Below are 112,701 nucleotides of genomic sequence, written 5' to 3' on the forward strand. Positions count from 1 at the left end.
GCACACGCGGCTGGCGCGCCAGAGCGCGGCCGCTCTGCCCTGGATGGGGCAGAGGCGATGAACATGATGGCGAATATGATGCATGAGCATATGCCGCAAGACGCGCGTATGCATTATGTCATCACCAGCGGCGGCAATGCTCCCAATGTGGTGCCTGACTTTGCCGAGGTGTTTTACTACGTCCGGCACCCTGATCCCGATGGCGTGGATGCCATTTGGGCACGGTTGGAGAACGCGGCCAAGGGTGCTGCGCTCGGCACAGGAACTACCTTGGAATGGGAAGTCATTCATGGGAACAATCCGCTGTTGGTCAATGAGACCCTGGCCAAGATGATGGACGCGAAATTGCGGATGGTTGGCGGTGTTGAATACACCGCAGAAGAGCGTGCATGGGCGGAAGAGATCCAGAAATCACTTGGCGATGCAGCAAAGCCGCTCAGCAGCGCGGGCGAAATCGGCGAATACAACAAGAGCCTTGGCTACGGGTCGACCGATGTTGGCGATGTCTCTTGGGCGACACCGACCGTTGGCGTGCGCACGGCGACTTGGGTGCCCGGCACCAGTGCACACACTTGGCAAGCGGTTGCGGCCAGCGGCCATTCGATCGGTCACAAGGGCGCTCAGGTCGCGGCCAAAGCTATGGCTTTGATGGCGGCGGAGCTTTACACCAATCCGGGATTGCGCAGCGCGGCGAAGGCCGAATTCGATGCCGCACGCGGGCCGGACTACACGTACAAATCGCTGCTGGGCGACCGCGAACCGCCGCTCGATTACCGTAAGTAAATCAGCGAGCGGACTTACTCGCCTGATTGGCCAGAGAGCATATCGAGCATGGGGCGCACCGGGCTGACATCATAGCCAGCCTTGGCCGCCGTATGCACAATGCCAGCAGGGCTATGACCTGACTTTGCCTGGGCGAGCGCCCACAGGAAGGTTGAGCGCGTGCCAGAGCGGCAATAGGCGAGCACCTTGCCTTCAGCTTTGGCCATCGCGCCAACCATCTCGTCAATCTGCGGCTGGCTAAAACCGGAATGCCCGATGGGTATGGCGCAATAATCCAGCCCTGCGGCCTTGGCCGCCGCTTCGATTGCATCGCCTTGCGGTGCATCAGGCTCCTCACCATCTGGCCGATTGTTGATGATCAAGGTGACGCCCACATCTTTGGCCGCATTGATATCATCCAATGCGATTTGCGGGCTTGCAAAAATGGCGGGTGAGAGTTCACGAAAATCGCTCATGGTTCTAATCGCCTTTGTGGTGCGAAGGCCTGCGGGAATGCTCAGAGTATCTGCGCGTGCGCGCATTTCATGGCCAACAGTTTGACGCGAAGCAAGTATTCGGATTGTTCGAAAGTGTCACAATTCTCAGGGATAACAGCCGGGATCGGTTAAATCATTCGCAAAGCATAAGTTTGTGCGCTATGCACCGATTCTACGAGGTGGGACTCCGGATGATGCCGGTGTTCTGCCTGTATCAGTGGCGGCTTGCTGTCCCCGCTCTGATGCATAGGAGGATGGGCAGTCTTGTAAGGTACGTTTTGAGTTATGGGTTACGATAGAGGACGTCGGCGCGGCCGGGACAAGCGCGACGGATTCGGCGAGGACAGCTACGATCCTTTTGGCGGCGGCGGCGACGGATTCCCGCCTCCGGGCAATTACGGAAATGACCGAAGCGGCGGTGGCGGTGATCGCTATGGCGGCGGCGGTGGACGTGGCGGCCCAGGTGGCGGCGGCGATCGTTACGGCGGCGGAGGCGGCGGTGACCGTTTCGGTGGCGGTGATCGCAGCGGCGGCGGTGGCGGTCGTGGTGGCCCTGGCGGCGGCGGTGGAGGCGGCGGTTTCAACCGCATGCCCGCTCAAGTCGTAGGTACCGGCAAGGGTACTGTGAAATTCTTCAACAGCCAGAAGGGCTTCGGCTTTGTCGCGCAAGAAGGCGGCGGCGAAGACGTGTTCATTCACATCAGCGCAGTTGAGCGTGCTGGACTAGAAGGTCTGGCTGAGGGTCAAGAGCTTGAGTTCAACCTGGTTGATCGCGGCGGCAAGATTTCCGCTCAGGATCTCCAAGTGGTTGGCGATGTGATCGCGGTTGAGAAGCAAGAGGCGGCGCCTCAGCGCGAGCTGACCGGCGAAAAAGCAACCGGAACTGTGAAGTTCTTCAACTCGATGAAGGGCTTTGGCTTCCTGGTGCGCGACGATGGCCAACCAGATGCATTCGTGCACATCAGCGCGGTTGAGCGTTCTGGGCTGCAAGGCATCAATGAAGGCGAACGCTACGAGTTCGACATTGAAGTCGACCGACGAGGCAAGCATTCTGCTGTCAACTTGGTGCCTGCGCAGGGATAAATCTCCCCAGCACATATCAGGGCCGTTTGACCGGAAACATGAGCGGCCTTATCAATTCGGGAAATGGCGGCTCTGTTTAGGGTCGCCTTTTCCATTTCTGAATTCAATTTTCGACTTCACTCAGCTTTTAAGGATCAAACCATGTCGATCACACCGCTTATGCCTGTCTACCCTCGCTGTGGTGTCCGTCCGGTCCGAGGCGAGCACTGCCACCTGATCGACGAGGATGGCACGCGCTACCTTGATTTTGCCAGTGGCATTGCGGTGAACTTACTGGGCCATTCACACGACGGGCTTATCAAGGCTATTCAGGATCAAGCTGCGACCTTGATGCACGTCTCCAACCTTTATGGCAGCCCGCAGGGTGAGAAACTGGCGCAAATGCTGGTCGACAACACTTTTGCAGACACCGTCTTCTTCACCAATTCAGGAGCCGAAGCGGTTGAGACCGCAATAAAAACCGCGCGTGCTTATCATCAGAACGCGGGCGATGCGGGCGATTCCAGCAAGCATGAGCTGATCACATTTTCTAACGCATTTCACGGCCGCACGATGGCCACTATCAGCGCATCGAACCAGACCAAGATGCACCACGGCTTCTCGCCGATGCTCGATGGTTTTAAGTATGCCGAGTTTGATGATCTGGAATCCGCCAAGGCTCTGATGGGACCGAACACAGCAGGCTTCCTGGTCGAGCCGATTCAAGGAGAAGGCGGCATTCGCCCCGCTTCACAGGAATTCATGCAAGGCTTGAGGGCTTTGGCTGATGAGCATGACCTGATGCTGGTTCTGGACGAGGTGCAATGCGGGGTTGCGCGCACCGGCACGCTTTACGCCTATGAGCAATATGGCATCACGCCTGATATTGTCGCAACCGCAAAAGGCATTGGCGGCGGCTTTCCTTTCGGCGCCTGCCTAGCAACCGAAAAAGCTGCACGAGGCATGACCTTCGGCACACATGGTTCGACCTATGGCGGCAACCCGCTGGCAATGGCGGCAGGCTGTGCGGTCATGGAGGCTGTAGCTAATGAGGAGTTTTTGAGCTCAGTTCGCGAGAAGGGCGAGCGGATTCGGACGCGGCTTGAGCAGTTCATCGGCAATTACCCAGAACTGTTTGAGCTGGTGCGCGGGATGGGTCTGATGTTGGGCATCAAGATGAAGGTCGAAAGCCGTCCGTTCTTCGTGCACCTGCGCGAAAATCATGATCTGCTGACCGTTGCCGCGGGTGATAACACTTTGCGTGTGCTCCCGCCGTTGGTGATTGGCGATGCTGAGATTGACGAGTTTTTCGACAAGCTTTCCGCTGGTGCGGCGAGCTATAAAATTCCAGAGCCAGCCTGATGACGCACCAACATTTTCTCGATCTCAGCGATGCTGGGTCCAATGCAATTGCCGCGATGATTGGTGATGCGATTGATCGCAAAGCGGAGCGCAAAGGCTGGGGCAAGGGGCAGCCTGATGCCGATGCTCCGTTAGCAGGCAAGGTTCTGGCTTTGGTGTTTGAGAAAAACTCCACACGGACTCGCGTGAGCTTTGACATTGCGATGCGGCAGCTGGGTGGTTCTGTACTGATCCTGGACAACGCCTCTAGCCAATTGGGGCGCGGCGAGACCATTGCGGATACCGCCCGCGTTCTCAGCCGAATGGTCGATGCAATCATGCTGCGGACCAATGATCATGCGAAGATCGAAGAAATGGCGCGCCACGCGACGGTGCCTGTGATCAACGGTCTAACCGATCGCTCGCATCCGTGTCAGATCATGGCCGACCTGCTCACAGTGATTGAACATGGCAAACCTCTGCCGGGCTTGGAGATCGCCTGGTTTGGGGATGGCAACAATGTGCTGCACTCTATCCTGGAGGCAGCCGGCCTGATGAAGTTCAACGTTCGGGTGGCGACGCCAGCTGGTTATGAGCCGGACAGTGAATTTGTCGAAATGGCTCGTGCAGGCGGCGCTGAGGTTACTTTGACACAGGACGCCGCCGTCGCCGCGCGCGAAGCGGACGTACTGGTTACGGACACTTGGATTTCGATGGGGCAAGCGGATGCCGATGAGAAACGCCGCGCGATGGAGCCTTTTCAGGTCAACGCTTCGCTCATGGCGGAAGCCAAACCTGATGCATTGTTCCTTCATTGCCTGCCTGCGCACGTGGGTGAAGAGGTAAGCGAAGACGTGTTTGAAGGATCGCAGTCGGTCGTCTTTGACGAGGCGGAAAACCGCATCCATGCGCAGAAATCTGTACTGCTGTGGAGCTTCGGCCTGCTTGCGTGAGATTTGCCCCACGATTGGGGCTTACCTCCCGCGTTGGAGCCACCATATAGCTCGCTATGACACAGGCTCAATCTCCCACGGCGCAAGAGCCAGAGACATTCGCTGATAAACTGCTTGGCTTCACTCTGCCTTCGCGCAGTGCCCGTGGCCGCGCGGTTCGCTTGGATGTCGTGCTGAACGATGTGCTGGCAGTGCATGATTATCCTGCCCCAATTCAACACCTGCTTGGCGAAGCGCTAGTGCTGGGCGCTCTGATGGGCGGATTGCTAAAGGGCGAAGACGGCCAGCTGACTATGCAGGCACAGACGAAGGCTGGCCCGGTGCAATTGCTCGTATGTGACTATCGCGGCGGCACAATGCGGGGATATGCTGAGTTTGATGGCGTTCGGGTTGAAGGCTTGGGTGCAAATCCGGCGCTCGCTGCACTGTTTGGGGAGGGATATCTCGCGATCACCTTCGAGACGGGCGGGGGTAAGCGCTATCAAGGCATCGTCCCGCTGGAAGGGGACAATCTGTCTGAGGCATGTGAGAACTATTTTGTTCAGTCGGAGCAAGTGCCCACACTGATCAGAGTGGCCAGCCGATCGGGCGTCAACGGCCATCACGCTGCCGGTATGCTGATCCAGCATCTTGCCGATGGCGAAGAGGGGCGCGAACGCTTGCACGTTCGCCTCGACCATCCGGATTGGGAACACATTGTCGCATTGGCCGGCACGTTAAGTCATGAAGAATTGCTCGATCCTGGCCTCTCGATGGAAAGCATTGTGTGGCGCTTGTTCCACGAAGAGGATCAGATTCGGGTCCAGCCGGGCAAGAGGCTGGAACGCGGTTGCCGCTGCAGTGCTGACTATTATCATAGCGTCATCGCCCGTTTTCCAGCCGATGAGCAGGATGCAATGCGCGATAATGAAGGGCGGATTGTGGTCGACTGCCAGTTTTGCGCTCAGCAATACACCTTGGCAATTTAACAGTTCGTCGCTATTCAGGAACGGGTCATCGCGTGTTGTCCAATACGTACAACTCAGTGCAGCAAATATATGGCGAGGTATGCTGATGAAAAAACGTAGCGCACCGATTGGTAAACGAAAGCTGATGGCCTTGGGGCTGTTTGCTGTCGTTGGAGCCGTGCCTCTTGCTGCACAGTCCGATGGACTTGCCATGCTATCGGGGTTGGCAAAAGGCGAATGGACTGTGAAGCCGCGAGATGGCTCACCGTCGCGCAGGATTTGCGTGCGCAGTGGACGTGAACTCATCCAGCTGCGCCATACTCAAAACGATTGTAGCCGGTTTGTGGTAGAGGATGGGGCATCTGAAGTGTCGGTTCAGTACACCTGCCCTGGCGATGGCTATGGGCGGACAAACATTCGCCGCGAGACGGCATCTTTGGTGCAGGTTGAAACCCAGGGGATCGTTGACGGCCTGCCATTCCAAGTGACTGCGGAGGCCCGGCGCACTGGCACGTGCTGATTGTTTGGGAATTGGTACGGGTGGATTGCTTAATATCGTAAGCGCGCTAAGCCGGTAGGGATGAGTTTCGAACCAGAGCAAAGGCGGCCTACCGCCGTGGTCCTGTTGTCAGGCGGTCTCGACTCAATGGTATCGGCTGGAATTGCGAAGGAACGCGGCTTTTCGGTTCAGGCGCTTACCATTGACTATGGCCAACGCCATCGCCGTGAATTGCAATCGGCCGAGAGTATCTCCCGGAAATTGGATCTAGAGCGTCAGGTGCAGATATCACTCGATCTGCGCTCATTCGGTGGCTCTGCGCTTACCGCCGACATTGACGTGCCCAAAACGGGGGTCGCAGATGATATTCCGGTTACCTATGTGCCAGCCCGCAATTTGGTGTTTCTCGCACTCACGATCGCATTTGCCGAAGCGGCAGGTGCCAGGGATGTCTTCATTGGGGTGAATGCGCTGGATTATTCTGGCTATCCGGATTGCCGCCCGGAATTCATTGCCAGCTTTGCTGAAACCGCTCGTCTGGGGACAAAGGCCGGGGTGGAGGGGTTTCCGTTCGAGATCCATGCACCTCTCCAGCATATGACGAAAGCCGATATTGCCAGCGAATGCGCTCGCTTGGGTCTAGACCCTGCCTGGAGCTGGTCTTGCTATGACCCCTCGCCCGATGGAACTGCATGCGGTCAGTGTGATTCATGCAGGCTCAGGCGCAAGGGCTTTGCTGAGGCCGATCTAACCGACAACACGCGATACGCAGCATAGCAATTGCTGCTCTAACTGGGGAACTGATTTGAGCGATACCGAAAGCCAACCAGTGGTCGATACCGACCAGCCGGTACCCGCCTATTCCTGGTACGCATTGAGCGTTTTGGTGGTGGTTTATGTGCTCAATTTTATTGACCGGCAAATTCTGTCGATATTGGCCAATGACATCAAAGCTGATCTGGGCGTTGATGATGCCTATCTTGGCTTCTTGTATGGCACAGCATTCGCTATTTTTTACGCGCTCTTCGGTATCCCGCTTGGGAAATTAGCCGACAGTTGGAAACGCGTTCGGCTTATGACACTCGGCCTAACCCTCTGGTCAGCGATGACCGCTGTTTCAGGGTTCGCACGGGATGCCGCGACATTAACGGTCGCAAGAATCGGCGTTGGTGTCGGTGAGGCGACGGCTAGTCCTTCAGCCTACTCGCTAATTTCGGATTGGTTTCCGGCAAGGCTGAGGGCAACCGCACTCGCGATCTACAGCTCGGGAATTTATATTGGTGGTGGAATTTCGCTGGCAATTGGCGGGCTGGTCGTAGACCGCTGGAACGCTGCGTTCCCGCAAGGGGATCCCTTATTGGGCTTAGCGGGTTGGCAGGCCGCCTTCATTGCGGTCGGGGTGCCCGGATTGCTATTGGCAATTTGGGTGATGACGCTTCGCGAGCCTATACGCGGCGCAATTGATGGTCTGGCGACCCGAGAGGATCCGCATCCCTTTAAGGGCTTCGTGCGAGAGCTCTACACGGTCATCCCGGGTTTCACCTTTTTCGGTGCCGCCACTCGGGGTGGAAGAGCGCTAGCAATCAACATCGCGGTATTTATCGGTGCTCTTGCGATCGCTTATGGTTTGACGAATATCCTAGACTCCGGCCCTGGGTTCATCTTTTCGCCAATCACCGATCAATGGTTGCTTTTATCGATCGGCTATTATTCGGTCTTCTGTTGGGCGAGTGCGCTTCGGCAACGTGATTATCCCACATTCGCGTTGACTTGGGGATCGCCTGCCTTCCTTTGCACGATCCTCGGATACGGGACCGTGGCATTTATGGCCTATGCTGCCTCCTATTGGGGGGCGCCGTACGCCGAAAGGATATTTGACGTTTCTAAGGCTGAGCTTGGCTTTTGGCTTGGTGGCGGTGGTGCGGCCGGCGGATTCTTGGGGGTAATTCTCGGTGGAAGAATGGCTGATGCGCTGTTTACGCGTTTCTCATCTGGCCGGATTTGGGTGATTTTGTTTGGGCTTGTCAGTCCAATTCCCTTTGCCCTCGTTCAGTATACGACGGATAGCTTCACGCTGTTTCTCATTCTGAATGTGATGACTAGCGCATTGGCTGCATCAGCACTCGGCGCTGCAGCGGCCAGCAGTCAAGCGCTGGTCTTGCCTCGGATGCGGGGAACCGCGACAGCGACTTTCTTCTTGGCGACAACTCTTGTTGGTTTGGCACTTGGTCCATACACCGCTGGCTATATTTCAGCACAAGACGATGCGGGCTTAAGCGTTGGAGTGCTTTCAACGCTATGGATTACTCCAATAGGTCTGTTTTTGTTGATCGCCGCTATTCGTCTTGTTCCGCAGGCGAATGCGACGGTACTTGAGCGAGCGCAGGCTGCAGGGGAACCAAAGCCGGGCAGCTAAACAGCCCTATTTCTTGACTAGGACGCCGCACGCGATGCGCGGTCCAGCGGCGCCTGCAGGATCGCTCATATAGTCGTCCGGTCCAGCATGCAGCATAACTGCGGTGCCATCCGCGTCAAAAATGAGCGGGAGTAGTTCCTCGGCAGAACCTGGCAGCTGAAACGATGTTTCGAGCGACGATTGCTCTTCGATAAGTAGATTAGGTAGGTCGCCAAGATGCGCCCCATCGATGCTTTGCGAGCCATGGGTTCTCTTGAACGGATTAAGGTGCCCGCCAGCCGTCTTAAAGTCGGGGCCTTCGCATACGCCAATAGTGTGGAGGTGAAAGGCGCGTTCGCCAGGTTCAAGCCCCTCGATTGATACTGTAATAGAGAGGGCATCGGATTCTTCAGTGAGCCGAATTGTGCCGATCTCACCTTCGCTCGCGTCGAGAAGCTTTGCCTCAGCAACCGGAACAGCCCGGTCGTCTTGATTGGCAGCAACGGTCGCAGCATTCTCAGAGCCAGAGTTGCAAGCGTTCAGTGTAAGACATGAGCAAAGCAGGGCTGTTGAGAGTGGGCGTGGCATAACGGTTTCCAACCAAAAATTGGCAAAAAAAGGGGCCGGACTTTGCCGACCCCTCTTCCTAATGTTCGACGCGAAGCGCGCTTAGATACCCGAACCCGGGCCATACGTCACTTCAACGCGGCGGTTTTGAAGTTCGCGAACTCCATCTGCGGTAGGTACGCGAGGTTGCGATTCACCGAAAGCTTCACCAGTGATGCGACCTTCAGGAACACCGCGACCGGCAAGGTAACCGCGAACCGAAGCGTTACGACGCTCAGCCAAAGCCATGTTGTAAGTCACACTGCCTGAACGGTCAGTATGGCCTGCAAGCATAACATTTGCCGAACCACAATCTGCATAGGCGGTAACTGCACTATCCAAGATGGTTGCCGCTTCTGGTGTGATCACTGATTCATCCCAATCGAAGAACACGATATATGGACCAGTATTACATGGTGCCGCAGCTGGTGCTGGTGGTGCAGGCGGCGGTGGTGGTGGTGGTGCCGGCGGAGCTGGCGGTGGAGGTGGCGGTGGAGGTGGTGCAACGTCGCCGCCAAAGTTGTAAGTGATCGAACCTAGGATCGAATGTGTGCTTACATCGGTTTCGTACTGCGATCCAAGTGTGTCGACGATGTTGACGTCTACAGCGTTAAAGTAGCGATACTTTAGACCAACGTCCCAGCTATCATTCAATGGTGCGCGAATGCCAGCTAGGATCTGCCAGGCAAGGCCAGTGTCCGAATCATTGAATGCGCCTGGTCCATTTGATGCAATCGTTCCGTCCAGATCTACGCGGGCAACGCCAACGCCGCCGCCAGCGAAGCCTTGTATGCCGTCATCAGGTCCGAAATCAAAAAGGCCGTTCAGCATGAAGCTAAGCGCGTTTACTTCGCCTACCGCAGGGAACGTTCCACCACTAACCAAATCAGTTACGCTTCCGTCAGCAACACCGTTGGTGCCAACGGTCAAGTTTCCAAGGTCCGCAGCGCGGTAACTTGCCTCAGCTTCCAACCGGAAGGCGCCGAAATCATAACCAACGGCTGCACCGAAGTCGTAACCGGAATCATAATCACCTTGGACATCATTCGAAGTCCCATTCACGTCGAAGTCGATATCTTCGACAAGCATGGCTCCACCATCGCCTTGGATGTACCACTGCCCATCGCGAGCTGTAGCAGGCGCTGCGAGCGCCGTTGAAGCCATCGCCAATCCTATGACGAGTTTGCGCATTCCAATAATCCCCTTTTTAGCGTTATTTGGAGCAGCGCACTCTCTAACTTTTCCCTTTGCGCGTGGCAAGCAATCAATCGATCAAACTGTTGCATTAAAGTCGCTATCGAGGGGGCTGGTCCCAAAAAAGGCATACTTCGTCATGAGTTGTGGCGGTTGCGTGCTGTGCAAGAGTGGAATTTGTGCCTCACGCAAAAATGCCAACGGCTCTCAGTGCATCCACGATCTCAGCGAGCATGATTCGAGCCTCTGCGTCAATGACACTCCCGCTTTGAGGAAGGGTTGGTTCAGTTGCGCTCGACCAAGCTGATGAGAAGAATATGAGTTGATTGGTGTCTTGGTTGAAAGCCATCATACCGGGTGTTGCGGGCGTGAATTGCCAAGAATTGTTAACGAAGACTGAGAGGCTATCATCTTGGCCGCTCCATTCACCAGAACCAACTCCAACAATATATGTGTCGCCATCGTTCGGTGCCAACGGAGGTGTATCTTGGATGCTAAGGATTGTTCTCGCCATTAGGCTATCGATCAATGAAAATGCTTCATTGACAAAAAATTCCTTCTGCGATTGACCCGCAAAAAGCAAAGGCAATGAGTAATTCGTTGTCGTTGTCGGGAAAGAAGCGGCTGCCGGCATTGTAGGACTCCGTAAGTTTTAGAAAAGTGCTGCCAGCCTAATTGCCGACGAGCTCGAAAACGTTCCGATCTGCTTGACCCAGAATTCTTGCGGACCGAAGTTGGCGAGCAGATCACTGCGTTCGACTTCGGAAAAACTCACTTCAGGTTCAATGGTGTTCCAAGATCGGAATGGGCTATCAGCCGGACCATACCCGATGAGGTAGGCTTCGCTTTCCTCGACAAGGGGGGTGTCGACTAGGTCTTCCCAAAGCCACTGGCCTCGGGCACGCCTTGTCCAGCAAAAGTGCCAAGACCCATCATGCAATGTGGAAAGGCGAGGGTGGACAGGCGTCAAAGGGCGCCTTGAAAGCCCTGAATTGGCGAGGTTTGCAAAAGTGGGCTCATCGTCTCCCAGACCGATCGCAGCGATCCTAGTGTTAGTGTTCGATGAGACTTCAGACGGATTGAGGGCAGTTAGGTTATCGTCAAGCAAAGTCGCTTGAGTGCCCGGCTCATGTCCATTTTGCGCGCTGGCTTCTGTACCGCCTCTGCCTCGCAGTAGTCCCGACAGCTTCCATCTTCCGGCGCTCACTACCTCGGCAGACAAAAATTGTACGACTTCGTCACCAATCAGAACTCGGTTTTCGCCAAGTGCTAAGCCCGCAATTGTGGTTTCAGAGAAAGAGAGTTTATCATCAGGAAGATCAATGAGAACCGATGAACCAGGTTCAAAATGGGTTGCATTGGACGGCCCAAGGCCACCGGCAATGATCCCTGATACTGCACGCGGTGCGCTTGTTGAGCCGATTGGGATAAGACCTCCTGCGCGCTCTACATACAAGGCTGCACCCCTCCAGCTTGACGTTGCTGATGAAGCTGCTGCGAATATTATCGGTTCAGCAGCGGAGCTCGTACCATCGGCAGGCACTTCAAACACGCTCAGCAGGGTTGGGCCAATCAGTTCATCATTGGGATGGTGAGCTGCTCCTGAGTCCGACGAAACGTCGCCAGCCAGTCCAGGGGCGAGCCTTTTCAAATTGAGTTCAACGCCGCGGTCAAACCATTCCCAACCTTTAACTAGCCATCTTCCAGGCATATCGGGAATTTTAACAATTGATCCAGGTTCCACAGTAGGATTGAGATCTGCAGTGTTCCAAGTGATTTGCTCGTGTTGCCACCTTGCCCGGTTAGCGCTGGAGTTAGCGAGTTTGCGCGCGCCGTCCGCTTGCATGGTGGCTGGAATATCAATCATGGCCTCGCGGCCATTTGGCCTTGAGCCGATCGCACGTTGGACACCGGGCTGATAATCGCGGTTTTCGTCGTAATAACGCAGCGCAACAGGCTCCTGCGCGAACCGCTCGGCCCTTCGTCTATTTCGCTGCCCTTCCTCAGCATTGCTCACTTCTGGAGGGAGAGTGGTTAGCGCAGTGCCGGAATTATCGATTGGGCTGAGTGTAAATCCACTGTCTTTTGTAACGCAGGAAAGGGGAAAGGCGCGATTGAGCGCAGCTAAAGATGATGTAAGCGGCCCTCCCTCATCGGCAAACCCGCGTAGATGAGGCAGGGTTTGAGATGAGTCGCCTGAGATTGCCAGAGGGACGATGTCGTTAAGTGCAACGGACGAAGGACTCTCTGCCATGATCTCAAATGTGAGTGTCGGAATACGATTGCCAAAATCAGCTAATTGCAGATCTTCAAAGACTACATAGGCGCAGTCTCGAAAAGCGGGTGTGGCACTTCCCTTGTCGGCGGCAATCAATGGATCGACAGGATCATCGCCGTGACCGTCATAGAACCGGAGCACTCCTTCGGTCTTTAAGTCTCCGGCTGCACCTCTTAGCAATTCTCCATCCGCCCAAACCCGACCGAGGGAGGACACAGGCAAGCTGCTCAAGGCCACCGCGAATGAGGTGGAATAGCTGTATGTTTTCGTTGAAGGTCGGCCTTTGCCTCCACCACTCATTGCTGAGCTTTCGATTAAGTCGGTGGACCAAATCACCGTTCCAGGCACCCGCATACGCCCAAAGACCCGAGCAATGGGCTGACCATAGCTTGAGGTGGTCACGGAGAGTTCTTTGAGTCGAGGCCCCTCGATTGTCCCAGAACCAAATATCGCTTGATCGGCTTGCTGACCGATTAGAGCGCCAATAGCGCCTCCAACCGGGCCACCAATAGCCGTTCCCACTGCTGTAAGTAGAAGCGTTGCCATCAGGTTTTTCCTCGAGTTTCTGGTTCAAACCGCCAATGCTTGACGAGCGAAATACTGGTTGGCGCTGGCTCTCGGATTACGCGTCGGAGACCGATATGAGCGTGAATGAAGGTCACCGAGTTCTCAGCGATCATGATGTGAAATTGGCCGGGGGAAGGTGCTACTAGAAGGACGTCGCCAGCACTAATGGCACCGGCGGTTTCGCTAAGTCCGGACAATGATGCACAGTAGAGCCAAGGTTCGATGCTCTGATTGCGTATTTTGTACCCGACGGGGAGCTCGTACTTTATGCCAACTTTGCGTAAACTGCAGCCCAGTAGACCAACACAGTCGATGCCGCTTTTTGGGTCGCGACCGTGGAGCCGAAATGGCGCGCCAACGAAAGATGCAGCAGCTTCTGCGAGCCGGGATGCATTGGTCATCCAGTTGATCTGCCATAACGCGACAAAAGGTCATTGCCCGGCAGAAAGGGCTCACCGCGAAAATTTGCCGCGTTGTTAAAACGATCAGCGCATGTCGCCAGAGTGTGATCACACCCTTCGAGTAATTCTGCGCGCGTCCCCGACTCAGTGCTCTCGGACAGGGCTCGATCAAGAACGAGGCCTTGAGGGTCTGCGCTCACAATTCCGAAGGTTAGCCCGGTTTGAGGACCGGCCAGGAACCGCAGCTTACCATCGATGTACAGATCGTACGAAACGTCATCGAAGGATACGCGATTGGCGTCAAAGTCGATTTGTGTGACGATATGAACGCCGGTTAGTCCGAATGCGGACAAGGTACATCCCGGCCCGCAGAATTCTGCTCGGCACGTTGGGCTAGTTCGCGGTACCAGATCTTCTTGCAGCGAGGTTTTTGCAGAGCGAAGCTCAGCCACAAACTCGCGTTGGTTGTCATCGATACGCCCAAGCCGGCCCGAATAGAGCGTGCTGTGTTCCAGGCTTTCCCAATCAATGACACCAATTTCAATTGCAGCGGCGTCGAATAGGCCGGCCGCCAAATCCTCTGCTGTGATACTGTCGTGACTGAGTGCGCCTTCAACCTCAGCGCTATCGTCGTTCAATTCTGTTGTTCGCCGTATAGCAGCCGGAACCATCCCCGGAGCGGACTTGTGACAGATCCCTTCGAGGTAAAGGTCGCGATCGTGACTGGTGAAACCGAGCGTTACACCGTCGCGCCGAAACACACGCCAATATGTTGCGACAGTGTCGAGCTCTCTGTCGAAAAACACACGCATCAGTCAGCCTCGCGAATTTCGATCAGCGCAATGCTGGGGGCTTCACCCGCATCAAAACTGACGCCAGAGACATCGATGCGATCTTCTGCAAAACGGACCGGCACGTCGAACAAGAAGCCCGCGCGCACTTCCGCTCCACTCTCTGGTGCCTTTGAAAATTGGATCACGCCTTTGCTCGAGACCGTCCAATCGCTGCGTTCGATGCCATCGACGCTGATTAATATGCTCTCGACCCTCGGGCGGGTGATCGGCCGTTCTTGCGGATCTGCGACCGATCCGTAAGATTTTATAAGCGGGAAGTCGGCCTCTAATCCGTCACCGACGCCGATCAACTGATCGAAATGCGTTGGCACGCCCGTCATGCCGTTGGAGCTATGGTCAAAAGGATCGCTGATCCGAAATCCTCGTGCCGCCCCTCGCCGCGCGCGGAAAAAAGCGATGAGCTCAGCGAGCTCACTCTCGGATCGAACCCCCGGGCCAACATCGAAATGCATACGAGCATCAGACCACAATGCATTGCGCCGTTCATAACCTGATGCGGTCACAGCAACAGAAGTGGAGAACTCAGGTGCAACGGCGGTGTCACGGCCAAGCGCGAATGGATAAAGCACATCATCGAAAGCTTGCATTGCATCCTCGTCATGATTGGGAAGGCGGGTGTATCCATCACGCGCAACCTGAGGGAGCGCCCAGACAAAGCGGCGCTGAACGCCTCTTGCTCGCGCTTCATCCAGGCCCGCATCGATTGGCGGCCATAATTGCTCGGCATCGGCCGCGTTCAGCACGAAGCCTGACAGGTAGTCTTGTTCTGCCAAAGGATAACCAAGTCTTGCATCGACAAAGGCGTAGGCCTGCCGGCGTGCCGCATCGGTTCCTTCGGTAAGCCAGTCATAGTCTTCTAGCTGTAGGCGATCGAAGGCTGGCCTAGCCCAACCTGAAGGGAGATTGGCCCGATAAAGCTCTGGTGTTTCTGGGTTCAGGATTGTCGGTGTGAATGCGAGCAGCAATATCTCTGCTGGGCCGCTGGCTGCCTCCCGAACTGCTTGTCCAAGATCGGCCGTTGACTGCGCCAATACGGCCCCCGCTTGATCAAGCAAAGCAAGCTGGTCTGTATCAAGCTCAACGGTCACGTTGTTTATGGCAGGCGGATTGCCGCCAAACTCTGTCTTTGCTGCATCATCATACAGGCAGATTTCGTTTGCCGGTGTGACCCACCACCATGGCTCACCTATTTGAAAGCGCACCGGTAGCTGTGCGTCTTCTAAGAATTCTACGAACTTCGTCGCGTAGGCCTGCAGCCAAGCCATTGCGTCATCATTGGCGGGTGACAGAAGCGTTGAAGGCGGAACCCAACCGGTTAGAGCCTGAGAGCCACTGGCAGTCCGTTGTTTCCACGGATCAGGGCAATATGCGTCGAACAACTCGTAGGAAAGCGAGGCGATGGCCTCAAATTCATTCTCTTTACAGGCGGAAAGAAATGCCCGGTGCCAGACATCTGCAGGCGTACAAAGCACCCCGCTTTCGATCACATGCAATTCGCCGGGTCCAACCAGCTGGAGCCGCATAAAATGGCTCATGCCAACATAGTGAAGGATCTCATCGCGGTAGCCCAAGCCAACAATATTGCGGAGCAAGCGTGCGGGCGTCTGATTATAGGCATCATCATAGGCCGTCGCCATGCGTTCTTGGTGCGGAGGCATGCGAACATCGCCCAATTCCAACATCGCGTTCTTGCCATCGCATTTGATGCCCGAAACAATCACATGCCCATTGAGGCTCGATGGCAAGGGTTCGGTGCCGCCAGCAGCAAAGTCAGGCGCAACGATCGAAATGAACATCCGGTCGATGTCTGTTGGATGGACGGGTTCTCCGGGTAGAACCCAACCACTTCCTAACTTAGAAAATGGTAGAGTGATGATCGCATCGGTTGGCGATCCCACGGCATAGTTCCAGAGCCGAATGTACCATGCGCGCGGATTGCCATCCGTATCACGACCTTCAATTGTGAGGGTCGGACCGTTCACCTGATCAAGCGTGGCAACGCCGGTGGATTGCCACCGAAATTTGAGTTCAGTGTGCGAATAATCTCTGCTCGTTTCATAGGCGAGCAAGGGATGATCGAGACTGTCCGTGCTGTCCCAAATCAGACCGACAAGTTCGCCCCTATGGTGCAGTTCCACATCGACCCGAAGGCTATTGGCTGCTGTTGTTACGACAGACGCCATGGCCGGTCTCGGGAAATCGATTGTCCAAAACCGCGGGTCAAACCTTTGCAGATAACGTGCTTCTTGGGCGCGGCGTTCGCGCGCTAGCCAAAATGCCATGATAGTCCCCTTTGGCTAAGCGTGTTGGAGGGCGCGCCGAACAGCGCTTGCGACTTGGCGAGAGGAGCGCTTCATCGCGGTTGGTGCAGAGGTCCCACGCGGCGAGGCAACTTGAATAGCCACGCGAACGTCCCGTGACTGTCCGCCCAAACTGCTGTTGGACTCAATCCGCCCTGCGCTGGTGGGCACAAAGACCTCTGGACCTCTTTCGCCGACCAGATAGCTGCTACCTGGGCCAACTGGGCCGCCTGTCGCTCTACCGGGCAACCCCAACAGCCCGCCTAGGGACTGTGTAATCAAACTGCCAAAGCCAGAGGATGAGTCGCCAGACCCTCCGAACAATGAACCAATTCCTGCATTGATGGCGTGCGCTGCGATCTGGTCGAGCGCCTGAAAGGCGGTCTTCTTCAGATCATCAAAGCCTAGGCTGCCATTCCTCAAGGCAGACGAAAGCCCCCGCTCCAGAACGCTTCCCGCTTTTTCAAAGCCGTCGAGTAATGATGTGTCGAGCGCGCTGCGCATATTTTGCAGGTCATTGGAAAAGCCATCGGTCGTGGCTCGCACATCGATGACCAGCTCTTCTATGTTATTTTCCATCGCTGTCGTGTTCCATCATTTGCGCGATCGCTTCGCGAGAGAGAGGTGAGGCTGTCTCAGATCCAGGCGTGTGTAGGGCCATGGACAATTCAGCCGGGGTTGAGCGCCAGAATTGAGATGGGCCCCAATGCAGCATGCGAGAGGCAAGTCCGCAGAAATCAGGGACATTGTCGCTGAACGAAGGTGTCACTTCTGACCCTTAAGAACCTGCGCCAAGATCACGCGAATAGGCTTTGCTGCTTCCAACAGCCCCAAGGCCAAGACCGTGCTGCCAACCTCTGGTCGGTCAGGGCGATTTTCTGTCGGTAAACAATGCCACAGCAGGCCAGTAATTTCGGCAATGGTCAGCGAACCGGCCGATGCTCTCTCCACCAGAGCAAAGAGTGATCCCAGCTCTTCTTCCGCAGCAACGAGCGCTTCGAAGCTGGGCCTCACAACATAGCCTCGGCCATCAATCGATAGCTCAGATTCGCCCCGCATTGTGTTGGCGGAATTGGTCATGCAGGTACGACCGGCCCCGAGCTCTCCAGCTGCAAGGTGTAGTTGCGTTCGCCGTTGAAATCGCCGGAATAATCCAGCCGCTGCACTAGAAAGCGGCCATGCAATTTTTCGCCGTCTTCGAACGACAATTCATAATCATCAATAGTGCCGGCCAAGGCATGGGCGCGGACCGAGGCCTCGGCGGAACTGCCAAGAAAAATGCCGGCGGCGCTAACGGAGACGGAACGATTGCCGGCGCCCGATAAGAGGTCCCGCCAACCGCCGGATTCTTTATGGGTTACAACGACCGTATCGCCGTTGATCGACATTTGCGTGGTGCGCAGTCCAGCGACGGTTTCATAGGCGAGCGGGGCGCCGCCATCGCCAATTTTGAGCAGAAAGGCAGAGCCAGTTTGTGCGGGCATAGGGCTTACTCCGTGATAGGTTCGAAAAGTCGGAAACGATATTCAAGCAAAGCGCCGCGCAAATTGTTCGGGCGGCGCTCGCTGCGCGCGCGCAAGAATTGCGACGACACCAATTGGAAGTCGGCTTGCTCGTGCGGGAATGCGGCAATGCGGTTTTCAATGGTCTCCACGAAGTCCGCATCGGCGGCGGGTTCATCAGTTCGGCTCTCCAGCTCAAACGCGATGCGGATCTCAAGCCCGTGCCGGTCTTTAACGCTCCAGTCGACCGAGCCGCTAGCGGCAATACCCAGCCAAGGAGGGCTTGCGGAAAGCGGGCTTTCCTCTTCGATTGCATTGATACCGTGCAGTTGAGGATCGGCTCTGAGCCAATCGATCAGCGCTGCGCGCAGCAGATTTTCCATAGGTCTAAATCACCGTAAATTGAGGCCAGAGCGTACGAGCGCTGCGCCAGATGTGATGGCGAGCTCTGCTTTGCTCATGGTCAAACTTTGCGCGGTCTTCGGCGATACGCTTCGCTTTGACAGTGAGACGCTGCCCCAGCTCAGCGCTGGCGCTGCTCGTACGTTGGGCGATCATGTCAGGCCCGCTGTGCGCCAAGGGCGCCAGAGTGCACCGACGCTGGCTGGAGGCGCAATCGCTTCCTCACGATCTCGGTCGCGGTAATAATATGCGGCCAATCGAATGATTCCGTGGCGCAGCGGCTTAGGCAGCTCGTCCCAATCGGCGGCGATGCCAGCGACTGTTTGCACTATGACAGAACGCGCATCGACAAGTGATGAGGTAAGCGCGAAACAGGCGTTTCCGGCGCTATCAATTTCGATCTCGAAATCATCGTCAGCAAGTGTGCTGCGTATGCCGTTTTGGGCGAGAAGTTCTGCCGATGCCAAACTTTGAACGGGCCGGGATGCCAATTGGTAACGCCCTGCAACTGGCGGTAAGCTTTCTTCCAGTGTGGCTTCCAGCGGCAATTGGCCAATAAACGCTTCGCACATGGAAAGGCTGGTCGCAAGCAGCTCGATCAACACATCATCTTCATTGGATCGAGTGATCCCGAGCCAGGCTTTCAACTCATCAAGCGGTGCGCCATTGAGGTCGGCCGCAATCACAATAGTCCGCTGCATTGCGGTCTCCCAGAAACAGGTTTCAATAAGGGGGCACCCGCGCTGCTTCGGGAGGCGGGAGGGTGGCCTGGAGCTGCGCGGGTGCGGGGTGCCGGATAGGGAGAAAGGGGCTAACCCAACCTAGCCGGGAGCCGATCAGGCCTCGACTTTGAGGAGTTTGATTGCATTGCTGTCGAGCACCTTGCCGCCGACACGCTTGGTGGCGTAAAAATGTACGAACGGCTTATTGGTGAACGGATCACGCAGCACTTGTGTGGCGCTCCGCTCAGCAATCAAATAGCCATGGCGGAAATTGCCGAATGCGATAGGGTAAGTGCCTGAGGCGATGTCGGGCATGTCTTCTGCTTCAACCACCGGGTACCCAAGCAGACGATCCGGTTGACCTTCAACCATGCCAGGTTGCCAGAGGAACGCGCCATCTGCGGTCTTCAGCTTGCGGACTTCAGCAAGCGTGGCTGAGTTCATCACAAAACTTGCGCCTTGCCGGTGACCTGATTTCATCGTGTGGATGAGGTCGATTAGCTTGGCATCGGGCGCACCATCAAAGCCGTTCGCATCGCCTGACCCAACATATTGCAAAGTGCCAAAAGCGCGAACACCATCTTCGCCAGTGCCCATTGGGGCGCTAAGGAAGCCTTCGGGCTGATCGGAACCGGTGCCAGAGACGAAGGCAGCACCTTCTGCGCGGGCAAATTCGCTCGCGATTTCGCTTGCAAGCCATGCCTCAAGATTGAACCCTGCATCGTCCAGCATCGCTTGGCTGGCGGCTGGATTGGCATAAAGGTCGCCAGTTGGTGGGGCGATTTCGGCAAATTCTGGCGCGTCCGTTTCTGGGCGTGTCGATGTTTCACTAACCCAGCCAGATGCGGTTCCGCCTGTTGAGACCAGCTTGCGATAGCCAGCGCTGCCGGTTTGCACGACCTGCGCGATCGATCGGATTGGGTTGATCTCCGCAAGCTCGGTAGCGATAAGAGCATCGATCTCTCGTGGTACGGCATACCCACCATCTGCTGGCACCGCACCGCTGATTGATTTGATCTCGCTTTCTTTGCCGCGACGAAGGTAGCCATCGACAAAGCCCTTAACTTCGCTGGAAGTGGTGCCTCCGCCGATTGATGGCCGACTAGCTGCGCGGGAAACCTTATCAAGGCGGGCCTTCACTTCGTCGACATCGCTGCGCAGACCAACAATATCGGCCTCAGCTTGATCTTGCCGAGCGACAATGTCGAAGCTCTCTTCCAGTTGATCACTGGGGGTAACATTAGGGGTGGGAGTGCTTTCCATTGGGCATGCAACCTTTCTGTTGGGCATAAAAAAGGCCGCCCCGTTGGCGGCCAGTTGGGAAATTTGAAAATGCAGGTTCGTGTCAGGTGACGAGGTGAACTCGCGCACCGTGTTGCAGTGGATGAGTCACCAGACTGATTTCAAATAGATCGATGGCGAGCAATTCGCGGCCCCTATCGGTTTTACGATATTGGCGAGCGCGGTAGCCAAAGCTGAGGCCATCGACCTCGCCCTGCTTGAGCATCGCGGCGCCGCGCGCATCGTGCGTGTCGATCCGGGCGATAACCCGCAGCCCTTTGGCATCTTCGGAGATATCCTCAATGATACCCAGAGGCTGATCGGGTCTATGCTGCCATAGCAGTGGCAAGGGCTCGTCCTGCACCGTCAGCGTGTCGATAAAGGCACCGGGCCTAACTGTGTCTCGTGCCGCATCGGCGATATCGAACAGGCTCGCATAGCCGGCGAAACGGATGGATTCATTGCTCATTTCGATAGTTCCCAACCGCCCAACCGGACGGCAATTCCGATCAGGACTAGGGCAAGCAGTGCTCGTATCGCCCAGCCGACAAATGCCTTCCAGGCGCTTGTTTTGGCATCGCGCCAGGCCTGCAGCAACTCACGCAGTTCATCCAAATCACCTTGGGCACCCGCATCACCTAGTCCCAATCGCGCCAGGACTTTCTCTGCTGCCAGCTCGCTTGATTCTTCGACTATTGCCCGCAGCGTTGCGATGTCAGCGCCATTTTCGGAGGCCTGAACCATCAGGTTGGCCAGCATTTCTTCGCGGCTCATGGTGCGTCCCCCTCAACCTCTTCCGGCTGCAATCCGAGCATCTCTCGTTTCTCGGCGCGGGATAGGAACTCCGCGTCCGATACCTGCTTCCACAGCCGTTCACGGTCTTCTGAAAGCGCTGGAACGCGGTCCATATCCACGCGTAGCTCACCCTCTGGAAACCAAGGTGCCAAGCCTTCGTGCAGTGCCCCAAAAAGTTTATCGGCGAGCGGCAGCAAGGTTAGCCGCCACAGCGCTCTGTTGGCCTCGCGATAGTTGGAATAAGTATTGTCGCCCGGCAGGCCGAGCAGCATCGGCGGAACACCGAATGCCAGCGCAATATCGCGCGCAGCCGCGCTTTTGAGGGTCGCAAAGTCCATGTCCGCCGGTGAAAGCGCCATGCTTTGCCATTTCAGTCCGCCGTCAAGCAGCATGGGCCGGCCGGCATTGCTATGGCCGGAAAAAGCGCTGGCCAGCTCCGATTTCAACCGATCAAATTGATCAGTCGTCAGGCCAATTCCATCGCCCGCGTCATAAACAAGTGCGCCAGATGGCCTGGCGGCGTTTTCCAATAATGTTCGGTTCCAGTTTGCCGCTGCATTATGAATGGCAATTGCCTCATGAGCCGCGGCCAGTGCTCCCGCGCCGTAGTGATCCTCAACGGGGTGCATGGCCTTGATATGGATCATGTTGGGCCAGCCGTTTTCATCCTCAAGCGGGATGGTGATCGGTTGGTCAGAAGGATGATATTCAAAGGCACACGGCCAGCCATCAGACCCAGCGACAATTTTGACCCGGTCTGGTCGAAGCGCAAACAGTTCGATGACCTGGCCTGATGCATCCTTGATGATTTGGACAAAGCCATTGCCATGCAGCACAACATGCGCCGCGATCGTCTCGATCAGGGATTGGCCTGCGCTGGTCGACTGGACCAGCGCCTTTAGAACATCGTCATTGCAGGCCAGTGGTGATTGGCCGACACCCTCTGCCACTATGCGGACGGCGCGTTGAGCAATCGGATTGCTCAAAAAACCATCGCGGATGGCCTTGTGGTATTCATAGTTTCGGGTGCCATCCGCCGCATTGAATGCTGGCGCCCAAGTTGGGATGAAGCTTGGAGCAAGCGGCACACGGGCTTCCTCGCCGCCTTTAAAGGCAGCGGCGATCGTTTCGAGCAATGCCATGAAATTTCCTTCTGCAGTCAGATTGGCAGCACGCGTGGCCGATGAGATGGGCCGAGCATTAGTTCAGTGAGCGCCCAGACCAGCGCATCGGCGCGGTCGGGGCTGCGGCCTGGTCCGGCGTATTCGCCGCCGGTCTTAAGACCGCATATTTGGTCTTCGAGTTGCGGGAATAGTCCGCAGTGTCTCACCCGCCCGGTTTCGTAGAGAGCGGCAACTGGCTCAGCGCGGGCAACCTTGCTGCGGCTGGCATGGACCAGTTTGATGGGCAATGTGTTGTTGGCAGCGCGCAGCACGCTGGAAACCATCGCGCCGCCTTGATTGGCCTCTGCGACGACACGGTCGGCATTCCATTCCTCTGCTGTTGCGGCGACCCGCCGAGCCCATTGTTCGGGGCTGGCCCGCTCGATTGTGCAATCAGCCAGCACGCGCCCAATTTGATCTTGTCCCAAAGCAGCAACGATAATTCCGCAGGCATCGCCGTTGGCCGAGGCGGGAGGATCGACCGCGACCACCACTCTTGCATCATCTGGTCTTTCGCCCGTTTCCCGGGAGTGTTCGACCATCGATCGCGTCCACAGCGCACCCTCGATATCGGTCAGGAGTTCGCCATCGATTTCTTGCCGTGCCTGCTGGCTGCCCGCAAATTCTCCCTCAATCGCGGCGAGGAAACGTTGCGGTAAGTTTGTCGAATTTTCATAGGTCGAACCGCGAGTGACCACTGCCTCCCCGCTCTCCTCCTGCTCCAATATTCGCGTGATCAGTGGCACGCTGCGCGGCGTCGTGGTTACCGCAATTCGCGGGTCACTGCCGAGCCTCAGGCCCATCAATAGATTGTCCCAACACCGCGTTGCGCGCTCGTGAGCAAGCGGCCATTTGCAGACCTCGTCACACCATGCATGGGTATGCTGAGGTCCTCTGAGCAATTCAGGTTCAGCGGCAGAGAACAGCTGTGCTTGCGCTCCATTGGGGAAGCGCAGTCGCCTAAGCGAAGGTTCAAAAACAGGCCTGCGTTCCGGTGGACAGCAGGCGATAATCCCGCTTTCCCCTTCAACCATAACAGCGCGTGCTTCGGCCAACGAAGACGAGACCAATGCGATCCGCGCTTGAGAATTCCCTTCGGCGATTGATCGTACCCATTCCGATCCAGCACGAGTTTTGCCAAAACCGCGTCCAGCCAGGATTAGCCAGATGCGCCACTCACCTTCGGGTGGCAATTGTGCAAGCCGCGCAAAGAAGCCCCAGTGATACGCAAATTCCGCGCGTTCCCGAGAGTTGAGCGCGCGGCTCAGTTCTTCGCGAGCAATGGCTGGAGCGTCCGCCAGCCAATCATGTTGTTCAATCACGTCTTTTTCGCTTCTCGGGCCCGTTCCTGCTGTATTCTGAGCCGGATCTCCTCGACCTTGCGGTCAATCGATCCGCGAATTTCAGCCGCACTGACATTGCGCTGTTCCGCTTGCGCTCTGACAGCGTTGTCGCGGTGTGCATTTAGCAGCCTGATGGCATTGGCGAAGTCATACTTTGATGCATCACCTGCTTGCTGGTCTCCTTCGCGCAATCGGCGCAAGACTTCCATTTCCAAGTGTTCATATCCTTCCCACAGGGCGGCGAGCCAGCGGCGGGCAAATTCAGGCTCGTTGGTCCGGGTACGGTAAACATGGCTGTTTGATACTCCGGCAAACTCAGCCGAGCGGCTGACGTTCGAGGATTGTGCGAGATGCTCAATAAATCGATCTCGCCAGTGCGGATTTATTCGCGGGCGTTTTTTCTGGCCACGCCGATCTGGCCGTAAATTATCAGGCATCTTTGGTCTCCACTCGGCCTGGCTGAAGCTGAAATGCTAGAGGAGACCGACATAGAAAAGTCGCAGGAGTTGATCTGAAGTTTGTTTCAGCCTCTCGTCTCGACTCACACTATCGCGATGTTGATTTCTTCTAACCAAAGATCGTGACAATGTCAATATAAAAGTACCAAATAGGTTATTTAATCTCAGTTGCGTCCTCTCTACAGCGCGGCTAAGCGCCAATAATCACTCGGGCGCGAACTGGCGAAAGATACTCAAGCTCATGATGAAACTGCTGCGCGGTCTCTACAATTGGACCATGGACAAGGCCGCTCACCCTAAGGCTGTGTGGTGGCTGGCGTTTTTCTGCTTCATCGAGTCGAGCTTCTTTCCGATTCCGCCGCATCCACTGCTCGGGCTGATGTGCCTTGCTGAACCAAAAAAGGCGATCCGGTTTGCCGTTGTCGCTACGGTCTCATCGGTGCTTGGCGGACTGTTTGGCTATGCGATCGGATACTTCTTATACGACGCCGTGGGCTCTTGGGTGATTGGCTTGCTTGGCCTCACAGAGAGCTTCCCGGTTGCGGCATGCTACATTCGCGAGCAGGGCGGCTTGGCCGTCTTCTTTGCCGCCGGCACACCGGTCCCGTTCAAATTGATGACAATCACAGCGGGCTTTATCGAGATGAATCTGGTGACGTTCACGCTCGCCGCCGTTGCTGGGCGGGCGCTCATTTTCATGATCGTTGGTGTGCTTTTCCAGCTATTTGGAGCGCCCATCAAGGCTGTCATCGACAAGTACCTTGGCTGGGTCACAACGGCCTTCGTCATTCTGGTGGTCGGCGGCTTCGTTGTGTTCACGCAGCTTGCAGGCAGCGAAAACGAAGGCGAAGTGAACGCCTGCGACAACGCAACCGAAGTGCGCGCTTAGCGCTTAGATAATGCCCATTGCCTTGCCGGCGCGTTCGAACATGCCGAGGATGGTTTCGACTTCCTCCGCCGAATGTTCAGCGCATAGCGAACAGCGCAGCAAGGTCATATTCGCCGGTGTTGCTGGCGGGCGCGCCAGATTGACGTAGAGTCCCTCTTTCAACAGCGCTTCCCACATGGCCGCGCCGCGCTCAAGATCGGGCATGATGACGGCCACAATCGCGCTTTGCGGCTCACTGGTGCCAAGCTGAAAGCCAAGGTCAGTAAGACCGCCGTGGAGCCGTTTGGAATTTTCCCAAAGATGCGCGCGTTTATTCGCGCCATGCATCAGCTTGCGAATGGAGGTCGCTGCGGTTGCCACTACGCTGGGCGGCAGGCTGGCGGTGAAGACATAGGGACGGCAAACAAGCCGCATGATGTCAAACTTTGGGTGATTGGACACACAAAAGCCGCCAACCGTCCCGACGCTTTTCGAAAATGTGCCGATGATGAAATCAACATCGTCGATCACGCCTTGCTCTTCGCAAACGCCGCGGCCGTTTTCGCCAATAAAGCCCATTGAGTGCGCTTCGTCGACCAGCACCATCGCGCCATATTTCTTCGCGATCGCAACCATTTCCTTTAAGGGCGCAACGTCGCCCAGCATCGAATAAACGCCTTCGAGGATGACGAGCTTGCCAGCGCCTTCAGGAATCCGGCGTAGGCGCTTTTCCATCGCTTCGACGTCATTGTGCTTGAACGGAACAACTTCGGCATTGCCCATCGCGCAGCCATCCCAAATCGAGGCATGACTGTCGATATCAAGGACAATGTAATCGCCCTTTCCGGCTAGAGTGGCGATGATCCCGAGATTGGCCTGGTAACCGGTCGAGAAAACCATGGCGTGATCCATCGCGTAAAATTCACGCAATGCATCTTCGCATTCTCGGTGACCTTGATAAGTGCCGTTGAGAACGCGGCTACCCGTTGTGCCTGAACCGTAATCAGCCAAGGCCTGCTTGCCCGCATCGATCACATCAGGATCGAACGTCATGCCCATATAATTGTAGGTGCCGAGCAAGATTGTCTCGCGCCCGTTGCAGATCGCGGTGGTCGGCGAGAGGACCTTTTCCATGACGAGATTGAAAGGGTCTTCAATGCCGCTCGCGAGCAGCGTTTCACGCGTCTGGATAAGGTCGTCGAACTTGGACAGCAGATCGCCTGATGGCGCGACATCGGTAAGGGTCTCAGTCATGGGCAAAGCCTATATCAGCTATCCTGCATTTTGTGCACAGCAGCGACCAGCTGGCCGTAATTTTCGATTTCGGCCTGTTGGTTCATGCTTATGATGATGTCGAATTCGTCCTCAATCTCCGCGACGAAGTCCATCACGGTTAGGCTATCGAACTCAAGATCACCGGCAAACGTGGTTGCGTCTTCGATAGTGACGCCCTTCTTGTTGAAGGGTTCGATCAAGGCGCGGATACGCTCATCAACTGCGGCAGAATCCATGGTGTTGGCGCTCACTTTCTGGGTGCAATTTCAGCTTCAGAGAAAGGTCTAGAGGTATTTGGAATCGCAGACCAGCCCATATGAAGCCATTTCTCGGGGGCAAACGGCTCAAATCGTTGCCGCTTCACCGCCATTTGGCCTTCAATTTCGAGAATTCAAGCTGAGCGGTTAGGCGGTGCAAGTGCTTCGTCCTGGCGTCAAACCAAGGCTTTGACTGCATTCATAAACGGCATGATCGAAACGGGCTTTGCCAGATAACCGGCGGCACCTGCCGAGCGGATCCGCTCTTCGTCACCCTTTCCGGCAAAGGCCGTAACGGCCAGGACCGGGATCTCGCACAGCGAGGTGTCACGCTTGGCCGCCTCGATCAAGTCCACACCGGAAATTCCGGGCAGCTGAATATCCATAATGATCAGATCGGGAGCGGTTCCGCGTGCCATTTCAAGCACCTGATCGCCATCTGCGACAGGCTCGACTTCAAAGCCGTTTGCCTTCAACACGTCGCAGAACAGTTTTCGATTGAGGTCATTATCCTCGACAACCAAGATTCGCTTTGCCACTGACCGATGCTCCCCCGAAGTGGGCTGATTAACCCGACAAAGAGGCTACGACAATTCAAAATCCATCTATTCATGACGGCGCAGTACAAGAACTCAGCCCGCAGACCCTTGCCTTGGCGGTGTTGGGCTGGGTGCTGGAGGACAACGAACGCGCGGAACGCTACCTCGATTTGACCGGGCTTGATGCCGACACTTTGCGCGGCGGATTGAATGATCCCACAGTTCTAGCCTCAGTTTTTGATTTTCTCGCAAACCACGAACCTGACCTGATCCGGGCGGCAGAGGCGCTCGCCGTAAAGCCTGAGGAATTGATTGCTGCCCGCCAGGAGCTTGCATCATGAGCCGGCCTCTTATCATAAGCGATTGCGACGAAGTGATCCTGCACATGGTCGCGCCGTTCAAAGAATGGCTGGAAAGCAGCCAGGGTGTGGATTTCGAGCTGGAAGGCAACAGCTTCGCAACCGCTTTGCGCTGGCAGGACAGCGGTGATGTGCTTGATCAAAAGGAGATCTGGCGGTTTCTGGGCGGCTTCTTCGACACCGAAATGGACAGCCAAATGCCGATTGCGGGAGCGGTCGAGGGCCTCAATCATCTGTCAGAACAGGCTGATGTGGTGATCCTGACCAATCTGGTCGATGAGCGACGCGATCACCGCGCTCAACAATTGGCGACGCACGGTCTCAATGCCCGCGTGTTCACCAATCAGGGTCCGAAAGGCCCCGCACTGCAATCTATTTTGGCGGAATATTCGCCTGGCCGCGCGATTTTCATTGATGATTTGGCGCAGCATCATGCATCCGCATCCGAAGTGGTGCCGGACACAGTGCGACTGCATTTGTGCGGAGAGCCTATGATCGCGCCGCATATTGATTGCGCACACAAGGCTGGTCACGCCAATGCGAGGATCGATGAGTGGTCGCGGGCATTACCGTGGTTGTTAGAGCGTTTGAAAGAGGAAGCATAATGAGCATCGAAGCCCGTCTGAAGGAGCTTGGCATCACATTGCCTGAGGCCGCTGCACCCGTTGCGAGCTATGTTCCGGTCGTATTGCAGGACGGGTTTGCACATGTCTCCGGCCAATTGCCTTTTGTTGCAGGAGAGCTTGTGACCGGCCGGTTGGGCGATGATGTTTCGCTTGAAGATGGTCAGGCGGCGGCACGAGCGTGCGGCCTGATGATTTTGGCGCAGCTCAAAGCGGCCGGGATCGATCTGGACCGCGTGTCGCGGGTCGTAAAGCTCGGCGCATTCGTCAGTTGCACACCGGATTACACAGACCAGCCGAAGGTCGCCAATGGCGCTTCTGATCTGATGCAAGAGGTGTTTGGTGACATTGGCCGCCATGCCCGTGCAGCCGTCGGTGTTCCGGCCCTGCCGCTGGGCACGGTGGTTGAGGTGGATGCGATTATTGCCATTGCCAGTGAGTGAGCGCAGCGCTCCGCGTTGGCTAACTGAGTGGGCCTACGCCCACCGCGGACTGCATGGGCCAGGAGTGCCCGAAAATTCAGTTGCTGCGGCGAAGGCGGCCATCGCGGCAGGCATGGGCATCGAATGCGATATCCAGCGCAGCCGCGATAACGCACCCATGGTTTTCCATGATTGGGAGCTCGCTCGGTTGACGAGCCAACAGGGCGATACAGGCGCGCTCAATATGGACGAGTTCACCCAGCTGCGCCTGTTGGGGACGCATGAGCACCCCGTCCCGCTAGCTCAGTTTCTGGCAATCATTGGCGGCCAGGTTCCACTGCTGATCGAGATCAAATCCAAACCTGGCTATGACGTTGATCTAACATGTGAATGCGTAAGTGCTGCATTGGCAGATTATGCGGGTGATCATGCCGTCATGAGCTTCGATCCGCGCGTTGGGCAATGGTTTGCCGAACATGATTCTGAAAGAATCCGGGGCCTGGTCTGCACAGACACGCTGGACCTTGGGTTTCTGGGTGTGTGGCGGCAACCTGGCGCGCTCGAGCAGGCTCAGCCAGACTTTCTCGCGATGGATATTCGCGACCTGCCAAATGCGCTGTGTGAGACTTGGCGAGCGGCACGGCGTCCACTGCTTAGCTGGACCATTCGCAGCAAGGAATTGCGCGAACAATCGCAGGGTCTGATCGATGCACCGATCGCTGAGGGTGAGGGGATCGCGTGAGCGATATCGAGTTGACCGTGCGGTTGGCGCCAAGCGTTGGCTCTTTCGATGTGGCTGAATGGAACGCGCTTGACCCCAGCGGAAATCCTTTTGTCAGCCATGAATTCCTTACCGCCATGGAGGACTCTGGTAGCGTGGGCGAAGGCACCGGCTGGGATCCGGTGCCAATTGCGATGACTGACGAGAATGGCAAACTGCTCGCCGCCATGCCGAGCTATGCCAAAGGCCACAGCCAGGGCGAATATGTGTTCGATCATTCCTGGGCGGACGCCTATCAGCGCGCTGGCGGGCGTTATTATCCAAAACTTCAGATTGCCTCGCCATTTACCCCTGCGACGGGGCCACGCTTGCTGTTGTCCGATCCCTCATTGGCTCTGCATCTGCTCAAAGGCGCTGAATTGGTGTGCGAGCAAAATGGATTGTCCTCAGCGCATGCGACCTTCATCGATCAAGCGCAATTGCCGCTGTTCGAGGATGCTGGCTGGTTGAAGCGAAGCGATTTGCAGTTCCATTGGATCAATCGCGGCTACAGCACCTTTGATGATTTTCTGGATGCCCTCTCGTCCCGCAAGCGCAAAAACCTGCGCAAGGAACGGGCAGCGGCGCAGAAAGACCTGCAAATCTCTAGGCTTTCCGGAGACGACATAAAGCCAGAGCATTGGGATGCCTTCTGGCTGTTCTATCAAGACACTGGTGCGCGCAAATGGGGCGCGCCCTATCTAACGCGCGAGGCATTTACGCTGCTGCAGGAGCGGATGGGCGACCAGCTGGTCATGATCCTCGCACTGGACGAGGGGATGCCAATAGCAGGCGCGCTTAATTTCATCGGCCAGGATGCGCTTTATGGCCGCTATTGGGGATGCGCGCGTGATGTGCGCTTCCTGCACTTTGAGCTGTGTTATTACCAAGCAATCGAAATTGCGATCGAACGCGGTCTCGATCGGGTCGAAGCCGGTGCACAAGGCGGCCACAAACTCGCTCGTGGTTATGAACCAGTGCAAACTTGGTCGGCGCATTGGATTGCCGACCCTGGTTTTCGTGACGCGGTCGCGGACTTCCTAGAGCGCGAGCGCGATGGCGTGGCGACCGATCAAGTCCTGTTGGGCAGGCGCACGCCCTTCAAGCAAAACTAGGCAGCTTGGCGGCGTGTTTCCGACAGCCATTGCCGCGCACGACGCTGAGCCTCTGCGATTTCGCGAGCGGTCATTTCGTCAGAAATGTCTGCGCGGCACCATGCGGCTTCTTCATGACCCTGCGCAGCAGCAAGATTAAACCATTTGTGGGCTTCAATAAGGTCGCATTCAGCACCATTGCTGCCGGTTGAAAAGGAAACACCCAAATCAAAATGCGCTGAAATGTCGCCTTGAGATGCCGCCGCCAGATAATCGGCAAGGATCTCATTGTTCAGATCCGTGTCCAGTTCGGTGGCTACGCCGCCGGTGATAGGTTTAAGTTCCATAATTTGGTTACCCCGTTAATCACGAAACCAACACCCCCGGCTGGCTCGCTTAACCATGTCCTCGCTACTCGTGGTCAACAATTGGTTAACGATGAGGTTAATTTTTGTGATCAAGCGGCACGAAATGCGTGAGATCCAGTATTTTACGTCTCGCGATGACACTGGGGTGGGGAAAGCCGCTTGTGCGTCTCAGACTGCAAGCCTATAGGCGCGCTCAATGCGTTGACTTAGGGGGCCGGCCAAGCGTTTGGAAATTCCGCGCTTAGCGAATTGGACAGTCTCGCCGAAAGTGATTGGGGTAAGAGGACCACATGGCCACTGCGTCGACTGACGATATTGATATTCTCGCAAAAGCGAAGAGTATGCTCGAGCCGGGCTACGTGCCCAGCGATAACGAAGAGTATATGAACGAGCAGCAGCAGAACTATTTTCGTATGCTGCTGCTTGAGTGGAAACGATCGATCCGCGATGCGGCTGATCAAACACTCCAGTCTTTACAAGATGGCCCAATCCGAGAAGCTGATCTCAATGATCGTGCATCTAGCGAGACGGATTGGGGCATTGAGCTGCGCACTCGCGACCGTCAGCGCAAGCTAGTGGCCAAGATTGAATCCGCTCTGCATCGCATCGACGAGGGCGAATATGGCTATTGTGAAGTAACGGGCGATCCGATCGGATTGAAGCGACTAATTGCCCGACCTGTCGCGACCATGACCGTTGAGGCGCAAGAAGCGCACGAGCGCAAAGAGAAAATTTCCCGCGACGACTGATCAGCCAGGCTAACGAACGGCTTGGAACAAGTGCCAGATTGGGACGCGTGCGTTTTCAAGGCTGCTCCTGCGCGCCTGTTAAACAATCATTAGGCACTGCGGCATAGCCCGCGAGACAGTAGACAATGCTCTGCGCGCTATTGTGGCGACGTAAGAGCCGATGGAATGGCAGTTTTGTTTGTGGTGGGCGCAGGAGACTTCTTAGAATGACTGGTGTTGAAACTAGGAGCGTGTCGCGAGACAGTCTCTTTCTGCTCGCCGGTATTCGTGTGGAGCAGGCAGGGGACACGCACCGTATACGCGTGCGCAACTTGTCCGATGGCGGCATGATGGGCGAAGGCAATTTGCGCGTTCAACCCGGCAATCGGTTGGACATTGAGCTGAAAAATATTGGCTCTGTGACGGGAACTGTCGCTTGGGTTCAAGATGATCGCTTCGGTATCGCCTTCGATGAGGAAATTGATTCCCAATCTGCACGCAAGCCGGCCAACGGTGACGATCAATCAGACACTGCGGGCTTGAGCACTGCTCATACGCGTAAAGCGCCGTCGGCTCCCGATCCACGGGATTTTCGCAAGGTCTGAGGATTTCCGTCGGCTTCAACGCTGACCAACGGGAAACAACCTGATAGGCTCGCGGGGATGATGCGAGTCTTGCTGCTTTTCCCCTTCTTTTTGGCGCTTTTGGCCTGTGGTCCCTCGGCGGATGACGGGCCGGTTAAAGTGGTGATCATTGGCGAGCCGAAGAGCCTGCTGCAGCAAGGTGTTCGCCTATCACCTGCCGCTCAGCATTTGCGCGCATCGACTCATGAAGGCTTGGTTGCACTCGACCCATCCGGTCAAATTCTCCCGGCAATTGCAGAACGCTGGATCGTCACTGACGATGGGTTGAGCTATATTTTTCGTTTGCGAGAAGCGACTTGGCCGGATGGTGAGGCGATTACAGCCCAGGGCATAAGACTCCAACTGCGCGATCTCCTGCGCCGCTTAGAGGGTACGTCACTCGGCCTCGACTTAGCAAAAATCACTGAAGTCCGGGCCATGACTGGTCGGGTGATCGAAATACGATTGAGCAGTCCGATGCCTGAGTTCCTCAGGCTCATGGCCCAGCCAGAGCTTGGCTTTGTGCGCGAGGGCAGCGGGATGGGACCGATGATTGTCTCCAGCGATGAAGAGACCCCGCTTCTTGCACGTTTGAATGCCTTGCCGCCTCAGGAGCGAGGCCTGCCCGCCCGTCAGGATTGGGAAGAAAACGCTCGGCCGATCCTCGTGCGCGCCATGTCAGAACAGCGTGCGGTGGCCGCGTTCTCCAATGGTGATGTTGATATTCTGCTAAATGGCCAGTTGGTCAGCTTCCCATTGGCGCAGCTGGGCCCGCTGTCGCGCGGAAATATTCGGGTCGATCCGGCGGCCGGCCTGTTTGGGTTTGCGATCCGCAATGACGATGGCGTCTTGGCAACGCCCGCTTTGCGAGAAGCACTGTCGATGTCGATTGATCGGGATGCTTTGATCGAGCCGTTCAGTCTGGGTGGATGGCAATCGACCAGCTGGGTGGTGCCGTTGGATTTGCTTGAGCCTGTCACCACCGGCGATGAGCGGTGGCAAGACCTAACGCTAGCTCAGCGCCGCAGTGTTGCGTCTCGCCGGATTACCAGTTGGGAAACCGAGAACGGCGCAGAGGCCGTTTTGCGCGTCGGGCTGCCCTCTGGGCCAGGCGGTGATTTGTTGTTCAATCAATTGGCGGCAGATTGGGAGACCGTGGGCCTTCGGCTGATCAAGATGGAACCCGGCACGGGCGCTGACCTGGAGTTGAGAGACCGGCTGGCGCGCTATTCCTCGCCCCGTTGGTATCTCAATCAGTTCAATTGCGAGCTTGAAATCGGGCTATGCTCCGAATCGGCCGACCAATTGGTGGCGCAATCGCTGACCGCGCGCGACCCGCGTGAAAAGGCATTGTTGCTGGCGCAAGCGCACGCGATAATGGTTGCGGAGGAGGTGTTTATTCCGCTTGGCGTGCCCGTGCGTTGGTCCCTGGTTCGGGGCACTGTTAACGCCTACCAACCCAACCAATGGGGCGTGCACCCCTTGTTCCCGCTCTCTCAACCCACCATTTAGGGGGTAAGGAGAGACACTATGGATGGGCCTGAACGACCACAGGCGATAAATTTCGCCCTACCAACTGGCACGGATGCCGGTTCTGTGCGGCAACGCGTGGTCGCGATGGAAAACCTTCTGGAGCGCACTTTTCGCGTGCCAGGCGTCAATATGCCCATTGGTCTGGATGCGATTGTTGGTTTGATCCCGGTTATCGGTGATCTGGTTACGACCGCTCTTGGTGCCTATATTATTTGGGAAGCGCGCAACCTTAAAATTCCAAAGTGGAAGCTTTGGCGTATGGGCGTGAACGTCGCATTCGACACCGCTATTGGTTTGTTGCCGGTAGTTGGGGACGCAGCTGACTTTCTCTACCGCTCGAACTCGAAGAATCTGCGCATTATTATCAAGCATCTCGACGCACATCACCCGGAGACTCGGGTGATTGAAGGTTAGAACAAAGCCAAGAAAACGGGCGTTAAGCTTCCAGTTCGATGTCCCAATAGAGCCAATCTCGCCACGTCTCATGCAGATAGTTGGGCGGGAACATCTTGCCATATTGCTGCAATTGCCAGCTTGTCGGCCGAATTGGCTTCATCATCAGGCTCATATGCGCCTGCTTTGGTGTGCGGCCGCCCTTCTTCATATTGCACGGCGCACAAGCAGTGGTGATGTTCTCCCACGTCGTCTTACCGCCCAGACGGCGCGGGATGACATGATCGAAGGTCAGGTTCTGTCCAGGCCCCTGACCTTGCCCGCAATATTGGCATTGAAATCGGTCACGCAGGAACAGATTAAACCGTGTGAAGGCGGGAAACTCGCTTTGCTTAACATATTGCCTAAGTGCGATGACACTCGGAATCTTCATGTCCAGCGAAGGGGAATGAACCTCGCGGTCATAGCTCGCGACAATATCTACCCGGTCTAGAAACACCGCCTTGATCGCAGTTTGCCAAGGCCACAGACTCAGAGGGTAATAAGACAGCGGGGTGTAATCCGCGTTGAGCACGAGCGCGGGGCATGCCGACGGATTGCATGTCGGGTCTTCGTCGGCGCTGCGAAACCGCGCCACTCGCTCCATCAATTCGGCTTTGAACACACTCGTGATCCTTTCCGATTGCCATGAGAATGCCGTGGCACGTGAAATAGTCAAACCCATGACGTGCTGGGTTTCCACAAGGATTTTGGGTGGTCTCGCGCTTCCTCCTCCACTGTGGCAGTGGAATGCTGCGATGATTGTCACACGATCTCGCCCCTAGCCCGAACGGTCACTTGCACCTTGGCCATGCCTTTTCGGCTATTATTGCGCATGATCTGGCTAAGGCAGCCGGAGGCACATTTTTGCTGAGGATTGAGGACATTGACGGTGCCCGGTCGCGGACAGAGCTGGTGGATGAATTCCGGCGTGATCTCGAATGGCTTGGGCTCGATTGGCAGGAAGTGACCCCACAGTCACAGCGGATTGAAAGCTATCAGGCCGCTGCTCGGAAATTGAAGGACGAAGGGTTCCTCTATCCATGTATATGCACTCGATCAGAGATTCAGCGCGCGCAGCAGGCGGCTGGCATCCAAGGCGGTCTTTATCCCGGCACTTGCAAGGAGCAGGGTGGCGTTGATCTGGAACAACCGCATTGCCTGCGGCTCGATCTGGACAAAGCAATGGCAGGCGTCGGCGAATTGATCTGGACGGATGAACATGTCGGATCGGTGATGGTCGATCCGCGCGATTTCGGCGATGTCGTGATCATGCGCAAGGATGAACCTGCCAGCTATCACTTGGCTGCGACTTTGGATGACGCAGCAGACGGAGTGACTTTGGTCACTCGCGGCTCTGACCTCTTTTCATCGACTCATATTCACCGTCTTTTGCAAGAGCTTCTCGAACTGCCAGTGCCGCGTTGGCATCATCATAAACTCTTGCTCGACGAGCAAGGCAAGAAGCTTGCAAAACGGCGCGGTTCGTCTTCGCTGGCTGACATGCGAGAGCAGGGCGCGGATGGTCTCTTGCTGGCAGAGCAATTGCGGTTGCAACGTTTGCCGGGTGGTATCTCACTGGAAAGCGCCTAAATACTGCGCATGACATATTTTCTCATAGCTGTTCTGGCCGTCTTGAGCGTTCTGGTGCTTGTGTCGCTCGTTCGCGGTATTATCGCCTTTCTTAAAACGACGAAGATCGACTTGGAGACGGGCGAGGGCGAGACTGCCACCGATATGCAATTGCTTCAAAACAAAGCGATGTTTGCACGGATCAAATATCAGGCGATGGCTATTCTGGTCGTGGCGATCATTTTGGTTGTGGCACGCTAGGCCGGTCTAGGGGCGCAAAGAGACGTGGTAAAACTCAACAAGATTTACACCCGCACCGGGGATGACGGCACCACCGGTCTAGTCGATGGATCGCGTTCGGCAAAGCACTCGGCACGAATTTCAGCCATTGGCCGCGTTGATGAAACGAACAGCGCGATTGGTCTTGCCGCATGCCATTTGGCTGAGGGGCTGTATAAGCAACTCCTTACACGGGCTCAGAACGATCTTTTTGATCTCGGCGCTGACCTCGCGACTCCAAGCGAAGCCGGTGACTTCACGCCGTCGGAAATGGTGCTTCGGATCGTTCCTGCTCAAGTGACCTGGCTTGAGGATCAGATTGACGGCCTCAATGAAGAGCTAGAACCATTGACCAGCTTCGTGCTGCCCGGTGGCAGCGAAGCCGCCGCGCGCACTCACGTCGCCCGAGCTTCGGCTCGTGCAGCCGAGCGGGCGATGACCCGACTATCAGAACATGATGCTGTGAACCCATCAGCGCTTGCCTATATCAACCGACTGTCCGACTGTTTGTTCGTGCTGGCCCGAGTGCTCAACGACAATGGCCGCGCCGATGTTAAATGGGTGCCGGGAGCTAATCGCTAGCCAAGCGGGATTTGCATCGCTAACACGCGCTCTTTGCTGCACTTGCGAAGGGATTTTTCATGCGGACAATAGCGGTTATAGGGGCCGGGCAGATGGGCACTGGCATTGCTCAAACTATTGCTCAGCATGGCATGCCGGTTATGCTATCCGACGTGGATTTGGCTCGCGCTGAAGCTGGTAAAGCCGCTATTGAAAAGGCCCTTGTAAAACTGGTTGGGCGCGGAAAGATCGAAGCAGATGCTGCTGAAACCGTGCTCACCAAGGTCACGCCAATTGGCGATTACGCACCTATGGCCGAAGCAGGGCTGATTATTGAGGCCGCGACTGAGCAAGAGGCGATCAAGCAAGCGATCTTTGAGCGCGCTGGCAAAGTTCTGGCTGGCGATGCGATCATGGCCAGCAATACAAGCTCTATTCCGATAACGCGTATGGCGAATTATTCGCCCGATCCAGAGCGCTTTATCGGGTTGCATTTCTTCAACCCTGTGCCGGTGATGGGTCTGATTGAGGTTATCCCTGGGCTTGCGACCTCACAGGATACAACCGATCAAATTACGGCATTTGCTGAAGGTTTAGGCAAAGAAGTGGTGTTGAGCCAGGACGAGCCAGGCTTCGTTGTAAACCGCATACTGCTGCCCATGATTAATGAGGCTGTGTTTGTTCTAGGCCAGTCAACCGCTGGTATTGAAGACATCGATAAGGGGTGCCGACTGGGTCTCAACCATCCCATGGGGCCCTTGCAACTCGCAGATTTCGTTGGGCTCGATACATGCCTTGATATCATCAAGGTGCTTTACAAAACGACGCGCGATACAAAGTATCGCCCAGCGCCTCTGCTCGTAAAATATGTCGAGGCGGGTTGGCTAGGCCGCAAAACTGGACGCGGTTTTTATGACTATACAGGCGAGGCGCCGGTTCCGACGCGGTAGCGCGCCGTATCTAGGTTTACTCAGCCAAAATTATCGGTTCTCCGCCTTCGCTTGAGGAAGGTGAATTGGGCACTATTCTCGGTCCGCCGGCAGTACTTGAGTAGTCGCGTCTCGTTGATTGAGGAGGAATGCGATTCGCTTGCCTGACGATCACCGTATCCGGCTTTTCGCTATCGGGTGTAGTACTGCGATAAGGCTCGGGGCCAAACCCGCTGGCCTCGTCGATTAACTCATCATCGGATGCCCAATCGCCAATTGGTGGTTCTGCGTTTTGAGCGATTGGTGCAGCAGCGACTGTGGACGGTTGCTGCGAGCTCTCAGCGATCAGCTCTCCATTTTGAGGCTCATCGCTGTCTCGCACTGTAGGAGTAGACAACGACTCCCCAAAAATCGCCACACCGCCAACCACCATAGCGGCGAAAGCTAGGACGGGTTTGTAGTTATCAAGTAAAGCCATAATTCAATAAGCGATACCCGAGCTTGGTTAAGGTTTGGTAGACGTCAACTCGTTTTTGAGATGGTACAGAAAATCAAGCGCTTCTCGAGGCGATAAGGCATCAAGATCAGCGCCTTCCAACTTCTCTTTCAGGATATCGCCAGCTTCGAGTTCTCCGGGTTCACCCGTCTGGGCTGCATTCGCGAACAGCGGCAATTCACCCAACCCAGCGGCGATGCCTCCAGTTTCTGCCCGGGCCGCCTCCAGTTTTTGCAGCACTTGCTTGGCTCGCTTTACGACCGGAGCCGGGACGCCGGCCAATTTGGCCACAGCAAGACCATAAGAACGATCCGCAGGGCCTTCCGAAACCTCGTGTAGCAGCACCAAATCACCCTTCCATTCGCGCGCTTTCACATGGTGCAAAGACAGTGCTTCACAGCTATCGGCTAGCCGAGCAAGCTCATGGTAATGGGTGGCGAACAAGCAGCGGCAAGTAATCTTGGAATGCACTGCCTCAACGACCGACCATGCGAGCGCCAAGCCGTCGTAGGTGGACGTTCCGCGGCCCACTTCATCAAGGATGACAAAGCTGCGCTCAGTAGCTTGCGAGAGGATTGCAGCGGTTTCGACCATCTCCACCATAAAGGTTGAGCGTCCCCTTGCGAGATTGTCTGAAGCGCCGACGCGGCTGAACAGCCGGTCAACCAGCCCAATTCTGGCTGCTTTTGCTGGTACATAACCGCCCGCCTGTACCATCAAAATGATCAGCGCGTTTTGCCTCAGGAAGGTCGATTTGCCGCCCATATTGGGGCCGCCAATCAACCACAGACGGTCTTGCCGCGCTAGATTGCAATCATTAGCGACAAAGCGATCATTGGTCTTGGCCAAAGCAGCTTCTACGACAGGATGGCGGCCAGCGGTGATCGCAAGTTCGGTCGTATCGACGATCTCAGGCTTGCACCAATCGCCCTCTGCTGCGCGCTCCGCCTGGCCCGCTGCTACATCAATTCGGGCCAGCGCTGCTGCAGTTTGCGCAATGGTTTGCTGTGAGGCGATCACCGCGCCAGTCAGCTCTTCAAAATGCGCTTCTTCCGCTGTCAATGCGCGTCCGCCAGCCTCAGCAATTCGGGTAGCTTCTTCGTGCAGCGACACCGAATTAAACCGCACGGCCCCTTTCATCGTTTGCCGGTGGGTAAAGCCGCTGTTTTGCTCCATCAAAGCATCGCCATGCCGGCTGGGCACCTCAATGAAATAGCCGAGCACGCCGTTGTGTTTGATCTTGAGCGAGGCAATTCCTGTCTCTTCGCGGTATCTCGCCTCCATTGCGGCAATCGCCTTGCGCGCATTGCCAGAGACTTGTCGCAGCTCGTCCAGCCCTGCATCGTAACCATCCGCGATATATCCGCCCCCAGATCGCTCCGTCGGAGGGGTTGCAACAAGCGCATTTGTTAGCAAATCTACCAAGGCGCTGTGTCCAGTGAGATGGGGCATGAGCTGCTTCAGCAGTGATGGGTGATCGCTTTGCTGCATCAGCGTCTCATGAAGCAGTCGGGCATCTCTGAGGCCATCTCGCACCTGACCCAAATCTCGCGGGCTTCCTCTGCCAGCTACTACTCGGCCCAAGGCGCGGCCAATATCCGGCAGTGCGCGCAAGGCCTCGCGCAGATCTGCGCGGTCAATCGGCTGGCCATGCCAGAATTGAACTAAGGATAGCCGCTCTTCAATTGCGGATTGGTCAAGCAGAGGTGAGCCTAAGTCTTCTGCCAATTGCCGAGCGCCGGCTCCGGTAACGCAGCGGTCGATTGCCGCGATCAAGCTGCCGCTGCGCGAGCCATCTTGAGATTGCAAGATTTCTAGGCTCGCGCGGGTCGCCTCGTCCATCACCATGCCTTCGGCACCGCACCGTGAGACTGGCGGGAGGAGCATAGGCAGATTGCCGCGACTTACATGCTCGAGATAGGCAATCAGGCCAGCCGCCGCCGCCAGCATAGCGCGCGAGAAATCGCCAAACCCATCCAATGTCGCAACGCCATGAAGCTTACGCAGCCGCTCCGAACCATCGTCGCTTGAAAAATCACCTTTCGACCGAGGCGTGATTTCATCTGGCCCATGCGTCCAGCTTTCCGGTGCAACAATTTCGTTCGCGTCAAGCCGTGCCAAATATGCACCCAGCATATCTGGTGTACATTCTTCTAAGATCATTATGCCCGTTGAGATGTCGCAGCTGGCCAAACCGATCGCCCCGCGGACATCAGCCAGTGCGACGAGCAAATTGGCATTGCGCGGTTCAAGCAAGGCTTCTTCGGTTAGCGTTCCAGCCGTCACAAAGCGCACGATGTCGCGTTTTACGAGCGCTTTGGAGGAAGGCTTGCCTTCCTTCTTAGCCCTTATTTTGGCTTCTTCTGGTGTTTCCACCTGCTCGGCAATCGCGACCTGACAACCGCCCTTGATCAAACGGGCCAGATAGCTGTCGGCGGAATGCACCGGAACGCCGCACATCGGCACTGGCTCGCCGCTGTGTTCACCGCGGGTGGTGAGGGCGATATCGAGAATGGCCGATGCAGTCTTGGCGTCATCAAAGAACAGCTCGAAAAAATCGCCCATCCGATAGAACAGCAAGCAATCATTCGCCTCTTGTTTGAGGGCGAGGAATTGCTCCATCATCGGTGTCGTTTTTCCGGCCATGGATTAGGCCTAGACACCCGTAGAGCGATTCGGAACGGCCGCTAGGCTCCTTTCCCCTATCGTTTGCATCGTTAGGTCGCTAAGCGCACGGTAGAAATCGATTTGGGAGACCTCCAGATGGCCGATGACCGGCAAGTCACATTCACGACCCGAGAAGCCCTTTTTTATCACGAGACAATTCGTCCGGGCAAAATTGAAATTGTGGCGTCAAAGCCAATGGCATCTCAGCGTGATCTCAGTCTCGCTTATTCACCAGGGGTTGCCGCCCCGGTTGAAGCTATCGCCGCTGATCCCAGTCTTGCGGCCCGCTACACTGCCCGGTCAAACTTGGTTGCGGTTATCTCAAATGGCACGGCTATTCTCGGCCTCGGTAATTTAGGGGCATTGGCCTCAAAGCCGGTCATGGAAGGCAAGGCAGTGTTGTTCAAGCGCTTCGCAGATGTCGATTCTATCGATCTGGAGCTGGCGACTGAGGATCCAGAGGCCTTCATTGAAGCGGTGGCGTTAATGGAGCCGAGCTTTGGCGGCATCAATCTGGAAGATATCAAAGCCCCAGAATGCTTTATTATCGAGCAAGCACTGCGTGAGCGGATGAACATTCCTGTCATGCACGATGACCAGCACGGGACTGCGATCATCACCGCTGCCGGGCTGCTCAATGCCTGTCATTTGACTGACCGAGACGTGCAAGACGTAAAGATCGTCGTCAATGGCGCCGGGGCTGCAGCGATTGCTTGCACTGCGCTTATCAAGGCAATGGGTGTTGCTCATGAGAACGTAATTATGTGTGATCGCACCGGTCCTATCACTCCGGGACGTGACAATGTGGATCAGTGGAAAAGTGCGCATGCCGTCGATACTGATGCGTCGAGCCTGGAAGAGGCGTTAGTCGGTGCTGACATTTTCCTCGGCCTGTCGGCAGCCGGAGCCTTGAAGCCGGAATGGGTGAAGAAGATGGCGGATAAACCCATCATCTTTGCAATGGCCAATCCCGTTCCAGAAATCATGCCAAATGAGGCGCAGGCAGTGCGTCCGGATGCGATCATTGCCACTGGCCGGTCGGACTTTCCGAACCAGGTAAACAACGTACTGGGTTTCCCATTCATATTTCGCGGCGCACTCGATGTGCAGGCGACCACGATAAATGAAGAAATGAAGATTGCCGCCGCCAATGCGATTGCGGAGCTGGCTCGCAAACAAGTGCCAGAAGAGGTTTCCAGCGCCTACGGCAAGAACCAAAAGTTCGGCAAAGACTACATTATTCCGGCGCCGTTTGATCCGCGTCTGATTGAGGTGGTTTCCTCTGCAGTGGCCAAGGCCGCGATGGATTCTGGCGTGGCACAGGCCAAGATCGAAGATTTTGACGCCTATCGTCATGCGCTGAAATCGCGCCTCAATCCAACAACCGCCGTCCTCACGGGCACCTACAACGAAGCGAAAGCCAATCCCAAGCGGATGGTGTTTGCCGAGGCGGAAGAGGAAGTGGTGCTGCGCGCGGCCATTCAGTTCCGCGATTTCGGATACGGGACACCAGTTTTGGTCGGCCGCACGAAGGCTGTTGTCGATAAATTGCATCAATTATCAGTGTCTGACCCGGGCAGTTTTGAGATTCAAAATTCCGCGACCTCAGAACATGTCCCTGAGATGGTAGAATACCTCTACAAACGCCTGCAGCGCAAAGGCTACACAGAGCGTGATGTGCGCCGAATGGTAAACCAAGAGCGCAACGTCTTTGCGGCCCTACTGGTTGCACTTGGCCACGGCGACGGGATGATTTCTGGCCTAACGCGGACATTCGCGCAGACGGCTCGAGAGGTAAATCTGGTGCTCGACAAGAAGCCGGATGCATTGCCGTTTGGTGTGCATATGATGATCGGCAAAAACCACACGACATTTCTGGCCGACACGACGATTAACGAGCGCCCGAGCGCGGAAGAATTGGCTCATATTGCCAAGGAAACGGCCGCTGTCGCACGGCGTATGGGACATGAACCACGGGTCGCCTTCCTGTCATACTCGACATTCGGGAATCCTTCAGGCCAATGGCTAGGCAATATTCGCGAAGCCGTTGCAATTCTGGACCGTGAAGATCCTGGGTTTGAGTATGAAGGTGAGATGGCGCCAGACGCCGCACTTAATCCCAAGGTAATGGAGCTCTATCCGTTCAGTCGCCTGTCTGCGCCTGCCAACGTGCTGATTATGCCGGGGCTGCAATCAGCCAATCTTTCCGCAAAATTGCTCAGAGAGCTGGCCGGGAATGACACCATTGGGCCAATGTTGATTGGCATGGAAAAGCCAGTTCAGATTGTGCCGATGACTGCGATTGCGCCGGATGTTTTGACCCTAGCGGTTCTCGCGAGCGCAGGCGTAGTGGGCTAGACCTCTGCATGCCTGGTATTATTGCCTGCCAACGAGATCGTTTCTCGATCCCACGCGACGTACACTACCTCAATTGCGCGTATATGGCGCCGCTATCGCACGACGTAGTCCGAGCGATGGCGGATGCCTCGCGACAAAAGGCGACGCCTTGGAATATTAGTCCGGCTGACTTCTTTGTTCATAGCGAGCATTTTCGGCGCCGCGCGGCGCAGTTGGTGGATGTTGGTGCAGACAATTTGGCGATTGTGCCATCGGTCAGTTACGCTTTGGCGGTTGCGGCCAACAATCTATCGCTATCAACCGGGCAAGAGATCGTAACCTTGGCGGATCAATTCCCATCCAACGTCTATGTCTGGCGCGAATTGGCCAAGCAATGCGGGGGAACGGTTGTGACGGTCCAGCGTGATCAAGACGCGGCTTGGACCGATGCTGTTCTGGATGCCATTGGACCAGACACGGCCATCGTCGCGGTGCCTAATTGCCACTGGGCCGATGGACGCATAGTCGATTTGGAGGCCGTCGGCGTTAAATGCCGTTCGGTTGGCGCGGCTCTGGTTCTCGACCTGACTCAGTCATTGGGTGCGATGCCAATTGACTTTGCCAAGGTGCGACCTGATTTCGCGGTCGCAGCAAGCTACAAATGGCTGATGGGACCGTATGGGATCGGCATGCTCTATGTCGATCCGAGCTATCATGATGGGCTGCCGTTAGAGCACAATTGGATCAACCGTAGCGGTTCGGAGGATTTTAATCGGCTGGTTGATTATAGCGAAGATTTTCAGCCCGGTGCTCGTCGGTTCGACATGGGGGAGAAATCAAATCCGCCGCAGCTTTTTGGTGCCAGCGCTGGGCTCGACTTTCTGATTGAATTCGGGGTGGAGAGGATTGCTGAAACTCTGGGTGAGCTGACCAAGGCGATTGCGCATGAGGCTGCAAAACTCGGGCTGACGGCTGCACCGCTTGGCGTGCGTGCGCCGCATTTTCTCTCGCTCAGCTTTCCTGAAGGCGTGCCCGATGGTTTAACCAGAAGGCTGGCGGCCAATCAGATCTTTGTTTCGCAGCGCGGGGATTCGTTGAGGGTGACGCCGCATCTCTATAACGATGAAGCTGATGTTGCCGCGTTGCTTTCAGCGCTTTAGCTAATCAGTTCCTCAATCGGCACGTAGTCCATTTCATAGCCAAAATAACGCGGGCTGAAGACCGCTAGGCCAGCTTCGCTGCGCCAGATCGGATCGCTCTTGAAGCCTAGCACAGCAACAGACTGTCCATCTTCATAGCCCGGATTGACGACCCCATCGCCGCTTGCAAGGTCGATTAGGCTGATGAGGTCGGGGCATGTCGCGATCACGACGCCGTCTCGGCGAGCGACGAGATGCTCGTTCTTTACATCAGTTTCGAATGACTGGCCTGCAAAATCGCCGGTTCCGTTCAGCGTCACTTTGCCTTGAAGGAAGCCGTCTTCATCGGCCCATTCGGTGCCCGCGACCTCGCCAGTGAACAGTAGATAGCCATTGCCGGCCGCGCGCGCGGCTTCGATTGGATCATTACCGGCGGCCTTCGCTTCGCGAACGGCCTTACCGATCGATATTGCCAAGGAGAGACTACCGGTAACAAGTGTGCCTTTCGTCTTGGCCTGCTTACCCGTGATCGGGGAGTCCGCGACGCCGCAAGCGCGGCTGACGACGGCTACGCTCCGTAAAATGTCTTCTGCGCGAGTTGGATCGCCCAGAGTGCCGATCACCATTTCATCGCCAAATGGGGTGGCCGCACCAATCGGCGTCAGCGGCACTCCAGCAACCTTTACCGAATGCTGGTTGATCTCTGGAACCGCACGGCCGACTGTGTCGGCATCGAGCGCGGGAACGCCCAACCGCGCTGCTATCGAAAGGCCTTCAGCTAAGCTGAGAGGGCCGATCTCACCCAGAATAACGGCTGCAAACTTTTGATCCAGATGCCGCTCCAACGTTTCGAACGCAGCTTGTACTGGCTCTTCCACCTGGTTTTCTATGGCATCTAGCCGAGCCTGCATGTCCTCGCTCGTGGGCGCGAGGCTGGCCAAACCATAAGGGCAGGCGACCCTGTCATCATCAGATAGGCCCGAGACCGGAATCGCGCTGAACCTATGACCTGCCGCCAGGTCTGAGGCGATCAATTCACGCGCCTCGGCGAGGCTACCACCCCCACCTGTGCCGAGATAGGAGCTGCCAACCAGTGCATCTTCAAGCGCTTCAGCGTCTAGCAGCCTGCCACCTTGATCGAGCGCAGCGGCAATCCGGTCACCGCCCGAACTGTTCGTGATCTCACTGCAAGCCGAAAGCGCTCCCGCGCCGATGGCCACTCCTGCCAGAAATTGTCGCCGCGCTACCATTTTGCCCCCTTATGTCAGGGTGCAAGTCTGGAGCAGCAGAGCCGCGAAGGCAAATTCAACGTTTGCGGTAGCGAAAATACCAGACTTCATGTTTGAAGACTTCGCGCGCTTTCTTTTCATAGCGCGTTTCGGGCCAGCCCGATGGGCGGTTCTGAAAACTCCCTGGACCCTCCGTCACCCATTCAAGACGGTCCGAGAAGCGCTGCATCACCATTAGTGCATGGCGCAGGTAAATCGCATGATCGGTTCCGAAGCGGAATTCGCCGCCAGGTTTTAGCTTGTCTGCGATCATGGCGATCGGACCGTCATTGACCATGCGCCGCTTTGCATGACGTGCCTTTGGCCAGGGATCGGGATGCAGAAGATACACCATAGTCAGAGCGCCATCGGGAATGCGGCTGAGCACATCGAGCGCGTCGCCAGCGTGCAAACGGACATTGGTGAGCCCTTGATCGTCGACATGGCCAAGCGCCGCTGCCACGCCATTCATGAATGGCTCTGCGCCGATCAACCCATGGTTCGGCAGCAAGTCTGCGCGGTAGGCAAGATGCTCTCCGCTGCCAAAGCCGATTTCAAAGTGCATTGGGCAATCCTGGCCGAACAGCCTTTCAGCGGTGACTGGCCCTTGTGCTGGTACGGCGATTCGAGGCAGCAGATCATCGACCAACCCCTGCTGGCGCGCGCGCAGGGGTTTGCCGACACTACGGCCGTACAAACGGTTGAGCGTCGTGGGGTCGCCTTCTTTGTGCGCAGTCATGTGCCCCCGCTAGAAAGAGCGCGGCCCTGTGTCCAGTGCTCAGTCCGCGACCGCCACTTCCATCGGCGCATTGTTGTAATCCATCGGGAACACTGATGCGGTGAATTGACCCTCTACATAGAGGACGATGCCTCCGGTCCGCTTGGCGATTTGCATCTGACCATATTCGTCGATCCGCTCCCAGCGGTCAGCCGTTTCGAGCTTTGCCCGGTCCATAAAGCTGGGGCTTAGTGCTGAGCAGGCCTCGTCGAACCACAGGATTTCCTGCGCTGGATAGCCCGGATATGTGAAGTTGATTTGGCAGGCGGGGCGTTCCCCGCGCTTCACGTCGTTTAAGGAAATGATCCGGGCTTCGCTCTCAATCGGTGCGTCTGCCCTGTCTGGAGGCGGCAGAGCAGGGGAACCTGTCCGCTTGATTTCTGCCGAACTTTGGTCGTCTGGGGGAGTTTCGGCCGAGGGCGCCGGATCGGCAGGCGCGGTTTGCTCTGCGCTCTCCTCCTTCGTCAGAGCGTCCGCATTTGAGCACCCAGCCAAGGCAGATGCTAGGGCCGCGAACGCGAGATATTGAAGGGTAGAGGGGCGTCTCATCGCCTAAGCTTAGTCTGGATCAAATTCGATATGAAGATGATTGTTCGCCGGATTGTTTTGGAAGACCTCAAACAGCACGTCGTAATCTGGCCCAACAGCTTCGCTCACGGCATCTCGCAAGGCTTCTCCTTGAGCAATAGTCAGATTGTTGCCCCGGAAATCGAGCGCTTTATTCTCATAGTGTAGAGAGTTCTCGCTATGCCGCGCGTCATTGCCGCTTGTAATGACAGGCTGAGGCAAGCCGGGCTGCTGCGCTGCCGCGGCCACCGCGCGGATCGCAGGGTCCATGGAGGCGTGCAACTGAGACAGGTTCACACTATCACTTTTGATGGCAACGCCCACTTCAGTGGCAAGCACTCTACCGTTAAAGGGACCAGTCGCAGGTTCAGCTGGTGACTGCGCAACGCTTGCCGTGCTTGGCAAGCCGACTCTGAATTCGCCTGGCCGATGGCGTTCAAGATCTGGCGTCGTGCCATGACGATGAATGGCGTCGCCTCGTCCTAGCACTGGTCCATCAAGTGCGTTGATCCAACCCAAATTGACGGAATCGGAATAGTTTGGATTCGCATAATTCAGATGCGATCCAATTGAGGATTCTCTGCCCTGAGTGCGCTCCGCAAGATAGCTGTCCACCAATTGATCGACCCGCGCGCTTACCTGAGCCATCGGGATTTGTTCGACCGATGTGCGCCCATCGCGCCAAGACACTGGGCCATTGATATCGGAGAATTGGTACCGTGCGTTCGCGACATCGGCGACTGTCTCACCCCAACGTCCTGAGGCGGTCCGATTGAGCAGAGTGTCGATAATCCCATGCGCCTGTGCATCCCCGGCGGATTGCACCCACTCGGTTTGAAGGACGCGTTTCAAGTTATTGACGTCTGCCTGCGACAGACTGAGGGTCTCTCCGTTGAAGTTCGTCTCTCCAACGGCCCCAACATCGCTCGGTCCTGTGACGGCTGGTGTCCCATTGCCAGAGCCTTCGACCCCAGATTGCGGTGCCGAAGGTGCTGTAGGAACGGCCGCCCTTGTTGCTGGTAGAGTAATCTCTTGGCCCGGGTAAATAAGGTTGGCGTTGCGGATTTGAGGATTGGCGTTCAGCACAGCTTGCAAGGATAGGCCTGCGCTTCGGGCGATAACCGCCAAGGTGTCACCCCTTACAACCGTATGGGTGCTCGTTCCCGTACTCGGAACGTTCAGACTTTCGCCCGCATATATCTGGTTCGGGTTGGATATTCCATTCGCCCTCGCTAGCGTCGCCACATCAGTTCCAAACCGCTGTGCAATGCTGCTGAGCGTGTCGCCGCTCCGTATCGTGTAGCTGCTTTGAGCGCTCGCACTTTGCATCGCTGCGGCGATACGGCCGGTGTCGTTAGAAATATGCTGCGTGGCTGCGTTTACCATGACCATGCCTCCATCGCTGCGAGTACTCCCATAGCGATCGGACGCTGTAACTATACGATTCGTAGAGATTGCGGCGGGGCGACCTTAGAGCGCGGCAAGCACAGCAAAAACGCCCAGAGCATCGCTGCCCCGGGCGTCTATTGTTCCCGTCCCAGAAGACTGGAGAATTCGTTCAGGCGCTTAAGCGGCCTCTGCTTCCGCATCCGGATCGCGCAGCACATAGCCGCGGCCCCAGACCGTTTCGATGTAGTTCTCACCACCGCAAGCATGGCTCAATTTCTTGCGCAGCTTGCAAATGAAAACATCAATGATTTTGAGCTCAGGCTCGTCCATTCCGCCGTAAAGGTGGTTGAGGAACATTTCCTTGGTCAGCGTCGTGCCTTTGCGCAGGCTCAATAGCTCAAGCATGGCATATTCTTTGCCGGTTAGGTGAACGCGGGCGCTGTCGACTTCAACAGTCTTCGCGTCGAGGTTCACGGCAAGCTTGCCAGTGCGAATGATGGATTGGCTGTGGCCTTTAGAACGGCGCACAACAGCATGGATACGAGCAACCAGTTCTTCGCGGTGGAATGGCTTGGTGACGTAGTCATCAGCGCCAAATCCGAAGCTGCGAATCTTGCTGTCCATTTCGGCAATGCCTGAAAGGATCAAAACTGGTGTCTGCACCTTCGCAACACGCAGTTTCTTAAGCACGTCATATCCGTGCATGTCTGGGAGGTTAAGGTCGAGCAGGATGATATCGTAATCATACAGCTTACCTAGATCCAAGCCTTCTTCGCCGAGGTCGGTCGAATAGACATTGAAGCCCTCTGTCGTGAGCATAAGCTCAATTGCTTTGGCCGTTGTTGGCTCGTCCTCAATCAAGAGCACACGCATTGCTGGTCCCCTATATACCCAGATCATCGTAACAAAGTGTCACGGTAACTCCTCGCTAAGAGGTGTTGCCATGTATTAACCACATAAGTTCTGAACGGAAAAGGTTAATTTACCGTAAAGCATGAGAAACCGGCGAGTCGCAGGGGTTCGCACCTATGCGGCGGATGGCCCAAATTCGCGCGTTTCTGAGGTGCTTAGGCATGCTCGGACGCGGCAAAGCGTCGGCTTAGAGGTTGGCCAGTTTCTTTTGCCGGCGTCGTTCTGCGCTTGAGCCGATGCCTATGGCTTCACGATATTTGGCAACCGTTCTGCGCGCCAGATCGAAGCCTTCCTCTTTCAATAGGTCAGCGAGTTTCTGGTCAGACAGGATCTTCTTCGGCTCTTCGGCATCGGTCAGAGCTTTGATGCGGGCCTTAATTGCTTCGGACGACGCGCCTTCGCCATCGCTCGATGAAACGCCACTGGTGAAGAAATATTTGAGTTCGAAGCAGCCGCGCTCGCAATGCAGGAACTTGTTGCTAGTCACACGGCTGACTGTGCTTTCGTGCATATCAATTTCTTCGGCCACTTCGCGCAAGGTCAGTGGGCGAAGGTCCGACACACCATTGCGAAAGAAGCCTTCTTGCTTTTTCACGATTTCGGCCGCTGTCTTGAGAATGGTTTTTTGGCGCTGGTCCAGCGCCCGGATGAGCCAATGTGCGTCCGCCAGCTTTTCCTTTAGCCAGCTTTGCGCGTCGGGATCCGGTGCGCCATCGCGCAGTTCAACAAAGTAAGATCGGTTGACGATCAGGCGCGGTAGGGTCTCCTCATTCAACGCAACATCCCAGCCGCCCTCGCCATTATCAGTGAGCAGGATATCAGGCACCACCGCGCTCGCTGTGCTTGCACCATAGGCCAGCCCTGGTTTTGGGTCATAACCGCGCAATTCGGCCAGCATGTCGGCAAAGTCTTCTTCGTCCACTCCGCAAACGCGCTTCAGCCGAGCAATTTCGCCTCGCGCGACCCATTCCAGATGGTCAATCAATTGCGCCATGCACGGGTCATAACGGTCTGCCTCGCGCGCTTGGATCGCCAGGCATTCAGACAGGCTGCGTGCGCCAACCCCGCTGGGGTCGAGCGTTTGCACTGCCTTTAGCGCATCCTCAGCATCGCGCAGCTCCACCCCGAGGTCATAGGCAACATCGCGCAAATCGAAGGTGAGGTAGCCGGCCTCGTCGAGCAATCCGATCAAATGGCGCGCAATGAAGGCTTCTCCCTCGTTTTTGGTCGCCGCGCCAATTTGCTCATTGAGATGCTCTGCAAGAGTGATTTGTGCTGCGCTTGTTTGCTCAAGATCCGGCAACATGTCTGAACCGCCACCACCGCTCGCGGCCGCTCCCCATTCTGCATCCGCCGCAGCGGGTCCGCCCGCGCCGTCGCCCGTGTCACGGTCACGGTCGAGTGCGCCAGTGTCCAAATCGAGCGGAGCTTCGCTTTCGCCTTGCGCTTGACCGATCAGCTGATCGGCAGTGAATTCTTCGCGCGGTATGTCATCCCTTTCTCCGCTAGGTCCGCTGTCTTCGCTGGACAGAGCCCCTGCCTCGAGCAGCGGATTGGCCTCCAAAGCGTCGGAGATGAAGGTTTCGATTTCGAGGTTTGACGCCGCCAGCAGTTTGATCGCCTGCTGCAATTGCGGCGTCATCACCAAAGACTGTGACTGGCGTAGGTCTAGCCTTGGGCCGAGCGCCATGATTTAGTTCCGCCGCCTCGTCACAAAGTGAAGCCTTCGCCCAAATAGAGCCGCTTGACGTTTTCGTCTGCGACAAGAGCCTGCGGTGTTCCCGCGAAGAGAACCTGTCCGCCATATATAATGCATGCGCGGTCTACGATATCGAGCGTTTCTCGAACGTTGTGATCTGTGATCAGGACGCCAATTCCGCGCTCTTTGAGGTCTTTCACCAGATCGCGAATGTCGCTGATCGAAAGCGGGTCGATGCCTGCAAACGGTTCGTCAAGCAGCATGATGGAAGGCTTTGCGGCCAGCGCGCGGGCGATTTCGCAGCGTCGACGTTCGCCGCCTGACAATGCCATGGCTGGCGAGCTGCGCAGCTCAGTGAGGCCAAACTCACCGAGCAAACGCTCCAACTCCTGCGCTCGGGTATCACTGTCTGGCTCAACCATTTCCAGCACGCAATTGATGTTTTGCTCAACGGTCATCCCGCGAAAAATGCTGGTTTCCTGTGGCAGGTACCCAAGCCCTAAAATCGCGCGGCGATACATTGGCAGCTTGGTGACATCTTCGCCGTCCATCAAGATCCGGCCGGAATCCGGGCGAACAAGACCCATTATAGAGTAGAAGCACGTCGTCTTGCCCGCGCCATTGGGGCCAAGCAGGCCCAGAACTTCGCCTTTGCCGACCGTCAATGAAATGTCACTTAAGACAGAGCGCTTGTCATAACTCTTCGCAATGGAAATGACCTCAAGGCCGCCGTCAGGCAGCGGCGCGGTGGCATCGGCGGTGGCGCTTTCAGGCATCTCGGCCAGGGCGTTTGTCTCATTCATCTGATAACCCTTAGCACCGCAATCCAGACATAAAAGGGCAGTATTACCCAATTTGGCAGGATTTTTGCGTGTCGCCATTCTCGCTCTGCGGAGTTGCAAACCATGCAACAAAATTGCGGTTTGGTTACTGAGCTTGCAAGATTCGTTGCAATTTGAAATACTCGGCGCTTGGGGAACGAGATCCGTTGGAGAGCGGCACAATGAAAAATATCGCGCATCGCTATGACGTAGACCAGCAGACTGACAGCAAGGCTGAAGCTGGCGCTCTCGACTGGCGCAAATCGATGAGCGATCACGTTGCCTACGCGCTGCTCGTTTATACGGGGCTTCAGATCTTTGTGACGATCAAGGCGCTCAACACGGGTGGGGCATCGATCCTACCATACATCGCGCTAGTGGTTTTGGTCGCGGCAATCATTCCCGCCTGTCGCTGGTTCGAGAAGCGCTGGACTGGCCTGTCAGACAGCGAAGCGGCAGACCAAGCGTATCGTCCGGCATTCCGGCGCGATCTTGCTGGCCTCTGGATATTGGCGATTGGCCTGCCGTTCGTGCTGACTTTTTGTTTTAAAGCGGTCTCTTCGCTTCTTTGGGCTTAGATCACGCTCAGACCTGAGCGCGGTCGATTGCCTCTACAACAATCCGCCGGGCTTCTGCGCGGTCGCCCCATTTACCGATCCGGACCCATTTTTCGGCTTCAAGATCTTTGTAGTGCGTGAAGAAGTGCTCGATCTGTTGAAAAATGATCGACGGCAAATCCTTGGTCTCACCAACGTCTGAGTAATACGGGAAAGTCGTGTCGACGGGCACGCAGATCAGCTTTTCATCGCCGCCGTGTTCGTCTTCTAGGTTCAGAACACCAATGGGGCGTGCGTGCACTACGCAACCCGCCATAAACGGCGTGCGCGCGATCACCAGAGCATCCAATGGATCGCCATCAGGGCTGAGCGTGTGCGGCACAAACCCATAGTTTGCCGGGTAACGCATCGGCGTGTGTAGAATACGATCGACGAATAATGCGCCGCTTTCCTTGTCAAATTCGTACTTCACTGGCTCTCCGCCAGTGGGTACTTCGATGATGACATTGAGTTCGTCAGGTGGGTTTTTTCCGGTCGAGATTTTGTCGATACGCATGCTGCTATCCTACTAGTGTCAAAGCCCTCTCCCAGAGCTTGAGTGCCCCCTAGCTGCGCGGCTCTATTGCGGCAAGATGATCTTGCCCCTAATCGCTCAAGTGAAATGTCGAAAAACACTCCAAAAGCTATTCGTGGGACGCAAGACATCTTTGGCGCTGATGCTGAAGCCTTCGCGTTCGTGGTCGAAACCTTCGAGCGCGTGCGCCGGCTTTACCGATTTCGCCGCATTGAAATGCCAGTGTTTGAGAAGACGGAAGTGTTCGCCCGCTCGCTTGGCGAGACGACGGATGTTGTCTCTAAAGAGATGTACTCGTTTGAGGATCGCGGCGGGGATTCGCTGACCCTCAGGCCAGAATTTACCGCCGGAATTGCCCGTGCTTACCTGACCAACGGTTGGCAGCAGCACGCGCCGCTAAAGGCGGCGACCCACGGCCCGCTGTTCCGTTATGAACGCCCGCAAAAGGGCAGATATCGGCAGTTTCACCAGATCGATGCCGAGATCATTGGTGCCGCAGAACCGCAGGCCGATGTTGAGCTGCTTGCGATGGCTGACCAACTCTTGAAAGAGCTGGGTATTGAAGGGGTGACGCTGCATCTCAACACTTTGGGCGATGGGACAAGCCGGGAGGCCTGGCGCGCTGCGTTGATCGAATACTTCAGCGCGGTGAAGGATCAACTGTCAGAAGATTCGCAGCAGCGGCTGGAGAAGAATCCGCTGCGTATCCTTGATAGCAAGGATGGCCGGGATAAACCGTTCCTAGCTGACGCACCAAAAATTGATGATTTCCTGTCTGATGAGGCGCGGGCGTTCTTTAAGGCTGTGACTGACGGTCTGGATGCGGCAGGCGTCAAATGGGTGAGGGCAGAGGCACTGGTGCGTGGGTTAGATTATTACCGCCACACCGCCTTTGAGTTCATCCCGGACGAAGGTTCTGCAGCGGCAGAAGCTCTGGGTGCGCAAAGCACGGTCCTTGGCGGTGGGCGCTATGATGGTTTGATGGAAAGCCTGGGAGGGCCTGCTACGCCAGCGGTTGGCTGGGCCGCGGGCATTGAGCGCTTGGCTATGTTGGTGGGTGAACGTTCGGAGCCAGCTTCGGATGTGGTCGTCGTGGTCGAAGATGACGAAATGACCGCTGCTGGGCAGCAAGCTGTAAGAGTAATTCGTGAAGCGGGCCTGTCCGCTGAATTCATAGCTAGTGGCGGCAAGAAGAAGCGTTTCGATAAAGCGGTGAAGACGGGTAGTCTTGTGATACTAGCCATGAGCGATGGCGAGCGGCGTCTTCGTTATCAAACTGATGGCCCCGATCGCGAACGTCTGGTTGCTGCCCTAAATAATTTGAACCTCGACTGATGCAAATCCCCGCCGAACGCCTTGATCAGATTGCTCACCGCTTCGCGGAGCTGGAAGCCCGTATGGCATCTGGCACGCTGGAAGGTGACGAGTTTGTGCGTGCCTCGCGCGACTACTCAGAGCTGGAGCCGGTTGCGAAGCTATCGCTGCAGGTTAAGGCCATGCGAGAGGAAATCACCGGCCTCGAAGACATGCTGGCTGATCCTGAAATGAAGGCGATGGCTGAGGAAGAACTCGGTGAGCTGCGGGAGCAATTGCCCTCGGCAGAGCGCCAGCTCGCCATTGCCTTGCTGCCTCGTGATGCCGCCGACAGCAAGCCGGCCATGCTGGAAATTCGCGCGGGGACGGGCGGCGATGAAGCGGCTCTGTTCGCTGGCGATCTTTACCGCATGTATGAGCGCTTTGCCTCTGAGCAGGGATGGAAAGTCGAACCCGTCAGCATGAACGCATCAGAAGTCGGCGGTTTCAAGGAAATCGTCGCCAATGTGCGCGGCGCCGATGTGTTTGCGAAGCTCAAATTTGAAAGCGGTGTGCACCGGGTTCAGCGCGTCCCTGAGACTGAGAGCGGCGGGCGCATCCACACGTCAGCGGCGACCGTCGCGGTGCTGCCAGAGCCGGATGAGGTGGATATTCGGATCGATCCAGGTGACCTCAAGATCGACACCTACCGGGCCAGTGGTGCCGGGGGTCAGCACGTCAACACGACCGACAGCGCAATCCGCATTACCCACGAGCCAAGCGGGCTGGTGGTCACCTGCCAAGACGGGCGCAGCCAGCATAAGAACCGTGAGAAGGCGATGCAGGTTCTGCGTGCGCGTCTGTTCGAGAAAACCCGCGATGAAGCGCAAGGCGCCGAGGCGGAAGCCCGCAAAGCTATGGTGGGTTCAGGCGATCGTTCCGAACGGATCCGGACCTACAATTTCCCTCAGGGTCGGGTAACCGACCATCGCATTGGGTTGACCTTGCACAAGCTTGAGGATGTGCTCGCAGGCCCGGGCCTCAACGAACTGGTCGATGCATTGACGGCAGAGGACGAGGGCAAGCGGCTGGCTGCGCTCAACGAATGACCGTCGCTGAGGCCCTGCGCGAGGCCACTCATAAGCTCTCGAGCACAAGTGATACCGCGCGCCTTGATGCGGAAATTCTGATGGCGCACGCTCTTCGTGTAAGCCGCTCTGACATGTTGCTGAGGCATATGACGGATGAGGCGCCTGCTGGCTTTGCGGCTCTCCTAGAGCGGCGTCTAAGATACGAGCCGGTGGCCTACATAACCGGCGTGCAGGAGTTCTATGGACGTGAATTTTGCGTCACGTCCGATGTCTTGATCCCTCGTGGTGACAGCGAAAGCGTGGTTGAAGCAGCGCTTTTGAAAGTTCCAAATCCGGGCCGGATCCTTGATCTCGGTACGGGAAGCGGGGCTCTCTTACTCACTATGTTGGCGGAAACCGAGGCATCCGGCTTGGGTATCGACCAATCATCGGCAGCGATTGCTGTGGCACAGACCAATGCCGAAAGACTGGGAGTTGCTGATCGAGCACAGCTTCGCGTCGCTGATTGGAGCGTGCCTGGCTGGAGCGAGGGCAGCGGTCGTTACGATCTGATCATTTCCAACCCGCCCTATGTGGAGAGGGACGCGGTACTGGAGCCGGATGTGCGCAAATTTGAGCCTGCCAGCGCTCTGTTCGCCGGCGATGAGGGGCTGGATGACTATTGGCGCATCATCCCGCAACTGCGTGCTCTGCTAACGCCTGATGGTATCGCAGTGCTTGAAATAGGGGCAGATCAGGCATCAGCCGTCAGCTCAATCGCTGAAACAGAGGGTTTTGATGCGGAGATTGTTCGCGATCTGGCAGGCCGTGACCGCGCGTTGATCCTCACTTGATCAGCGATTCGGGGTTGACGAATTTTCGTCAGGGCTTGGCAAACGCGGCCAGCCTCGCTAACCCCGAATCAGGCAATTGATCGGCACGGGCTGCAAATCAATTGGTCTAGCTCCGTATGAAAGCATGGATTTGCCGCGTGGATACCCCCGGCTCGTACAGCGCGGAGCGCGCGCCAAGATTGAAAGTGGCGTTTGGACGAGGGGTCTACTGGTCATGGTAAAATGAAAAATTTGCCTGAGAGCCGTAAATGAGGATGAATTTCCTTGAATAACAATCGTAATAATCGTCGCCGCGGTCGCGGTAATCGCAATCAAGGCGGCGGCAATCAGCTAAACCGGATCGACAGCAGGGCACGCGGTAACGCGCCGCAATTGCTCGATAAATACAAGAAACTGGCGCAAGATGCTCAGCATCACGGCGACCGGGTTCAAGCTGAATACTATTTGCAATTTGCCGATCATTATCTGCGTGTAATCGCTGATAATAAGGCCCGTCAGGACGAAGCGCGCGCCAAACGCCAGGAAGAGCGCGGCCAGTCAGGTGAGGACGGCGATGAGGATGAAGACGGTGAAAACCGTCGCCGTTCGCGCCGGCCACGTTCACGCCGGGATGAACAGGCAAATGACCAGCAATCTGACAGCGACAATGGCCCCGAAGCGGATGCGGGTGATGTAAGCTCGGATGACGTAGGCGAGGAAGAACCCAAGCGCCGCACGCGTAAGCCGCGCGGTGAAGGTCAGTCGGAAGGTCGCACCACGCGCCGGAAACCTCGCGAGCCGCGCAAACCCAAGAGCGATAACAAAGTTGCTGATGAAATTGACGCCTCTGTTCTTCCGCCAGCGATTGGCGGGGACACACCGAGCGAAGAAGGCAGCGGCGACAGTTTGGAAACCGTGGACCAATAGAGCCTTAAGGCCGGGATGATCGCGGGAAAAGCAGCCAATATGCGAGCCATCATTGATCGCTGGATTGGTATTGTCCGCGCGCATCCCAATTGGACCACATTACTGCTGGCCGCACTGGCCGCACTGGGTTTCCCACCCCTTGGATGGTGGCCGGTTACCCTAGTCGCTGTGTCTGCCTTTATCGTCTTGCTGAGCAATGCTGCCAATTGGCGCAGAGCCGCTCTGCTTGGCTGGCTGTTCGGTTGGTCACATCTGACCCTGGCCAATAATTGGATTGCGACGGCGTTCACCTACCAGGCGGAGATGCCGCAGTTCCTTGGCTGGCTCGCCGTACCGTTGCTATGCGTTTACTTGGCTCTCTACCCAACCATTGCGGCTGTGATTGCCCATATCGCGGCGAGACGCGCTGGATTGCTCGCGTTCGGAATGGCGCTTGCCGCCGCTTGGATTGTGACGGAGTGGCTGCGCAGCTGGATCTTTACTGGCTATCCATGGCCGCCGCTCGGCCTATCTTTGCTGGGATCTTGGGGGCGGCCCGGACTGGCAATTTTGCTGCCATGGCTCGGCACCTATGCGCTTTCGGGATTGGTGATTTTGCTTGCTACGGGCCTCGCTCATCTTGCGCTTAACAAGGCGCAGATCAGCCTCGCCGTTTTGGTCGCGCTGATCTGTGCTGGAATGCTCTTTCCTTTGTCGAGCGTTCTCGAGCGCGAAGATGGCACAGTACCCTATGCTCTTATCCAGCCGCTGATCCCGCAACCAGAGATCAACGATCCGAGCAAGTTTGAAGAACAGTTTGCACTTATCACTCAGCTTACTTTGCCGGGGCGCGAGCATCCGAGGCTAGTGTTATGGCCAGAGAGCGGGGTGCCGGATTATCTCGAAGATGGCTATCCGCAACGATACTATGATCGGATGACGGCAGCGGGCGATCCAGAGTTCGCGCGCAATCGCATCGCGTCGATTATTGGTTCAAACTCACTGTTATTAACCGGTGTCGTGAATCTAGACCTCGCTGAGAAGAATGGGTTCATCCGCGCGGTCAGCGCAAGAAACTCTGTCATAGCCTTGGACGGTGCAGGTGACATTACGCAGCAATATGCCAAGGCGCACTTGGTGCCATATGGCGAATATTTGCCGATGCGCGGCCTACTGGAACCGCTCGGCCTTAGCCGTTTGGTGGCAGGCTCCATTGACTATCTGCCCGGACCCGGTCCGCGCACGCTCGATACTGGCTCGTTTGGCAAAGTGGGCATCCAGATTTGCTATGAGATCGTCTTTTCCGGACAAGTGGTGGACACCGCCAATCGCCCAGACTACCTGTTCAATCCGTCCAATGATGGATGGTTCGGCATTTGGGGACCGCCGCAGCATCTAGCCCAGGCCAGATTGCGGGCCATTGAAGAGGGTTTGCCTGTGCTTCGGTCCACCACAACCGGGATCAGCGCGGTGATCGATGCCGATGGTATTGTGCGACAGAGCATCGCAAGTGGCAAAGCAGACCGGCTCGATGGCTATGTGCCTAGCGCCAAACCACCGACCCTGTTCGCGCGTCTTGGCAATGCTCTTCCTCTTAGCTGGGCAGCGCTTCTGATCTTGCTGGCGCTGGGTGTATCTAGACTGGTTGCGCAACGTCGCGCTCCGAGTTAGGGCATATCAGACATAAAGAATTCCTTATATCCCGTGAATCTAACGCAGAGGTACCATGCGTAGCGAATATTTGTTCACATCAGAAAGCGTTTCTGAAGGCCACCCGGATAAGGTCTCTGACCAGATTTCCGACGCCATTGTCGATCTGTTTCTATCGAAGGATCCCGAAGCGCGGGTCGCCTGTGAAACCCTGACCACGACGCAGCGCGTTGTGCTCGCGGGCGAAATTCGCGCCAAGGGCATCTACGAAAATGGCGAGTGGGCTGAGGGTGCCCTGGACGAAATTGAACAGACGGTCCGGGCCACTGTGAAAGAGATTGGATATGCCCAGCCTGGATTTCATCATGAGACCCTGATCTTTGAAAATCATTTGCACGGTCAGTCGGCTGAAATTGCCATGGGCGTGGATGCCGGCTCTGAAGGCTCAAACAAAGACGAAGGCGCTGGTGATCAAGGTATCATGTTTGGCTTTGCCTGCGATGAAACACCTGATTTGATGCCCGCGACACTCGACTACAGCCACAAGATCTTGCAGCGCCTCGCGCGTGATCGCAAATCGGGCGCTGCTCCTTTTCTGGAACCGGATGCGAAAAGCCAAGTGACCTTGCGTTATCGCGATGGGAAGCCGGTGGCCTGCACGGCCATTGTGGTCTCTACGCAGCATGCCCCTGGCTATCACGAAGGTGAGAAAGAGGCAGAGCTCAAAGCCTACGTTAAAGGCGCGGTTGGTGCCGTCCTTCCAGATGGTTTCATCAGCGATGAGACGGTCTGGCACATTAACCCAACCGGCGCCTTTGAAATTGGCGGCCCGGATGGGGACGCTGGCCTGACCGGGCGCAAAATCATTGTCGATACCTATGGCGGCGCGAGCCCGCATGGTGGAGGTGCCTTTAGCGGCAAAGACCCGACCAAGGTTGATCGCAGTGCGGCCTATGTCACACGCTATCTGGCGAAGAATATCGTCGCAGCAGGACTGGCGAAGCGCTGCACTATTCAGCTCGCCTATGCGATTGGTGTTTCAAGGCCACTATCACTCTATGTCGACACCTTCGGTACCGGCACAGTCGGTGATGACCGTATCGAACAAGCGATCATCGGCATGGAGAGCCTTGGCGGTCTGACGCCGCGCGGCATTCGTACGCACCTTGGTCTGAATAAGCCGATCTATCTCAGAAGTGCGGCCTATGGTCATTTCGGCCGTCAGGCGGAGGGCGATTTCTTCCCATGGGAACGCACGGATCTGGTCGATACACTGAAGGCAGCGCTTACTTAAACGGACTAGCTATCTGCGACATCTGGGGTGTCTTCACCAAGCCTTGGTGATGGGCGATCCAGCGCCAATTCTGCATCAGAGAAAGTAAATGGACTGCGCACGCTCGGCTGTCCATCGAGCTCTACCTTTAGGCCACGCGCCTTCACTTGCGGGTCCGAAAACACGTGGTCAAGATCGTTGATCGGGCCAGCGGGCACTCCGGCGGCTGCACAGGCCTTTAGCAAGTCGTCGCGCGCCCAATTCGCAGTCTCATTAGCGATCATGACGTCAACCAGACCCCGATTGGCAATACGTGCTTCATTCGTCGCAAATCTCTTATCCTTGAGCAGATCATGACGCCTGAGCACGCTCAGCAGCTTGCGGAAGAGACCATCATTGGCGGGCGCAAGAACGACCGGGTCATCGCGAGTGGGGAATACGCCATAGGTGCTCACTTGAGCATGCGCATTGCCCATGCGCGGCGGCACCTGGCCCGTCGTGAAATAACTCGTCGCTTGATTGGCCAGCAAGGCGACAGAGCAATCGAGCAAGCTCATATCGATCCATTGACCTTTGCCAGTGCGCTCTCGCATGAGCAATGCAGCCTGGATGGCGTTGGCAGCATAGAGGCCGCATGTAAGATCGGAGATCGATACGCCATGTTTCATGGGCTCCCCGCTCGGCTCCCCGGTTAGCGACATGAAACCGCTCATCGCTTGGATGACAAAGTCGTATCCGGGTTCATCGCGCCTTGGCCCGTCTTGGCCGAACCCGCTGATGGAGCAATATGCGACCCTGGGGTTGGACTGAACGATATTTTCATAGTCTAAGGTGAATTTTGACAGCGTGCCCGGCTTGAAATTCTCCAGTACAACATCTGCCTCATCACACAGGTTACGCACGAGTTGGAGATCGTGTTCGACTGAAAAATCGGCTTTCACAGACCGCTTTCCGCGATTGCAGGCGTGGTAATAGGCGGCTTCGCGTTCAGTCGCTCTGTCCCGGCCTTCGCGCTCAATCCAAGGCGGACCCCACAACCGGGTGCCATCGCCCTGAGGGCTCTCAATCTTGATAACGTCAGCCCCAAGGTCAGCGAGAATTTGGCCCGCCCATGGTCCCGCCAATACGCGCGCCAACTCCACCACGCGCAGGCCCGCCAGTGGTGCGTTTGGATTTCGCGGATTTTCTAGCCACATTGCCTTCGAGCCTCAGGCTAGAGCCACTTCGTACTTTGCGCTTGTTTTGGCCGCGATTTCCGCTTCGCTGACACCAGGTGCCAGCTCAGTAAGGCGAAACGGGCTATCATGGTCTGTACGATGGAAGACGCCCAAATTCGTGATGATCATATCAACCACATTCTTACCGGTTAGCGGTAATGTGCATCCGGGGATGAACTTCGGATCGCCCGCTTTGCTGTTGTGATCCATCACCACGATGATCTTCTTCACCCCAGCAACCAGATCCATCGCACCGCCCATGCCCTTGATCATTTTGCCAGGAATCATCCAATTGGCGATGTCGCCGTTCTCGGCAACTTCCATGGCGCCGAGCACGGTCAGGTCAATGTGACCGCCGCGGATCATGGAAAAGCTGGTGGCGCTATCGAAATATGCTGAGTGCGGCAGCTCACTGATGGTTTGCTTGCCCGCGTTGATCAGGTCCGGGTCGACTTCATCATCATAGGGGAACGGCCCAATTCCAAGCATACCGTTCTCGCTTTGCAAGGTCACATGCATGCCTTCTGGAATGTGATTGGCGACCAATGTCGGGATGCCAATGCCAAGATTGACATAATAGCCGTCTTGCAATTCCTGCGCGGCGCGTGCTGCCATTTCGTCACGAGACCAACCGGTTTTTTCATCTGACATGTGTGTTGCTTTCAATTTTGATCAAGCACAGGGGGAATAAGGAACCAGCCATTGCCGATTATGGACTCGAGGGCAAAGGCGGCTTCGGGTTTCAAAAGATAATCATACAATTCGTCAAAGTCGCTGCGGGTGTCGCCAGCAATGGCAACGATGCAATGGGTCTCAGACAATTCGCCGCGCCGTGTTTGTTTGCGGTCGGCCTGATATCGCATTAGCAGCAGGTTGTCCGATTTGTCCGGATCAAGACCAGAGGCATGCAGGGCGCGCCGCACTTTGCCCGCATCGGCTGCAGAATTGGCGGAGAGCCAGGTTATCTCAAGGCCCAGCGCCCGCAGGTTAGCCAAACCTTCTGCGAGAGCGGGTTGAGCGTTTGGCGCGTTTGGCGGTGTGAACAGGCCATCGCCTGGGTCTAAGTCGATCAGCACGGTTGGTGTGCGTTCTCCGCAGTCGTCGCGCTTGCCATCAAGTGCTGGCGGATTGGTGAGGACCGCCGTGCTAGCTCGCGGAGCATCCTCATCCGTTTGCCGCAATATCTGCCCCGCCTGGTCGCTTGCATAAGCGATCAGGGCTGCATATTCGCTACTAATTGGTGCTGACGTATCAGGAGAGCCAGGTGTTGCTATCCGTTTATCCGGTGTGAAAGCGCTCTCATCGATGATGGTGCCTTCAGGCGCTCCCCGTTCGATCTCCACGCGCGGGTCTGGTTCATCCGCTTCCTGTCTGTCACGGTCGGCGTTCGCTCCGGCAAGGGCTCCTCCCGCAACGACAGGAATGACCGCCGCAACACAGCCATTGAGCGCGAATGCTGCGACGAGCATTCCGGCTATCAAGGGCGAGCGGTGGGAGAACATCTATCAGCCTTTAGCGCTAGCCGCCGCTATTCAGGCGCTGAAGCGTTCGCGCGTCGTGCGGAATTCAATTTGTTTATCGTAGGGTGCGCCCAGGACCAGGCGCTGCACGAACACACCGGGCAAATGGATTTCATCGGGACTCAGTTCACCGACAGGAACGATTTCCTCGACCTCTGCTATGCAGACCTTGCCGCAAGTCGCGGCGGGCTGGTTGAAATTGCGCGCTGTCTTACGAAACACAAGGTTTCCTGTCTCATCCGCTTTCCATGCCTTTACGATGGCAAGGTCGGCAAATATCCCATGTTCGAGGATGTAGGTCTCCCCATCAAAGTTTTTATGCTCTTTGTCCTTGGCTACCTCGGTGCCCACACCGGTTTTGGTATAAAAGCCCGGTATACCTGCACCGCCTGCGCGCATGCGCTCGGCCAGCGTGCCTTGTGGGCAGAACTCCACCTCAAGCTCGCCAGCAAGAAATTGCCGCTCAAACTCTTTATTTTCACCAACATATGAGCTGATCATTTTTGCGACCTGCTTGGTCCGTAGCAGCTTGCCGATGCCTTCGTTATCGATCCCGGCATTGTTGCTGGCGAATGTCAGGCCGGTTACGCCGCTGTCGCGGATCGCATCTAGGAGTCGTTCTGGAATGCCGCACAGACCAAATCCCCCGGCGGCGATCAGCATGTCATTTGTGATCACACCTTCAAGAGCGTTCGCTGCATCTGGAAAAAGCTTGTTCATGGATGGGGCTGGCCTTGATTGAGGTTGATTGTTGGTCTGTCGATTAGTCGTTTGAGGATTGGCTGTCACCACCTGACCGTGCGCTTTGGTGAGCTGTCTGGGTCAAGTCTAGAGTTTCGAGTAGTATGATTGCTTGGTGGCGATTTGGATGGATTGTTGCATACGTATGCGAACATTGCACTGCAACATTTCAGACGGTCTACAAAGCTCAAGGCGGCGGCATAACATGACAGTTTTGCGACAATTGCAACTCTTATGTCTATTAAAATTAGATACTTGAGACCATTATAGATAGAGATTGTTGCATTTTCTGCAATTTTAAATGCGCCTTTCGCACTTGCACAAAATAGCCCGTTTCTGCATATGACTGCCATGCCTAACAGGCATCCTCTCCCAAACTTTTAAGCCCGGTCTTTGGACCGGGCTTTTTCTTTGGGCGCGCGTTTTCTCCCTTTGACGCAACTCCCGGTCCGCTCGTTGTTTTGCCTTGAGTCCACTATGAGGCACGGCGCTGTCCGTGCACATTTGCATTCCCACGCCAGTCTTCCTAGCTACAAGAGCCTGTAGTTAGAAAACCGCCCGAAGAGGAAGTGATGAATGGCTGATGCCGAAGCTGCGCCGCCGACCCGAACAACAAGGCTGCAAGTGGCGCCAGCCCGGCAGGAGGAATCGGGTCAGGGTATCGCGCGTATGCCGCGTTCAGCTTTCAAAACTCTCGGAATAACTGAAGGCGATATTGTTGAGATCGCTGGCAAAAGAACGACTGCCGCGATTGCCATGGCAGCCTACGCTGAGGACGACACGCTGGATGTGGTGCGGCTCGACGGTCTGCAACGCGGCAATGCAGAGGCTGGCTCTGGAGAAAAGGTAGAAATAAGCGCGGCCGAATCCCGCCCGGCGACACGGGTAGTCTTCGCACCAGCTCAGCGCGAGATGCGGTTGCAAGGGCCGACGCAGGCCTTGAAGCGGAACTTCTTCCGCCGTCCTTTGGTCGCAGGCGATTTGGTTGCAACCACCGGCCAACAACCGGTCCAGAACATGCCTTCTGACGTTCGCCAGATGCTCCGTGCGCCGGCCTATGCACTGACACAAATCCGACTGTCCGTTTTCGCCACTGTGCCTAAAGGCATCGTGCATATCGACGAAAATACCGAAGTCGAATTGCGAACCGAGTTTGAAGAGCCACGTGATGCTCGCGCCGTGGTCAATTACGACGATGTCGGTGGTATGTCCGATACGATTCAGGCGCTGCGCGAGATGGTGGAACTGCCGCTGCGCTATCCAGAGCTCTTTACCCGTCTGGGTGTCGATCCGCCAAAGGGCGTTTTGCTGCATGGCCCTCCTGGAACCGGTAAAACGCGCCTGGCTCAGGCTGTTGCGAACGAATCCGATGCTGAGTTTTTCACTATTAATGGCCCGGAGATTATGGGCTCCGGCTATGGTGAGAGCGAAAAGCGGCTGCGCGAGGTGTTTGAAGAAGCAACTCGCGCTGCACCCGCAATTGTTTTTATCGACGAAATCGACTCAATCGCGCCTAAGCGGCAGAACGTCCCTGGCGAGGCGGAGAAACGCCTGGTTGCGCAATTGCTCACTCTGATGGACGGCCTAGAAGCGCGTGCAAACCTTGTTGTGATCGCCGCGACCAATCGGCCAGATGCGATCGATGAAGCCTTGCGGCGCCCGGGCCGGTTTGACCGAGAAATCGTCATTGGTGTTCCCGACCAGGGGGGCGGCGCGAAATCCTGTCCATTCATACTCGCGGAATGCCGCTTGAAAGCGCGGTTGATCTGGATGAATTGTCCCGCGTTACTCACGGTTTCGTGGGTGCGGATCTGGCCGCCTTGGCGCGCGAGGCTGCAATTGATGCCGTCCGCCGGATTATGCCTAAGCTTGATCTTGATGCGCGGACGGTCCCGCCAGAGGTTCTCGAAGAGCTTTGTGTGACGCGCGAAGATTTCCTCGGTGCGTTGAAGCGGATTCAGCCGAGCGCGATGCGCGAGGTCATGGTTCAAATGCCCAATGTCAAATGGGACGACATTGGCGGCGTCGGCGACGCAATTGAGAAACTGAAAGAGGGTATTGAGCTACCGCTCAAGAAACCCGATGCGTTCCGTCGTCTGGGTATTCGTCCGGCCAAAGGCTTCCTGCTCTATGGCCCCCCCGGGACTGGTAAGACATTGCTGGCGAAGGCCGTTGCGAAAGAGGCCGAGGCGAACTTCATTTCGATGAAAAGCTCCGATCTTTTGTCAAAATGGTATGGCGAGAGCGAGCAACAAATCACTCGCATGTTTGCGCGTGCTCGTGCGGTTGCCCCGTGCGTCATCTTCATCGACGAGATTGATAGCCTCGTGCCTGCGCGTGGGTCGGGCCAAGGCGAACCGCAGGTAACCGGCCGCGTCGTGAACACCATTCTGGCTGAGATGGATGGTATGGAGGACTTGCAATCGGTCGTTGTGATTGGAGCTACCAATCGTCCGACTTTGGTGGATCCGGCGTTGCTCAGACCGGGCCGTTTCGACGAGTTGGTCTATGTCGGAACACCTGATCCGGAAGGTCGCGAGCATATCTTGCGGATCCACACGTCGAAGATGCCATTGGCTGATGATGTCGACCTATCCGTAGTGGCCAGCAAGACCGAGCGCTTCACTGGTGCGGACCTCGAAGATGTCGTGCGCAGGGCGGGCCTTAACGCGCTTCACCGCATGGGCAATGATGTTGAGACGGTGACCGCAAAGGACTTTGAAGAGGCACTCAAAGATTCGCGCGCGACGGTGACCGGCAAGATGGAGGCAGAATATCGCAAGATGCGCGGCGAGCTCAAAAAGCGGGCGGCTGAAGTCAATCCGATCGGCTTCTTGCAACCGGAGAAACTGGAACCAACCCGAGCCAAAAAGCACGAGTGATGCGCCGTTCTAAGTGAGCGTCAGTTTCCTTGCGCTCGTTCATTGGCGGATTGCACTTCGAGCCGGTGCCGGATCAACGCGTCGGGCTGGTTGGTTCGCAGCCAGGAAATCATGTGCTCGCGCGCTGCGCAGCGTAGGGTCCACAGATCGCCAATGGTTGCCGCGCTCATGGCCAAGCGCAGTTCCATGCTTTCTGGATAAGCTTCTGTCATCAGCATCGCGCAGGTGCGCCCATCAAACAGCTCGTGGGAGCCTACGAAGCGCTCAAATTCGGCGCGAATTGGCGGGACGTCAGCGGCTGGGTCAAGGTGCAGGAAGACCGGGCCGGTCAGCATTTCGCTCTTGCGTGACCAGTTTTCAAAACTGTTGTCGAGAAAGCGGGTTGTTGGGACGATCAGCGCTCTTTCGTCCCAGGTGCGAACTTTGACAAAGCTCATATGGATCTCTTCAACGCGGCCCACTTCGCCATCCACTTTGACCATATCGCCAAGCCGCATGGGCTCGGTCAAAGCGACCTGAAGTCCCGCAATCAGTGACTTCAGCGCAGGTTGAGCCGCGGCACCTACCGCTAGCGCAGCCAAGCCCGCTGACGCCAGCAGCGTTGTGCCAATGTCGCGAACGGCGGGAATGCCAAGGAGCATCAAGCCGACCGTGATAAAAATGATCGTAAACGTTGCCGTTCGGCTCAAAATGGCGATCCGGGTTTTGCGACTGCGCGTTGCTACGGGGTCGTTCGAGGCCTCCAGCCTCAGCTCCAACGCCGCGGTAAAGCCCTTCACCAGAGTGTAAGCGATCCAACCCAGCAGCGCCGGGCGCAGGAATTTGGCCAGCGGTTCCCAGATTGATTGCAATTCGGCGTTCATTTGCGCCGCGATCGTGATGCCGATCGCAATGAATGACCATTTGATCGGAAGGCGGACACGCTCAACGATCATCTCGTCCGCAGTTGTTTGGGACATTTTGGTCAGCTTGCCGACCGCACCATAGACGAGCCGGTAGATCAGGTATGCAATCCCGATTGCCAGCAACAGGGCGAGGCCAGCAACGCCCCATGCGAACCAATCGACGGTGAGATTTGCGGGATTGAATTGATCAAGCATGCTGCGCACCTATGCAGACGCGCACACGAATACAACCATGGATGCGCCCGCATGCTCGCTGCGCAGACATGGCGCGCAACCAACTAGTGCGCTGCATCCCAGCTTGGTCCGGTCCCGATTTCAATCTGCAATGGCACATCGAGCTTGATCGCAGGCAGCGCGGCTTCCGCCATCACGCGCTCGATAACCGGGCTGGCCTTGGCCACATCCTCTTCGGGTAGCTCGAACACCAATTCATCATGAACCTGCAGAAGCATACGAACATTGGGTAGGCCTGCTTCTTCCAAGGCGGGCAGCATACGCACCATTGCACGTTTGATAATGTCTGCGCTGGTGCCTTGTATGGGCGCATTGATGGCCGCGCGTTCGGAGCCTTGGCGTTCAGCCTGGTTCTTTGACTTGATCCGGGGGAACCAAGTCTTTCGCCCGAACAGGGTCTCGGAATATCCGCGCTCGCGCACCGTCTCCAGCGTTTCCAAGATGTATCTCTGGATGCCGGGAAAGCGCTTGAAATAAGTGTCGATCATGGCTTGCGCTTCGTCCGGTTCTACTTCCAATCTGCCCGCCAGCCCCCAGCGCGATATGCCGTAAAGAATAGCAAAATTGATCGTCTTTGCCTGGGCGCGGGTATCTCTGGTTACTTCGCCGAACATCTCGTTCGCAGTGCGTGAGTGGATGTCTTCGCCTGAGGCAAAGGCTTCCTTGAGTGTGCCAACATCGGCCATATGCGCGGCCAGTCGCAATTCGATTTGCGAATAGTCAGCGGCAAGCAGGACGTTACCGGGCTCGGGCACAAAGGCTTCGCGGATCTGGCGTCCAATAGCGGTTCTGATCGGAATGTTCTGTAGGTTCGGATCGGTGGAAGACAGCCGGCCTGTTTGTGCGCCAACCAAGCTATAGCTTGTGTGCACGCGGTCGGTCTTGGGATTGATCGCTTGTTGCAAAGCGTCGGTGTAGGTTGATTTGAGCTTCGCTAATTGGCGCCATTCGAGCACTTTGTTGGCGATCTCTGCGCCTTGGCCAGCAAGTTTCTCCAGCGTGCTGTGATCGGTTGAATATTGTCCGCTCTTGCCTTTACGCCCCCCTTATAGCCGAGCTTATCAAACAGGATTTCGCCCAATTGCTTCGGGCTGCCAACGGTGAATTCTTGCCCGGCGTCAGCATGAATTTGTTTCTCGAGAGAGGCTATTTCTGTCGCGAATTCCTCGGACAGCTTTGCCAACCGTGCACGGTCGACCTTGATACCCTCACGCTCGATCGCTGCGACAATTGGAATCAGTGGCCGGTCAACCCGCTCGTAAATTTGCGAGCCGCCTTCTGATGAGAGGCGCGGTTTGAGATGCTGATAGAGCCGCCACGTTACATCGGCATCTTCGGCGGCATATTCGGTCGCACGGTCGAGCGGGACCTCGCCAAATGGGATTTGCTTCTTGCCGGTTCCGCAGACTTCTTTGAATGACAATGGCGTGTGATCGAGATGGCGGACGGAAAGATCATCCATTCCATGCCCGCCGCCAAGGCCTTGTTCACCGCGCCCAGCATCCAGAGCAAAGCTCATCACCATTGTGTCTTCGATCGGACTGACGGCCAGGCCGTATTGTGCAAGAACGTTGAGGTCATATTTGCCGTTCTGGAAGATTTTCAGAACGGCATCAGCTTCGAACAAAGGTCTCAGCGCAGCGAGCGCGGCGTTGCGGTCCACTTGTTCTGGCTTCTCTGAGAGCAGATCCACACCGCCATGAGCGAGCGGGATATAGCAGGCATCGTTTGGACCCAACGCAAGGCTGACGCCGACAAGCTCAGCCTGCATCGCATCAAGCGAGGATGTTTCGGTGTCGACAGCCACCTTTCGCGCTGCAAACGCACGAGAAACCCAGTCCTCCAGACGTTCCATGGTCTGCACCGTTTCATAGGCGCTGCGGTCAACGGCTGGCATCTCAGGAAGTGCCTGGCTGCTGCCATCTTCCGTGCCTGCATCGCCCGCTGTTTCGGCTTTGGCAGGATCCAGGTTTGTCGCGCGTTCAGGGCTACCGCTGCCCGCTCCGAGGCGTTTCAGCAGGCTGGTGAAACCATGCTTTTGGAGAAAGGCCGCCAGCGGTTCAGCAGGCACACTTTCGAGCTTAAAGCCATCAAGCGGTTGCGGCAGATCGGCATCTTCCTTGAGCGCCACCAGCACGCGGCTTAACTCTGCTTCCTCGCGCCCGCCGAGTAATCGCTCCTGCAGCTTAGACTTCTTCATGTCTGGTGCCGAATCCAGAGCTGCGCCGAGCGAACCGTGTTCAGCGATGAGTTTGCTCGCTGTCTTTGGGCCGACACCATAAATGCCGGGAACATTGTCGACGCTATCGCCCATCAGAGCGAGAACATCGCCAACCAGTTCAGGGACGACGCCGAATTTTTCCTCGACCTCAGGGATATAGATGCGCTGGTTTTTCATCGTGTCGAGCATGTCGACCCGTCCGCCGCTGCGCTCACCCACCAATTGCATTAAATCCTTGTCAGACGACACAATGGTCACATTCCAACCTTGTGCCTGCGCCGCCCGAGCATAGGAGGCAATCAGATCGTCCGCCTCCAATCCCTCTTGCTCAATGCAAGGCAGGCTAAACGCCCTTGTCGCATCCCGAATAAGCGGGAATTGCGGCACCAAGTCTTCCGGTGGAGGAGGGCGGTTTGCCTTATACTCTGGATAAATATCGTTGCGGAATGATTTGGATGAGGCATCCAGAATGACCGCCATGTGAGTCGGACCATCGGCTTGGTCGAGGTCTTCGGCTAACTTCCAAAGCATGGTGGTGTAACCATAGACTGCGCCGACCGGCGTTCCCTCGGGATCGGTCAGAGGAGGCAGGCGGTGATACGCCCTGAAAATATAGGATGAACCATCGACGAGATAGAGGTGCTGTTGCTCGGCCATGATGCGGTGCTAGCACCGCGCAAGGCAGGTGATAAGCCGGTTTGGTCGAGGCAAGGCGGCTATCACCCACGCAATAGTGAGCAACGACAGAACGGGCGGCAAATAAGGCGGAAAAATGGCGAAAAAGGCGATTTGACCTTGCGTTGCCATAAAGTTGCCACTATTTAGGATCTCGAAGCCGGGCGTTCTAGACTTGGCTTTGGCATTCTCCGGGGGGACCGGATGTGCTTAACACACTCGCTGGATAAGGAATTGAATCCTATGCGTAAAATTATTCTTGCTGCCGCTGTTGCTGGTTCGGCTCTTGGCCTTGCTGCATGCTCTGAAACCGCTGAACAAGCTGGTGAAACCGTTGACGCGATGGCCGCTGACGCAACTTCTGTTGTCGAAGACGGCGCGGAAGCTGTTGAAGGCGCTGCTGATGCGACTGCAGAAGCTGCTGGCGATGCAGTTGATGCAACTGGCGAAGCTGCCGAAGGCGCTGCTGCTGAAGTAACTGAAGCTGCTGAAGGCGCTGCCGAAGCTGCTGAAGAAGCAATGACCGGCGAAGCTGCTGAGTAATTCAGCCTTTTAGCTTTAGCTAATTAGATTGAGGGCGGTGCCAGATAGGTGCCGCCCTTTTTCTATGCGCCGCGTTTTCTATCCGTCAGGTTTCCGACGTGCTCAGCCACCAGTGTGCGGAGCGTTTGTCCAATTTTGCTGATTGCGCGCTTTGGCTCCGAAGCCATCATAAAGCGCACGCGCAATTGCGGCGATCCGGCGTTCGCGGGCCAGTCGTGACCCTTGTCCTGTGACATAAATGGCGACGGCAATTGCACGGCCATCTGGTGCTTCGATAATGCCAATATCGCTCGATGTGTTATTGAGCGAACCTGTCTTGTGACTGACCCGTGCATCCGCCGGCATGTTCGCTACGATGCGGCGCTTACCGGTGCGAGTGCGGCTCATCGCGCCAAGCAGGACACGGCGGCTTTGCGCGGATAGGAAGTCTCCGCGATAGAGACCTTGGAGCAACTGGATCATCGCTTTGGGTGTCGCCGAATCCCGCGGATCAATCCATGCAGCTGGATCATATTCCCCATCATCGCGGACCAAAGTGGCGATATCACGGTCAATGCTGAAGTTCTCAATGCCTTGGCGGCGTACCCAATCATTGACGCGTTCTGGCCCGCCAACTGCGGCGAGCAAAGCATCGGTCGCCGGATTGCTAGAGCGAGTGATCATAATCTCGATGAGATCGATCGCCTGCATGTAATTGCCTTTGCGCACGGGCGCAGCGGCGCTTGAATATTTGGCCGAACGGATCGGAATGAGCAGCGGGAACTCGCTTGTCAGCGAATAGCGTCCCTGCTCAACCATCTCGAGATAGGCGCCGGCGACCGCAATCTTGCTGGTCGATGCCATTGGGAACAACTGGTCACCCAACACATAAAGCTGGTCGCCCGTTGCAAGGTCGACAGCAGCAACTCCGATGCGTCCTTTGTCGCCGTCGGCGAGTTCAGCAATCCGCTGCTCAAAGCCGGAGGCATAAACGGCCTCAAAACTCTGCGGGTCACGAACATTAGTTCCCAACGCATTGTCAAAGCTGGCAAGCAGCTCATTACCTTGCGCAGATGCTGGACTGGAGATCAGGAGTGTGGCCGCTAAGCCTGCGAAAAGTGGTGCGAGACGACGTTTGAACATGAAGCGAATATACTCAACTAGGGTTATCGGAGGCTTAACAATTGGCGATTCGCCGCGGCAAGCTTTAGTTTCATCGCTCGCGATGAACGGTGTGTCGCAAGCGACCGGATTCGCTGGACACCAGCCAAGGCGGCGTGGGTTATCACTCTATGGATCGATTACGAGGTTCGTACCGCGCCGGCTGCGCATTGCGACGCGTTGATTGATCTTGACTGTAGCGAGCGCCTCGGCAGTGTGATCGTCAAGCTTTGAACAGGGTATATTTCTAATGATTCGCACAACACAGATCGTAAAAACTTCAAGCTTCGCGATTACTGGGCTTTTGCTTAGCACATCGAGCATTGCGCTGTCGCAAGACGCTCTGATTGTGCAGCCTGGCGCACCTGGGCAGGAAGGCCGCGTGCTGAGCGCCGATGAGGCAACCCAGATTGCAGCGACTACGCATTCACCGGCTGACGTTGGCTTCATGCAAGGTATGATTGTACACCATCAACAAGCGGTAGATATGGCGGTTCTGGTGAAAGACCGCACGAACCGCGAAGAAGTCGTAACGCTTGCTGGCCGGATCGAAGCAAGCCAAGCTGATGAAATCAAGTTCATGGAAGGTTGGCTGAAAGATCGCGGCGAGCCGACTGAATTGCCCGGTCATGCTAGCCACGCGGCGCACATGCATCACATGATGGCCGGCATGGCTAGCCCGGATCAAATGGCGGCTTTGGCAGCCGCCTCGGGGGTCGAGTTTGACCGACAATTCCTCACTCTGATGATCGCTCACCATGAGGGCGCGATCGACATGGTCGAAGACTTGCTCGACCAGCCCGGCAGCGCAGCTGATCCGGTCTTGTTCAAGTTCGCAAGTGATGTGGATAGCGACCAAACCAGCGAAATCGACAAGATGAACCTCGTTCTGGCCAGTCTCTCTGCCGATCCCCGTGCGACATTGAAAGCTGGTTTTGCAGATGCAGGAGAGGCAATCCTCAACCTGCGTAAGGTGGCCAGCCTATCCAAACCCGCTGGTTTCTTTGACCCGGCGAATCCCGCCGATTTGCGGCCAGCCATTCCTGATGAGGAAAAGGACAAAGCCGACAAGACAGCTGATGAAGCAGTAAAGGAAACTGACCCCAAAGCAGACGCACAGCCGGCCGAGGATACACCGCTGCGCGAAGAGGAAGAAGACCTCACAAAGTTCGCTGAGCGCTCACCACTGCTCGATTTTGCCAACACCGACATGGCCTTCTTCGACGATATCATGGTCGCTGGCAGCTATCACGGATTTAACATCTACAAGCTGAGCGAGGATGGCGCGCCAAACCTTATGAGCTCAGTCGTATGTCCCGGCGGCCAAGGGGACGTGTCGGTTGTGGGTGACATCCTGGTGATGAGCGTTGAGCAAACGCGGGGGCGCGTCGATTGCGGTCTGCAAGGCGTGGTTGAAGATGTGAGCAAAGAACGTTTTCGCGGGCTTCGCATCTTCGATATCTCAGACCTTGCCCGTCCGCGCCAAGTCGGCGGCGTACAGACCTGCCGGGGCAGCCATACACACTCCATCGTCAGCGCCGATGACACAAAGATTATCGTCTACAATTCCGGCACCTCAAGCATTCGGGAAGAAGATGAGCTGACTGGCTGTGTTGGCGATATTGCCGGGGATACTCGGACGGCTCTGTTCAGCATTGATGTGATCGAAATTCCGCTTGCTGACCCGTCTCAGTCGCGCATCGTAAAATCGCCGCGCGTCTTCGCTGATCCAGAAACCGGAAGTATCGCTGGCCTTTGGACTGGCGGCGATAGTGGCGAAGGTACTCAGGATACGCGCCCGACCGACGAATGCCACGATATCACGGTCTTCCCGAGCAAGAATATCGCTGCAGGTGCGTGCTCGGGCAATGGCATTTTGTTCGACATTTCTGATCCGATGAACCCGGTGCGGATTGATGCGGTGTTCGACAAAGGTTTTGCCTATTGGCACTCCGCAACGTTCAACAATGACGGTACGAAAGTGATCTTCACCGATGAATGGGGCGGCGGCGGACGTGCGCGTTGCCGCGCATCTGACCCGATGACTTGGGGCGCGAATGCGATCTACGATATCGTAGAGGGCAAGCTTGAGTTTCGCAGTCACTACAAAATGCCTGCGCCGCAAGGCGACAAGGAAAACTGTGTTGCGCACAATGGTTCGATCGTTCCGGTTCCGGGCCGCGACTTGTTCGTCCAATCCTGGTATCAGGGCGGGATCAGCGTAATGGATTTCACCGACAGTTCGCAGCCGGTTGAAATCGCCTATTTTGATCGCGGCCCAATTGATGAAGAGCAATTGGTGGTCGGCGGCTATTGGTCGTCCTATTGGTACAATGGACGGATTTATGGGACCGAGATCACGCGCGGTATTGATGTGTTTGCGCTTGAACCAAGTGAGTTCCTAACCGCTGACGAAATCGCTGCAGCAGAAGCAGCCAGTTATGCCAATACGCGGTTCAACCCGCAGACCCAGACAGAGGTCACTTGGGATGCGGACGTGATCGAGGCCGCAGCGAACAGCCGCAGCGGCGGCTAACTCTAAGCTTCACCAAACCTGGTGCATGTAAAATAAAGGGCGGGGCGGCAATTAAGCCATCCCGCCCTTAGTGCTGTTGCCGCAGTGGCTTTAGCTCTCTTTTGTCCGTGCGATCCACTGATCTACTTGTTTCTCAAGGATGCTGAGCGGCACTGAGCCACCACCAAGAACAGTGTCGTGGAACCCGCGAATATCGAAGCTATCGCCCAGTTCAGTTTCCGCTTTGGCGCGCAGTTCCTGAATGCGGATCATACCGATTTTGTAAGCGGTCGCTTGGCCTGGCATCACGATGTAGCGGCGCACTTCAGAGCGTACCGTCGTCTCGGGCATTGGCGAGTTCTCTAGGAAATAATCGATTGCTTGCTGTTCGCTCCATCCCTTGGAATGGATACCGGTGTCGACAACCAGCCTGATGGCTCGCCATATCTCCGTCGTTAGCCTGCCGAAATCAGAATAGGGGTCTTCATAGGCCCCCATCTCTTTCGCCAGAATTTCTGAATACAGCGCCCAGCCTTCGCCGAACGCCGGGATATAGCCGCCTTGCGCGCGGAATTTTGGAATGCCAGTCAGCTCTTGTGCAATCGAGCTTTGCATATGGTGGCCGGGATTGCCCTCATGATAGGCGATCACTTCCAGTGGAGGGATCGGCATGGCGCGCATGTCGGATAGGTGGGCATAATATACACCGGGCCTTGAACCATCTGGCGTGCCGACGCGGTAGTGCTGGGCCGCGCCATCCTGCTCGCGGAAAGGCTCCACCCGTTTTACGACCAGATCGGCCTTGGGCAGAGTGCCAAAGAATTCAGGCAATTTGGTTTTGATGAAGGCAAGATGCTCCTCGGCCTGATCAATATATTGCTGCGCACCTGCATCTGTATTGGGATAATAGAACTGGTTGTCCTCGCGCATGAACGCAAAGAAGGCCTGCAGATCGCCGTCAAATTCGACCTGATCTTTGATCGCCTCCATCTCGGTGCGAATGCGGGTGACTTCGGCGAGGCCGATCTCGTGAATTTCATCCGCCGTCAGGTCGGTGGTGGTCATCAGCCCCAAGCGATAATTGTAGAAATCCGAGCCATCCGACAGAGCGCCCACGCCTTGCGCTTGCTCATCGGCATCCGGACGATCTTCGGTGAACCAATCAATCACACGCTGATAAGCGGGTGCCATCTGATCGGTCAGAGCTGCGCGGGTTTCTTCGCGCAATTCGCCGGCGCGTTCTTCGGTGATTGCGCCTGTTTCGACCAGGCCGGCGAGACGCTCTTCACTCGCCACCCACAACGCCGATGGCTCACCTTCATCGAATGGCGCACCGCTGATGAGCTTGCCCGATTCAGCGATAACGGCATCATAAGAAAAACGAGGAGGGCGGGTGCCAGCCTCTGCATTTGATTGCGCGCGCTCCAGCAATTGATCCATCGCCGTGCCGATTCCGCCGAGGCGTGAGATAAACGCGGTCATATCGTTTTCATCTTCGACCTTATGCTGGCCGATAACAAAGCTGGGCAGCGACGTGTGGGTGCCGTTCATCTGATGGAGGACGTATTCCTGGTTGTTGAATTCAGCTGCAGCTTCGGCCTGATCCTTGCGAAATTGCCACATGTCCCATGACAGCTTGGCTTCGTCTGACAGCTCATCATAGTCGAAGTTTGCTTCCATTTCAGCGGTAGCGGACTGCCACCATTCGATCTGAGCCGCTTGCGCAGCGAGACTCATGTCGTCGATCTTGTCGTAATCCGTTTTGCGACCAAGTGCGGTCTGCCGGATGGGGCTGAATTTCAGCTCTTCCTCAAACTTCTCGTCAAACCAAGCGTTAATGCATTCGGTTTGTGTGGTCGCGCATTCGATGGTTTGGGCGGGAGCGCTCATCATGTCGCATCCGGTCACAGCAACAGACGCGAGGAGCAGCGCTGCAAATTTCGTTCTCATGGATCAGTCCCTTATTCGTAAAATTACTGAGGATCGCCATGCGCCACTCGATCCAAAATGGGAAGCCATGCATTCGACAAATAAAAAACCCCGGCGGACGAATGTCCACCGGGGCCTTCTTGTAAGCGTTGGGTGATGGGGGCTTAGAAGCCGCCCATGCCTCCCATACCGCCCATGCCGCCCATATCGGGCATTGCAGGGGCCGCTGCGCCTTCTTTTTCCGGAGCGTCAGTGATTGCCGCTTCAGTGGTGATCAGCAAGCCAGCAACCGAAGCTGCGTCTTGCAGAGCAGTGCGTACAACCTTGGTTGGGTCGATCACGCCAGCTTCTACGAGGTTCTCATAGGTGTCCGTCGCAGCGTTGAAACCTTGTGTTTCATCGCCTTCACGCAGCAGGTTGCCAGAAACAACCGCACCGTCATGGCCGGCGTTCGCAGCAATCTGACGAACTGGCGCCAGGATCGCACGGCGAACGATGTCGATGCCGCGGGATTGATCGTCGTTTTCGCCTTTTACGCCTTCTAGAACCTTAGAAGCGTAAAGCAGTGCAGTACCGCCGCCAGGGACGATGCCTTCTTCAACAGCTGCTCGGGTAGCGTGGAGCGCATCATCAACACGGTCCTTGCGTTCCTTCACTTCGACTTCTGAAGCGCCGCCAACTTTGATCACAGCAACACCGCCAGCGAGTTTCGCCAGGCGTTCTTGCAGTTTCTCGCGGTCATAATCGCTGGTCGTGGCTTCCATCTGAGCCTTGATCTCACCGACGCGGGCCTTGATGTCTTCTTCAGCTCCAGCGCCGTCGACGATCGTGGTGTTGTCTTTGTCGATAGTGACGCGCTTGGCTTCACCCAGCATGCCGAGCGTAACGTTCTCGAGCTTAATGCCGAGATCTTCGCTGACCATTTCGCCCTTGGTAAGGATCGAGATGTCTTGCAGCATAGCCTTGCGGCGATCGCCAAAACCAGGTGCTTTGACGGCAGCAACTTTCAGGCCGCCGCGAAGCTTGTTGACCACGAGGGTCGCGAGCGCTTCGCCTTCGATGTCTTCAGCAATGATCAGCAGCGGACGGCCGCTTTGAACAGCGGCTTCGAGCACCGGCAGCATAGCTTGCAGGTTCGACAGTTTGGCTTCGTGGATCAGGATGTACGGGTTTTCGAGTTCAACCGTCATCTTGTCTGGGTTGGTGATGAAGTACGGCGACAGATAGCCGCGATCGAACTGCATGCCTTCAACCACGTCGAGCTCGAATTCGAGGCCCTTGGCTTCTTCAACGGTGATGACGCCTTCTTTGCCGACCTTTTCCATGGCTTCGGCAATCTTCTCGCCAACTTCCTTGTCGCCATTGGCAGAGATCACGCCAACTTGTGCAACTTCGGATGAGCCAGCGACTTCTTTCGAACGGCCTTTGAGGTTTTCGACAACCTTGGATGTGGCGGAATCGATACCGCGCTTCAGATCCATCGGGTTCATGCCAGCTGCAACTGCGGTCATGCCTTCACGGATGATGGCTTGGCCCAATACGGTTGCAGTGGTGGTGCCGTCACCCGCGAGGTCGTTGGTCTTCGACGCAACTTCCTTGAGCATTTGCGCGCCCATGTTTTCGAACTTGTCAGCAAGTTCGATTTCCTTGGCGACGGTTACGCCGTCCTTGGTGATGCGCGGTGCGCCAAAGCTCTTGTCGATTACAACATTACGACCCTTCGGGCCGAGTGTTACTTTTACGGCATTGGCAAGCGTGTCTACGCCCTTGAGGATGCCTTCACGGGCATCGCGGCCGAACTTTACGTCCTTAGCAGCCATGATTGTTTCTCCTGAAAAATTGGATTGATTAGAAAGCTATTGGGATCGCTCGGCTCAGCCGATCACGCCCATGATGTCGCTTTCCTTCATGATCAGCAGGTCTTCACCGTCGATCTTGACTTCGGTGCCGGACCATTTGCCGAACAGAACGCGGTCGCCAGCGTTGACGTCGAGCGCGATGCGCGCGCCATTGTCGTCGCGGGCGCCTTCGCCGACGGAGACGATTTCGCCTTCGCTTGGCTTTTCTTGTGCGCTATCAGGGATGATGATGCCGCCAGCGGTTTTCTGGTCAGCTTCGATGCGACGGACCACAACGCGGTCGTGCAGCGGACGAAATGCCATAGTGATGACCTTTCTTCTAAGGTTGATGAGTAGATTGGCACTCTCCTCCTGAGAGTGCCAGCGCAGGGCAAATGGGGATGCTGGGACGCGGAGTCAACAGCGCGCCATGCACTTTTTTACATCCGCCAATCCGGATGGATCATTGCGGGCGAGCGGTTAGACCCAATCGTTCCCGCAGCATCCACCGCCAAGTGAGAAGAACGGCCGCACAAGCTAGGCCAACAGCCAGGCCAATCCAGACACCAATGCCCTGCAAAGGCGTGAAGAACCCCAGCCCCAATGCCAGTCCAAAACCGGGCACCCAATAGCTGAAGATGGCGATCCACATTGGCACACGCGTGTCTTGCAATCCGCGTAGAGCTCCCGCGGCGACAGCCTGTACGCCATCAACCAGTTGGAAAGCCGCTGCGAGCACAAGAAATTGCAATGCGAAGCCCACCAATGCTGCATTTTTCGGATCGGCAGTGTCGACAAAAATCAGCAGCAAGTATTCAGGCACCAGAACCATCGCGGTTGCCGTGAGTGCCATAAAACCGGTGCCGATGATTAGCGCGACCCATCCGGCGAGCCTGATGCCTTCGATCTCACGTGCACCATAATGATAGCCGACGCGTATGGTCGCCGCTTGGCCGACTCCGAACGGCACTTGAAACGCCAAGGCTGCGATATTTAGCGCGACGATATGTCCAGCAAGTTCCGCCGCTCCAATGCGTCCCATTAGGAAGGCAGCGGCGCTAAACACGCCTGCCTCTGCGGTCACGGTCAGCGCTATTGGAGTGCCGAGGCGAATGATAGTGCCGAGCCGTTTCCAATCGGGCCGCCAGAAGCGATAGAATATATGATACCGGGCCAGCGCTGGATTGATGAGAATGATCGCCACATAAGCGCCCAAGGTCACCAACGCAGTGATAATTGTCGCCACCGCGGCACCGGTCAGGCCCAGTTCTGGCGCGCCAAAATTGCCGAATATAAAGGCGTAATTTGCCAGCGCGTTCACCGGTATGCCCAGCGCAGTAATGGCGGTTGCGACAACCGGACGGCCCAGTGCGGAGACGTAATTGCGCAAAGCAGCCGATAACAGCATTGGGATCAGTGAGAAGATGATCACCTGATTGTATTCATTCGCGAGCGCTATAATCGCTGCCTCTTGCCCGGTGAGACGCATCGCCGGATCCAGTAGCAGGGCAAAACCCATCCCGCCAATGCCAGCGATCACGGCGAGCCACAGGGCCATTCTGGTTGCGCGGCGTACTGGCCTGAACGAGGTAGAGCGTGAGCCAATCGCCTCCGCAATCAGAGGAGCAACAGCCCCAACCAATGATGCGAGGGTCCATACAACAAGGCCGAACAGACCAGCGGCGAGACCAGATGCGGCCAGTGGTTCTTCTCCAAGCCGAGCGATAAAGATGACATCGACGATGTAGATCGCAGCCTGCAGCAGATTGGCGAGCGCGAGCGGTAAGCTCAGTCGTAGCGTTGCGACCAGCTCATCGCGCCAATGATCAGCATTGGCGGCGCGCGCTTCAGGGCCGTCACTGCCGTCCGGCAGGGGCTGGGAGATCGGTTCGTTCGACATGATAATGGTCGCGGGCCAGCCCGCCCGAATAGACGAAGAACCGAGCGAGCTCAATTATCATCAGTCGAAGCAGACGATTTCGTGAGCGACTTATGGCTCATTCAGCACGGTCGACTGGCATTTGCAGACACACACTATGCCGATTGTTTCTTGAAACAAGCGGCCGCAATTTTGCGATGAAAGAGCTTAAGGCTTCAGTGCATTAACACTGTTTTCAAGATCGCTTGGAATGATCTGCCAGCGCAGGGGATCGTCATATTCAAATTGAATATTCATGTCCTGCGTATCCCGAACAATATGAAGCAATGCACGATGCCATTTCTTCCCATGCTGACGTTGCATATCGGCCTGCAACTCGAGCATTTTTTCCATCGCATCATCGCCGGTGCTTCGCGGAAGTCGCGCTTCCCATTGGCCCTCAGGAAAAAAGACATAACCAAATGCGTTTTCGCGGCCATCAGTGAAATTATAGACGATCGCGACAGACGCCCAATCACCGGTTTGATATTTCGGATCAGACAGCACCAACTTGCCGATAGCAATAATCTCTTCGTCAAAAATAGCGGCGCTCGCTTCTATCTGTACGTCTTGTTCGCTCATGGTGCTGCTCGCCTGATCATGTGGTCAATCTCGCTTCTTGAAACACGTTCGAACGCCTGACCTGCCTCATTTCTAAAGCGCTCCTGGTTGGAGTAAATCAATTTACCATCACTATTGCGCACATCGTATTCCACATTGATGCGCCCCGGTCGTGAGCCGTCAAAGTCAGAAAATCTTATCTCATATTCGACCTTGCCGCCAGCTCTGATCCAATCTGCAATTTCATTTTCTAATTTGGCAAAAGCGCCGCTGTTGAGGTTTTTCAGGCGTACCGTTTGACCATCAATCACGACATCGTTTGGAGTGCCGTTTTGCGGGAACATAGCCCTTTCGCCTTGATCACCTAAGAAGCGATGAGCAACAGCATGCCCTCCTTGATCGCCTGAGCGCCCGAGGCCTGCGACATCGCGTTGTGCGGCCACTTCCGCTGCGCTTCGATCAAGGCCGCTGAACACCTCACTCAAGTCTGCACGTGCCGATATCAGGCGGCCTTGTGTATCGAACGAGTATTGAACTTTATTACCGCGGAATGTGTGTTCGATCATTTGCCCAGCGCGCGCCGCAGGCGCGGCGTCACTGGCAGTCTCAACACGGTTCGCGATACGTGCTGTATCGACCGCTGCATCCCCAACATCGGTTGCGATATCTGCTACTCTGGCACCTTTACCCGCTTGCCCGGCGACCGGCACAAAAGTCGCCGCTACCTCAAACGTCACGCGGCCTACAGTCTCGCCCCACCAGCGTGCCTCGGCTTGAGGTCCGAGCGCGGCGGCGGCCGCGTGGCTATCCTTCAAGCTATCCCATTGCGCATCAATTGCGTTGACCACATCGGCTCTTAGCTTGCCCGGATTATCGATTATTGCGGTTGCATAGTCGCGGAGTGCTGACCCCATTTGACCCAACGTTTCGCTAGTCGTATTGCCTCGCTCACTTGAGGGAATGACGGCGTCTAACGCTCCGTAGCCAAATCCGCCGAGCTGTTGCCGCGCCCAGTCGCCAACATCGCCGAGCGGCGTGTTGTCAACGCCATACTGAACGGTCTGGCCCACCAGTGTGAGTGTGCCAACGACCATGTCTTTGGCCCCGTTGACTACGCCTTCACGCAGGCCATTCCTAAATTCCCGCATGGCACCCAGGCTATCCAGCACCGTTTGCAACTCAGCGCCCCATTGCGTTTGTTCCAGACTCGCGTCGCGAGCCATGTCGGCCAAGTGCGGTTGAACAATATCCAGCAATTTATTGAGCGGATCGAACCTGTCGAGTATGGTGCCGATCTGGTCAAAAATGCCGCGTTCAGCAGCTACAACCTGGCTTGCAGTGGTGGCCGTTTGGAGCGCCTGAAAACGGTTGATCACCCGATTGAGCGCTGCGTCATCTGTGCGACCACCGGCCAAAGTGATCAGCTCATTGAAATACGCCTGTGTAGCGGGATTGGTGCTATTGCGAGCGTATTCAAGCCATTGGGCCCGCGTCATCGTGGGCGGTGGTGCTACAAATCCATCGTCCAGTCGATCGAGTGTTTCAAAACTGCTTGGCGGAAGAGCCTCTGCGAAGTTGCCATTCGAAGCCTGTCCTGAGGTGGTAATCCCATTCATAACAAACACCTTCGCTGACTTGGTCCTTCCAAGTCAGCGATATCGGTTTATCAAGATTCGAGGTATCTGCAGATCGTATAGGGCGGTGCAACTCACCGCATCACAGCACTAGTCCAGCGGGTGGAACAGCAAGCCTGCGAGCGCGACCAGCCCGCGCATGCCATCAAGCTCCAGCTTGCGGACTGCGCTGTTGAGGTGCGTGCGAGCGGTGCCCTCGCTGATAGCCAGCAAAGTCGCAATATCAGCATTGGAGCGTCCCCAGCCAGCAAACCTGAGGGCCGCTGATTCCGTCCGGGTCAGCTGCTGCAATGGATCAACTAATGATAGCGGAACCCGCGCGCCATCGACCAGGAACTCGCCGACGGTGACTTCTCGTTTGCGTGATGGGTCCCGCTTGGCCGCGCTTCGCATTTCCTCGATCAGCGCGAGCAATTCAGAATCTACTTCTGAGCCATCCCGTGAGCTGGCGCGGGTAGCGAGACCCTCAGTCGGAAGGTTAGGGCGCTGTGTCATTGCGGCGTCCCTGCGCGCTCCAGCATGCCCTGCGCAACGGCATCGCGTGACATCAGCTCGTTCACGACGAGGTTGCCGAGCAAGGGCAATATCAAGATGAGTACAAAGATCGCGGCAGTGGCCTTAATCGACAGCGATAGCATGAACACGTTGAAGTTTTGCGCGAAGCGATTGAGCAGTCCCATACCAAGGTCGATCATAAACAAGACCATAAGCGCAGGGGTAGCGAGAATAAACGCAATCATAAAGTATCGGCCAAATTCCCATTCAAACAACGCGACTGCCGACATATCAAGCTCAACCCCGCCCGGCCCCATGGGCCAAAGCGCATAACTCATCATCAAAGTTCCAATGAGCAGCGTTAGCCCGCCAGCGGTTACGAAGGTTACCTGCGCGAATCTGCCCAGCAGGGTGGCGGAGAGTGACTGAGTGTTGCCAGAAATTGGATCGACAACTTGCGCAATGGTTGCGCCAGTTTTGCTATCGATGATCTCGCCTGCTGAGGCCATCGCCCACAGAAAGGTTGCATAAAACAGGCCGATCACAACGCCTGCCGCCGCTTCGCGTCCAAACAGCGCCAGCCACTGACCTGCGGTTAAGGTGCTGGGGGAGAATGAGACAGGCAGTGACAGGGCGACCAAACCAAAGGCGATGATAAGGGAATTGCGCACTAGCGGCGGGATTAATTGCGGTGAGAACAAAGGCAACATGATGAATGCCATGGCGAACCGCGCTGATGCAGCCCCCACAAGTAGCGCCTGCTCTGTCCAAGGCGCGGCGGAAATCAGCGACTGGCCAAGGGCGCCCCCAACACTCATCCAACCAGCCCGTTGAGGTTGCTGAATATCTTATCGCTAAAGGCGAACAGGCTGCCAACCATCAGGCTGGCGGTGATGAACAGGGTGAGCACAATCGCGAAGAATTTCAGCGTGAACTGGAGCGTTTGCTCTTGGATCTGCGTTGCCGCTTGCACAACTGCGACCATCAGGCCGACCACTGATGCCGCAATAATGGGTGGGGCGGAAAGCAGCAGCACCAGCCACAATGCCTCAAGCGTGATATCTGTGAGGTTCATGGCCAGCGCCTCGCCTTGCTACATCGCATAGGAGAGCACCAATCCATGGCTGAGCTTTGCCCATCCATCGATTACGACGAATAGCAATATCTTGAACGGCAGTGAGATTGTGACCGGGCTAAGCATCATCATATTGAGCGCGAGCAGGATGTTCGAGATCACCAGGTCAATGATCAGGAAGGGCAGGAAAATCAGGAAGCCGATCTGAAAGGCCGTTGTTAGTTCGCGCACCGCGAATGCTGGTACAATGATAACAAAATCGCTGTCGTTAATCTCTGCCGCGCGTTCCGGCCCGCTGATCCGCCGCTGTGTTGCCAAGAAAAAGGCGCGGTCTTCTGCGTCCGTGTTTGCGAGCAGGAACTTGCGCAACGGCTCTTTCGCTTTGTCAGCGGTTGATATGATCTCCTGAGTGTCGCCAAGCTGAGACGGTCCAGCCGGATTTTCACCCGGCATGCTGGCTTCGGTTTCACTGCCCATTCCAGCCGCAGCCGACATGTCTTGAAGTGTCGGGTACATGACATAGACCGAAAGGATGAGCGCTAGTCCATTCAGGACGATATTGGGCGGGGTCTGTTGCAGGCCGAGAGCGCTGCGGACGATGGCCAGAACAACCACGATTTTGGTGAAACTTGTGACCATCACGGCTAGGAACGGCGCGAGCGCGATCAACAATACAGTGATCAGCGCGGAACCTGGGGTGAATGTCCCGAGTTCCATCATTTTGCCTCTGCCGTCAGCTCGTCCGTATCCCCCAATGGTTCGCTGGGAGAGGCTTCTTCAGCAGTGGGCGTGGCGATGTCCGTCCTTTGATCACCGGGTTGGTTCGCGGCAGGTGACGGGCTCTCGACCAACACCGCAAATCGGTCACCCACGCGGACAATTTCTCCTTTACCAACGGGCAATCCGCCGACGCTGATTGTAACCTGCAGGCCCTCTGTGATCGGCCCAAGATCAATCGATCCAGCATCAGCAAGGGCGGCCAAATCATCTTGCGACAGAACGGCGTCGGGTAATTGCAGAGCCACTGGCACGGTCATTTGATTGGTGTCTTTTGGATCACTCATCGGAGCTGCCTCGAGATTGTTGGGGGAGTTTGTGAGCGCGGTGATCAGTCGCCCTGTTTGCGGATCGAATGCAACGCCGTAGCTTAATGGACTCGTCGCATTTTCAATGACTGGCCAAGGTGATCCAGAGAGCAGCAGCAGATCGCCTCCACCCAGAGCTTCGGCTTCGTTTAATGTGAGCCGGGTCGCCGCGAGCGAAAGCTGCACCGGCACCGGAGTGGCTGCTGGACACGGTATGGGCGGCGACGCAAGCGGTGCGATCTCGCCCAACGGCTCACCGGCGCGCGAAAGCTGAACGCAGGCAAGTTCAGCGTCCAGCTCGCCGTGATTGTTGAACTCAGCGGCGAGGCCTGTTGCCTGCTCAATCTCATCCAGCGACGAATTGTGTAAAGCCAAGGCGCTCACCAATGCGTCAGCCGCTGCGCCCAGCGGCGCGCGAGTCTCTGGCGGCGGGCGAAATGCAAGACCATCTGCCTTGTACCAGTCCGCCTGACCAGACGGAGCGGGCACAACTGATGTCACAATACCGCGATGGGCAAGCAATCGGGCTGTGTGATGCGCCCAGGCACATTGATCGCCGTTCAAGCTAGGCAAGCTGCCCGCTATGCCCTTGAGTTGTTGGTGACGAGCGCTCATATCTGCCCCTCATCGGACATGCGAAGCCGAAAGCGTGGCCGTCCCTTTGGGGCATCACTTGGCATCTGCTCGGCGTCGTAGTCCGCAGCGCCTCTGGATGTCTCGGTAGAGTCAGGAGCAGGCCATTCCCGCAGCCTAGAGATAGAATGTGCGGTTACTCCCAGCAGCATCTCCTCGCCCTCAATCTCGATTAGCACCAGACGTTCACGCGGGCCGATTGGCAGGGCCCGGATAAAGCGCAAATTTCGCGTGTCTTGCTGGCCGCCAAGCTTCCCAAAGCTCCCGTCTTGAAATCGGCGCATCAGGTAAAGCCCACCCCACGCAAGGGCGATTACGAATGCCAAAGACAAGACAATTGCTAGCAGGGACGAAAGCACCGTTCCGATGGTCATGACGGTTCTAACTCCATTGGTTCTGTATCAGTTGGGTCGCTGGGCGGCGTGTGGCCATGGTCCAGCTCACATTCCATCGGAGCCTTTCCTGCGCGAGCACGCTTGGCCCACAAAATCACCTCGGCGATGGCATCGAACAATTCCTCCGGAACCATCTCACCAACTTCGCCGCGTGCCCAAAGTTTGCGGGCGGTGGGAATGTGACGGACTATTGGCACTTCAGCATCAATGGCGGCCTCCCGCATGGCCTGCGCGATCTCACCATCACCGCGCGCCAGAACGACCGGGACCGGTGCACGGTCCGGATCATAGTCGAGCGCGATCGCTAGATGAGTAGGATTGACCAACAAAGCCGATGCATCTTGGGTAGCTGAGACAGCGCCTGATTGCGCCCATTCTTGACCCAGCTGGCGGCGATGATCCTTTACATGAGGGTCGCCTTCGTCCTGCTTGACCTCCTGTTTGATATCGCGGCGGCTCATCATCATTTTCTTGAGAAAGCGCTGTTTGGTCCACACATTGTCAATCAATGCGATCCCTACGAAAAGCCCACCAACCCAGGCGAGGATTTCAAGTGCGATACCGAAGGTAAGAGCCGCATCGCGCGATCCCGCCTGTGCGCCAAGCCCATCTCGCCAGACTGGCTCTGACGCAGGCAGCAGCATCGAGCCCATTTTCTCAATATGTCCGTAGGCGACCAGCCAGACGACGGAGAGCACCGCGAGCACTTTTGCCAGTGTTTTGACCAGCTGAACCAGTCCGTCTTTACCGAACAACCGCTTCAATCCCTTGATTGGATTGATATTCTCGAATTTCGGTTCAAGCCGCTTAGGCGCGAACAGGCCGCGAGTCTGGAATATTTCTGACAATCCGCCCAGCGCGGACAGGGGGATCAATACCACTGCGCTCAGCATAAGCAGTAGCAATGCCCCCTCTCCGGCGAGGCCGTCGAAGGCTAGGTCAAAGTCTCCACTGGCCGCCTGACTCACAACTCGGCCTCCGAAGTCGGCGATGCTTCGAGCGATCCAAGCGCCCGCTACGAGCAGCAATAAAATTGCCCCGAAGGTGCCGAGCATGGACGAAATGTCTTGTGCCTTGGCAATGTCGCCCTTTTCGCGGGCATCTTTCAACTTCTTGGGAGTCGGCAGCTCTGTCTTGTCGCCGCCTTTATCTTCATCCGCCATTTATGCCTGCCACTCACCTCATAAGACGCCCGTCAGAAACCGGCTCTAATTCTGCGCGCGCGTGAGGCACTTTATCCTCGTGCGCGACTCCGGATGGCAGGCCCGGAAATCACGTTATTTGCACCCTTGTTAGTAAAGTCAACGGACTTTGAAGTCGTTACCAGTGAAACTTGTGGCGACTCGACTCGGTTGCAGTAATCACTTCATAAATGTGTCACAGACGAATTGCTCCAATTTTACGGTGAACCGAAAATGGCAAATGCACTCGATTCGTCGCACAATGCACGCAATTCTGGGCAATTGAGCAAGTTTTCCCATGGTTTACGTTGGCACTTCAAACTTATCAAATATCCTTTACCATCATGGTTGCTGGATTGGTGGGGTCAAAGGCAGGATTCCCGACCCGTTGGCGAATAGCTAGGTTACTTGATTGGTTTGGAACTAAGTTCTGAACAGGAGGTCGCATGTCAAGTAAATTACATAACAAATATGGGCGAGTTCTTCGCCATGCGAAGTTATTTGGTTCGATGCCTACTGTAATTGGCATCAGTTTTTCTCTGTTGAACGGGGCTGCGGTCGCCGCGAAAGAGCGTGATCCGGAACCGATCGAGAATCCTGGTGAGTGCGAGGTGGATGCGCCCATTCGAGTGGCAAGCGTTGATTCGCTTCGACATTTTGAGGGTTTGCTCGGACATTGTCCGGAGACCTCAGTAATCGAGTCGCCAGCGTTCAAGGCAAATCGGCCCCGCGGAGTTGTTCGCAGCACGACGATCTCAGAAGAAGCCGAGCCGTTACGGCCTGATGGCGGTTATGATGGTGATCCAAGGTTTATTCTCGCGACCAAAACGGACCTAAAGGTGAGCAAAGAACCAAGTGTGGAAGCTGAGACCTTCAAACTCGGCGATGGATCAATTGTCGCAATTATCCCTCCTGAAAGCGCGCGTCGTCCCATCGAAGCTGAAGGTTTGAACGGGCTGGGGTTGACCAATGATCAGGACAGCGAAGCAGTTCTGGCACTCAGTCCGCAAAGCTACGGAACGCGTTTCGATGCGATCATCGGGGAGGCGGCCAGGGCGCACCGGGTTGATCCTTTGTTGCTTCACGCTGTTATCAAGCAAGAATCCAGATATCGGGACCGAGCGGTCAGCCATGCGGGCGCCAGAGGCCTGATGCAGGTCATGCCGGGTACGGGCCGCGATCTGGGAGTGAGAGATCCGCAGCATCTTTTTGATCCTACCACCAACATCAATGCCGGTGCGAAATTGCTTAGTCGATTGTGGCAAACGTTCGATGGAAATTTGGAGCTAGTGCTCGCCGCATACAACGCAGGTGAAGGCGCTGTTCGTAAGCATGGCATGAAGATCCCGCCCTATCGTGAAACTCAAGATTATGTTGCCAAGGTGAAGGCGAATTACGTCTCACTTGCTGACGAGAACGGGATTGCGGTGAACTTCTGATGGCGCTCAGCGCGAAGCTCAAAAATGCCGCATCGGCGGTTCCAACGGCCCAGCTGGTCGTGATCGGTGGGCTGGTAGCAATCTTCGCAATGTTCATTTTGCCAATGCCTCCAGCGATGCTGGATGTGTTCATTGCCTTCAATCTCACTGCCGCCGCTCTACTTGTAATAGCTGTTATTGGCGTTCGCCACCCGCTCGAATTCTCTACTTTCCCCTCGATCCTGTTGTTCACGACCGTTGCGCGGCTTGCGATTAGTGTGGCGACCACACGGATGATCTTGACCGAAATGGATGGCGGTCAAATCATCACTGAATTTGGCGAAACGGCAGCTGGCGGGAATATCATTGTCGGGCTCGTCGTCTTCCTGATCATCACAGTCGTGCAGTTTATCGTGATCTCGAAAGGCTCGGAGCGGGTCGCGGAGGTGTGCGCACGCTTCAGCCTCGATGCGATGCCGGGCAAGCAGCTTTCGATTGATAGTGACCTGCGGTCTGGGATGCTGACCAAAGATGAGGCGCGCAAGAAGCGTAGCGAATTGGAGCAGGAAAGCCGACTCTACGGTAGCCTCGATGGCGCCATGAAATTCGTAAAAGGCGATGCAATTGCCACAATCGTGATCGTGGTTATCAATCTTATCGGCGGCATCGCGGTTGGCTCACTGTACCATGGCCTGTCGCTGGGTGAGGCTGCTGCAACGTTTTCCATTCTGACGGTTGGCGATGGGCTTGTTGCGCAAATCCCGGCGTTTTTATGCGCGCTTGCTGCCGGATTGCTGGTTACGCGCAGTAATGATCCAAGCACGAAACCTGACCTCGCACCTGCGATCTTCTCTGAAATCGGTGCACGCCCTGGTACACTCATTGCTGCAGGTGCGATCGCTCTGGCGCTCGGACTGATACCGGGTTTTCCTTGGGGGGTGTTTTGCGCTCTAGGACTTACGCTGATGTTGGTGGGCGCTTGGCGCGATCCAGTACTCGGGCGGAAAATGCGTGAATTCGCAGCGCGCGGGCAAGACGACGATGCGCCCATCGCGGAGGAAATCATCCTGAAGGCGCGCCCCGCTCCGCAGGTCGAGCCGCTGGTTCTGTCGCTCCAATGGGGTGCAATGAGCGCTAGCAAAATGGCGCTTTTGACGAGTGAGCTGGATGCGGCCAAAGATGATCTACAAATGGTGTCCGGCGTCGCCCTTCCGGCGCTACGAGTGCAGCGGATGGCGGATCATGCATCCGAAGGAAGTTGGGAGCTGCTGGCCTATGACGCTCCGCTTGGTGCAGCGTGCGAAAAGCCCGAGCAAATTCAGGAACGTCTGCCTGCATTTATGCGCGAGCTGCTCCGCCGCAATCTGACCCTGTTCCTCGGCCTGCAAGAGGTTACCGATCAGCTTGATGTTTTGGGCGAGACCCATCCAGAGGTGGTGAAAGAGGCGGTTCGCGCCGTGCCGATCCAGACCATCCTCGAGGTGCTGCGTATCCTGGCTGATGAGCAGGTGTCATTGCGCAATATGCGCGATTGCATCGCTGCGATCAGCGAGGCCGGCCAAACCGAGCGTGAGGCGCATATGATTGCAGCGCGAGTCCGCATCGCTTTGAGGCGGAACATTGTTGCGCCGTTATGTGAGGATGGCCGTCTGAAAGTGATGATGATCGGTCCGCGTGCAGAAGATGCGATCCGAGCTACATTGACAAGCATTGATGGCCAGCCGCGCTTGGCTGTTGATCCCCTACGCATGCGTGATCTCGTGAAATTGATTGGGCAGGAAGTAGAGGCTGGGGGCGCCCGTGCCATCCTGACTGCGCAAGATTTGCGCCGGCCATTGCGCCTCGTGTGTGCGGCCGATCTGTTTGATGTTCCAGTTTTGAGTTTCAACGAATTAAACCCTGCTGTCCCACTTGATGTGGTGCGGCAACTCGACATCGCTCCGGATTTGGTTGCCCACGCAGCCGAGCCGGACGAAATTTATGCGGAGGCTGCGGAGTGAACCCCCTAAACACCCGTTCGATTTTCCCTATTTTGAAGGGCGTTATACGCAGGCCGATAATGGCCGGCCTCAGCTTAGCAGCCTTGCTCTCCCCAGTGGGTGCAACCGCTGGGGAGGTGCCATTTGAAGAGAGCCCGATATCGATCAGCGCGCGTGGTCAGGATGTGCGCGACTTTGTTGCAGATCTGTTTAGCGAAGCGGGCCTTCGCGCAAAGGTCAGCACGGGGGTGAAAGGCAAGGTTCAAGGGGTCTTCAAAGACGATCCGCTGACGATTTGGGGCACAATCTCGCGTGCTTATGGACTTGTTGTTTACTGGGATGGTTCGGTTGCCCGGGTTTACAGCAATGATGAGATTTCGAGCCGATCCATCCCTACATTTGCTGGCGAGAAGGTTCGAGATCAGGTCGAGTCGATGGGCCTGACGGATAAGGTCAACACGGTCCAGACTAGGAACGGGATGGTTCTGGCAACAGGAGTGCCATCCTTTCTCGACAAGGTTGAGCATATGGCTGGCCAATTGCAAACTCAGGCCCTGTCCGCTCCCGCGCCTGTTGTTCCAGTTGCAAAGACACGGCCTCTTGTCGCCTCGCCTTTGCTCCGTGCGCCGCTTGCCCGTGCCAGCGTTCGTTCGGAAGTGATCCGGCATGCGGGTCTTCGCAGTCCGTTTGAAGTGCGCATTTTCTATCTGAAATATCGCAGTGCAGCCGATCGACCGGTGCGCAATTCTGACTTGCTGACGATTATTCCAGGGGTTGCGACTGTCCTTCAGGAGCAGATGGGTGATGGCCGGCAAGTTGGCAATGTCACTTCGAACTCCACCAATGAATACACGACCACCGGGCTTCGTAGCCTACGCGACCGGCCATTTGATGATCGAGATCGCGATTTCAGTCGTCGGGACGATGTTGACCAGCGAGAATTCGAACGTGACTTGAATGGACCGCGCATTTCCGCCGATTCAACAGTCAACGCTGTGATCGTGCGAGATCGCCCGGAAACCATGGGCGTCTATGAACAGCTGATCGCGAACCTCGATATTGAGCCGCTGATCGTTGAGACGCAGGTTACGATCCTAGAGCTCAATGTTACGAAACTTAAAGAGCTTGGCCTTGATTTCGGTTTCGGGATTGAGAGCCTTGGATTGCTGTTTGGCGGCGGTCCAAACTTCGGCCCGGGCGGGATCACTGGTGGCTATCTGAGTGGTGATGGAAAGCTGTTCATTGCTCGGGTGAAGGCATTGGAGGAACGCGGTGCCGTTCGGGTTGTGACCCGGCAGTCACTCTCTTCATTGAACAATGAGGTAGCGTCCTTTGGAGACAGCACCCAGCAAGTGATCAAGCTGGAGGGTGAGCGCGAGGTTGACGCGGTTACGGTCGATTATGGTCTGACAATGAGGGTGCGACCATCTGCCATCGAAGATGGCGGTGAAATGCGGATCCGTATGCAGGTTGAGATCGACGATACCCAGCTCAACGGCATGGTCATCGACGGAGTGCCCGTGACCGGGGGTGCCAATTTGGCAACGCATATGATCGTGCGCCAGGGTGAGAGTGTGATGCTGGGCGGTATGACCCGGACAACGACGTATGATCGGAAGCGCAAAACCCCGGTTTTGGGCGACATCCCCGGACTTGGTCAGCTGTTTCGTAAGCGCCGCAAAGGCGAGGATCACTATGAACGCCTCTTCCTGTTGACGCCCAGGATCAGCAATCTCGGCACCTCTCAACTGTCCGCGAATGAGGTTGAGCCTTTGTCCATGGAGCAATTGCGCGGCGAAGAGCCGATCACTCCGAGACAGCGCCGATGAACGCGCATTCGTCAGTTGCCGAGGTGCATGAGGCCGGTGAGAGCATAACGCTCACGCTACGGGTGCTGAACGGGCGCTCGCAAGGCGCAGAACACCGTCTGCCGCCTGGTCGTTCGCTGGCGATTGGTCACAGTTTTGAAAACGATATCGTCCTGCGTGACCGCTCGACCAAAGGCTGCGCGCTAAGGCTCGCAACCTGCGGAAAACGCCCAATGCTTGAAATCATCGCTGGTGAGGCAGTGGTGCTGGGCCGTGATATGGGGGCGGGCGAAAAGCTGGTGCTGGAACCCTATCTTCCGGTTCAGATTGGCGATCTGCAATTTGCGATCGGTGGCAATGATGAAGAGCGTTGGTCGGACGCGAGCGAAGCGGCCAGTGAGACCATGGTCGTCGCTTTGCAGGAAGCTGACGCTCTGCCTGCGACAGATATGGGCGAGCGATTGGCGCTGCGCTCTCAGCCCGCTCGCACAAAGATTGCCGGGATCGAGTGGACCGCCGGAAAGCTGGGTCTGATCGGTGCAGCGCTGCTAGTCATTGCGGGCGGTGCGTTCTTTGGGAACACCGCGCTTAGCTCCGATGCCGATGATCCCACGGCCATTGAGCTTGCTCTGGTTGATCAAGGGTTTCGGGGCCTAGAGGTTGGACGCGCCGCGGACACAGGCGCGCTCGCGGTAACCGGCCTAGTGCATAATGAGGGTGCTCTGCTTCAATTGCGCGAATGGGCGACGGCAGAGCATCCTTCTTTGTTCGTTGGGGTTGAGACGCTTTCGCAAGCAGCGGAAACCGCAACCGACCTGCTGTCCGCGCAGAAAATTGACGCACGCGCTTTGCCAGCAGGTGCAAGTGGTTTGATAATCGAAGGGCCGTTTCTGCCCAAGGACAAGCAAGGCGAACTGACTGCTCTGGTTCAGAAAGACCTGCCTCATGTCCGCTCGGTTGAGTTTCGATCAGACCCCAATCGCGGAGGCAGTGATCTCGCCTATTTCTTCAACGCACCGGGATATGGCGCGGCGAGCTTTGTGGCGGGTGACCCCGGCTATTTGGTGACCGAAGACGGGACGCGCTGGTTCGTTGGTGCGAACCTGCCAACCGGCCACAAAATCGTTGAGATTGGCGACGGTCAGGTGACCGTAGAGCGTGAAGGGATGCGCGACACTCTAGTGATGTGAAACGAGAAAATTGAGCTGAGTACGAAAGGAAGTGACATGACAGATATTAGTGGAAGGGTATTGGCAAATTTAAGCTCCAGCCCATCAATGTTTACCAGCAGCCGTAATCGCAGTTGGTTTGAAGCCTTTGCTGGGGCCTGGGGTTCTGCGCTCGACAATCAGGCATCAAAGATTGAGCAGCAAGCCAATGTGATTAGCGGTGAAGAAGGGGCCGACAGCCCGTCTGAAATCACCAAGCTAACGGCGGAATCTATGCGCATGAGCTTTATGGCTCAGAGCAGCCACACTTCGCTCGACAGCGTTTCGAAAGCGCTTGAGACGATGGCTCGGAAGAACTGATCCATGAGTATCGAGCTACTCACGGCGGCCATGCTTCCCGGCGGGGTGCAGCAGTCCAGCGGAGGGGCAGACCGCACCATTTCACTTGGCCCGTCGGCTTCTGCCCAAGGGGCGCAAGGCACAGAAGCCGCACGCTTTGCGCAAGCGATCGACAAGGCCTCCAGCGCGAGCGGGGTCAATCGAGCCGATCTTCCCGCTCCGCTTGGCAACATGCTGCGCGCGCTTGACGGGATCGATGTGCAAGCGCGCTCAGTGACGGATTTCGCGCAATCAGCACAGGCCAGCAATGGCGAGCTGACACCGGGCGAGATCGTGCAGCTGACGATGAAGTGTCAGGAGTTTATGTTCCAGTGTCAGCTGACCTCGAACATTGCCAATCGCAGCGCAGACGGGCTGCAACAATTGTTCCGGCAACAGGGGTAAGGTGACTATGGGCAGCGGACAGGTTGGATCAATTGGCTCAGGTCTGCAGCGAGGTCTACGTGGCTTGGCTGCGCTGGTTGTGATGGTCGTCGTGGCGGCTTGCAGCGGGCAGGAATTGTACCGCGATGTGGCTGAACGGGAAGCCAATGAGATGGTCGCCGTGTTGGAACGAGCAGGCATCGAGAGCGGTAAGAGCCCGGGTGAAAAGGGCGTCTTCACCGTCACCGTCGCCCAAGGGGACTTTGCGCGCTCGGTAGAGGTTCTGCGGCAAAATGGCCTGCCGCGTGATCAATATGAATCGCTGGGCACGGTGTTCAAAAAGGAGGGCTTCACCTCGTCCTCTTTGGCTGAACGCGCTCGGTTGGTTTATGGTCTGAGCCAAGAGTTATCTCATACGATCAGCGAATTTGACGGGGTGGTTGAGGCCCGTGTGCACCTTGCTTTGCCCGAGACGGATGTGCTGACCGGCGTTGCTAATCCTCCCTCGGCATCGGTTTTTGTGAAGTATCGCGAAGGCTTTGATCTCAGAGCGCAGACCGCCGCGATCAAGGCTCTGGTTACCAACAGCATTGAAGGGCTGGAGTACGAAAAGGTCAGCGTCGCAATGACTGAGGCGAAACCATTGCCTGCCGTGAGGTCGAATGCGCCAACTTACCAGCTCAGCGAAATTCTGGCCACGCTGGCTGCTGTTTTGGGCGTCGGCCTGCTCGGGCTTTGCGCATTGCAATTGTGGCGCGGTCGCCGCCGTCGATCAAAATCCAGAGCTCCGGTCGAACAGTCAATTGGGATGAGCCATGGCGGTTGAGGGGCTAAGTGAAGGATTGCCAGCGCGCGCGCAGCGATTTGCCGCCCGGCTGCGCGGAGAGAGCCTGCCCACATTTAGCGATCTGGTCGATCCACCCGACTGGAGCGTCGCGGAGCAGGAACGCCATAGTGAGCTGGTCGTGACCATTGGCTTGCTGCATGCACGCCCGGCGATTGATGCGGAGCTCAATGGTGCCCGGCTTGCGGCCTTGGCTGCGTTCGTCGGAGAAGATCGGTTCGATGCGATCTGCGATGCCGATACAGATCAGCTTAGAGCAGAATTTCTCACCGACGATCTGCCAACGCCTGTCGAGCTGGTGGAACAAGGTGAGGCGCTGGTCGAAAGGGTCCAGCGGCACCGCGAGTTCGCACCATTGGCTGAGCTTGCAGCAGAAGTCTTGGCGCAGGCGCAAACACCTGAGATGGAGCCGGCTGAATGAGCGAATTCGTTATGTGCGGCGATGTCTTAGTCCGGCCGTCCTCTTCTCGGATTGCAAAAGACAATGTGAGTGATTTTCGTGAGAGCGCAGCGCTGCTCGCCGAGGCAAAGGCGATAGCTGATCAAGCTCGGACCGACGCAGCCGCGGTGCGGGCGGAGGGCTATGCTGCGGGCCGCGAAGAGGCGCTGGCAGAAATGCGCGATGCGCTCGCCAAATGCACGGTGCAATTGCATGAAGATATGGCCCGCGAAGATGCTCGGCGTGAGCGCGCTGCGGCTATCGCGGCGATGGAAGCGGTTGAGCATTTGATTGGATCACGCGAAGACGCATCGGTAGTTACGGGATTGGTCGAGCAAACCCTTAGTCGCTCGGGCGCCAATGCTTCGCGGATCGTAGTTGCTGAGCAATGGGTCGATGCGGTTCGCAGCCAATTGCCGAAAAGCAGCGCGCGATTGGTCGAGGGTGACCCACAACTGCAAGATATGGGTTGCCGAATTGAGGCTGGCGGCGGGCGGATTATTGCTGACCTTGAGATGCAAATGGCGGCTCTGCGAACGCGCTGGGACGTGGGTGCGGCTGACCTCAATGGCTAACTCTGGTGTCTCCTCTCTGCTCGATAGCCTACGTTCGCCGCTGTATGAGCAGCGCGGTCGGCTGGTTGGTGCGGTGGGTACAACACTTAGGGTGCGAGGGGCTCGCGGCCGGATCGGTGATGTGATGGAGATCGCGACAACCGAAGGTGAAGAGGCGCTGCGCGCAGAAATTGTCGGATTTGATGGCGACATGATGCTGCTGACACCGCTTGGCGAATTGCGTGGATTATACGCTGATGCCGAAGTGATTTTGCGCGAAATGGCCGACCGTGTGCCGGCCAATGACAGTCTGCTGGGCCGCGTCCTGGATGCGCAAGGTGCGCCCATCGATGGCGCAGGGCCAATCGCTCCGACGCCTGACCGACCGCTGGTTGCGCTTCCGCCCGCGCCTATGGAACGCCCTCCCATTGATATGCCGCTGGAAAGCGGGGTTCGCGCTGTCGATGGCTTGCTCACGCTCGGCATCGGTCAGCGCATGGGAATTTTCGCGGCTGCTGGTGGTGGGAAGTCGACGCTGCTCGCAATGTTGGCTCGCCGAGCAAAGGCCGATGCGATTGTAATCGGCCTAATCGGAGAGCGCGGCCGCGAAGTGCGCGAATTTATTGCTGATACGCTGGGTGATGAGGGTTTGGCGCGTTCCGTCGTCGTGGTCGCCACATCAGATTGCCCGGCAATGGAGCGTGTCCGGGCTGCGCGCGCGGCAACCGCGATTGCGGAAGGTTTTAGAGCGCAGGGCAAACATGTTTTGCTGCTAATGGATAGCGTGACCCGCTATGCTCGCGCACTGCGAGAGATCGGCTTGGCTGTCGGCGAACCTGCCGTTAGGCGCGGCCTGCCGCCTTCGGTGTTTGCCGAGCTTCCGCGACTGTTTGAGCGTGCTGGGACGGACGGCGAGGGTGCGATCACCGCGCTCTACACCGTCCTGACTGAGGGCGAGGAGGAAGACCCGGTTGGCGAAGAGGTCCGCTCTTTGCTTGATGGTCATATTCACCTGTCGCGCAAGTTGGCTGCGCGCGGCCATTTCCCCGCTATCGATATCGCCACGAGCCAGTCTCGGTTGTTCCGCAAGCTGTCTGGGCCAGGCCAAATTGCCTCCGCAGAAGCGGTGAGGGCGATGCTTGCCAAACTATCCGAGATCGAATTGCTGCTGCAAATGGGCGAGTATCAATCCGGGCAGGACCCACTCGCTGATGCGGCGCTAGAACAGCGCGATGCGATCGAGGCGTTTTTGTGCCAACTCTCTGAAGATGCCAGCGATCAAGCGACCACGCTCGCCCGGCTGCGAGCGATTGGAGAGGCGATCCTATGAACCAGCAATTGCAGCAAGCAAACCGGATTGCGCAGTTGAGAGAGCGGCGCGCGCAGCGGGTTCGGCGCGAGGCCAAGGCTGCTGAGCTAAAGAGCGCAGCCGCCGCACAGCAGGCGCATGATGTCTATAGATTGGAGCGCGAACAGCGCGAAGAAGCGGAGTTTATGCTGCGCTCTAATCCCGCCGACCCTCAGGCATTGCTATGGCGCCGCGTATCTGACGAAAAATGTGAAAACGCCAGCATGCAGCGCGCCGATGCCTATGATGCGTTGAGCGAGGCACGTGAGCATTTGCTTGTTGCCCGGACTGAGCATGAACGGGCGGCAGAACGGGCTGATCTGATCACTGAAAAAGCTATGGCAGAGCGCAAGGCAGAAGCTCTGCGGCGTGAGATCATTGCCGACGAAGCAGCGGAGGAATGCCGCCAATGACCCAGGCTCCCCGTGCAGCAAATGATCCCAGTGTCGCGCGCGCTCCGCGCCAGGTGCCGGAGGCATCCAAGAGCAATGAGCCGCCGCGCCGGCAAGCGGAGGTCAGAACGCTGAGCGAGCGATTCTCGGCGAAAGTAGAAAGAGTGGGCGATGACGCTGGCCGTTCTTCCGAGCAAAGCGCAGATAGGGCAGGGCAGAACTCTTCCGCACGATCACGATCAGGTGACTTCGACAGTCTGTCAGGCGAGAGCGGCCATCAAAGCGAAGGGGAATTGTCGCGCGCTGACATGACCCGCATTATGGCTGGCAAAGACCCGCAAGCGATAGCGGCCCAGTCCGCGCTTTCACCTGCTGACAAGGCCATGTTTGACCGGATGGCCGCGCAGATCGCGGAAAGCTGGCCAAGCGTATCTCAGCCGTCGGCAGAAATTGAGTTTCCACCCGGTTCCTTGGCACAAGGTGCGCATTTGCAAAGGCAAGCGGATGGTGGGATCGCCATTCGAATTGCAGGCCTCGATCCGAAATTGAATGCATTGCGGGCAGGATATGCGCAATTGGCTTTGCTGCATGGCTTGGGCCGGCGCCGCCTGAACATTGCTTCTTTGCAGTTTGAGCGGGCCAGCAAGAGTGCCGACAACGCTCAGCCGGGACGACTCTCTGATATACCCAGAGCTGTCTGATCAATCTGATTGAACGCGCGCTCAATCGTTTCGCCATCAGAAGGCTGTTCGTGCGCAGCAATCACGCGCGCAATAGTGTCTAGCGAGGCGGCTTCTGGCCGGGCCGCGAGCAAGCAAGCGCTTTCTTGCGCGAATGCTCCGAGGCTGCGTGCCAATCGGCCTTCGTCGGTTGGTCTGGCTTGCAGGTCACTGGCGAGTTCGCGGGCAACCGCGCGGATCTCGTAGAGATCTTCGCCATCGCGCAGCGGAGCCTCATCTTGATAGTCACGTTCATCTTCGGACATTCGAAATTCGCGAACCACGCGGCCTGCAATTTGCTTTGCTAACTTTCTTAGAGCGCCGCCAGTGCGACCTCCGGTTTTGCCAGAGCCAGCAGAAATGGCTGACACTGCGCTTACTCCGGTCGGGCGGATTGAGTTTACCATCTCCGGCCCTCCCTATTTTTGCGCTCGGTCGGCCAGGCGCATAGATGCCATCGCCTGCTCGGTTGCAACAAAACCAGCGTCTTTCATCGCTGCATTGGGCCAATCACTGTGAAGGAATCCCTTGATGACCTCAGCTGGGGCAGGAGGCGGCCAAATCGGGCTGCGAGCTTGCACCATTTCGAGCAGCTTTAGTCGTTGCGGCTCATCACTGCTTTGCTCAGCCGGTTTGGTCAGCATCGCCGCTGGCAGAGCGCCTTTATTGCCCACTTGCCATGGGTTTGCGCCCGCCTTGAGCAGAACTTCCGCTGATCGAAAGTCCTGAAACATCAATGCTAGCTCAAGCGGGCTAGCGCCCAGTTCATCGGGGCGGTTCACATCCGCCCCTGCGCGCAGCAGCAGGTCAACCGCATCGGGCCTCTCAAAATAGAGGATTTCCTTCAGCGGCGTTGACCGGCCTGGTGTCTGGGCATCGGGCGAAGCGCCCGCTTGCAGCAGCATTGTCGCCATTAGCGGATCGTCAGCGAGCAACGCGTAAGTGAGCGCTAGGCCGGCTGTTATGCCATCGGGATCGGCGCCAAGCTCTAGCAAAGCGCCCAGCATGCGGGGATCGCAATTGCCAATCGCGAAGCTGAGCAAGCCGCCGCTGTTGCCGCTGGCTGCGCGTTCATTTTCGCGCAGAACGCGGTGGGTGGATAGCAGCCGAGGGTTGGCGCGCACCATCTCTTCTACACGGCTAATATCGCCGTCCATCACCGCGTCAAACAGCTGTCTACCTTCTTCACCATTACTGAGGTGGGCGCGCACTTTTTGACGATCAGGAAGCTTAGGCTGCGACCGCGTGTAACAGGATGAGGTTTCGCTCAATGCAGAGCAGCTCCCAGAAAGACCAGCGAGTGCCAGAATAGCAGGTGATAAGGCTAGCGCATAGCGCATCGTAGATACCAGCCTATAGGCAAGCTAAGGTCGCGCGCCAAGTCAACCTCCTGGCAGACTGGCATTCACATAGCTCATGAAATGACGGTTCACCGCGTGGTCTTGATACCACTTCATGCCCTCAGGACGGACGGGATCAAGCTCAATGCGCGTGCCGATCGCTTCTGGCATGTCGACAACGCTAGCGCCAAGCACGCCGCCCAGGATTGCGCCGATCATGCGGTCACCGCCATCTTGCAAAGTCGATAGGATCTCGCCTCGCACATAGAAAGCGCTAATATCAGGGACGTCCAACCGCCCGTCTTTTGCCGCTATGTTCCGAGCCTCGGTAAGGGTCGGTTCTGAGAGGCCAGCGGCGTTGAATGTTGTCGCATCAAGTTCCGCAGCGGTCGCTGCAGCCGAGGCCAATCCGCCGCCAAGCGAATGACCGGTCAGGGTCACTCTTGCGCCCTCTGGCACGGTCAGCCGCTCGCCGATTTCCAAGGCGCGGTTGTAATAATCAGTTCGCAGTCCCAGCCCTTGGCCAAAATTGCCGCGCCAATCAGCGGCGCTTTGTGTGCCTCTGAAGGCGACCACATAGCTTGTTTGTCCGGCGATTTCTCGGGTGTAGACCTCGGCTTGAAAATCGGTTGTGGGCGAAGAAAGCATGGACTCGCTTAGCCCAATCTCAATGACCTGCGCACCTGAGGCGAGATCCCAACCAGGGGGTGATGCGGTGCCAGGCGTGTAGACGTCGGTCGCCATCGCGGCGAGTTCGCGGGTGGTTGGCGGCGGCGGAGCGCCTGCCGCGAACACGTCAGCCGGCCCGGCCTGACCCACGGCAATTTGATCCGGCGCGGACTGCGTGCGATTGAATTGCACCGCATTGCTTGGCCCGCCGGTCGTTATTGTATTGCGAGCCGCCTCAATTCGCGCATCACTGGCTGCCGCTAGCGGAGAGGTTTGGACGCCAACACCGATCTCACTGCGTCTGTCGGCAGCAAAATCATTTATGCGATTGGTTTCCATTGCCCGCTCCGTCTCGCCGTTTGGCGCTCCTGCATATCTGACAGCTAATGCCAAATATGGCGGTGAGCGTCTCTATACGTTTCGTATAGACGGCGCCGAGGACGGCGTACGAAGGCTCCGGCCTAGAACCGTTCCCACATCGACTCGAGTAGATTGTCATTCAAATCGAGCGCCTCGAGACGCGGGAAGTCGCCGCTCGCTGAACAACCTTCGATCCTTGCAGCGCCTTCTTCGCGCACCTGAGTGCTTTGCCCTGCGAAACTGAGCAGCGGTTCCTGCATAATCGGCGCAGCTCTTCGGCGGCGCGGTTTGCGGGCGAAGTTTAGGGTGCCATCAGCGTCGTCATAAGCCAGTCCGTCCACCTCGAAATAGCATCCGCCAACCGCCACTCCTTTGGCGCTGGCCCAGCCTGATCCATCGGTTTTCACAATTACAGCTGCCACGGCGGAATCGAGCAGGATCGGCAAGATCCGGCCATATAGGCCTGGTTGACCTTCTGCGGTTGGATAGGCCGCCTCGCTGGATACGAACAATCTATAGCCTGAGCCTGATATCCAGGACGGTGCACCAGTGCCAGAGCGCAGATCCGTTTGCCGCGCTTCATAGGCGGCGATAACGCAGCTAATCTTTTGGTCTTCGGTTTCCAGATTTGTGCAGCCGTCACGGCTCGCCGCCCAAGCTGCCCGGCGAGATGCGTACCCTTTCTTGGCGGTGCTTTGGCGCTCCAGCTCCATTACTGAGCTTAGCAATGCGCGCGTGCTGCTGCCCGGAACATCGCATGCCAATTGCAAGGCGGGAACCAGCCGAGCATTGCCGCATGGGTCCGTGTCGCTGGTCTCTTCACTTGAGTCCTTGACCAGTTGGTCCACCTCTCCGGGAAACAGCATTATCGCGCGGCGGGGTGAGCGAAGGACAACCGGGCCAACCAGACGAGCACCCTTCAAGCTTGGAAGGTGATCCAGCGCTAACTCAGTCTGATCGATTTGCGCACCGCCAAGATCAATATCCGGCCAAAAGAAGCCGTAGAAACTGGCGCGGCGCAGATTGGCGTTCTTGAGTGATATGCCTTCGCGTTCGGTCGGGCAGCCATCGGCCGCACCGCTGCCGCAAGCAATACGGAAGTTGGTGAGGTTGGCGCCTGACAGATCAAGGTTGCGCATCGAACCGCTCCAGCCGCCATCAAGACGGCCGTTTTGCCAATCGGCCTGCCGTGCGTCGACCTGAGCCAGCTTGGCATCGCGCATCAAGACATAGGGCAGCTTCGCCCCTGCCATCATCGCGCCGGACAGATCGACATTAACAAAGCCAAGGCCCGATCCGGAAAAGCCTGTCCAATCGGTCTGGCTGAAATCTGTGCCGAAGAAGCACATATTATAGAGCCGCGCCTTCTTCATTTCGGCGCCAACGAACGAGCCGCCCTTGATATAGATCGTGCCCGCGCGCGTTTTCTTGCGGATCTTGGTTAGATCCCGGACGCGCTTCATTCCGGTTGCGTCAATCGCAAAGCCTGGCTCGTTGGTGCCAATTGGCGGAGCATTGGCCAGACAGGAATCTTCCGGCACATCCACCTGTTCAAATAAATTGTCGCCGAGCCGCTTCCCGGTGACGATAATCGCGCCGGTGTCGCGCGCGAAGTCATCCCCCAGAATGCTTTCCTCTACCTCTGTTTCGGAGGTCTGGGCCGACGCTACGCTCATGCCAAACGCGTTTGAGAGACCGATTGCACAGGTCAGTCCGGTGATAACGCTTAGCAGCTTGCCCATATTTGCCCCTGATTTGACGATTTTGCCTGAATTATCATTCAACTAGTCAATCGCGATTGGCCGATATCTGGCGGTGAATGACAAGCAGATGGCGACCAGCTGTTACGTAGCTGCGTCAGATGTTCGAGAATCGGGGTGATTGGTGCCGCCTATGCGTTTTGCAGAGGCGATCTATGCATTCTGCCGATACTGCGACTCGGTGAATTGGATCAGAAAGGTCTCAAGGCAGACACCCGCCTTGGCAATAGTTTTCGATCTGAGGGAGTTTCAAAATGGCATTTGGTCTTGGAAGCATCGTACGTTCGGTCATCAACCCAATAAATTTGGCACAGCTTGCAATGGGCCCAGCGGGATGGGCTGGCCTGGCCATGCGCACCATCGGCGCGCAAATTGGGATGAACTTGATCCAGCAGCTGGGGCAGAAAATTGGTTTGCCGCAGCCAATGATTGATATGGCGCAGTCAGCATTTGCATCAAGCGCTGGAATGCCGGGTCTAGCAAGGCAAAACATGCAGGAAGCCATTCAAGGTCTTGCGCAGCAGTTTGGTTTAGGTTTCCGGGATATCGCATCGCTGGAACGTGCGGCAAGAGACGACATGGACAATGGTCTCAACAGTTTGCTTGCGGCAAATTCAGAATCGCAAGAGCAACGCGAGGCACGTGCAAGCCGGGGCGGCAGCTGGCTCATGGCAATCGCTGAAACTCTGGGTCGTAAACTTGATGCGAAGGCATCTAAACTCGAGAGCATGGCGAGCAAGCTAGATGATGACAAGCCTAGCGCTACCGCTAAGTTTAGTGCCGAATCTCAGCGCTTCTCCATGCTCTTCAACAGCACAAACACTGCGATCAAAACCATCGGTGAAGCGATGAGCCGAAGTGCTAACAAACAGTAATTAGGACTCGCAATGAACAGCGCCCTGGTGGTATTGATACTCCCGGGGCGTTTTTTCGTGGAGACAAAGAATGAAGCATATTGTTTCGCTAGTCTGTGCTCTGGGGTTAGGGATCGCAGCAAACAGCTCGGCCGCAGCCCAAGACTTCTATATGCCGCCCATAATCGATGGTAGTGTGGCTGTAGGTCTGGCCGCGCAAAGCCATGTTCAAAGGTCAGAAGAGCGACGCGCCCAACTAACTGCGCCTAGCAGGTCTGCTATTGATGGCGTTGGCACCAATTTTGACTTCCGCTTTGCGCCAGACAAGTCGCGTACGCGGACAAATCTGCAGAGTTTCGTCAATCGCACCAAAGACAAAGGTGCGGCTGCCGATTTGCAGACGCTGATTGATGGCCAGCCGCGTATCATCGAACTGATTGGTCAAGGCATTGGCAGCTATGGCCTTGATCCACATGATGTCGCCGATGTCTATTCTGTCTGGTGGATTTCGACCTGGCTCGCTGCTCAAAAGCGCAACGACACGCCTGATCGCGGTACGATTCAAGCCGTTCGTGAGCAAGTCCGCTCAGCCATGGCATCGACATCTGAGTTATCAGGAACAACCGATGCACAGCGGCAAGAGTATGCCGAGGCGCTTTTACTTCATACGGCTGTGATGGACGGTGCTATTGAGGAAGCTAAGAACCAGCCAGCCACACTTGAGAAGTTGGCAGGGGCCGCACGTCGGGCCGCCAAAGAGCATGGTCTCGACCTATCGTTGATGACGCTCACAGCGAATGGATTTGTCCCTCGGACAGGTGCCGACGCGAGCGAAGCGGTTGAGGGCGAGGCCGCCCATGCTTTGGCTAAGGACGGTTCGTTGGAGCAGGACAATGACAGCGATTCCTCGATGGGAATTGCCTTGGCCGCAGGTGCTGGTCTCGGCCTGGTGTTGCTCGCTGGCGGGGCGATCCTGCGTAAAGGCTAAGGCGCTCTGCCGAAATCCAAACGAGATTGAGCGGCGGCGTCATTGATTTGGCGTCGCCGTTTCTATTGGGCCGCACTATCCCGACGTGTTGACGCAGGGCGGAAACCTTACCGATAAACAAAAAGGGCGGCACCTTGCGGTACCGCCCTCCTATCTGCGGGCGCTTCAAGACACCCACAAAACTCTGGTCAAGATTACTTGAGCGAGCCCGTTACTTAAGTTCTACGGTACCGCCAGCAGCTTCGATCTTGCCTTTGATTTCTTCAGCTTCAGCCTTAGCAACGCCTTCTTTAAGCGGCTTCGGTGCGCCTTCAACAAGACCCTTGGCTTCGGTGAGGCCTAGGCCGGTGATGGCGCGGACTTCTTTGATAACCTGGATTTTCTTGCCGCCGTCGCCGGTGAGAATGACGTCGAATTCGTCTTTCTCTTCAGCAGCCGGTGCGTCGCCGCCAGCCGCAGGGCCAGCAACAGCAACAGCAGCAGCGGCGCTTACGCCCCATGCTTCTTCAAGTGCAGTTGCGAGTTCAGCTGCCTCAAGGACGGTCAGCTTCGAAAGTTCTTCAACAAGCTTGGCAATATCAGCCATGATGTTCACTCCAAAAATTTGGCAGGGCGGATGGGTTCATCCCAAGGCCCCCAGTATGTTTCGTCTCTAATAAGAGCGTCTCTTAAGCAGCTTCGCTGGCGCCGTAGGCACCAAATACACGAGCAAGCTTGTTGGCGGGCGCGTTGACGACCTGAGCAACCTTGGTTGCTGGTGCGTTGACGAGACCCACAAGTTTGCCGCGCAGCTCGTCGAGGCTTGGCATCGAGGCGAGTGCCTTGACTCCAGCTTCGTCGAGCACCTGCGTGCCCATCGATCCACCGACGATTTCCAGCTTGTCGTTCGACTTTGCGAATTCGACTGCTGTTTTGGCTGCGGAGACTGGGTCTTCCGACCAAGCCAGCGCAGTTGGGCCGGAGAGAAACTCTTCGATCCCGGTATAATCGGTGTCTTTCAGGGCGAGCTTAGCAAGACGGTTCTTCGCAACCTTATAGGAAGCACCGGCTTCACGCATCTTGCCGCGCAGTTCAGTGGACTGGTCCACCGTCAGGCCGAGGTTGCGGGTGACAACCACCACGCCAACGTCTTTCAAGATGTCGTTGAGCTGGGCAACCGCATCGGCTTTTTGCGAACGATCCATGCTTTTGCTCCTTCACTAATGATCGCCCAGCATATGCCAGACGACCGGCTCACAATTGGCCTTGCCGCTAACCGACAAGACCGAATGTCCATTGATGGGGAAGGAGGATGCCGGTGAAGCATCAAAGGGGCCGCCGAATAGGGAGGCCTGAAATCTCTTTTCCCCGTCTAGGCTGGAAATTAAGAAAGCCAGATTGCCTTCACCAACTGTCTCGGACGGATGGCTGCCGAAACAGCCGAGGCGCGCAATTAGCCTACGCGCCCCGAATGTCAAGCTATTGTGGTTCGAATGAGAGCAGGTCGCCCGGTTGACAGTCGAGCTCGCGGCAGATGGCCTCAAGGGTTGAGAAGCGGATTGCCTTGGCCTTGCCGGTCTTCAGGATTGAGAGGTTGGCGAGGGTCAGGCCCACACGCTCCGCCAGCTCGGTAAGGGTCATCCGGCGATCGTGCAGCAGGTCGTCTAGCTTTACCATGATATTGGTTCCTTCTTCGGCTGGCATCAGACGGTCCCTTCCAGATCATCGCTCATCGCTGCGCCATGTTTGAACACACGGGCGAGAATGAAGAGCACCACGACCATGATGATGCCTGTTAGGTCGAACCCGGAATCAACATTGAAGTTGGCATCTTCCATGGGTTCAGCCCATTTCGCCAGAAGCAAAGCGAGCCCGGCCAATGGGATTGCCATCACTTGGACAGCGAGCAGCATCCACGCCATGATATTTAACCGGTCGGCATTCTCTGGAACGAATGGATCGCCTTCACCGACTGTTGATATGATCGCGCGCAATTTGCCAAAGAACAGGAAAATCAAAACGACACATCCCATAGCCAGGGCCATCACACCAAGCGTAGGCATCAGCGGCAATACGCCGACAGCGCCTTCAAATTCCGTGGTGATTTCAGCGTTGATCGCGCCCTGCATGAATACCACCGCGATCAGGCCTGCAAGCAAAGCCGCAGCGCCGATTGCCATGAATATCTGCATCAGGATCGTGAGTATTTTGCCGGCAAGCAGCAAGAGATCATTGGGTTTGTCTGTCATTGGAGAGCCTCCCTTCAATTCTCGATCAAGCCAGCTCGGGCATGGCTGAGTGGATTTGGCTGCTTGCATTTGCTTGGGCCGGCGGAACGGTGACGATCACGCCGATTGAAGAGAAAGCCATGAGGACCGCAGCGAAAGCGGCGAATGATTGGGCGCCAAAGTTTGTCATATATCGATCTCCTTGATGGTGAATATTGATATTCAATAATTTCGATCTAACCGTGAGTCGATTTATTGTCAATCAATAATATTGAAAAACAATATGTGATACATCGAATAACGAGGTGTTGTGCCTGATCCTCCTGGTGGGGATGTGCATATCGATTGCGCATTTTGGCCACCCGGAAACGACGCTTTTGATCTCTGCTTAATCGACTCGAGTGCGTGCGGGTTGTGTGGGGGCGAAACTGATGTTTGACTCGGGGCCTGCGAATTCCTACATGCTCGTCAATCGCTCGCTTCGAGCAAAGCCGATTCATACGCGGGAATGGGCTTAGGGATGGAAGCGGCGAGTTTCATATTCGCGACGTTATTACTGAGCTGCTGCAAAGCGATCCTCCTTTAAGGTCTCTTTGCGTGCGGCCTTTTTCGCGTCTGATATGAGGCTGATTTCGCGCGGTGCAGAAATCAATTGTGAGCGACCGGAGATTCTCTTCGGCGACAGATAAAGAGGCAATTTACCTCCATGGCTACTAAGGCAAAGCCCATCAAATCAAAGGGCGCGGCGCAAGGCACGGCCAAGCGGCGCATTCGTAAGATCTTCGGTGACATTCACGAAGTCGTGCAAATGCCGAACCTGATTGAGGTTCAGCGCGAAAGTTACGAGCAATTCCTGCGCTCAGACAAGGAAACAGGCTATGTTTCCGGTCTTGAAAAGACGCTGCGCTCGGTTTTCCCGATCCGTGATTTTGCTGGCTCTGCCGAGCTCGATTTCGTTCATTACGAACTTGAGCCGCCAAAATATGACACAACTGAGTGCCGTCAGCGCGGCATCACCTATGCAGCGCCGATGAAGGTCACGCTGCGCCTGATCGTGTTTGAAGTCGACCAAGAAACGGAAACCCGCTCCGTTCTCGATATTAAAGAGCAAGACGTCTACATGGGCGACATGCCACTGATGACGGAGAACGGCACGTTCATCATCAATGGCACAGAGCGCGTAATCGTATCGCAAATGCACCGCTCGCCTGGCGTGCTGTTCGATCACGATCGCGGTAAAACGCACTCCTCTGGTAAGCTTCTGTTCGCGGCACGCGTCATTCCGTATCGCGGTTCATGGCTCGATTTTGAATTTGATGCGAAAGACATCGTCAACGTCCGGATCGACCGCAAGCGTAAGCTGCCTGTCACGGCGCTGCTCTATGCGCTGGGGCAAGACAGCGAAGAAATCCTGCACTTCTTCTATGACACCGTCACTTGGGAGCGCGCGAAAGACGGCTGGAAAATGCCGTTCGTGGCTGACCAATGGCGCGGCCAGAAGCCTGCATTCCCATTGGTGGACGCGAAGACCGGCGAAGAAGTGTTCGCAGCGAACCAGAAGATTTCGCCGCGGGCCGCCAATAAGGCTGCGAAAGACGGCCTCACCGACCTGCTGCTTCCTACTGAAGAAGTTGTGAGCCGCTATGCTGCGCGCGACATGATCGATGAGGCGACCGGCCGTATCTATGTCGAAGCGGGTGATGAGCTGACGCTGGAGCATGTTGAAACGCTCGACAATGCTGGCATCGACAGCCTCGAGCTGCTCGACATTGACGAGATTAATACCGGGCCGTGGATCCGCAACACGCTGAAGGTCGATAAGGCTGAAAACCGTGATGAAGGTCTTGAAGCCATCTATAAGGTGATGCGTCCGGGCGAGCCGCCTACCAAGGAAACCGCAGAAGCCCTGTTCGAAGGCCTGTTCTTCGATGGTGAGCGTTATGACCTTTCCGCGGTTGGCCGCGTGAAGCTCAACATGCGTCTTGAGCTTGATGCAGAAGACACCGTTACGACCCTGCGTAAGGAAGACATCCTAGCCGTGGTCAAAGAACTGGTCGATCTGAAGGACGGCAAAGGCGAGGTTGACGATATCGACAACCTCGGCAACCGCCGGGTCCGCTCGGTTGGCGAATTGCTGGAGAACCAGTACCGCGTTGGTCTGCTGCGCATGGAGCGCGCGGTTAAAGAACGCATGAGCAGCGTCGATGTATCGACTGTCATGCCAAACGACCTCATCAACGCTAAGCCAGCTGTTGCTGCGGTACGTGAATTCTTTGGCTCTTCACAGCTGTCGCAGTTCATGGACCAAACCAACCCGCTGTCCGAAGTGACCCACAAACGCCGCGTATCTGCGCTTGGCCCAGGTGGTCTGACGCGTGAGCGCGCGGGCTTTGAAGTGCGAGACGTTCACCCGACCCACTACGGCCGGATTTGCCCAATTGAAACGCCGGAAGGCCCGAACATCGGCCTTATCAACTCGCTGGCATCGTTCAGCCGGGTCAACAAATACGGCTTTATTGAAACGCCGTATCGCCGGATTGAAGACAATAAGGTCACTGGTGATGTGGTCTATCTCTCCGCAATGGAAGAGCAGAAGCACACCGTTGCCCAGGCATCGGCTGAACTCAATGAAGATGGCTCTTTTGTTGAAGAGCTGATCTCAGCGCGTCAAAGCGGTGACAACCTGATGGCTCCAAACGAGCAAATCACGCTCATGGACGTGTCGCCTAAGCAGCTCGTCTCGGTTGCTGCATCGCTCATTCCATTCCTGGAAAACGATGACGCCAACCGTGCGCTGATGGGTTCGAACATGCAACGTCAGGCTGTGCCATTGGTCAAGGCGGAAGCGCCTTGGGTCGGCACCGGTATGGAAGAAACCGTGGCCCGCGATAGCGGCGCTGCGATCGCGGCGAAGCGCGGCGGGATTGTCGACCAGGTCGACGCGACCCGTATCGTGATCCGTGCAATTGGCGATGTTGAGCCCGGTCAGTCCGGCGTCGACATCTACACGCTGCAAAAATTCCAACGCTCAAACCAGAACACCTGCATCAACCAGCGCCCGCTGGTGAAGGTTGGTGAGACGATTGAACCGGGCGATATCATCGCCGATGGTCCTTCGACTGATCTGGGTGAGCTGGCGCTGGGTAAGAACAGCCTCGTCGCCTTTATGCCTTGGAATGGCTACAACTACGAAGACAGTATCCTGATTTCAGAGCGCATCGTGAAAGATGACGTCTTCACATCGATCCATATCGATGAGTTTGAAGTCATGGCCCGCGACACCAAGCTTGGCCCAGAGGACATCACGCGCGACATTCCAAATGTCGGCGAAGAGGCTCTGCGCAACTTGGACGAGGCTGGCATCGTCTACATTGGTGCAGAAGTGCATCCTGGCGATATTCTGGCTGGTAAGATCACGCCAAAGGGCGAAAGCCCGATGACGCCGGAAGAGAAGCTCTTGCGGGCGATCTTTGGTGAGAAAGCCAGCGATGTGCGCGACACCTCGCTGCGTTTGCCACCAGGTGTTGCTGGCACGGTTGTCGAAGTTCGCGTGTTCAACCGTCACGGCATTGAAATTGATGACCGTACCCGGGCGATTCAGAACGAAGAGATCGAGCGTTTGCGCAAGGACGCGGCCGACGAACGCGGTATTTTGAACCGGGCGACCTATAACCGCCTTCGTGACATGCTGGTTGGTCAAACCATTGCTGCAGGTCCAAAGGGCGTGAAGAAGGGCGACAAGATCACCGCCGACATGCTCGAGGGTATTGAGCGCCACGAGTGGTTCAAATTCGCTGTTGCGGCGGACAAGCGCCAGACCCAAATCGAAGCGGTTAAGTCGCAATATGACGAAGCCGTTGGCGGGATCGATGCGAAGTTCGAAGACCGTAAAGAGAAACTGGAGCGTGGTGACGAACTCGCACCGGGCGTGCTCAAGATGGTCAAGGTCTTCGTCGCCGTGAAGCGCAAGCTTCAGCCAGGCGATAAGATGGCTGGCCGTCACGGGAACAAGGGTGTGATCTCTCGCATCCTTCCGGTTGAAGACATGCCATTCCTCGAAGACGGTACCGCTGTTGACGTGGTGCTGAACCCGCTGGGCGTGCCATCGCGTATGAACGTCGGGCAGATCTTCGAAACGCACCTCGGCTTTGCGGCTCGCGGGCTCGGCATGGATATCGCAGAGAAGCTTGAAGAGTGGAAAACGGCCAATCCGAATGCGCGTCAAGACTATGCCAAGGCGAAGCCGCCAGAGGCTGTGCTTGACCGTCTGAAGGATGTTTACGGCGAGGCGTATCATGAGGATCTGGCAAGCCGTTCAACCGAGCAGATCGTTGATTTGGCGGGCAACCTCACCGCTGGTGTGCCAATGGGTACACCTGTGTTTGATGGTGCGCGTGAACCGGATGTGTCAGACATGCTTGTGAAGGCTGGTATCGACAGCTCTGGTCAGTCGGTTCTGTTCGATGGCCGTACGGGTGAGGCATTCGACCGTAAGGTCACAGTGGGCATTATCTACATGCTCAAACTGCACCACTTGGTCGATGACAAGATCCACGCTCGTTCGATCGGTCCATACTCGCTCGTCACCCAGCAGCCGCTGGGCGGTAAGGCGCAGTTCGGCGGACAGCGCTTTGGTGAGATGGAGGTCTGGGCACTGCAAGCTTACGGTGCCGCCTACACCTTGCAGGAAATGCTCACCGTTAAGTCGGATGACGTCATTGGTCGTACCAAGGTCTATGAAGCCATCGTCAAGGGTGATGATACCTTTGAGGCGGGCATTCCAGAGAGCTTCAACGTTCTTGTGAAGGAAATGCGCAGCCTGGGTCTCAACGTTGAACTCAAATCTTTGTCTGACGGCGAAGATGGCGATGATGATCAGTGGCCGGAGGCAGCGGAGTAAGGGGTGGATGGCAGACTTTAGCTACATCCTCGCGAGCGATGTGTATCTTCGTGATGGATTGGGCTTGGAGCTTTGGAGAGACGAAGAGCAGGTTGGTGAAGTTTTCAGGTCAGATGAGCATAAATTGATGACCATCACACTTTGGAAAAAAGACCTTCCACTCGAAGTTATCGAACGCTTCATCGCCGATGCAAAAGACCGCCTCCTTCCGTTCTCGGATGATTAGGTTTTCTCCCAAAAGGGAATGTGAAAAATGAACGAACTTACCAAATTCACCAACCAGCTGGCCAAGCCGGAAACTTTTGACCAAATCCAGATTGGCATTGCCTCGCCAGAGCGCATTCGCAGCTGGTCATTTGGCGAAATCAAAAAACCGGAAACGATCAACTATCGTACGTTCAAGCCTGAGCGTGATGGCCTGTTCTGCGCCCGTATCTTCGGTCCAGTAAAGGACTACGAATGCCTGTGCGGCAAGTACAAGCGCATGAAGTACAAAGGCGTCGTCTGCGAGAAGTGCGGCGTTGAGGTTACCGTTACCAAGGTTCGCCGTGAGCGGATGGGGCACATTGAACTGGCCGCGCCGGTTGCGCACATCTGGTTCCTGAAGTCGCTGCCATCGCGCATCGGCTTGCTGCTCGACATCCAGCTTAAGCAGCTTGAGCGCATCCTCTATTTCGAGAGCTATGTAGTGATCGAACCGGGCCTGACCCCGCTTGAGAAATTCCAACTGCTGACTGAAGACGAGTTGCTCGAAGCTCAGGACGAATATGGCGAAGACGCGTTCTCTGCCGACATCGGCGCAGAAGCGGTCAAGCACATGCTGATGGATCTCGATCTTGAGCAAGAGCGCGATGATCTGATGGAAGAGTTGGCGACCACCAAGTCGACGCTCAAGCCGAAGAAAATCATCAAGCGTCTCAAGGTTGTTGAGAGCTTTATCGACTCGGGCAACCGCCCTGAGTGGATGATCCTCGAAGTGATCCCTGTGATCCCGCCAGAGCTGCGTCCACTGGTGCCGCTGGATGGTGGCCGTTTCGCGACCTCGGATCTCAACGATCTTTATCGCCGCGTGATCAACCGG

General features: G+C 56.4%; 112 protein-coding genes and 3 pseudogenes (2 of these 115 running past the window's edge). 51 read left to right on the forward strand and 64 right to left on the reverse strand.

The features are described 5' to 3' along the window. Positions 1 to 783, forward strand: partial view of an amidohydrolase gene (locus tag AC0V6O_RS00835; protein ID WP_486141092.1) — the 3' portion only. It extends 642 nt beyond the left edge of the window; the window shows 783 of its 1,425 coding nt (coding positions 643–1,425); its start codon lies beyond the left edge, outside the window; its stop codon occupies positions 781 to 783. A gap of 14 nt (positions 784 to 797) precedes the next feature. Here AC0V6O_RS00835 and AC0V6O_RS00840 read toward each other — a convergent pair whose 3' ends face one another. Beyond that, positions 798 to 1,238 carry a protein tyrosine phosphatase family protein gene (locus AC0V6O_RS00840; protein ID WP_486141093.1) on the reverse strand — a complete coding sequence of 147 codons (441 nt, stop codon included), beginning with the start codon at positions 1,236 to 1,238 and terminating at the stop codon, positions 798 to 800. Between the two features lie 306 nt (positions 1,239 to 1,544). Between AC0V6O_RS00840 and AC0V6O_RS00845 the strand changes: the two genes are divergently transcribed. From AC0V6O_RS00845 to AC0V6O_RS00875, 7 genes are all read left to right on the forward strand, one after another. After that, positions 1,545 to 2,342, forward strand: coding sequence for a cold-shock protein (locus AC0V6O_RS00845; RefSeq protein WP_486141094.1), 798 nt, complete (start codon positions 1,545 to 1,547; stop codon positions 2,340 to 2,342). 141 nt (positions 2,343 to 2,483) lie between these two features. After that, positions 2,484 to 3,683, forward strand: a complete 1,200-nt coding sequence (locus tag AC0V6O_RS00850) for an acetylornithine transaminase (RefSeq protein WP_486141095.1) — start codon at positions 2,484 to 2,486, stop codon at positions 3,681 to 3,683. Next, on the forward strand, positions 3,683 to 4,615 hold the full coding sequence (gene argF / locus AC0V6O_RS00855) for an ornithine carbamoyltransferase (protein WP_486141096.1): 933 nt from the start codon (positions 3,683 to 3,685) through the stop codon (positions 4,613 to 4,615). Before AC0V6O_RS00850 ends, argF begins: the two co-directional genes overlap by 1 nt. Positions 4,616 to 4,671: 56 nt before the next feature. Then, positions 4,672 to 5,583 (forward strand): Hsp33 family molecular chaperone HslO, encoded by a 912-nt coding sequence (gene hslO / locus AC0V6O_RS00860; RefSeq protein ID WP_486141097.1) that lies wholly within the window; start codon positions 4,672 to 4,674, stop codon positions 5,581 to 5,583. An 85-nt stretch (positions 5,584 to 5,668) separates the two neighbouring features. Further along, positions 5,669 to 6,082 carry a hypothetical protein gene (locus AC0V6O_RS00865; protein WP_486141098.1) on the forward strand — a complete coding sequence of 138 codons (414 nt, stop codon included), beginning with the start codon at positions 5,669 to 5,671 and terminating at the stop codon, positions 6,080 to 6,082. A 60-nt stretch (positions 6,083 to 6,142) separates the two neighbouring features. Then, positions 6,143 to 6,838 (forward strand): 7-cyano-7-deazaguanine synthase QueC, encoded by a 696-nt coding sequence (gene queC, locus AC0V6O_RS00870; protein ID WP_486141099.1) that lies wholly within the window; start codon positions 6,143 to 6,145, stop codon positions 6,836 to 6,838. Between the two features lie 28 nt (positions 6,839 to 6,866). Then, positions 6,867 to 8,477 (forward strand): MFS transporter, encoded by a 1,611-nt coding sequence (locus AC0V6O_RS00875; protein ID WP_486141100.1) that lies wholly within the window; start codon positions 6,867 to 6,869, stop codon positions 8,475 to 8,477. A 6-nt stretch (positions 8,478 to 8,483) separates the two neighbouring features. Here the strand turns inward: AC0V6O_RS00875 and AC0V6O_RS00880 are convergent, their stop codons facing one another. From AC0V6O_RS00880 to AC0V6O_RS00970, 19 genes are all read right to left on the reverse strand, one after another. Then, a complete protein-coding gene (locus AC0V6O_RS00880; RefSeq protein WP_486141101.1) occupies positions 8,484 to 9,044 on the reverse strand; it encodes a superoxide dismutase family protein in 561 nt (186 codons plus the stop codon). Positions 9,045 to 9,125: 81 nt separating this feature from the next. Then, a complete protein-coding gene (locus tag AC0V6O_RS00885) occupies positions 9,126 to 10,253 on the reverse strand; it encodes an OmpA family protein (RefSeq protein ID WP_486141102.1) in 1,128 nt (375 codons plus the stop codon). 187 nt (positions 10,254 to 10,440) lie between these two features. Continuing rightward, positions 10,441 to 10,890, reverse strand: a complete 450-nt coding sequence (locus AC0V6O_RS00890) for a DUF2793 domain-containing protein (RefSeq protein ID WP_486141103.1) — start codon at positions 10,888 to 10,890, stop codon at positions 10,441 to 10,443. A gap of 18 nt (positions 10,891 to 10,908) precedes the next feature. Further along, on the reverse strand, positions 10,909 to 13,080 hold the full coding sequence (locus tag AC0V6O_RS00895) for a phage tail protein (protein WP_486141104.1): 2,172 nt from the start codon (positions 13,078 to 13,080) through the stop codon (positions 10,909 to 10,911). Between the two features lie 418 nt (positions 13,081 to 13,498). Beyond that, complete coding sequence (locus tag AC0V6O_RS00900; RefSeq protein ID WP_486141105.1) at positions 13,499 to 14,314, reverse strand: DUF2163 domain-containing protein; 816 nt, start codon at positions 14,312 to 14,314, stop codon at positions 13,499 to 13,501. Next, on the reverse strand, positions 14,314 to 16,638 hold the full coding sequence (locus AC0V6O_RS00905; RefSeq protein ID WP_486141106.1) for a DUF2460 domain-containing protein: 2,325 nt from the start codon (positions 16,636 to 16,638) through the stop codon (positions 14,314 to 14,316). The genes AC0V6O_RS00900 and AC0V6O_RS00905 overlap by 1 nt, the downstream gene beginning before the upstream one ends. Positions 16,639 to 16,653: 15 nt before the next feature. Then, entirely contained in the window at positions 16,654 to 17,235 is a 582-nt protein-coding gene (locus AC0V6O_RS00910; RefSeq protein WP_486141107.1) for a tail tape measure protein, read from the reverse strand. Then, a complete protein-coding gene (locus AC0V6O_RS00915) occupies positions 17,225 to 17,371 on the reverse strand; it encodes a phage tail assembly chaperone (protein ID WP_486145445.1) in 147 nt (48 codons plus the stop codon). Before AC0V6O_RS00915 ends, AC0V6O_RS00910 begins: the two co-directional genes overlap by 11 nt. Positions 17,372 to 17,421: 50 nt before the next feature. Further along, positions 17,422 to 17,736, reverse strand: coding sequence for a gene transfer agent family protein (locus AC0V6O_RS00920; protein ID WP_486141108.1), 315 nt, complete (start codon positions 17,734 to 17,736; stop codon positions 17,422 to 17,424). Continuing rightward, on the reverse strand, positions 17,733 to 18,140 hold the full coding sequence (locus AC0V6O_RS00925; RefSeq protein WP_486141109.1) for a phage major tail protein, TP901-1 family: 408 nt from the start codon (positions 18,138 to 18,140) through the stop codon (positions 17,733 to 17,735). The genes AC0V6O_RS00920 and AC0V6O_RS00925 overlap by 4 nt, the downstream gene beginning before the upstream one ends. A 5-nt stretch (positions 18,141 to 18,145) precedes the next feature. Beyond that, positions 18,146 to 18,541 carry a tail completion protein gp17 gene (gp17, locus tag AC0V6O_RS00930; protein ID WP_486141110.1) on the reverse strand — a complete coding sequence of 132 codons (396 nt, stop codon included), beginning with the start codon at positions 18,539 to 18,541 and terminating at the stop codon, positions 18,146 to 18,148. Between the two features lie 4 nt (positions 18,542 to 18,545). After that, entirely contained in the window at positions 18,546 to 18,716 is a 171-nt protein-coding gene (locus AC0V6O_RS00935) for a hypothetical protein (protein ID WP_486141111.1), read from the reverse strand. Beyond that, the gene (locus tag AC0V6O_RS00940; protein ID WP_486141112.1) at positions 18,713 to 19,261 is read right to left on the reverse strand and encodes a head-tail connector protein; all 549 of its coding nucleotides are present in this window, start codon (positions 19,259 to 19,261) and stop codon (positions 18,713 to 18,715) included. Before AC0V6O_RS00940 ends, AC0V6O_RS00935 begins: the two co-directional genes overlap by 4 nt. Positions 19,262 to 19,396: 135 nt before the next feature. Further along, positions 19,397 to 20,545: a phage major capsid protein gene (locus AC0V6O_RS00945; protein WP_486141113.1), complete on the reverse strand. Its 1,149-nt coding sequence runs from the start codon at positions 20,543 to 20,545 to the stop codon at positions 19,397 to 19,399. An 82-nt stretch (positions 20,546 to 20,627) separates the two neighbouring features. Continuing rightward, entirely contained in the window at positions 20,628 to 21,032 is a 405-nt protein-coding gene (locus tag AC0V6O_RS00950) for an HK97 family phage prohead protease (protein WP_486141114.1), read from the reverse strand. Next, complete coding sequence (locus AC0V6O_RS00955) at positions 21,029 to 21,337, reverse strand: DUF6127 family protein (protein ID WP_486141115.1); 309 nt, start codon at positions 21,335 to 21,337, stop codon at positions 21,029 to 21,031. The genes AC0V6O_RS00950 and AC0V6O_RS00955 overlap by 4 nt, the downstream gene beginning before the upstream one ends. After that, positions 21,334 to 22,500 carry a phage portal protein gene (locus AC0V6O_RS00960; protein ID WP_486141116.1) on the reverse strand — a complete coding sequence of 389 codons (1,167 nt, stop codon included), beginning with the start codon at positions 22,498 to 22,500 and terminating at the stop codon, positions 21,334 to 21,336. Before AC0V6O_RS00960 ends, AC0V6O_RS00955 begins: the two co-directional genes overlap by 4 nt. Before the next feature lie 17 nt (positions 22,501 to 22,517). Next, positions 22,518 to 23,843 carry a DNA-packaging protein gene (locus tag AC0V6O_RS00965; RefSeq protein WP_486141117.1) on the reverse strand — a complete coding sequence of 442 codons (1,326 nt, stop codon included), beginning with the start codon at positions 23,841 to 23,843 and terminating at the stop codon, positions 22,518 to 22,520. After that, positions 23,840 to 24,301, reverse strand: coding sequence for a hypothetical protein (locus tag AC0V6O_RS00970; RefSeq protein ID WP_486141118.1), 462 nt, complete (start codon positions 24,299 to 24,301; stop codon positions 23,840 to 23,842). Before AC0V6O_RS00970 ends, AC0V6O_RS00965 begins: the two co-directional genes overlap by 4 nt. A gap of 265 nt (positions 24,302 to 24,566) precedes the next feature. Between AC0V6O_RS00970 and AC0V6O_RS00975 the strand changes: the two genes are divergently transcribed. Continuing rightward, positions 24,567 to 25,211 (forward strand): YqaA family protein, encoded by a 645-nt coding sequence (locus AC0V6O_RS00975; RefSeq protein WP_486145447.1) that lies wholly within the window; start codon positions 24,567 to 24,569, stop codon positions 25,209 to 25,211. 3 nt (positions 25,212 to 25,214) lie between these two features. Here AC0V6O_RS00975 and spt read toward each other — a convergent pair whose 3' ends face one another. The 3 genes from spt to AC0V6O_RS00990 form a co-directional block, all read right to left on the reverse strand. After that, complete coding sequence (spt, locus tag AC0V6O_RS00980) at positions 25,215 to 26,444, reverse strand: serine palmitoyltransferase (protein ID WP_486141119.1); 1,230 nt, start codon at positions 26,442 to 26,444, stop codon at positions 25,215 to 25,217. 14 nt (positions 26,445 to 26,458) lie between these two features. Beyond that, a complete protein-coding gene (locus AC0V6O_RS00985; RefSeq protein ID WP_472640382.1) occupies positions 26,459 to 26,701 on the reverse strand; it encodes an acyl carrier protein in 243 nt (80 codons plus the stop codon). A 197-nt stretch (positions 26,702 to 26,898) separates the two neighbouring features. Beyond that, positions 26,899 to 27,261 (reverse strand): response regulator, encoded by a 363-nt coding sequence (locus tag AC0V6O_RS00990; RefSeq protein ID WP_472643588.1) that lies wholly within the window; start codon positions 27,259 to 27,261, stop codon positions 26,899 to 26,901. A 131-nt stretch (positions 27,262 to 27,392) separates the two neighbouring features. Between AC0V6O_RS00990 and AC0V6O_RS00995 the strand changes: the two genes are divergently transcribed. From AC0V6O_RS00995 to AC0V6O_RS01015, 5 genes are read left to right on the forward strand one after another with little or no spacing between them, the layout of a single operon-like run. Beyond that, the gene (locus AC0V6O_RS00995; RefSeq protein ID WP_486141120.1) at positions 27,393 to 27,602 is read left to right on the forward strand and encodes a DUF3572 family protein; all 210 of its coding nucleotides are present in this window, start codon (positions 27,393 to 27,395) and stop codon (positions 27,600 to 27,602) included. Next, complete coding sequence (locus tag AC0V6O_RS01000) at positions 27,599 to 28,225, forward strand: HAD family hydrolase (RefSeq protein WP_486141121.1); 627 nt, start codon at positions 27,599 to 27,601, stop codon at positions 28,223 to 28,225. The genes AC0V6O_RS00995 and AC0V6O_RS01000 overlap by 4 nt, the downstream gene beginning before the upstream one ends. Beyond that, entirely contained in the window at positions 28,225 to 28,686 is a 462-nt protein-coding gene (locus tag AC0V6O_RS01005; protein ID WP_486141122.1) for a RidA family protein, read from the forward strand. The genes AC0V6O_RS01000 and AC0V6O_RS01005 overlap by 1 nt, the downstream gene beginning before the upstream one ends. Next, positions 28,679 to 29,407 carry a glycerophosphodiester phosphodiesterase family protein gene (locus AC0V6O_RS01010; protein WP_486141123.1) on the forward strand — a complete coding sequence of 243 codons (729 nt, stop codon included), beginning with the start codon at positions 28,679 to 28,681 and terminating at the stop codon, positions 29,405 to 29,407. Before AC0V6O_RS01005 ends, AC0V6O_RS01010 begins: the two co-directional genes overlap by 8 nt. After that, positions 29,404 to 30,540 (forward strand): GNAT family N-acetyltransferase, encoded by a 1,137-nt coding sequence (locus tag AC0V6O_RS01015; protein WP_486141124.1) that lies wholly within the window; start codon positions 29,404 to 29,406, stop codon positions 30,538 to 30,540. The genes AC0V6O_RS01010 and AC0V6O_RS01015 overlap by 4 nt, the downstream gene beginning before the upstream one ends. On the opposite strand, the gene AC0V6O_RS01020 is transcribed toward AC0V6O_RS01015, so the two are convergent. Then, positions 30,537 to 30,866: an SEL1-like repeat protein gene (locus AC0V6O_RS01020; RefSeq protein WP_472640388.1), complete on the reverse strand. Its 330-nt coding sequence runs from the start codon at positions 30,864 to 30,866 to the stop codon at positions 30,537 to 30,539. The genes AC0V6O_RS01015 and AC0V6O_RS01020 overlap by 4 nt on opposite strands. Positions 30,867 to 31,177: 311 nt before the next feature. On the opposite strand from AC0V6O_RS01020, the gene dksA reads away from it, so the two are divergent. The 4 genes from dksA to AC0V6O_RS01040 all read left to right on the forward strand — a co-directional run bounded on the left by dksA (position 31,178) and on the right by AC0V6O_RS01040 (position 34,185). Further along, positions 31,178 to 31,636: an RNA polymerase-binding protein DksA gene (gene dksA / locus AC0V6O_RS01025; RefSeq protein ID WP_472640389.1), complete on the forward strand. Its 459-nt coding sequence runs from the start codon at positions 31,178 to 31,180 to the stop codon at positions 31,634 to 31,636. A 206-nt stretch (positions 31,637 to 31,842) separates the two neighbouring features. After that, positions 31,843 to 32,220, forward strand: coding sequence for a PilZ domain-containing protein (locus AC0V6O_RS01030; protein WP_486141125.1), 378 nt, complete (start codon positions 31,843 to 31,845; stop codon positions 32,218 to 32,220). Between the two features lie 90 nt (positions 32,221 to 32,310). Further along, positions 32,311 to 33,750 carry an ABC transporter substrate-binding protein gene (locus AC0V6O_RS01035; RefSeq protein WP_486141126.1) on the forward strand — a complete coding sequence of 480 codons (1,440 nt, stop codon included), beginning with the start codon at positions 32,311 to 32,313 and terminating at the stop codon, positions 33,748 to 33,750. An 18-nt stretch (positions 33,751 to 33,768) separates the two neighbouring features. Then, complete coding sequence (locus AC0V6O_RS01040) at positions 33,769 to 34,185, forward strand: DUF4112 domain-containing protein (protein ID WP_486141127.1); 417 nt, start codon at positions 33,769 to 33,771, stop codon at positions 34,183 to 34,185. A gap of 22 nt (positions 34,186 to 34,207) precedes the next feature. Here the strand turns inward: AC0V6O_RS01040 and AC0V6O_RS01045 are convergent, their stop codons facing one another. After that, positions 34,208 to 34,810 carry an HNH endonuclease gene (locus AC0V6O_RS01045; RefSeq protein WP_472640857.1) on the reverse strand — a complete coding sequence of 201 codons (603 nt, stop codon included), beginning with the start codon at positions 34,808 to 34,810 and terminating at the stop codon, positions 34,208 to 34,210. Positions 34,811 to 35,001: 191 nt separating this feature from the next. On the opposite strand from AC0V6O_RS01045, the gene gluQRS reads away from it, so the two are divergent. From gluQRS to AC0V6O_RS01065, 4 genes are read left to right on the forward strand one after another with little or no spacing between them, the layout of a single operon-like run. Beyond that, positions 35,002 to 35,796: a tRNA glutamyl-Q(34) synthetase GluQRS gene (gene gluQRS / locus AC0V6O_RS01050; RefSeq protein ID WP_486145449.1), complete on the forward strand. Its 795-nt coding sequence runs from the start codon at positions 35,002 to 35,004 to the stop codon at positions 35,794 to 35,796. A gap of 9 nt (positions 35,797 to 35,805) precedes the next feature. Beyond that, positions 35,806 to 36,036 carry a hypothetical protein gene (locus tag AC0V6O_RS01055; protein ID WP_486141128.1) on the forward strand — a complete coding sequence of 77 codons (231 nt, stop codon included), beginning with the start codon at positions 35,806 to 35,808 and terminating at the stop codon, positions 36,034 to 36,036. Positions 36,037 to 36,060: 24 nt separating this feature from the next. Beyond that, the gene (locus AC0V6O_RS01060; RefSeq protein WP_472640396.1) at positions 36,061 to 36,636 is read left to right on the forward strand and encodes a cob(I)yrinic acid a,c-diamide adenosyltransferase; all 576 of its coding nucleotides are present in this window, start codon (positions 36,061 to 36,063) and stop codon (positions 36,634 to 36,636) included. A 59-nt stretch (positions 36,637 to 36,695) separates the two neighbouring features. Continuing rightward, a complete protein-coding gene (locus AC0V6O_RS01065) occupies positions 36,696 to 37,565 on the forward strand; it encodes a 3-hydroxyacyl-CoA dehydrogenase NAD-binding domain-containing protein (protein WP_486141129.1) in 870 nt (289 codons plus the stop codon). A 16-nt stretch (positions 37,566 to 37,581) separates the two neighbouring features. Here AC0V6O_RS01065 and AC0V6O_RS01070 read toward each other — a convergent pair whose 3' ends face one another. Both AC0V6O_RS01070 and mutS read right to left on the reverse strand, forming a co-directional pair. Then, a complete protein-coding gene (locus tag AC0V6O_RS01070; RefSeq protein ID WP_486141130.1) occupies positions 37,582 to 37,941 on the reverse strand; it encodes a hypothetical protein in 360 nt (119 codons plus the stop codon). Between the two features lie 108 nt (positions 37,942 to 38,049). Further along, positions 38,050 to 40,686 (reverse strand): DNA mismatch repair protein MutS, encoded by a 2,637-nt coding sequence (gene mutS, locus AC0V6O_RS01075; protein WP_486141131.1) that lies wholly within the window; start codon positions 40,684 to 40,686, stop codon positions 38,050 to 38,052. A gap of 117 nt (positions 40,687 to 40,803) precedes the next feature. Here mutS and AC0V6O_RS01080 point away from each other — a divergent pair, with 117 nt between their 5' ends. After that, entirely contained in the window at positions 40,804 to 43,065 is a 2,262-nt protein-coding gene (locus tag AC0V6O_RS01080; protein ID WP_486141132.1) for an NADP-dependent malic enzyme, read from the forward strand. Between the two features lie 8 nt (positions 43,066 to 43,073). Next, a complete protein-coding gene (locus AC0V6O_RS01085) occupies positions 43,074 to 44,204 on the forward strand; it encodes an aminotransferase class V-fold PLP-dependent enzyme (protein WP_486141133.1) in 1,131 nt (376 codons plus the stop codon). Here AC0V6O_RS01085 and AC0V6O_RS01090 read toward each other — a convergent pair. From AC0V6O_RS01090 to lptB, 7 genes are all read right to left on the reverse strand, one after another. Further along, positions 44,201 to 45,433: an S-methyl thiohydantoin desulfurase family protein gene (locus AC0V6O_RS01090; RefSeq protein WP_486141134.1), complete on the reverse strand. Its 1,233-nt coding sequence runs from the start codon at positions 45,431 to 45,433 to the stop codon at positions 44,201 to 44,203. The genes AC0V6O_RS01085 and AC0V6O_RS01090 overlap by 4 nt on opposite strands. Positions 45,434 to 45,488: 55 nt before the next feature. Further along, positions 45,489 to 46,190 carry a tRNA (guanine(46)-N(7))-methyltransferase TrmB gene (trmB, locus tag AC0V6O_RS01095; RefSeq protein WP_486141135.1) on the reverse strand — a complete coding sequence of 234 codons (702 nt, stop codon included), beginning with the start codon at positions 46,188 to 46,190 and terminating at the stop codon, positions 45,489 to 45,491. 39 nt (positions 46,191 to 46,229) lie between these two features. Further along, positions 46,230 to 46,778, reverse strand: a complete 549-nt coding sequence (locus tag AC0V6O_RS01100) for a hypothetical protein (protein WP_486141136.1) — start codon at positions 46,776 to 46,778, stop codon at positions 46,230 to 46,232. A gap of 9 nt (positions 46,779 to 46,787) precedes the next feature. Next, positions 46,788 to 48,182, reverse strand: a complete 1,395-nt coding sequence (locus AC0V6O_RS01105) for a LysM peptidoglycan-binding domain-containing protein (RefSeq protein ID WP_486141137.1) — start codon at positions 48,180 to 48,182, stop codon at positions 46,788 to 46,790. A 180-nt stretch (positions 48,183 to 48,362) separates the two neighbouring features. Further along, a complete protein-coding gene (ctrA, locus tag AC0V6O_RS01110; protein ID WP_472640405.1) occupies positions 48,363 to 49,058 on the reverse strand; it encodes a response regulator transcription factor CtrA in 696 nt (231 codons plus the stop codon). Between the two features lie 226 nt (positions 49,059 to 49,284). Next, entirely contained in the window at positions 49,285 to 50,787 is a 1,503-nt protein-coding gene (gene rpoN / locus AC0V6O_RS01115; protein WP_486141138.1) for an RNA polymerase factor sigma-54, read from the reverse strand. Positions 50,788 to 50,807: 20 nt separating this feature from the next. Next, positions 50,808 to 51,599 carry an LPS export ABC transporter ATP-binding protein gene (gene lptB / locus AC0V6O_RS01120; protein WP_486141139.1) on the reverse strand — a complete coding sequence of 264 codons (792 nt, stop codon included), beginning with the start codon at positions 51,597 to 51,599 and terminating at the stop codon, positions 50,808 to 50,810. Between the two features lie 200 nt (positions 51,600 to 51,799). On the opposite strand from lptB, the gene AC0V6O_RS01125 reads away from it, so the two are divergent. Next, positions 51,800 to 52,195, forward strand: a complete 396-nt coding sequence (locus tag AC0V6O_RS01125; RefSeq protein WP_486141140.1) for a hypothetical protein — start codon at positions 51,800 to 51,802, stop codon at positions 52,193 to 52,195. 7 nt (positions 52,196 to 52,202) lie between these two features. Here the strand turns inward: AC0V6O_RS01125 and ppa are convergent, their stop codons facing one another. Beyond that, positions 52,203 to 52,730, reverse strand: a complete 528-nt coding sequence (gene ppa / locus AC0V6O_RS01130; RefSeq protein ID WP_472640409.1) for an inorganic diphosphatase — start codon at positions 52,728 to 52,730, stop codon at positions 52,203 to 52,205. Between the two features lie 105 nt (positions 52,731 to 52,835). On the opposite strand from ppa, the gene hisS reads away from it, so the two are divergent. From hisS to metK, 6 genes are all read left to right on the forward strand, one after another. Then, the gene (gene hisS / locus AC0V6O_RS01135; protein ID WP_486141141.1) at positions 52,836 to 54,083 is read left to right on the forward strand and encodes a histidine--tRNA ligase; all 1,248 of its coding nucleotides are present in this window, start codon (positions 52,836 to 52,838) and stop codon (positions 54,081 to 54,083) included. Beyond that, positions 54,083 to 55,150: a peptide chain release factor 1 gene (gene prfA / locus AC0V6O_RS01140; RefSeq protein ID WP_486141142.1), complete on the forward strand. Its 1,068-nt coding sequence runs from the start codon at positions 54,083 to 54,085 to the stop codon at positions 55,148 to 55,150. Before hisS ends, prfA begins: the two co-directional genes overlap by 1 nt. After that, positions 55,147 to 55,965 (forward strand): peptide chain release factor N(5)-glutamine methyltransferase, encoded by an 819-nt coding sequence (gene prmC, locus AC0V6O_RS01145; RefSeq protein ID WP_486141143.1) that lies wholly within the window; start codon positions 55,147 to 55,149, stop codon positions 55,963 to 55,965. The genes prfA and prmC overlap by 4 nt, the downstream gene beginning before the upstream one ends. A gap of 264 nt (positions 55,966 to 56,229) precedes the next feature. After that, positions 56,230 to 56,871, forward strand: coding sequence for a DUF4167 domain-containing protein (locus tag AC0V6O_RS01150; RefSeq protein WP_486141144.1), 642 nt, complete (start codon positions 56,230 to 56,232; stop codon positions 56,869 to 56,871). Positions 56,872 to 56,886: 15 nt separating this feature from the next. Beyond that, entirely contained in the window at positions 56,887 to 58,521 is a 1,635-nt protein-coding gene (gene lnt / locus AC0V6O_RS01155; RefSeq protein WP_486141145.1) for an apolipoprotein N-acyltransferase, read from the forward strand. 55 nt (positions 58,522 to 58,576) lie between these two features. Beyond that, complete coding sequence (gene metK / locus AC0V6O_RS01160; protein ID WP_486141146.1) at positions 58,577 to 59,794, forward strand: methionine adenosyltransferase; 1,218 nt, start codon at positions 58,577 to 58,579, stop codon at positions 59,792 to 59,794. A gap of 5 nt (positions 59,795 to 59,799) precedes the next feature. On the opposite strand, the gene AC0V6O_RS01165 is transcribed toward metK, so the two are convergent. From AC0V6O_RS01165 to AC0V6O_RS01180, 4 genes are all read right to left on the reverse strand, one after another. After that, positions 59,800 to 60,969 (reverse strand): CaiB/BaiF CoA transferase family protein, encoded by a 1,170-nt coding sequence (locus AC0V6O_RS01165; RefSeq protein ID WP_486141147.1) that lies wholly within the window; start codon positions 60,967 to 60,969, stop codon positions 59,800 to 59,802. 12 nt (positions 60,970 to 60,981) lie between these two features. Further along, the gene (locus AC0V6O_RS01170) at positions 60,982 to 61,641 is read right to left on the reverse strand and encodes a CoA transferase subunit B (protein ID WP_486141148.1); all 660 of its coding nucleotides are present in this window, start codon (positions 61,639 to 61,641) and stop codon (positions 60,982 to 60,984) included. 11 nt (positions 61,642 to 61,652) lie between these two features. Then, positions 61,653 to 62,459: a hypothetical protein gene (locus tag AC0V6O_RS01175; protein WP_486141149.1), complete on the reverse strand. Its 807-nt coding sequence runs from the start codon at positions 62,457 to 62,459 to the stop codon at positions 61,653 to 61,655. A 63-nt stretch (positions 62,460 to 62,522) separates the two neighbouring features. Beyond that, on the reverse strand, positions 62,523 to 63,230 hold the full coding sequence (locus AC0V6O_RS01180) for a CoA transferase subunit A (protein WP_486141150.1): 708 nt from the start codon (positions 63,228 to 63,230) through the stop codon (positions 62,523 to 62,525). A gap of 597 nt (positions 63,231 to 63,827) precedes the next feature. Here AC0V6O_RS01180 and AC0V6O_RS01185 point away from each other — a divergent pair. Beyond that, positions 63,828 to 66,133: pseudogene (locus tag AC0V6O_RS01185) on the forward strand (CDC48 family AAA ATPase). A 20-nt stretch (positions 66,134 to 66,153) separates the two neighbouring features. Here the strand turns inward: AC0V6O_RS01185 and AC0V6O_RS01190 are convergent. After that, positions 66,154 to 67,233 (reverse strand): mechanosensitive ion channel family protein, encoded by a 1,080-nt coding sequence (locus AC0V6O_RS01190; protein ID WP_486141151.1) that lies wholly within the window; start codon positions 67,231 to 67,233, stop codon positions 66,154 to 66,156. Between the two features lie 83 nt (positions 67,234 to 67,316). After that, positions 67,317 to 70,150: pseudogene (gene polA, locus AC0V6O_RS01195) on the reverse strand (DNA polymerase I). Positions 70,151 to 70,411: 261 nt separating this feature from the next. Between polA and AC0V6O_RS01200 the strand changes: the two are divergent. After that, the gene (locus AC0V6O_RS01200; protein ID WP_472640419.1) at positions 70,412 to 70,711 is read left to right on the forward strand and encodes a hypothetical protein; all 300 of its coding nucleotides are present in this window, start codon (positions 70,412 to 70,414) and stop codon (positions 70,709 to 70,711) included. A 102-nt stretch (positions 70,712 to 70,813) separates the two neighbouring features. Here the strand turns inward: AC0V6O_RS01200 and AC0V6O_RS01205 are convergent, their stop codons facing one another. After that, on the reverse strand, positions 70,814 to 71,833 hold the full coding sequence (locus tag AC0V6O_RS01205) for a serine hydrolase (RefSeq protein WP_486141152.1): 1,020 nt from the start codon (positions 71,831 to 71,833) through the stop codon (positions 70,814 to 70,816). A gap of 268 nt (positions 71,834 to 72,101) precedes the next feature. Here AC0V6O_RS01205 and AC0V6O_RS01210 point away from each other — a divergent pair, with 268 nt between their 5' ends. Further along, entirely contained in the window at positions 72,102 to 74,387 is a 2,286-nt protein-coding gene (locus AC0V6O_RS01210; protein WP_486141153.1) for a DUF305 domain-containing protein, read from the forward strand. Positions 74,388 to 74,477: 90 nt separating this feature from the next. On the opposite strand, the gene AC0V6O_RS01215 is transcribed toward AC0V6O_RS01210, so the two are convergent. The 13 genes from AC0V6O_RS01215 to AC0V6O_RS01275 all read right to left on the reverse strand — a co-directional run bounded on the left by AC0V6O_RS01215 (position 74,478) and on the right by AC0V6O_RS01275 (position 87,092). After that, entirely contained in the window at positions 74,478 to 76,316 is a 1,839-nt protein-coding gene (locus tag AC0V6O_RS01215; RefSeq protein ID WP_486141154.1) for a DUF885 domain-containing protein, read from the reverse strand. Between the two features lie 143 nt (positions 76,317 to 76,459). After that, complete coding sequence (gene groL, locus AC0V6O_RS01220; protein WP_472640424.1) at positions 76,460 to 78,115, reverse strand: chaperonin GroEL; 1,656 nt, start codon at positions 78,113 to 78,115, stop codon at positions 76,460 to 76,462. Between the two features lie 54 nt (positions 78,116 to 78,169). Next, a complete protein-coding gene (groES, locus tag AC0V6O_RS01225) occupies positions 78,170 to 78,457 on the reverse strand; it encodes a co-chaperone GroES (protein ID WP_486141155.1) in 288 nt (95 codons plus the stop codon). A gap of 139 nt (positions 78,458 to 78,596) precedes the next feature. Further along, a complete protein-coding gene (locus AC0V6O_RS01230; protein WP_486141156.1) occupies positions 78,597 to 80,033 on the reverse strand; it encodes an MATE family efflux transporter in 1,437 nt (478 codons plus the stop codon). A gap of 186 nt (positions 80,034 to 80,219) precedes the next feature. Beyond that, positions 80,220 to 80,633 carry a hypothetical protein gene (locus tag AC0V6O_RS01235; RefSeq protein WP_486141157.1) on the reverse strand — a complete coding sequence of 138 codons (414 nt, stop codon included), beginning with the start codon at positions 80,631 to 80,633 and terminating at the stop codon, positions 80,220 to 80,222. Then, entirely contained in the window at positions 80,630 to 82,228 is a 1,599-nt protein-coding gene (locus AC0V6O_RS01240) for a DNA/RNA non-specific endonuclease (protein WP_486141158.1), read from the reverse strand. The genes AC0V6O_RS01235 and AC0V6O_RS01240 overlap by 4 nt, the downstream gene beginning before the upstream one ends. A gap of 108 nt (positions 82,229 to 82,336) precedes the next feature. Continuing rightward, positions 82,337 to 82,741, reverse strand: coding sequence for a helix-turn-helix transcriptional regulator (locus AC0V6O_RS01245; RefSeq protein WP_472640429.1), 405 nt, complete (start codon positions 82,739 to 82,741; stop codon positions 82,337 to 82,339). Then, positions 82,738 to 83,559 carry a type III secretion system export apparatus subunit SctT gene (gene sctT / locus AC0V6O_RS01250; protein WP_472640430.1) on the reverse strand — a complete coding sequence of 274 codons (822 nt, stop codon included), beginning with the start codon at positions 83,557 to 83,559 and terminating at the stop codon, positions 82,738 to 82,740. The genes AC0V6O_RS01245 and sctT overlap by 4 nt, the downstream gene beginning before the upstream one ends. Then, positions 83,556 to 83,816, reverse strand: coding sequence for a type III secretion system export apparatus subunit SctS (gene sctS / locus AC0V6O_RS01255; protein ID WP_472640431.1), 261 nt, complete (start codon positions 83,814 to 83,816; stop codon positions 83,556 to 83,558). The genes sctT and sctS overlap by 4 nt, the downstream gene beginning before the upstream one ends. Positions 83,817 to 83,834: 18 nt before the next feature. Next, positions 83,835 to 84,536, reverse strand: coding sequence for a type III secretion system export apparatus subunit SctR (gene sctR / locus AC0V6O_RS01260; RefSeq protein WP_472640432.1), 702 nt, complete (start codon positions 84,534 to 84,536; stop codon positions 83,835 to 83,837). Beyond that, positions 84,533 to 85,402: a FliM/FliN family flagellar motor switch protein gene (locus tag AC0V6O_RS01265; protein ID WP_486141159.1), complete on the reverse strand. Its 870-nt coding sequence runs from the start codon at positions 85,400 to 85,402 to the stop codon at positions 84,533 to 84,535. The genes sctR and AC0V6O_RS01265 overlap by 4 nt, the downstream gene beginning before the upstream one ends. A 110-nt stretch (positions 85,403 to 85,512) precedes the next feature. Beyond that, positions 85,513 to 85,908: a flagellar biosynthetic protein FliO gene (fliO, locus tag AC0V6O_RS01270; protein WP_486141160.1), complete on the reverse strand. Its 396-nt coding sequence runs from the start codon at positions 85,906 to 85,908 to the stop codon at positions 85,513 to 85,515. Beyond that, positions 85,905 to 87,092, reverse strand: coding sequence for an EscU/YscU/HrcU family type III secretion system export apparatus switch protein (locus AC0V6O_RS01275; protein WP_472640435.1), 1,188 nt, complete (start codon positions 87,090 to 87,092; stop codon positions 85,905 to 85,907). Before AC0V6O_RS01275 ends, fliO begins: the two co-directional genes overlap by 4 nt. Positions 87,093 to 87,619: 527 nt before the next feature. On the opposite strand from AC0V6O_RS01275, the gene AC0V6O_RS01280 reads away from it, so the two are divergent. The 12 genes from AC0V6O_RS01280 to AC0V6O_RS01335 all read left to right on the forward strand — a co-directional run bounded on the left by AC0V6O_RS01280 (position 87,620) and on the right by AC0V6O_RS01335 (position 98,524). Continuing rightward, positions 87,620 to 88,549: a lytic transglycosylase domain-containing protein gene (locus tag AC0V6O_RS01280; RefSeq protein ID WP_486141161.1), complete on the forward strand. Its 930-nt coding sequence runs from the start codon at positions 87,620 to 87,622 to the stop codon at positions 88,547 to 88,549. Next, on the forward strand, positions 88,549 to 90,528 hold the full coding sequence (locus AC0V6O_RS01285; protein WP_486141162.1) for an FHIPEP family type III secretion protein: 1,980 nt from the start codon (positions 88,549 to 88,551) through the stop codon (positions 90,526 to 90,528). Before AC0V6O_RS01280 ends, AC0V6O_RS01285 begins: the two co-directional genes overlap by 1 nt. 59 nt (positions 90,529 to 90,587) lie before the next feature. Next, positions 90,588 to 92,336, forward strand: coding sequence for a secretin N-terminal domain-containing protein (locus AC0V6O_RS01290; RefSeq protein ID WP_486141163.1), 1,749 nt, complete (start codon positions 90,588 to 90,590; stop codon positions 92,334 to 92,336). Beyond that, a complete protein-coding gene (locus AC0V6O_RS01295) occupies positions 92,333 to 93,505 on the forward strand; it encodes a SctD/MshK family protein (RefSeq protein WP_486141164.1) in 1,173 nt (390 codons plus the stop codon). Before AC0V6O_RS01290 ends, AC0V6O_RS01295 begins: the two co-directional genes overlap by 4 nt. Before the next feature lie 87 nt (positions 93,506 to 93,592). After that, positions 93,593 to 93,844, forward strand: coding sequence for a hypothetical protein (locus tag AC0V6O_RS01300; RefSeq protein ID WP_486141165.1), 252 nt, complete (start codon positions 93,593 to 93,595; stop codon positions 93,842 to 93,844). A 3-nt stretch (positions 93,845 to 93,847) separates the two neighbouring features. Beyond that, complete coding sequence (locus AC0V6O_RS01305; protein ID WP_472640443.1) at positions 93,848 to 94,267, forward strand: hypothetical protein; 420 nt, start codon at positions 93,848 to 93,850, stop codon at positions 94,265 to 94,267. A gap of 64 nt (positions 94,268 to 94,331) precedes the next feature. Continuing rightward, positions 94,332 to 95,072: a type III secretion system inner membrane ring lipoprotein SctJ gene (sctJ, locus tag AC0V6O_RS01310; RefSeq protein WP_486141166.1), complete on the forward strand. Its 741-nt coding sequence runs from the start codon at positions 94,332 to 94,334 to the stop codon at positions 95,070 to 95,072. Continuing rightward, positions 95,062 to 95,511, forward strand: a complete 450-nt coding sequence (locus AC0V6O_RS01315; protein ID WP_486141167.1) for a hypothetical protein — start codon at positions 95,062 to 95,064, stop codon at positions 95,509 to 95,511. Before sctJ ends, AC0V6O_RS01315 begins: the two co-directional genes overlap by 11 nt. Continuing rightward, positions 95,508 to 96,104, forward strand: coding sequence for a FliH/SctL family protein (locus AC0V6O_RS01320; protein ID WP_486141168.1), 597 nt, complete (start codon positions 95,508 to 95,510; stop codon positions 96,102 to 96,104). The genes AC0V6O_RS01315 and AC0V6O_RS01320 overlap by 4 nt, the downstream gene beginning before the upstream one ends. Next, positions 96,097 to 97,413 carry a FliI/YscN family ATPase gene (locus AC0V6O_RS01325; protein ID WP_486141169.1) on the forward strand — a complete coding sequence of 439 codons (1,317 nt, stop codon included), beginning with the start codon at positions 96,097 to 96,099 and terminating at the stop codon, positions 97,411 to 97,413. Before AC0V6O_RS01320 ends, AC0V6O_RS01325 begins: the two co-directional genes overlap by 8 nt. Beyond that, entirely contained in the window at positions 97,410 to 97,844 is a 435-nt protein-coding gene (locus AC0V6O_RS01330; RefSeq protein WP_486141170.1) for a hypothetical protein, read from the forward strand. The genes AC0V6O_RS01325 and AC0V6O_RS01330 overlap by 4 nt, the downstream gene beginning before the upstream one ends. Continuing rightward, positions 97,841 to 98,524, forward strand: a complete 684-nt coding sequence (locus AC0V6O_RS01335; protein ID WP_486141171.1) for a hypothetical protein — start codon at positions 97,841 to 97,843, stop codon at positions 98,522 to 98,524. The genes AC0V6O_RS01330 and AC0V6O_RS01335 overlap by 4 nt, the downstream gene beginning before the upstream one ends. Here AC0V6O_RS01335 and AC0V6O_RS01340 read toward each other — a convergent pair. From AC0V6O_RS01340 to AC0V6O_RS01355, 4 genes are all read right to left on the reverse strand, one after another. Further along, positions 98,485 to 98,949 carry a hypothetical protein gene (locus AC0V6O_RS01340; protein ID WP_486141172.1) on the reverse strand — a complete coding sequence of 155 codons (465 nt, stop codon included), beginning with the start codon at positions 98,947 to 98,949 and terminating at the stop codon, positions 98,485 to 98,487. The two genes, AC0V6O_RS01335 and AC0V6O_RS01340, sit on opposite strands and share 40 nt — an antisense overlap. A 12-nt stretch (positions 98,950 to 98,961) precedes the next feature. Beyond that, positions 98,962 to 99,753 carry an ankyrin repeat domain-containing protein gene (locus tag AC0V6O_RS01345; RefSeq protein ID WP_486141173.1) on the reverse strand — a complete coding sequence of 264 codons (792 nt, stop codon included), beginning with the start codon at positions 99,751 to 99,753 and terminating at the stop codon, positions 98,962 to 98,964. 171 nt (positions 99,754 to 99,924) lie between these two features. After that, the gene (locus AC0V6O_RS01350; RefSeq protein ID WP_486141174.1) at positions 99,925 to 100,890 is read right to left on the reverse strand and encodes a Tle-like phospholipase domain-containing protein; all 966 of its coding nucleotides are present in this window, start codon (positions 100,888 to 100,890) and stop codon (positions 99,925 to 99,927) included. A 122-nt stretch (positions 100,891 to 101,012) separates the two neighbouring features. Next, positions 101,013 to 102,695: a pentapeptide repeat-containing protein gene (locus AC0V6O_RS01355; RefSeq protein ID WP_486141175.1), complete on the reverse strand. Its 1,683-nt coding sequence runs from the start codon at positions 102,693 to 102,695 to the stop codon at positions 101,013 to 101,015. Positions 102,696 to 102,925: 230 nt separating this feature from the next. Between AC0V6O_RS01355 and AC0V6O_RS01360 the strand changes: the two genes are divergently transcribed. Both AC0V6O_RS01360 and AC0V6O_RS01365 read left to right on the forward strand, forming a co-directional pair. Further along, positions 102,926 to 103,546 (forward strand): hypothetical protein, encoded by a 621-nt coding sequence (locus AC0V6O_RS01360; protein ID WP_472640456.1) that lies wholly within the window; start codon positions 102,926 to 102,928, stop codon positions 103,544 to 103,546. Positions 103,547 to 103,616: 70 nt separating this feature from the next. Next, positions 103,617 to 104,513 (forward strand): DUF6683 family protein, encoded by an 897-nt coding sequence (locus AC0V6O_RS01365; RefSeq protein WP_486141176.1) that lies wholly within the window; start codon positions 103,617 to 103,619, stop codon positions 104,511 to 104,513. 211 nt (positions 104,514 to 104,724) lie between these two features. Here AC0V6O_RS01365 and rplL read toward each other — a convergent pair whose 3' ends face one another. From rplL to AC0V6O_RS01390, 5 genes are all read right to left on the reverse strand, one after another. Next, positions 104,725 to 105,099, reverse strand: a complete 375-nt coding sequence (gene rplL / locus AC0V6O_RS01370; protein WP_472640458.1) for a 50S ribosomal protein L7/L12 — start codon at positions 105,097 to 105,099, stop codon at positions 104,725 to 104,727. 82 nt (positions 105,100 to 105,181) lie between these two features. After that, positions 105,182 to 105,697: a 50S ribosomal protein L10 gene (gene rplJ, locus AC0V6O_RS01375; protein WP_472640459.1), complete on the reverse strand. Its 516-nt coding sequence runs from the start codon at positions 105,695 to 105,697 to the stop codon at positions 105,182 to 105,184. A gap of 274 nt (positions 105,698 to 105,971) precedes the next feature. After that, entirely contained in the window at positions 105,972 to 106,196 is a 225-nt protein-coding gene (locus tag AC0V6O_RS01380) for a helix-turn-helix domain-containing protein (RefSeq protein WP_486141177.1), read from the reverse strand. Further along, positions 106,196 to 106,741 carry a DUF2975 domain-containing protein gene (locus AC0V6O_RS01385; RefSeq protein ID WP_486141178.1) on the reverse strand — a complete coding sequence of 182 codons (546 nt, stop codon included), beginning with the start codon at positions 106,739 to 106,741 and terminating at the stop codon, positions 106,196 to 106,198. The genes AC0V6O_RS01380 and AC0V6O_RS01385 overlap by 1 nt, the downstream gene beginning before the upstream one ends. A 25-nt stretch (positions 106,742 to 106,766) precedes the next feature. Then, positions 106,767 to 106,946, reverse strand: coding sequence for a hypothetical protein (locus AC0V6O_RS01390; RefSeq protein ID WP_486141179.1), 180 nt, complete (start codon positions 106,944 to 106,946; stop codon positions 106,767 to 106,769). A 480-nt stretch (positions 106,947 to 107,426) separates the two neighbouring features. On the opposite strand from AC0V6O_RS01390, the gene rpoB reads away from it, so the two are divergent. The 3 genes and pseudogenes from rpoB to rpoC all read left to right on the forward strand — a co-directional run. After that, positions 107,427 to 111,620 (forward strand): DNA-directed RNA polymerase subunit beta, encoded by a 4,194-nt coding sequence (gene rpoB, locus AC0V6O_RS01395; protein ID WP_486141180.1) that lies wholly within the window; start codon positions 107,427 to 107,429, stop codon positions 111,618 to 111,620. Positions 111,621 to 111,627: 7 nt separating this feature from the next. Next, positions 111,628 to 111,846 carry a hypothetical protein gene (locus AC0V6O_RS01400; RefSeq protein WP_486141181.1) on the forward strand — a complete coding sequence of 73 codons (219 nt, stop codon included), beginning with the start codon at positions 111,628 to 111,630 and terminating at the stop codon, positions 111,844 to 111,846. Positions 111,847 to 111,873: 27 nt separating this feature from the next. Then, positions 111,874 to 112,701 (forward strand): annotated as a pseudogene (gene rpoC, locus AC0V6O_RS01405) (DNA-directed RNA polymerase subunit beta') (it continues 3,472 nt past the right edge of the window).

This window comes from Erythrobacter sp. JB2-19, from assembly GCF_057365005.1.

Bases quoted from the DNA above. Each gene is read 5' to 3' on its own strand.
- AC0V6O_RS01235 (WP_486141157.1), bottom strand. From the start codon at position 80,633: ATGAGCGAACAAGACGTACAGATAGAAGCGAGCGCCGCTATTTTTGAC.
- rpoB (WP_486141180.1), top strand. From the start codon at position 107,427: ATGGCTACTAAGGCAAAGCCCATCAAATCAAAGGGCGCGGCGCAAGGC.
- AC0V6O_RS01200 (WP_472640419.1), top strand. From the start codon at position 70,412: ATGCGTAAAATTATTCTTGCTGCCGCTGTTGCTGGTTCGGCTCTTGGC.
- AC0V6O_RS01320 (WP_486141168.1), top strand. From the start codon at position 95,508: ATGAGCGAATTCGTTATGTGCGGCGATGTCTTAGTCCGGCCGTCCTCT.
- ppa (WP_472640409.1), bottom strand. From the start codon at position 52,730: ATGCGTATCGACAAAATCTCGACCGGAAAAAACCCACCTGACGAACTC.
- AC0V6O_RS01040 (WP_486141127.1), top strand. From the start codon at position 33,769: ATGGATGGGCCTGAACGACCACAGGCGATAAATTTCGCCCTACCAACT.
- AC0V6O_RS01045 (WP_472640857.1), bottom strand. From the start codon at position 34,810: ATGGAGCGAGTGGCGCGGTTTCGCAGCGCCGACGAAGACCCGACATGC.
- mutS (WP_486141131.1), bottom strand. From the start codon at position 40,686: ATGGCCGGAAAAACGACACCGATGATGGAGCAATTCCTCGCCCTCAAA.
- AC0V6O_RS01175 (WP_486141149.1), bottom strand. From the start codon at position 62,459: ATGCTCGTCGCAGCATTCGCGCTCAATGGCTGTGTTGCGGCGGTCATT.
- AC0V6O_RS00890 (WP_486141103.1), bottom strand. From the start codon at position 10,890: ATGCCGGCAGCCGCTTCTTTCCCGACAACGACAACGAATTACTCATTG.
- argF (WP_486141096.1), top strand. From the start codon at position 3,683: ATGACGCACCAACATTTTCTCGATCTCAGCGATGCTGGGTCCAATGCA.
- AC0V6O_RS01180 (WP_486141150.1), bottom strand. From the start codon at position 63,230: ATGAACAAGCTTTTTCCAGATGCAGCGAACGCTCTTGAAGGTGTGATC.
- hslO (WP_486141097.1), top strand. From the start codon at position 4,672: ATGACACAGGCTCAATCTCCCACGGCGCAAGAGCCAGAGACATTCGCT.
- AC0V6O_RS01205 (WP_486141152.1), bottom strand. From the start codon at position 71,833: ATGTTCAAACGTCGTCTCGCACCACTTTTCGCAGGCTTAGCGGCCACA.
- AC0V6O_RS01230 (WP_486141156.1), bottom strand. From the start codon at position 80,033: ATGTCGAACGAACCGATCTCCCAGCCCCTGCCGGACGGCAGTGACGGC.
- AC0V6O_RS01315 (WP_486141167.1), top strand. From the start codon at position 95,062: ATGGCGGTTGAGGGGCTAAGTGAAGGATTGCCAGCGCGCGCGCAGCGA.
- lptB (WP_486141139.1), bottom strand. From the start codon at position 51,599: ATGAATGAGACAAACGCCCTGGCCGAGATGCCTGAAAGCGCCACCGCC.
- AC0V6O_RS00840 (WP_486141093.1), bottom strand. From the start codon at position 1,238: ATGAGCGATTTTCGTGAACTCTCACCCGCCATTTTTGCAAGCCCGCAA.
- hisS (WP_486141141.1), top strand. From the start codon at position 52,836: ATGTCGAAAAACACTCCAAAAGCTATTCGTGGGACGCAAGACATCTTT.
- AC0V6O_RS01215 (WP_486141154.1), bottom strand. From the start codon at position 76,316: ATGAGAACGAAATTTGCAGCGCTGCTCCTCGCGTCTGTTGCTGTGACC.
- AC0V6O_RS01055 (WP_486141128.1), top strand. From the start codon at position 35,806: ATGACATATTTTCTCATAGCTGTTCTGGCCGTCTTGAGCGTTCTGGTG.
- AC0V6O_RS01165 (WP_486141147.1), bottom strand. From the start codon at position 60,969: ATGTGGCTAGAAAATCCGCGAAATCCAAACGCACCACTGGCGGGCCTG.
- AC0V6O_RS01365 (WP_486141176.1), top strand. From the start codon at position 103,617: ATGAAGCATATTGTTTCGCTAGTCTGTGCTCTGGGGTTAGGGATCGCA.
- AC0V6O_RS01190 (WP_486141151.1), bottom strand. From the start codon at position 67,233: ATGCTTGATCAATTCAATCCCGCAAATCTCACCGTCGATTGGTTCGCA.
- AC0V6O_RS01280 (WP_486141161.1), top strand. From the start codon at position 87,620: ATGCCTACTGTAATTGGCATCAGTTTTTCTCTGTTGAACGGGGCTGCG.
- AC0V6O_RS01105 (WP_486141137.1), bottom strand. From the start codon at position 48,182: ATGGTAAACGCAGCCACGCAGCATATTTCTAACGACACCGGCCGTATC.
- AC0V6O_RS00880 (WP_486141101.1), bottom strand. From the start codon at position 9,044: ATGCCACGCCCACTCTCAACAGCCCTGCTTTGCTCATGTCTTACACTG.
- AC0V6O_RS01125 (WP_486141140.1), top strand. From the start codon at position 51,800: ATGAAAAATATCGCGCATCGCTATGACGTAGACCAGCAGACTGACAGC.
- ctrA (WP_472640405.1), bottom strand. From the start codon at position 49,058: ATGCGTGTGCTCTTGATTGAGGACGAGCCAACAACGGCCAAAGCAATT.
- rplL (WP_472640458.1), bottom strand. From the start codon at position 105,099: ATGGCTGATATTGCCAAGCTTGTTGAAGAACTTTCGAAGCTGACCGTC.
- prfA (WP_486141142.1), top strand. From the start codon at position 54,083: ATGCAAATCCCCGCCGAACGCCTTGATCAGATTGCTCACCGCTTCGCG.
- lnt (WP_486141145.1), top strand. From the start codon at position 56,887: ATGATCGCGGGAAAAGCAGCCAATATGCGAGCCATCATTGATCGCTGG.
- AC0V6O_RS00900 (WP_486141105.1), bottom strand. From the start codon at position 14,314: ATGCGTGTGTTTTTCGACAGAGAGCTCGACACTGTCGCAACATATTGG.
- dksA (WP_472640389.1), top strand. From the start codon at position 31,178: ATGGCCACTGCGTCGACTGACGATATTGATATTCTCGCAAAAGCGAAG.
- AC0V6O_RS01210 (WP_486141153.1), top strand. From the start codon at position 72,102: ATGATTCGCACAACACAGATCGTAAAAACTTCAAGCTTCGCGATTACT.
- AC0V6O_RS00985 (WP_472640382.1), bottom strand. From the start codon at position 26,701: ATGGATTCTGCCGCAGTTGATGAGCGTATCCGCGCCTTGATCGAACCC.
- AC0V6O_RS00920 (WP_486141108.1), bottom strand. From the start codon at position 17,736: ATGACCAATTCCGCCAACACAATGCGGGGCGAATCTGAGCTATCGATT.
- AC0V6O_RS01080 (WP_486141132.1), top strand. From the start codon at position 40,804: ATGGCCGATGACCGGCAAGTCACATTCACGACCCGAGAAGCCCTTTTT.
- AC0V6O_RS00975 (WP_486145447.1), top strand. From the start codon at position 24,567: ATGAAACTGCTGCGCGGTCTCTACAATTGGACCATGGACAAGGCCGCT.
- AC0V6O_RS01275 (WP_472640435.1), bottom strand. From the start codon at position 87,092: ATGGCGGATGAAGATAAAGGCGGCGACAAGACAGAGCTGCCGACTCCC.
- AC0V6O_RS01295 (WP_486141164.1), top strand. From the start codon at position 92,333: ATGAACGCGCATTCGTCAGTTGCCGAGGTGCATGAGGCCGGTGAGAGC.
- sctR (WP_472640432.1), bottom strand. From the start codon at position 84,536: ATGATGGAACTCGGGACATTCACCCCAGGTTCCGCGCTGATCACTGTA.
- AC0V6O_RS00950 (WP_486141114.1), bottom strand. From the start codon at position 21,032: ATGAGCAATGAATCCATCCGTTTCGCCGGCTATGCGAGCCTGTTCGAT.
- AC0V6O_RS01285 (WP_486141162.1), top strand. From the start codon at position 88,549: ATGGCGCTCAGCGCGAAGCTCAAAAATGCCGCATCGGCGGTTCCAACG.
- AC0V6O_RS01400 (WP_486141181.1), top strand. From the start codon at position 111,628: ATGGCAGACTTTAGCTACATCCTCGCGAGCGATGTGTATCTTCGTGAT.
- AC0V6O_RS01330 (WP_486141170.1), top strand. From the start codon at position 97,410: ATGAACCAGCAATTGCAGCAAGCAAACCGGATTGCGCAGTTGAGAGAG.
- gp17 (WP_486141110.1), bottom strand. From the start codon at position 18,541: ATGGAAAATCTGCTGCGCGCAGCGCTGATCGATTGGCTCAGAGCCGAT.
- rplJ (WP_472640459.1), bottom strand. From the start codon at position 105,697: ATGGATCGTTCGCAAAAAGCCGATGCGGTTGCCCAGCTCAACGACATC.
- AC0V6O_RS01325 (WP_486141169.1), top strand. From the start codon at position 96,097: ATGGCTAACTCTGGTGTCTCCTCTCTGCTCGATAGCCTACGTTCGCCG.
- AC0V6O_RS01245 (WP_472640429.1), bottom strand. From the start codon at position 82,741: ATGACACAGCGCCCTAACCTTCCGACTGAGGGTCTCGCTACCCGCGCC.
- AC0V6O_RS00925 (WP_486141109.1), bottom strand. From the start codon at position 18,140: ATGCCCGCACAAACTGGCTCTGCCTTTCTGCTCAAAATTGGCGATGGC.
- queC (WP_486141099.1), top strand. From the start codon at position 6,143: ATGAGTTTCGAACCAGAGCAAAGGCGGCCTACCGCCGTGGTCCTGTTG.
- AC0V6O_RS01000 (WP_486141121.1), top strand. From the start codon at position 27,599: ATGAGCCGGCCTCTTATCATAAGCGATTGCGACGAAGTGATCCTGCAC.
- AC0V6O_RS01290 (WP_486141163.1), top strand. From the start codon at position 90,588: ATGGCCGGCCTCAGCTTAGCAGCCTTGCTCTCCCCAGTGGGTGCAACC.
- fliO (WP_486141160.1), bottom strand. From the start codon at position 85,908: ATGACCATCGGAACGGTGCTTTCGTCCCTGCTAGCAATTGTCTTGTCT.
- AC0V6O_RS00970 (WP_486141118.1), bottom strand. From the start codon at position 24,301: ATGCCTGATAATTTACGGCCAGATCGGCGTGGCCAGAAAAAACGCCCG.
- AC0V6O_RS01340 (WP_486141172.1), bottom strand. From the start codon at position 98,949: ATGGTAAACTCAATCCGCCCGACCGGAGTAAGCGCAGTGTCAGCCATT.
- AC0V6O_RS01020 (WP_472640388.1), bottom strand. From the start codon at position 30,866: ATGGAACTTAAACCTATCACCGGCGGCGTAGCCACCGAACTGGACACG.
- AC0V6O_RS01030 (WP_486141125.1), top strand. From the start codon at position 31,843: ATGACTGGTGTTGAAACTAGGAGCGTGTCGCGAGACAGTCTCTTTCTG.
- groL (WP_472640424.1), bottom strand. From the start codon at position 78,115: ATGGCTGCTAAGGACGTAAAGTTCGGCCGCGATGCCCGTGAAGGCATC.
- AC0V6O_RS01240 (WP_486141158.1), bottom strand. From the start codon at position 82,228: ATGAATGGGATTACCACCTCAGGACAGGCTTCGAATGGCAACTTCGCA.
- groES (WP_486141155.1), bottom strand. From the start codon at position 78,457: ATGGCATTTCGTCCGCTGCACGACCGCGTTGTGGTCCGTCGCATCGAA.
- AC0V6O_RS01350 (WP_486141174.1), bottom strand. From the start codon at position 100,890: ATGGAAACCAATCGCATAAATGATTTTGCTGCCGACAGACGCAGTGAG.
- AC0V6O_RS00910 (WP_486141107.1), bottom strand. From the start codon at position 17,235: ATGGAAAATAACATAGAAGAGCTGGTCATCGATGTGCGAGCCACGACC.
- sctS (WP_472640431.1), bottom strand. From the start codon at position 83,816: ATGAACCTCACAGATATCACGCTTGAGGCATTGTGGCTGGTGCTGCTG.
- AC0V6O_RS01305 (WP_472640443.1), top strand. From the start codon at position 93,848: ATGAGTATCGAGCTACTCACGGCGGCCATGCTTCCCGGCGGGGTGCAG.
- AC0V6O_RS01170 (WP_486141148.1), bottom strand. From the start codon at position 61,641: ATGTCAGATGAAAAAACCGGTTGGTCTCGTGACGAAATGGCAGCACGC.
- AC0V6O_RS00850 (WP_486141095.1), top strand. From the start codon at position 2,484: ATGTCGATCACACCGCTTATGCCTGTCTACCCTCGCTGTGGTGTCCGT.
- metK (WP_486141146.1), top strand. From the start codon at position 58,577: ATGCGTAGCGAATATTTGTTCACATCAGAAAGCGTTTCTGAAGGCCAC.
- AC0V6O_RS00845 (WP_486141094.1), top strand. From the start codon at position 1,545: ATGGGTTACGATAGAGGACGTCGGCGCGGCCGGGACAAGCGCGACGGA.
- AC0V6O_RS00945 (WP_486141113.1), bottom strand. From the start codon at position 20,545: ATGGAAAGCACTCCCACCCCTAATGTTACCCCCAGTGATCAACTGGAA.
- AC0V6O_RS00960 (WP_486141116.1), bottom strand. From the start codon at position 22,500: ATGGCATTGCTCGAAACGATCGCCGCTGCCTTTAAAGGCGGCGAGGAA.
- AC0V6O_RS00935 (WP_486141111.1), bottom strand. From the start codon at position 18,716: ATGATCGCCCAACGTACGAGCAGCGCCAGCGCTGAGCTGGGGCAGCGT.
- AC0V6O_RS01360 (WP_472640456.1), top strand. From the start codon at position 102,926: ATGGCATTTGGTCTTGGAAGCATCGTACGTTCGGTCATCAACCCAATA.
- AC0V6O_RS00955 (WP_486141115.1), bottom strand. From the start codon at position 21,337: ATGAGCCGCGAAGAAATGCTGGCCAACCTGATGGTTCAGGCCTCCGAA.
- AC0V6O_RS01005 (WP_486141122.1), top strand. From the start codon at position 28,225: ATGAGCATCGAAGCCCGTCTGAAGGAGCTTGGCATCACATTGCCTGAG.
- AC0V6O_RS00915 (WP_486145445.1), bottom strand. From the start codon at position 17,371: ATGCTGCATTGGGGCCCATCTCAATTCTGGCGCTCAACCCCGGCTGAA.
- AC0V6O_RS01380 (WP_486141177.1), bottom strand. From the start codon at position 106,196: ATGCCAGCCGAAGAAGGAACCAATATCATGGTAAAGCTAGACGACCTG.
- AC0V6O_RS00895 (WP_486141104.1), bottom strand. From the start codon at position 13,080: ATGGCAACGCTTCTACTTACAGCAGTGGGAACGGCTATTGGTGGCCCG.
- prmC (WP_486141143.1), top strand. From the start codon at position 55,147: ATGACCGTCGCTGAGGCCCTGCGCGAGGCCACTCATAAGCTCTCGAGC.
- AC0V6O_RS01335 (WP_486141171.1), top strand. From the start codon at position 97,841: ATGACCCAGGCTCCCCGTGCAGCAAATGATCCCAGTGTCGCGCGCGCT.
- AC0V6O_RS00940 (WP_486141112.1), bottom strand. From the start codon at position 19,261: ATGCAGCGGACTATTGTGATTGCGGCCGACCTCAATGGCGCACCGCTT.
- rpoN (WP_486141138.1), bottom strand. From the start codon at position 50,787: ATGGCGCTCGGCCCAAGGCTAGACCTACGCCAGTCACAGTCTTTGGTG.
- sctT (WP_472640430.1), bottom strand. From the start codon at position 83,559: ATGAGTGTTGGGGGCGCCCTTGGCCAGTCGCTGATTTCCGCCGCGCCT.
- AC0V6O_RS01090 (WP_486141134.1), bottom strand. From the start codon at position 45,433: ATGGTAGCGCGGCGACAATTTCTGGCAGGAGTGGCCATCGGCGCGGGA.
- AC0V6O_RS01065 (WP_486141129.1), top strand. From the start codon at position 36,696: ATGCGGACAATAGCGGTTATAGGGGCCGGGCAGATGGGCACTGGCATT.
- AC0V6O_RS00865 (WP_486141098.1), top strand. From the start codon at position 5,669: ATGAAAAAACGTAGCGCACCGATTGGTAAACGAAAGCTGATGGCCTTG.
- AC0V6O_RS01100 (WP_486141136.1), bottom strand. From the start codon at position 46,778: ATGAGACGCCCCTCTACCCTTCAATATCTCGCGTTCGCGGCCCTAGCA.
- AC0V6O_RS01300 (WP_486141165.1), top strand. From the start codon at position 93,593: ATGTTTACCAGCAGCCGTAATCGCAGTTGGTTTGAAGCCTTTGCTGGG.
- trmB (WP_486141135.1), bottom strand. From the start codon at position 46,190: ATGACTGCGCACAAAGAAGGCGACCCCACGACGCTCAACCGTTTGTAC.
- spt (WP_486141119.1), bottom strand. From the start codon at position 26,444: ATGACTGAGACCCTTACCGATGTCGCGCCATCAGGCGATCTGCTGTCC.
- AC0V6O_RS01385 (WP_486141178.1), bottom strand. From the start codon at position 106,741: ATGACAGACAAACCCAATGATCTCTTGCTGCTTGCCGGCAAAATACTC.
- AC0V6O_RS00905 (WP_486141106.1), bottom strand. From the start codon at position 16,638: ATGGCATTTTGGCTAGCGCGCGAACGCCGCGCCCAAGAAGCACGTTAT.
- AC0V6O_RS00885 (WP_486141102.1), bottom strand. From the start codon at position 10,253: ATGCGCAAACTCGTCATAGGATTGGCGATGGCTTCAACGGCGCTCGCA.
- AC0V6O_RS01085 (WP_486141133.1), top strand. From the start codon at position 43,074: ATGCCTGGTATTATTGCCTGCCAACGAGATCGTTTCTCGATCCCACGC.